Here is a 109904-nt window from a genome sequence, read left to right as displayed (position 1 = left end):
CCGGCGGGTCTCCCAGCTTGGCCCTCAGCTTGGCCATCACGACGCGGACGGCGCTGGTGAAGGGGTCGGCGTTCTCGTCCCACGCCCGTTCGAGCAGCTCCTCGGCGCTGACGACCCGTCCCTGAGCCGACATCAGCACCTCCAGGACGGCGAACTCCTTGGGGGACAGCGCCAGCGGGACCCCGTCACGGGAGGCCCGCAGCCGTGAGGTGTCCAGCGTGAGACCGCCGCACCGCAGCACCGGGGGCAGCGCCGTACCGGTCCGCCTGCCGAGCGCCGACACCCTGGCGAGCAGCTCGGAGTAGTCGAACGGCTTGGGCAGGTAGTCGTCGGCGCCCAGGCTGAGGCCCTGGAGCCGGTCGCGGACACCGCCCGCCGCGGTGAGCATCAGCACCCTGGTCCTGCTGCCCTCCCTGGTGAGCTCCTCGCACACCTGGTCACCGGAGACCCCCGGAAGGCCCCGGTCGAGGATCACCACGTCGTAGTCGGAGCGGGCGAGCCTTCTCAGCGCGTCGGTCCCGTCGTAGGCGACGTCGACCGTCATGTTCTCTCCGCGCAGCCCGTCGGCGACGTAGTCGGCCAGCACACGCTCGTCCTCGACCATCAGCACGCGCATGGCACGCCTCTCCTCAGGTGGGTGTGTCGCCACAGTAGGGCGACGTGGATAAAGCCGATGTTTCCGATGACGGAAACGTCAGCCGAACGCCCCCGTCTGTAGACCTGTGGAGCACGGCGCCGCCATTCACGGCCGCGCCGTACCACGGAAGACGGAAGGTCGAAAAGCCATGAGAACTCCCCGGCTCGGCGGAGCCGTGACGATCGCCGCCGCACTGGTCCTGACGGGCTGCGGCACCACAGACTCCGGCCGGAACGCGCAGACCGGTACGGGCACGCCGAACGCCCAGGACCAGGGGGTCGCCTACGCGCGGTGCATGCGGGAGAACGGGGTGAAGATGCCCGACCCCGACCGGCCCGGGGCCGTCACCATCCCCAAACCGGGGAACACCGCCGCCCTGCAGGCCGCGATGAAGGCGTGCCGGCAGTACCTGCCCGTCAAGGCACAGGAGAAGATGGGCGGTTCCGAGGACATGGACCGGATGGTCGCGATCGCCCGGTGCCTGCGGGGCAAGGGCGTCGACGCGCCGGATCCCCAGCCAGGTCAGGGGCTCACCATCCGCGACCGGCTCAACGACCCCGAGGTGCAGCAGGCGCTGCTGGCCTGCCGGAAGTCGTCCTCCGGCGGCGCGGGATGAGGGACCCCTCCTTCCGCGACTTCTCACGCACCGGTGAGGCCGGCACCGCGCCCGGACCCGCCGCGAAGCGGCACCCCCGGCGCCGTCGCCGCCTGCTGTGGGCCGCCGCCGGTCTCGCGGTCGCCGTGGCCGCGACCGTCGTGGTCGTGACGCGGCCGCCGTCCCCCACCCCGGCGCCACGGGAGGCGGCCGTGACCACCGCCCCGGTGGTCCGCACCGACCTCGCCGACCACGAGGAGATCGACGGGACGCTGGGCCACTCCGGCTCCTATCTCGTCTCCGCCGACGGAGGCACCCTCACCTGGCTGCCCCCCACCGGACGGACCGTACGCCGGGGGCAGCGGGTGTACGGCGTGAACGGGCACTCCGTACCGCTCTTCTACGGGGCGACACCGCTGTGGCGCCCGCTGCGGCAGGGGGTGCGCGACGGGCAGGACATCGCCGTCCTGGAGGGAAACCTGGTGGCGCTGGGCCACGGACAGGACGTCACGGTCGACAGGCACTTCGGCTACGCCACCTCGCGTGCCGTCCGGCGCTGGCAGCGTCACCTCGGCGTCGAACAGACCGGGGTGGTCAACCCCGGCGACGCCGTCGTCGCCCCGGAGGCCCTGCGGATCGCCGCCGTGCCCGGCGTCTCGGGCGGCACCGCCGGCGGGGTCGTCGTCAGGGCCACCGGAACCCGGCAGGTCGTCAACGTCGACCTTCCGGTGAACCGGCGGCAGCTGGCCGTCAGGAACGCCAAGGTGAGCGTCGACCTGCCGGACGGGCGGACCGTGCCGGGACGCGTCCGGCGGGTGAGCGCGGTGGCCACCGCCCCGTCGGGCTCCGCCCAGGACCGACAGCCCGGTCAGGCCACCGGCGAGGCGACCGTCCCCGTCGAGGTGGTCCTCACCGGGCGTAAGGCCACCGGCGGGCTGGACGGCGCCCCGGTGACCGTGAGCTTCACCAGCCGGGTGGACCGGAACGTGCTCGCCGTACCCGTGGCCGCGCTGCTCGCCCGGAGCAAGGACTCCTACGCGGTCCGCGTCGTCGACGTGTCCGGCGCCGGACACGACGTCCCGGTACGGCTCGGCTCCTTCGCCCTCGGGCTGGTCGAGGTCAGCGGCCCCGGGATCACCGAGGGCGCACGCGTCGAGGTGCCGTCGTCATGACCGCCGTGATCACCGCTGAGAAGGTGTCCAAGACCTATCCGGGCGGGGTGGCGGCGGTGCGCGAGGTGTCGCTGTCGGTGCGTCGCGGGGAGCTGCTGGCCGTCGTCGGCCCTTCGGGTTCCGGCAAGTCGAGCCTGCTGCACATCCTGGGGGCGCTCGAACTGCCCGACAGCGGAACCGTCCGGATGTTCGGGCACGACCTGGCGACCCTCCGCGACCGGCAGATCTCCGCGGTCAGGGCGAGCTGGATCGGCTTCGTCTTCCAGCGGTTCTTCCTCACACCGCACCTCAGCGCGGTCGACAACGTGGCCACCGGACTGCTCTACCAGGGCGTGTCCACCGGGACCCGCGCCCGGCGCGCCACCGCGGCCCTTGAGCGCGTCGGCCTGGGCCACCGGCTCAGTCACCGGCCGCACGAGCTCTCCGGCGGCGAACGGCAGCGGGTCGCGGTCGCCCGCGCCCTCGTCGCCGGTCCCGCGGTCGTCTTCGCCGACGAACCGACCGGCAACCTCGACTCCGCCTCGGGCGCCGGCGTGCTGAGCCTGCTCCGCGAACTGCACGCCGACGGCACCACGATCGTCATCGTCACCCACGACCAGGAGATCGCCCGCAGCCTGCCGCGCCGGGTGGAGATCCTCGACGGCCGGATCAACTACGACGGGAAGGGCTCATGAGCTCCGTACCGCTTCCTCCTTCGGCTCGGCTCTCAGCCGCCGTCGTCTTGCGGGTGTCGCTGGTGGGGTTGCGCGGACGGCCGTTGCGGGCGGCCCTCTCCGCGCTCGGCATCGCCATCGGCGTCGCCGCCATGGTCGCCGTGCTGGGCGTCGGCGCGGCCAGCAGACAGCAGTTGCTGGACCAGATCCGGACGCTGGGGACCGACATGCTCACCGTCCACCCCGGCCAGAGCCTGTTCGGGGAGAACGCCAGGCTGCCGGTGGAGTCGGTGGGCATGGTCGCCCGCGTCCCCTCGGTCCGGTCGGTCACCGCGGTCGGCGCCGTGGAGAACGGCACGGTGCGCCGTACCGACAAGATCCCGGAAGCGGACACCGGCGGGATCGCGGTGGCCGCGACCAGGCTCAACCTGCTCACCACGCTGGGGGGATCCGTACGCTCGGGAGTCTTCCTCAACTCCGCGACCGAGATGTATCCGGCCACGGTGCTGGGCTCGGTCGCCGCAGGCAGGCTCGGGGTAGGACAACCCGGCGCCCAGGTCTATCTCGCCGGGCACTGGTTCACCGTCATCGGCGTCCTGGACTCCCTGCCGCTCAACCCCGAGATCGACCGGTCGGCCCTGGTCGGCTGGCCGGTCGCCGAAGGACTCCTGGGGTTCGACGGCCACCCGACCACCCTGTACGAGCGCTCCGACGAGGAGGCCGTCACGGCGGTCAGGGAGGTGCTCGCCTCCGCGGTGAACCCGCGCGACCCCGAGGAGGTCCAGGTCAGCCGCCCCTCGGACGCCCTGACCGCCCAGCTCGCCGCCGCCTCGACCTTCAACTCGCTGTTTCTCGGCCTGGGCGCGGTCGCCCTGCTGGTCGGCGGCGTCGGGGTGGCCAACACCATGGTCATCTCCGTGCTCGAACGCCGCCAGGAGATCGGGCTCCGCCGCGCCCTCGGCGCCAACCGGGGTCAGATCCGGTTGCAGTTCCTGGCCGAGTCGGTCGTGCTGTCCCTCCTCGGCGGTCTGTCCGGCGTCCTGCTCGGCGTTCTCGTCACGCTGGGTTACGCGGCGTCCCGTGGCTGGCCGCTGGTCCTGCCCGTCCAGGCCCTGGCGGGCGGGGTCGTCGCCTCGACGCTGATCGGCGCGGTCGCGGGCCTCTATCCGGCGCGCGGGGCGGCCCGGCTCACGCCGACCCAGGCGCTCGCCACCGGATGACCCGGCTTGAGACCAGTGCCCGGGAAAGGGGCCCTCGGTCAGAACTCGTCGGCGCCGGTGACCTGGGCGACGACGAAGACGTGCCGGGAGGCGGCGCAGATCGTCTCCAGCACGTGGACCGGGGTGTCGTCGTCTCCGTAGCTCGCACGCAGCACCTGCACGATCCACTCGCCGGGGTCGAGTTCCAGGGTCACGGCCTCGAAGCCGCTCGGCGGGCGGGCCACCAGGTGCTCCTCGGCGTGGCCGAAGCGGTGGCCGAGGGCCTCGATGCCCGCCTGGAGCGTGGGCCGTACGAAGTCGGGGTCGCACAGCGGGGTGCCGCCGAACAGGTCGAGCCTGAAGTAGCTCGTGGCGATCCGCACCGGGACGTCACCGGCCAGCAGCAGCTTCCTGCGGGCCAGGACGTCGGTGCCCGGCTCGACGCGCAGCGCCGCCGCGACGTCACCGGAGGCCGGCTCCTCACCGACGCCCAGCATGCGGCGGCCCGGGGTGATCCCCTGCGCGGCGGCCTCGGTCATGAAGAGCGAGGCCGAGCCGCGTACGGCGGGCTGGGTCGGCAGCGAGCGCCGCACCACCACGCGGGGCGTCCTGTGGCCCGTGGCGCCGCTTTCCCGGCTCGGGTCCGCTGTCTCCTGAGATCCCACTGAAAGCTCCTCCACGGCGTTCCTGGCACCGGCTGAGGCCCAGCGGTCAGTAGGCGGGCAGCGTCCGCCGTCTGCGGCGCAGTGCCCAGGCCGCCAGGACGCCGCCGACCAGCCCGAACAGGTGCCCCTGCCAGGAGATGCCCGCCTCCCCCGGCAGCACGCCCCAGATGATCGAGTAGTACGCCACGGCGACGCCGACCGCGATGACGATGTCGAGGACGCTCCGGTCGAACAGGCCCCTGGCCACCACGAAGCCGAAGTAGCCGAAGACGAGCCCGCTCGCCCCGACCGTGACCACGTACGGCGAGCTGGTGAACCAGACCCCGAGGCCGCTGACCACGATGATGATCAGGCTGGCGAGCAGGAACCTGCCGATCCCGCGCAGCGCGGCGAGGAAGCCGAGGATCAGCAGGGGCAGCGAGTTGGCCATGAGGTGGCCGAAACCCGCGTGCAGGAACGGCGCCAGGAGGATGCCGCCCAGCCCCTCGACGTCCCACGACCTGATGCCGTAGGCGTCGAACTCCCCGGGCAGGACGTAGTCGGCGACCTCGATCGCCCACATGCCGCCGACCAGGAGGATGACGAGGATCGCGGCTCCGGCCGCGCCCGCCGCCAGCTCACCCGCCCCGCGTCTGAGCCGCTCACCGGCCGGGCGTTCCGCCGGGGGAAATCGGTCGTCCATGCACTCTCCTGGCCTTCGGGAGCGGTCGCCACGCCCTTCCACCGTACGCATTCCAGGCGGGAAGTGCGCCGGGCGCGACCCGTACGGCCGTGCCCGGCGCCTCGAACGGGACTACTCGCCCTTCCAGACCGGGGCGCGCTTCTCGGCGAAGGCCGCCGCGCCCTCCTGTGCGTCCTTCGACGCGAACACCGGGTCGATGATCTCCGCCTGCCTGGCGAACATCTCCCCCGCGCTCCAGTCGGCGGACTCGACGATCACCCGCTTGGTCGCGGCGAGCGACAGCGGGGCGTTGGCCGCGATCCGCCCGGCCAGCTCGACCGCCCTGGTCAGCGCCTCGCCCTCGGGCGTGACGTGGTTGACCAGGCCGACCTCGCTCAGCCGTGCGGCGGGGAAGTGGTCACCGGTCAGGGCGATCTCCATCGCGACGTGGTAGGGGATGCGCCGCGGCAGCCGCATCACGCCCCCGGCCGCCGCGACCAGGCCACGCTTGGGCTCGGGCAGGCCGAAGACGGCCTTCTCCGAGGCCACGATGATGTCGCAGGCCAGCGCGAGCTCGAAGCCTCCGGCCAGGGCGTAGCCCTCGACTGCGGCGACGATCGGCTTCCTCGGCGGCGCCTCGACGATGCCGCCGAAGCCCCTGCCCTCAAGGAAGGGCAGGTCTCCCTTGAGGAAGCCCTTCAGGTCCATGCCCGCGCAGAAGGTGCCGCCCGCCCCGGTCAGCACGTAGACCGAGACGTCCGCGCGTTCCTCGAACTCGTCGAGCACCGCGGCGATCCCCCTGGCGACCGCGCCGTTGATCGCGTTCCTGGCCTGGGGGCGGTTGATCGTGATGACCGCGACGCCGTCGCCGACCTCGGCGAGTACCTCATCAGACACCGGTTGACTCCTCTGGGCCGGGAACTACTTGGGCTGGAAACGGATGCCGCCGTCGAACCGGACGGTCTCGGCGTTCATGTAGTCGTTCTCGATCAGGGAGCGCACCAGGTGGGCGAACTCCTCCGGTCTGCCCATGCGCTTGGGGAAGACGACGGGGGCCACGAGCCTGGCCTTGAACTCCTCGGCGTTGTCGTTGAAGGCGTAGATCGGGGTGTCGATGATGCCGGGGCAGATCGTGTTGACGCGGATGCCGACGGGCGACAGGTCGCGCGCGGCGGGCAGGGTCATGCCGACGATGCCGCCCTTGGAGGCCGAGTAGGCCACCTGGCCCGTCTGGCCTTCGAGGGCCGCGACGGAGGCGGTGTTGACGATCACGCCGCGCTGGCCGTCCTCGTCGACCGGGTCGGTCTTGGCGATGGCGGCGGCGCCGATGCGCAGGAGGTTGAAGGTGCCGATCAGGTTGACCTCGATGACCTTGCGGTAGGAGGCCAGGTCGTGCGGTGAGCCGTCCCGGTTGACCGTACGGCCCGCCCAGCCGATGCCCGCGCTGTTGACCACGACGCGCAGCGGCCTGCCGGTCGCGACCGCCGCGTCGACCGCCGCCTGCACCTGCTGCTCGTCGGAGACGTCGGTCTTGACGAAGACTCCGCCGATCTCCTCGGCGACGAGCTTGCCGCGCTCCTCGTTGAGGTCGGCGACGACCACGGTGGCGCCGTGCGCGGCGAGATGACGGGCCGTGGCCTCACCGAGGCCGCTGGCACCGCCCGAGATGACTGCTGCTGCTCCGTTCAGGTCCATGAGCGGACTCTAACGCGGATACCGAATGAAGTTCTATCAGGGGTGCCCGTTGGATCTCAGCCCTCGCCGACCGCGGTGACCACGTCGGGATAGACCTTGATGCGGCGGTCGAGGCCGGTGGTGCGCAGAATCCTGGCCACCGGCGCCTGCGGGGCCGCGAGGCTGACGCCGCCCCCCTCGCCCGTGGCCAGTCGCCAGGCCTCGATGAGCACGGACAGGCCGCTTGAGTCCATGAACGACAGCGCGGTGAGGTCGAGGATCAGCCGGGACCCGTCGAGCTTGATCGCATCGCGAACCTCGTCTCGCAGAAAGGGGGCGGTGAACAGATCGAGTTCGCCCTCGACGGCCACCACCACGGCGTCACCGACGGCGCGGCGAGCCAGCCGTAGCTTCATCAGTCCTCCTCGCCCATGAGGCAGACCCACTTTACTTCGCCATCACCGTATGTGAGGTCCCGCGACTCTATGATCATTCGCACCGGGCGGAGGAAGAACCGCAAACGCCACACATCACCCTCACCCCGTTCCGCTTCCCCGTCAATGGAGCCACGGCCCAGCCACGGCGCCCCCGCCGATTTATACCGGAAAAATCACGAATAACGTGGGACAAAGATCATATAAACCGCTATCACAGCGAATCGATACACATGTCGACGATCATGGAGAATGCTCCGCTCGCGGGAGGGCGAAGCCGTACGGCAGTTCGAGACGGTGGGCGGCGAGCAGGTCGGAGTCGGCGAGGATCTTCGCGGTCGGCCCGTCGGCGGCGATCACGCCGCCGGACAGGACGAGCGCCCGTTCACACAGCTCCAGGGCGTACGGCAGGTCGTGGGTGACCATCAGCACGGTCACGTCCAGCCCCCTGAGGATCTCGGCCAGCTCGCGCCTTGAGGCCGGGTCCAGGTTCGACGACGGCTCGTCCAGCACCAGGATCTCCGGCTCCATCGCGAGCACGGTCGCCACCGCGACCCGGCGGCGCTGACCGAAGGACAGGTGGTGCGGCGGCCTGTCGATCGCCTCCAGCATGCCGACGCGGTCGAGGGCCTCCTCGACCCGGCGCCGTAGCTCCGGCCCCCTGAGGCCGAGGTTGGCCGGGCCGAAGGCGACGTCCTCCCGCACCGTCGGCATGAACAGCTGGTCGTCGGGGTCCTGGAAGACGAGCCCGACCCGCCTGCGGATCTCCTTGAGCGACTCCTTGCCGACCGGCAGCCCGGCGACCGTCACCGTGCCGTGCCCCGGGGTCAGGATGCCGTTGAGGTGCATCACCAGCGTGGTCTTGCCCGCGCCGTTCGGGCCGAGCAACGCGACCCGCTCCCCGCGCGCGATCTCGAAGTCGACGCCGAACAACGCCTGGGTGCCGTCCGGATAGGCGTACGCCAGGCGGCGCACCTCCAGCGAGGCGGTCATCACAGGCCTCCGTTCACGAGTGTCGTGCCGAGCAGCACCACGAGCGCCGCGCCCGGCAACATACCCGCCGTGAGCCACTGACGCGAGGAGGCGGACAGGTCCTGGATGACCGGCATCGAACCGGTGTAGCCCCGGCTGAGCATCGCCAGGTGCACCCGTTCCCCGCGCTCGTAGGAGCGGATGAACAGCGCCCCCGCCGATTTGGCGACCGCCGGGATGTGCCGGACGTCCCTGGCCGTGAAGCCCCGCGACTCCCTGGCCACCCGCATCCGGCGCATCTCGTCCACGATCACGTCCATGTAGCGGAGCATGAACATGGCGATCTGCACCAGCAGCGGCGGCAGCCGCAGCCGCTGGGCGCCGAGCAGCATCAGTCTCGGTTCGGTCGTCGCCGCCAGCAGCACGCTGGCGACCACCCCGAGCGTGGCCTTGGCCAGGATGTTCCAGGCCGCCCAGAGCCCCTCGACGCTGAGCGTGACCCCCAGGAACGGCACCCGTTCGCCGAACCCGATGAACGGCAGCGCCACCGCGAACACCACGAACGGCAGCTCGATCATCATCCGCCGCAGCACGAAGCCCGGCGGGACCCGGGCGGCGGACGCGACCACGCCGAGCAGGACCGCGTAGATCCCGAAGGCCCACAGCCACTCACGCGGGGTCGCCACGACCACCAGCGCGAAGGCCGCGACCGCCGCCAGCTTGCACTGGGGTGGCAGCCGGTGGACGAGGGTGTCCCCCGGCCGGTAGAGCTGGTGGCTGTGGCCCGCCCCCACTACGCGGTGACCTCGTCCTTCGCCGAGTCGTCACGGGGCTCGCCCTGGTTGCGGCGCCGTACCGCGAAGAACAGGCCGCCGCCGACGGCGAGGGTCACTCCGACGCCGACCAGGCCGGCGACGCCGACCGGGATGCCGCCGACCTCGCCGTAGTCGGCCAGCGGCTGGTCACCGAGGGCGTGGTCCCCGGCCTGGCCGCTGAAGCCCTTGTCCTCTGCGACCCGCTCAAGGCCGTCGGGCGAGGAGGAGGCGTAGAAGCTGACGATCCCCGCCAGCAGCGCCGCGACCAGGACGCCCGCGGGCAGGAACCAGCCGATGCGGCGCGGGGCCGCCGCCTTCGGGGCCGTGTCCACCGTGGTGGCCGCGCCGTCGGCGCCCCTGAGCACCAGGGGCGCGGCCAGCCCGCGCGCGCCGTAGACCAGGTCGGGCCTGACCGCGAGCACGGTGCTGACGGTGACCGCGGTGATCAGACCCTCGCCGATGCCGATGAGCACGTGCACGCCGCCCATGGCCATGGCGACCGTGCCGACCTCGATGGGCGCGGTGCCGCCGATCCAGAACAGCAGCGCGAAGGAGATCGCCGAGACCGGCACCGAGACCAGCGCCGCGACGAAGGCGCCCGCGACCACCGTGCCCCTCCCGCGCGCCCTGCTCGTGACCAGGCGGAAGACGGCCCAGCCCGCCAGGACGGCGACGATGCCCATGAGGGTGATGTTCACCCCGAGCGCGGTCAGGCCGCCGTCGGCGAAGAAGAAACCCTGTACCAGCAGGACGACGGCCACGCACAACACCGCCGTGTACGGCCCGACGAGTATCGCCGCGAGCGTGCCGCCGAGCAGGTGCCCGCTGGTGCCCGCCGCGACCGGGAAGTTGAGCATCTGGACGGCGAAGATGAAGGCGGCGACCAGACCCGCCATGGGCGCGGTCTTGTCGTCGAGCTCCTTACGAGCCCCCCGCAGACAGATCCCCACGCCGACGGCCGCGACGGCCCCGGCCGAAATCGACACGGCTGCGTTGAAGAAGCCATCGGGTACGTGCACGGCAAGCCTCCGGGGATGCGAAATCCTCCTTACTTTAAGCCATGGGCTTGCACTTGCAAGAGAGTGGCATTAGCGGAGGACGCGGCGGGCGAACGACCTCGGGGTGAACGTCCGCACGACCGCGCTCAGCCGCCCCTTGCCCGTGGTCGCGTAGGGCCTGACGCTGCGTCTGACCAGCCCGCGCCACCAGGTGCGCGGCGGCGCGACGATCTCGGCGGGCGCCTCGACCCTGAACCGCGCGGGCGGTCCGCCCAGGTCGAGTTCCAGGTAGGCGTCCCAGGTGCCGGGTCCCAGTCTGCCGAGTGCCTGCCGCATGGCGAACGTCCCCCCCTCCTCGACCTCGACCGGCTCGCGCCACTCCTTCCCCGACCACCGCTCCCGCCACACCAGGTGCCGTACGGCCCGCGTCCCCGGCGCCGCCGAGCCGACGCTGACCCGCCCGTCGAGCGCCAGCCGGTTCCCGGCCGTCCAACGGGTCCCGGTCAGCCGGACGCGGCCCGGCACCCGCACCACGTGTCCGCCGACGTCGAGGCTGAGGTTGCCGTGCGACCTGGTGAAGTACGGCAGGGCGACGACACCGCCGATCATCCGGGGGGCGGGCCGGGTGACCGGCTCGTCCCGGTCGGCGCCGAGCCGTACCAGACGGGTGACGCCCTCGCACTCGACGTTCAGATAGACGTCCCAGACCCCGGAGGACAGCGTGGTGACGTCCACGACGGCGCTGAAGCCCTCGTGGTCGCCGCCGACCGGGAACACCCGCTCGACCGGGCGCCCACGGTCGCCCTCCACCGCGCCGCCGCGCAGCCGCAGCACCAGGTCGAGGCCGCCCGCGACGAGGTCGGGGCCCCCGTCCCGTTCGAGGGCGTCCAGCGCGACCCGGCCCGTGACGACCAGCCCGTCCCGCGGGTCCCAGTCCAGGCCGGTCAGCCGCCTGCGAACCACGGCCGACTCGATGTGCGCGAGCCGTACCAGGCGGTCGACGTCCTGGAGGGCGGCGACGCGGCCCCGGTCGATGGGGTTGAGGCGTTCGCGGACGCCGTCGGTCAGCCACCGCTCGCACATGTCGGCGACCTCGGCGGCGATCTGCCTGCGCGTCTCCTCCCCGGCGTCGAGGAAGGGCCTGCCGAGGTTGCTCAGCGCATCCATCCTGAAGTGCCGCCCGAGCAGGTGGTCGCGCAGCGCCCCGGGACGCACGTGGCCGACCATCAACTCGACCGACTTCTTGATCATCCGAATCCAGGCGACCGGGTCGCGGCTGCCCGGCTGCTGCATGATGCTGCTGCCGTCCGGCCTGGCGACCAGGTGGTAGCAGTCGTAGTCGGCGACGACGGAGATCACCTCCGCGTGGCAGTAGGCGTGGGTGGTGAAGAACACGTCCTCCCCGACCAGCAGCGTCTCGTCGAAGCGGATGCCGTACCGCTCGATCATCTCCCTGCGGAAGAGCTTGAAGCAGCTCAGGCTGTTGTAGACGCGGCTCTCCTCCAGCGTGACCCGCTCGGCGTTCTCCCGGAACATCGAGACGGGGGCCCTGCGGTCGTGCCCGACGATCTTTCCGAGCACCATGTCCGAGCCGTTGCGCTCGGCCATCGCGAGCATCCGTTCGAGCGCCTCGGGGCCGAGGTAGTCGTCGGCGTCGCAGAAGAACACGTACTTGCCCCTGGCCAGGGCCAGGCCGACGTTGCGGGGACGGCCCGCGCCGCCGGAGCGCTCCACGCGGACGACCCGCACGACCCCCCGGTGGTGGGCGGCGTAGAGGTCGAGCAGTTCGGCGCCGCCGTCGGTCGAGCCGTCGTCGACGACGATGATCTCCCTGTTGACCCGCTGCACCAGCAGCGAGGTCAGGCACCTGTCGAGATAGGGGCGGCAGTTGTGGACCGGGACGATGACGCTGACGTCGATGTCGGGGTGCTGCGTCTCCTCCCGCGCGGCCCAGCGCCCGGGCCCCGCGGCCTCGTCTCCGGCCGCCCGCTCACCGCTTCCCGCACGGACCGCTCGAATGATCGTCCCCGTCACCGCTGTGCCCCCCGTCGGTTACTCAACGTCACGCAGCGTTCCAGTATGTGACGATGGGCCGCGCGTGTGGGGCGGATCCGGTTTCTTGGCCCTCTCCGCCTTCGCCCGGCCTCGCCGCGCCTGGTGAAAACCCCCTTTTTCTTACGGCTTCGCACGGCTTGGCGTTTCGCGCGTCTTGTCGCCTTGTCGCCCTTTGGTACCTCCGGCCCGTCACCCTGTGTCGTCGCGCCGGAGCCTCCCGAGTTCCTCGACCGCCGCCAGCGCCGTCCGCCACGGCTTGGAGCCGTTCCAGGCCTCGTTCGCCGGGTCGAGGAGCACGCGCACCCCCTCGGCGCGCAGCGTCTCGACACCGCGCAGGAACGGCAGGCGGGAGGCGAGGGCCGCGTTGACGAAGGGCACGACGACCACCGGGATGCCCAGGCCGGGGGCCTCGGCGAGCAGGCCGAGCGCGTAGGTGTCGGCGATCCCCTGGGCGAACTTGTTGACGGTGTTGTAGGTGGCCGGGGCCACGACGATCGCGTCGGCCCTGGGCGGCTTGGGCTCGTCCGGCCTGCGGTAGCGACTCTTGACGGGACGCCCGGTCAGCTCCTCGAAGGCGGCGACGTCGAAGAAGCCCAGCGCCGAGGGGGTGGCGACGACCTGGACCTCCCATCCCTCATCGAGGGCCGCCGCGACCAGGTCCTGTGCCGTGGGGGCCGCTCCGGCCGCGCAGACGATCACATAGAGGACGCCCTTGGGCGCCGGGGGACGGTTCATGGAACAAGTCTCGGACACCCGGAAACAGCCTTGGAGCCGGGACGGCTATCGACATCTCACCCAAAATCACGAAAAATCCGTATGTTTCCGTGTGACTTGCCCGGGAATTTCCATGCCGTTCCGTTATGAGAAGAAACCCGTGTGGCCCGTGGGACGTCTTTTCCAACAGGAGGGCACATGGCAACACTCGACGATCTTGTGGACGCGGACCTCCTTCTGGAGCTGCTCCTCGTCGAGGCGTTGCACGTCGAGGCCGAGCGCCTCGCGGCCGGCCGAAGGACCGGCCCCGACTCCGGCGAGGGGAGCCGGGGCCTCGGGTCCACGCCGCGCCGCCCGCGGGGTCAGTGAAGGTGGATCATCCCCCGGGCGGCCATCTCCTCGATGTACCTCGCCCAGTCACGTGTGATCTTGTTCTCGAAGTCGGCGTGCACCGCCTCACGCTCCCGCGCGGTCAGGTGCTCCCGCTCCCCTCCGGGGTAGGTCACCGTCGCCCCCTCCGGTGAGCCGTCCAGCAGGAACAGGTAGCCGCGCCTGCTGACCTCCAGGAACATGCCGAACGTCGGCAGCTCCTGGATCTCGCGCAGCGCCGCCTCCCAGTCCACCTCGACCCCCTGCCAGCTGTTGTCCCGTTCGGCCAGCCACCGGGTGAGGTCGCTGAACCAGACACCTCTGCGGCCGGGGTTCTCCTTGACGTGGAAGTGGGCCACCGCGAAGACCCCTTCCGCGTTCTCCGAGACCTGGCTCCTGGGGACGAGCGGCGGCGCGACGACGTAGGCGGCCTCCGCGGTCGCGGCGTCCTGCCGGGAGTCGGGCCAGGGCAACGCGAAGACGAGCCAGTACGCGGGTTCCTGGAGCTTTCTCAGTTCCTGCGAGGTTGGAGAGGTCATATGCGGTTTCTCCTTTGGGGGCTGAGATCACCGTACTGATCGAACCCCCAGTAACCCGGAGAACCACCAAAAAACCATCGTGTTAACGGGCGAGGGCCGCCAATTCCCTCAGAACAACCGGCCAAGCCTCACTTTCCGGGTCAATAACCACAAAATGCCCGGCGCCGGGAATCCGTACCAGCGAGGCCTCGGGGTGGGCGGCGACGTAGGACTCGGAGACCTCGACGGGCACGCGCTCGTCGTCGGTGCCGTGCACGAGCGTCACCCGCCCGGCGCCGGGGCGCAGCCGTACCGGATCGAGGTCGGGGCGCTCGTCCGGCGGACGGCCGAGGAAGTCGGCGACCGCGCCCTCGTCGAGGTCGAGCCGGTGCGCGAGCCGCAGGTCGGCCACCGGGGCCAGGGCGAGGACCGCGGCCTCCCCCGGGCTCGCGAGCAGGGCCAGGTGGCCGCCTGCCGAGTGACCGGCGACCACCATGGGACCGGACGCGGGACCGAGCGCGGCGAGCGCGGCACGGACGTCCTCGACCGCCGCGTCCGGACGGCCCGGCTCGCGGCGGTACTCGACCGCGGCGACGTTCCAGCCCGCCTCGCGCAGCGCGTTCGCCATCGGACGCAGGTGGACCCGGTCGTACTCGGGACGCCAGAACCCGCCGTGGACCAGCGCGACCGTCGGCCCCGGCCCGTGCCACAGGTCGCTCACCTGGTCGGGAGCCGGGCCGTACGCGACGGTCTCGTCAGGACCGGGCGCGTGCCTCCCGAGGACCGACCTGTCCTCGCTCACGACGACCTCACGACGACCTCACGACGGCCTCATGACGGCCTCACGACCTGCGCCTGAGCCCGGCCAGGCCCGCGACGACCGCCCCGGCCAGTACGGCCGCCGCCCCGGCGAGCAGCCGCTGCTGGGCGCGCACCCGGCGCCTGACCTGGGCGTAGGGCACCGTGGAGAAGGAGACCAGCTCGTACCGGGACACATAGCGGCCGGGCAGCGCCCGCTCCAGCCGGTGCTCGACCCCCTTGACCAGCCGGAACACCGGAGAGGCGACCTTGTCGCGCATCTCGATGAAGTTGTCCAGGGCCATCTCGGCGATCGCGTCGGCGTTCTCCTTTCGCCGCCGCTCGAACAGCGGCAGGGCGCTGGACCAGGAACCGCCGGTCTCGTCGAGACACTGGTCGAGCACGACCACGTCCTCGAAGCCGCAGTTGGCTCCCTGGCCGTAGAACGGCACGATCGCGTGCGCCGCGTCACCGATCAGGCCGACCCTGCCGTCCGACTGCCAGGGCGCGCAGCGGACCGTGCCGAGCAGGCCGACCGGGTTGTGCGTGTAGTCGTCGACCAGGGTCGGCGCCAGCGGCACCACGTCCGGGTAGTTGGCGCGGAAGTGGCGTTCGACGGCCGCCGGGCTGCTCAGCGAGGCGAAGCTCCCGGTGCCGCCGGTCGGCCAGAACATCGTGCAGGTGAAGGACCGGTCGGGGTTGGGCAGCGCGATCATCATGGACGTGCCGCGCGGCCAGATGTGCAGCGCGCCCGGGTCCAGCGCGAACTCCCCGTCGACCGCGGGGATCGTCAGCTCCTTGTAGCCGTAGTCGAGGAAGTCCAGGCTCTCCTCGATGTCCCGGTGCGCGAGCAGCTGCCCCCGTACGGCGGAGCCCGCCCCGTCCGCGCCGAGCACGACGTCGGCGACCGTCTCGACCGGCCCGTCGGCCGTCTCGAAGGTCATCGCCCCGGTCGCCGGGTCGAGCCCGGTCAGCCGGTGGCCGAAGAAGACCTTCACCCCGGGGGCGGCCTCCGCGGCGTCCAGCAGCGTGTTGTTGAGCGCTCCCCGGCTGATCGAGTTGATCGCCATCTCGCCGTCGTGGCTGTAGGGCTGGAAGTCGAGCGGGCCGCTCACCGGGTGGATCATCCGGCCGCGCATCGGCAGCGCGTCGGCCATGACCCGCTCCTCAAGGCCGATCCTGCGCAGGGCGTCCCGGCCGCGCTCGGAGATGGCCAGGTTGATCGACCGGCCGCGCTCCGGTTTACCGGTACGCGGGTCGGGGCGGCGCTCGTAGACGGTCACGTCGAGGCCGCGACGGGCCAGATAGCAGGCGAGCAGGCAGCCGGTGAGCCCGGCGCCGACGACGGCAACGGTCACGACTCCTCCTGGACACAGTCGGCCAGCGCGACGGCGGCGCGCCAGCAGTCGTGGTAGGTCGAGTAGAGCGGGGTCGGCGCCATCCGGACGATGTCCGGCTCACGGGCGTCGGTGACGACCCCGTGCTCCCGGCGCAGCCGCCAGGCCAGCTCCGCGGCGCTGCCGCTCCCGATCCGCAGGGAGAGCTGGCAGCCCCGGCGCCCCGGCTCCCGCGGGGTGACCACGCTGAGCGGCCGGGAGGGGACGACCACGTCGAGCAGGCTCTCCAGGTATCCGGTGAGCCGCACGCTCCGGGCCCGCAGCTCGGCCATCCCGACCTGGTCGAACAGTTCGAGCGAGGTGCGCACCGGGCCCATGGCGTAGATCGGCGGGTTGGAGATCTGCCAGGCGTCGGCGGTCGCGGGCGGCCGGGAGACCGGGGCCATCTGGAAGCGGGTCTCCTGCTCGGTGCTCCACCAGCCCTCGAAGCGCGGCAGCGTGGGGTCGCCCAGGTGCCGCTGGTGGACGAAGACGCCGCCGAGGGCGCCGGGCCCGGAGTTGAGGTACTTGTAGGAGCACCAGGCGGCGAAGTCCGGTCCCCACTCGTGCAGGCTCAGCGGAACGTTCCCGGCGGCGTGCGCCAGGTCCCAGCCCACGACCGCCCCGGCCGCATGCCCGGCCGCGGTGATCGCGGGGATGTCCATCAGCTCGCCGGTCAGGTAGTTCACCCCGCCGAGCATCACCAGCGCGACCGTCTCGCCCTCCCGGGCCAGGAAGTCGAGGACCTGCCGCCCGTCGCGGAGCCGTACCACCGTGGTCTCCGGGTCGAGGCCGTGGAAACGGGCCTGGCTGCGCACCGCGTAACTGTCCGAGGGGAAGGCCGTGTCCTCGATGACGATCTTGGTGCGCCGCCCCCCGGGCCGGTAGAACGACACCATCAGCAGGTGCAGGTTGACCGTCAGCGAGTTCATCACCACGGTCTCCTCGGGCAGCGCGCCGACCAGACGGGCGGCGGGCTCGGTGAGCAGCTCGTGGTAGGGCAGCCAGGGGCGCTCGGCCTCCATGTGACCCTCGACGCCGAGTCTCGCCCAGGCCTCCAGGTCGGCGAGCAGCTCCGTCCTGGTCGCCCTCGGCTGCAGGCCGAGCGAGTTGCCCGCCAGGTAGGCGCTCTCCGGGTAGTCCCCGCCCTCCGCCGGCGGGACGAGGAAGAGGTCCCGGTTGCCGGGATCCTCCGCGTCGCGCCGCAGCGCCTCCTCCTGCATCTCCTGGATCGACAGGCCGGTTCTCAACGAGTGGGTCATACGTCTCTCTCTTCACACGTGGGCTACGAACCGGCCGCGGCGAGGTGCGGGCCGCTGGTTCCCCCATGATGACGGCGTACAGCGGAGCAAAGGAATGCCATATCAACGGGTGTATCTGGATATAGGTGCTGATTGGTGCTTACATTGCGGCTTTCACCTTCCGAATGGAAGGGCACCGTACGAGATGGCATCCTGATGCGGTGATCCGCCCAAGGCCGTCCCTCCCTCCGCCCCCTCCCACGGCCTCCTCCGGGATCACCCCCGCGACCGTCTCCGGAACCGATCTCCCGACGGCCTCCGGGGTCGCGCCCGTGGCTCCCTCGCCCCTCACCGAGCTGTGCGACCCCCGCCTCGCCGGGGCCGGTGTACGGCTGCTCCTCAAACGTGATGATCTCATCCACCCCGATCTTCCGGGCAACAAGTGGCGCAAGCTCCGATACAACCTGACACGGGCCGCCGAACTGGGACACGACACGCTGCTGACCTTCGGGGGCGCCTACTCCAACCACCTGCGGGCCGTCGCCGCGGCCGGTGCCCGCTTCGGGTTCCGGACCGTCGGGGTCGTGCGCGGGGAGGAGCACCTGCCGCTCAACGAGGTCCTGGCCTTCGCCGTCGGGCGTGGGATGCGGCTGACCTACCTCGACCGCACCACCTACCGGGCCAAGCACACCGCCCCCGTGGTCGAGACGCTGCGGGAACGGTTCGGCCGGTTCTACCTGCTGCCCGAAGGCGGCAGCAACGCGCGGGCCGTACACGGCTGTGCCGAACTGCCCGGGGAGATCGCCGTGCCGTACGACGTCGTCTGCTGCCCGGTCGGCACCGGCGGCACGCTCGCGGGCATCGCCGCAGGCCTGGAGCCCGGACGGCGGGCGCTCGGCGTCTCGGTGCTGCGCGGCGGAGGGTTCCTCACCGAGGAGGTCACCCGCCTGCAGACCGAGGCGTACGGCCACGCCTCCGGCAACTGGTCGATCGCCCTCGACTTCCACTCGGGCGGCTACGCCAGGAGCGACGCCGCCCTCGACGCGTTCGTCACCGACTTCACCGCCCGGCACGGCCTGCGCCTGGACCGGATATACGTGGCCAAGATGATGCGGGCGATCTTCACGATGACCGGGGACGGCGCCTTCCCGCCCGGCACGGTGCTCGTCGCCGTCATCACCGGCCCCATGACCCCTCCCCCCGGCTGACCCGGCTCAGCTCCGGGCGGCGCGTTCGATCGCCACCCCCACCCCGTCGAGCAGGTGGTTCAGGCCGGCGCGGAAGTCGTCGTCCGGCCCGGCCCCCGGGTTGGGGGCGAACACCCCGGCCCGCACGGCGCCGGCCAGCGCGGGGAACCGGCCGGGGTCGACCAGCTCGGTGAGCAGGACGGCGTACGCCTCGTCGGCCCCCTCCCCCGGTTCTGCGGCCATGGACGTCAGGAGCTGGGCCGCGCCACGCACGTAGTGCGTCACCAGCATGACCACCGAGATCCGGGTCCGCAGGTCCAGCGGTGTGCCGCCGAGGGTGCGCAGTGCGGCCTCCAGCCAGGCGAGCTGGCCGGGATCGGCAGGCGGGGAGTTCACCAGCTGGACGATCCACGGATGCCGCGCGTAGACGCCGAACAGCTCGACGGCCCACCGGGTGAGTGAGCCGCGCCAGTCGGCCGGTGCCGTGTCGAACTCCGGCGGCGGCCCGGGGGCGGCGTCCAGCATGAACAGCTGCAGGTCGTCCTTGCCCGCCACATGCCGGTACAGCGACATGGGCGCGCAGCCGAGCCGTTCGGCGAGCCGGGCCATGGACAGCGCGGCCAGCCCCTCCTCGTCGGCGAGGGCGACGGCCGCCGCCACGATCCGCTCCAGGCTGAGCGCGGGCGCGCGTCCCCGCCCCTTCGGCTTGGCCCGCCCCCACAGCACGTTCAGCGCGTGCGGCAGCTCGTTTCCGGTGTCGTCCCGCATTCCAGGAGCCTATCAGTTTGCGTATCTCATACGCCTTGCGTAGGACATACGCATTGCGTATAGAGTACGCAATGAGCGTATGTCATACGCATCCCACTCAACCCCCTTGGAGTCGTCATGCACACGACGATCGACAGCCCCCAACCGGCACCGGCCCGCCGCCGTCCGTGGTGGAGACGCCCCTGGACGGCGCCCCTCGGCCTGGTCATGGCCGGGTTCCTCGCGTTCTCGCTGCCGCCGTACCTGACCGGTGACCCGTCGCAGTCCCGGGTGCCGCAGCCGGAGGGGTTCGGCCTGCACTACCCGCTGCTCGTGGCACACGTGCTGTTCGCCACGATCGCCATGGTCACCGCGTTCTTCCAGGTGTGGCCGTGGTTTCGCAGGCGGCACCCGGTGTGGCACCGGCGCGCCGGACGGGCCTACGTGTTCGCCGGAGTGTTACCGGCCGGGCTGACCGGCCTGGTCATCGGGGCGCGCTCCCCGTTCGGGCTGTTCCTCGCGGTCAGCGACGTGCTCCTCGCCCTGCTGTGGCTCACCTTCACCGTGGCGGGCTGGCGCGCCGCCCGCGCCCGCCGGTACGCCGGTCACCGGCGCTGGATGCTGCGCAGCACCGTGCTGACCTACTCCATCATCACCAACCGGGTGTGGACCGCGATTCTGATCATCGTCCTGCCCCCACTGCAGGACACCGTCTTCCACGGCGACCCCGACCTGATGGCGTGGACGATCTCCGGCCTGTCCGGCTGGCTCGGCTGGACGGTCCCGCTGCTGATCGTGGAGTGGTATCTGGAGCGCGAGGTGGCCCGCCGTGGCCGCCGCACCGCACTCGCGACCTGACCCCGAACCCCGGAACCACCGCAGCCGGTTCCGGGGCGTTCGCCTCACGACTACCCCGAACCCCAAAACCGCATATTTCCCGCTATTCGCGGGCATGCCATCCGGCGTCGAGTACGCCTCCATCCGACCACGACACGAGGACGACGGACATGCGGCTCACCCTCGCCACCGACCCCGCCTCCCCGGACCGCCCCAACGAGGACTTCGTCGGGGTCACCTCCGGCGCGGTGGTTCTCCTGGACGGGGCGGGCGTCCCGAGCGGCATGGAGTCCGGCTGCTCACACGGGGTCGCCTGGTACGCCCGCACGCTCGGCTCCACCCTGCTGGCCGAGGTGACCCAGAGCGCCGCTCCCCTGGCCGAACTGCTCACCAGGTCGATCAAGACCGTCGTCTCGCTGCACGACTTCACCTGCGACCTGTCCCACCCCGGCACCCCCTCGGCCACGGTCGCGATGCTGCGCCGTACGGACGACACCCTGGAATGGCTGGTGCTGGCCGACTCCGTGATCATCATCGACACCGGTACGGCGGAGCCGACCGTGCTCAGCGACGACCGGCTCGAACGGACCGGCGTGCTCCACCGGACCGAACTGGACGCCCTGACGAACGGAACCCCCGAACACTCCGAGGCGCTACGCCGCTACATCGAGATCATGCGCTGCCACCGCAACCGTGAGGGCGGCTTCTGGGTCGCCTCGGCCGACCCCCTCGCCGCCGCACGCTCCCTGACCGGATCCGTCCCCGCCGAACGGGTACGGTCCGCGGCCCTGCTCAGCGACGGCGCCTCCCGCCTGACCGACCTCTTCGGCCTGGCCACCTGGCGACAGCTCCTCGACCTCCTCACCCGCGACGGCCCGCAAGGACTGATCGCCCAGGTCCGCGCCGCCGAACACGACGACCCGTACGGCTCGAACCGGCCCCGCCACAAAACCCACGACGACGCCACCGCCGCCCTCTGGACGTTCCGGTGAGCCCTCCCCTTCGGCCGGATCGCGGCTCGATCGAGACGTCCCGGTGTCCTCGGCCCTTCGCCCACGACGGCCCGCGGCCAGGCCGTTCCGACACGGTGGCGGTGTCCCCATGTCCGTGCGAAGTGCCTGCCCGACCGGGGACACTGGAACGGTGTCTGAGACCTCCCGTCCCGCGCCGCCCGTGACCAACGTCTCGATCGTGGTCCTGACGTTGGCGCACCAGGTCGAGGCGGAGCTGAACAGGGCTCTGGCGCCGTTGGATCTGACGGTGAGCAGGCTGGGGCTGCTGGCGCACATCAAGGCCGTGCCCGGGGTGTCGTTCAGCGACCTGGCACGCATGTCGGGGATCACCGTGCAGAGCGTGCACACGGCGGTGAAGACGCTGGAACGAGCGGGACTGGTGCGCGACAGCAGTGCCCGCGCCGGCTCCGCGTCGGTCATCGAGGTGACAGCCGAGGGCGCGCGCCTGCTACGAGCGGCACAGGAAGCGGCAGACCAGGTGGACGAGCACCTGTTCGGCCCGGACTCCGATCCGACGCGCCGACGGGTGGGCGAGGCCATCCGGGCCGCCTTCCGTACCGCCGGCTGATCCCTCCTCGGCGGCCTGACCGCCGTACGTCTGCGAACCCCATCTTTCAGGCTGACTGAAGCATGGTCTAGGCTTCAGCCAACCTGAAGGTCGAAGGGAGACATCCGTGCTGGAAGACCTCCTGCTGGTGGTACATGTCCTGGCCGCCATCGTGTTCGTCGGCGGCTCCGCCGTCGCGACGAGCCTGTTCCCCCGCTACGCGCCTCTCGCCGCGGCCGTTCCCCCAGACGCCCCATCCGACCAGGGAGAACGCAGTCCCGCTGTCGCGACCGCGATGCACCGCATCACCCGGGGCTACGCCGTGGCCGCTCTCGCCGTTCCCGTGGCCGGTCTCGTCCTCGCGGCCGTGCAGGGCCGGACGGGAGAGATCTGGATCATCCTGTCGATGGTCCTCACCGCAGGAGCGGCGGGCCTGCTGGTCACCCAGATCGTCCCGCGCCAACGTGCGGCACTCGACACCCCCGGCCCGGCCGCACCACTGCGCAGGCTGTCCATGCTCGCCGGGCTGTACAACCTGATCTGGGCGGTCGTCGTGATCATGATGATCGTCCGCCCCGGATCCGAAGCATGAGCTGTGCGCCTCTCGGCATCCCGCGCCGGGCAGGAAGGAGCCATCCTGACGAGTCCCTCCCCAGGCCAGGCGTGACCGGAGCCTCCGCCCCCGAGCCCGCCCGATACGCCGAAGGCTCCGGAAGTGGAACCGGTGTGGTTCCCGCCGGCCGGGCCGCCCCGCACGCTGACCGAACGGCGGCTACGGCACGCGTCACCGACTCCCGGCTACTGGATGGAGACGCTGCCGATGAACTCCCACGTGTTGCGCTGCTCGGGCCCGAGAGCGCCGAGTATCCGGCTGTTGCACCTGTCTCCTCTGTAGAGGATGGCCGCCGTGTTGGTCCGGTTGGTCGCCGAGAGCCGCCCCATGACGGTGTAGCAGCCGCTGGGGTTGTGGTGGCGACGGCCGTTGATCCACAGCGTGCCCTTCGCCGCCCAGGCCGAGCCGGACGGAACCACGACCACGGCCGTGGCGGCGACGACGGTGGCCAGGGCGGTGGTGAACAGAGGGCGGGTCAGGCGCACGGGATGGTCCTTCCGTGAGGTGGATGACCTCACGGAACATAACCAGCCATGATCAAAAGTAGTCGATCGATCGCCCAGTGTTTCGGTAAGGGCGCCGCCACCTCCGCCCACACGACCCTTCAGGCCACCCCCGCCTCCTCCACTCGGCCCGGTCCACAACCGGTGTGGGCGGGTCCCTTCATCGGCGCGGACGAGTAACCCCGCGCCTCCCCATCACGGCGGTTTCGGGAAAAAGAAAGAGCCTCGGATACCTGGGGGCCTACAAGGGAACCGAACCCTGACTGAGGTTACAAAGTCTTGGTACGCGGCCTGCCGAGGTCACGTATGACCCCGGCTTGGGTAGCGTGATCATTACAAGGCAGGTTCTCTGTCGGAGACAGAAAAGGCTGAACATGCAGGGCGGGCAGGCACCCTTATGGCGGGTAGGCCTTCGTGGCCTCTTGCAAGGAGCCGTGGGAGGTTTCCTCGCAAGCCTCCTCGCTCTTTGGTTCCACAACCACGACCTTTGGCCCCTGGACACAGTCTTCAACTGGCAGAGCGTCATCGGCTACACGGTGTTGTTGGGTTGGATCAGCGGCTTCGGCGCGGTCCTCACCGAGCGCAGACGTCGAAAGGCCGTGGCCAAGGAGACAGGCGAAGCAGCAACTAAGTCAAACACGTGACACGGCGGTGAAGGACGAGCCGATCCACAGAATCCGTACCAGGTCAAAGGCGCCGGACACTCCGGAACGACAGGTGATCCCCTCGCCAAGACCGTCGGGATCCTGGACCATGTTCACGATCCTCCTGTATTGGACCGGTCGTCGCATGGGCGCTTCCCTCCGGCTTCGGAGCTCGCCGAGCCGTACGAGAACAGGTGAGACGGAAAACGAAGATCGAGAGCTAGGGGCACGTAGGTGACACACAGCCGAGGGAAGAACCAGAAATGACAAAGGCCCAGGTCAGGGGCATGCCCCTGACCTGGGCCTTTGCTTCACGAGCCGACGAGGGGAATCGAACCCCTGACCTACAGTTTACAAGACTGTTGCTCTGCCGATTGAGCTACGTCGGCATGGTCAACTGATGAGTGTAGTCGGCCCGCACCGTGGACGTCACCGACGGAGCCCCCGAAACGCCGATTTCCGTACAGCCGGGCCGCCGCGAGACTGCGACGGCCAAGAGACAGCCGGAGCGGTACAGGACGGGCGGACGCCACCCCGCCGGGAAAGGTCAGCGGCGGCGGTGGCGGGCCACCTCGTACAGGGCGATGCCCGCGGCGACACCCGCGTTGAGCGACTCGGCGGCGGCGTGCATGGGAATGCGCACCACCAGGTCGCAGGACTCGGCGACCAGGCGGGACAGGCCCTTGCCCTCCGAGCCGACCACGACGACCAGGGGACCGTCGAGGAGGTTGGCCTTCTCCAGGTCAACGCTGCCCTCGCCGTCGAGGCCGACGACGAACAGGCCCGCCTCGCGGTACTCCCGCAGAGCGGAGGTCAGGTTGGAGGCCCGGGCGACGGTCAGGGTGGCCAGCGTGCCCGCCGAGGTCTTCCAGGCCCCTCCGGTGACCCCGGCCGAGCGGCGGGAGGGAACCAGCAGGCCGTGGGCGCCGAAGGCGGTGGCCGAACGGGCGATGGCGCCGAGGTTACGCGGGTCGGTGACACCGTCGAGCGCGACGATCAGCGGAACCTCCCCGGCCTCCTGGGCGATGCGCACGAGGTCGTCGGGGTGGGCGTACTCGTACGGCGGGATCTGCAGGGCGACGCCCTGGTGGATGCCGCCTTCGGTGAGCCGGTCCAGCTTCTCCCTGCCGACCTCAAGCAGCGCGATGCCCCGCTCGGCGGCGAGCCGTACGGCCTCCTTGACGCGGTCGTCGTTGTCGATGCGCAGGGCGACATACATGGCGGAGGCGGGCACACCAGCGCGTAGCGCCTCCAGGACGGGGTTGCGCCCGCCGATGTACTCGGGAGCGTCCTCGCTGCGCCTGGCACGCGTCTGCGGGCGCTGGGAGGTGGTCCTGCCGGTGCGCTCCTCCCGCTCGACCCGCTCGGCCCTGGCCTTGTCCTTGTGCCAGTGCCTCATGTGCGCCGGCGGGGTCGCCCCCTTGCCCTCAAGGCTTCGGCGCTTGTTACCGCCCGTGCCCTTGGTCGGACTCTTCTTCTTCGCGGGTCGTCCGGACCCTCTACCGCCAGCAGCCATGGTGTCTAGGGTATGGCCTGCGCCTACCGGGAAAGTTCCCAGCGCGGTCCCTGGGGGGTGTCCTCGACGAGAATGCCCGCCTGGGCCAACTGGTCACGGATGCCGTCGGCCGCCACGAAGTCCTTACGGGCCCTGGCCGCCTGACGCTGCTCAAGGGCCACCCTGACCAGCGCGTCCACGGTCGTACGCAGGCCGGAGTCGTCGCCGGAGGAGCGCCACTGCTCGGAGCGCGGGTCGAGACCGAGCACGTCGAGCATGTTCTGCGTCTCGGCCAGGAGCCTGGCCACCTGCTCCTTGTTGCCCTGGGCCAGGGCGACGTTGCCCTCCTTGACCACCTCGTGCACGACCGCCAGCGCCTGCGGGGTGCCCAGGTCGTCGTCGAGCGCGTCGGCGAACGCCTGGGGCAGCGGCGCGTGGGCGTCCACGTCGTGGATCACCTCGGCCGCCCTGGTGACGAACCCCTCGATGCGCTGATAGGCGGCGGCGGCCTCGGCCAGCGCCTCCTCGGAGTATTCGATCGCGGAACGGTAGTGCGGGGCGGCCAGGTAGTAACGCAGCTCGACCGGGCGGACCTTCTTGGTCACCTCGGGGATCAGCAGGGAGTTGCCGAGCGACTTGCTCATCTTCTCCGCGCCGATCTTGAGCATCCCGTTGTGCATCCAGTAGCGGGCGAAGCCGTCCCCGGCCGCCTGCGACTGGGTCAGCTCGTTCTCGTGGTGCGGGAAGATCAGGTCGACGCCGCCGCCGTGGATGTCGAAGGTCGGGCCGAGATACTTGGTCGCCATGGCGGAGCACTCCAGGTGCCAGCCGGGACGGCCGCGCCCCCAGGGGGTCGGCCAGGTCGGCTCGCCGGGCTTCTCGCCCTTCCACAGCGCGAAGTCGCGCGGGTCGCGCTTGGCGGAGTCGGTGTCGGTGTCACCGGCCGCCCACATGTTCTCCAGGCGCTGGTTGGACAGCGAGCCGTACCGGTCGGCGTAGGAGACGACGTCGAAGTAGACGTCTCCGTTCGAGGCGTAGGCGTGACCGGCGGCGATGAGCCGCTCCATCAGCTCGATCATCTCCGGCACGTGGCCGGTCGCCCTGGGCTCGACGGTCGGCGGCAGGCAGCCCAGCACCTGGTAGGCCCAGGTGAAGGCGCGCTGGTTGCGCTCGGCGACGACGAACCACGGCACGCCCTCGGCCGCCGCGACCCTGATGATCTTGTCATCGATGTCGGTGACGTTGCGGCAGAACGTGACGTCGTACCCCGACCGGATCATCCACCGGCGCAGCACGTCGAAGTTGACGCCGGAGCGGATGTGCCCGATGTGCGGAGGAGCCTGCACGGTGGCACCACACAGGTAGATCGACGCCCGGCCGGATTCGACCGGAACGAACTCGCGGACCGTACGTGCGCTGGTGTCGTATAGGTGCAGGCTCACGGAGGAAAGGCTAACGCCTTACCTCACCTCACAAGCCGTGTTACGAGACGTTGGGGCTTGGCGACGGCACTTTTTATGGCAACGAGGGCGAATGTCGCCCCACGCATTCCCCGGTCACCCGTGCAGATGCACCTTTTCCGGGATCACTCGGACGATCAGCCGCTGCGTGTCAGGACGAGATTCCTCCCAGGCCTTGCCGGTGTATTTGTGCGCCAGCTCCTGGATGAGAGAGCCCGTCGGGTCCTCCGTCACCGTGACCCTCCCGCGCACCTCCGCGTAGCGGTAGGGGTTGGCGTGGTCGATCACCACGACGGCGGTCCTGGGGTCGCGGGCGAAGTTACGGTCCTTGCGCCGCCCCCTGACCGTGGAGAACACGATGTCGTCACCGTCGGTCTTCACCCAGATCACGCTGGCCTGCGGGCTGCCGTCCTCGTTCAGACTCGTCACGGTGGCGAAGTTCGCCGCGTCGAAGAGCGCCCGCACGCCATCGGATAGTTCGGACAACTTTCCTCCTTGTCGTGCTTCGATGCACAGATCATGCCAGGTGTCGATTCTGTAGGCTCGGAGCGCCATGGACGTGAAATCCCCCGCGGCGGCAGGCCCCGCCTCCCGCCCGTCCTCGATCCCGCCCGCCCAGCCGAGCAGGACCGCCGTCGCGCTGCGCCGTACCGGGATCGCCCTGGTCGGTGTCGGTGTCGCCGCGCTCGCCGCGGCGGCGTGTGTGCTCTCCTTCGAGGACCTGCGGGCCCTCGCGATCACCGGTGAGGCCCCCGCGGACCTCGCCTACCTCTATCCCGCCGCCTTCGACGCGCTGCTGGCCGTCGCGCTGATCGCCCTGCCCCTGCTGCGGGGCGCGCGCTGGCCGATCCGGCTGCAGGCGGGCGCGGTCCTGGTCCTGCTCTTCGCGGGCGCGGTCGCGGCCGAGACGGCCACCGCCGTACGGGCCACGGTCGACGTACGGCGTGCCGCGGTGGTCGTGGCCGTCTTCCCCTGGGTGGCGCTGTTGCTCGCCCTGTGGCTCTGGCTGCTGCTGATCAACCACGCGGCGGCCAGACGGGCGGCGGCGAACGCCGTGGACACGACGCCGGAGAGCGGTGCCGGCGACATCGTGCCCTTCCCCGACGGAGACCTGCCGACCGCCGAGTACCCCGTCCCACTCGCCCGGCCGGAGCATCGGGACCACCCGGGGTGGCACGAGGAGCCGGTGCACCACCGGCCTTCCGAGGTGGTGCTCGACCCGCAGGCCGCTCCCCCTCTTGATCCGGCGCCGCACCACACCCCGTCCGCCGCGCCTCCCGCCTCCGACCCGGTCGTCGGCCCGACGGCCGCCCCGGAGACTCCCGAGGTCCCCACCGCGCCGGAGACCCCCGATCCGGTTCCCGCCCCCCGCGCGGAGGCCGACCCGGACAGGCCGCTCCGCTGGGGCGATCTGGTACGGCCTCACCCCGGCGACCAGCTCGTCCACCCGCCGCGCTCCGCCGTACAGGAGGAGCCCGAGGGGCGGGTCAGCGAGCGGGTCGAGACCTGGGAGGCCGAGCACCCCGGCCAGGCCCCGGAGAAGGCTTCCGAGAAGGCTCCGGAGGAGACCACGGGGAAGGCCACAGGAAAGGCCACAGAGGAGGACGAGCGGCCCGGCGACGAGGATCCGGGCGAGGACACCCAGCCGATGGCCGCGGCGACCGACGAACCGGATGAGCCCGGCGGCGCCAGGAGGCGGCGTGCGACCGTCGTCGATGACGACGACCTGGACACCACGATGCCCGACCTGGAGGTCGTGCCCGGCGAGGAGAGCGCCGCGCCGCCCTCCGGGCGGATGCGCAGCACTCCCGTCCCCCCGCAGGAATAGCTTCGGGAACAGGCGAATCGGGCCGGCTCCGGGGCCTTGGAGGAGCCGGCCCGGTCTGGGGGCCGCGTTGACGCGGACGGTGTCGTCCCCGCGCGGGTCAGACCCTGGATCGCCTCATGCTCGCGACCAGGCCGACGCCTACGGCGGCGAGGACGACCTGCATGACGAGTTCGATCCAGTCGATCCCGTTCGTGGTCGCCACCCCGAGCACCTGGGCGATGGCTGTGCCGATCAGCGCGGCGACGATGCCGACCACGACGGTCAGGACCCATCCGATCGGCTGTCTACCGGGAAGCAGGAGACGACCCAGGGCGCCGACGACGGCGCCGATGACGATGGCCCCGAGAATGGATGCGATGGTCATATCGTGAACCTCCCAGTGAGGTGACCTTCACGCTCACGGGAGATCGGCTACCCCCTACGTCACGGATATTCCTGGGAACGGCAAAATTCCGGCTCAGTGCGTCTTCCTCGCCTGCATCTGAACCACCAGCAGCACTCCGATCACCGCGAGCGCGAGCTGGATGATGTGCTCCCACCAGTTGATGCCCCTGGTGTGGGTCAGTCCGAGCGCCGCCGCGATGGCGGTGCCGATGAGTGCCGCGACGATACCCACGATGAGCGTCAGACCTATCGACAGGTTCTGCCGCCCGGGAACTATCAGACGGGCGAGGGCACCGATGATGGCACCAATGACGATCGCGGCGATGATCGAGCCAATCATGTCCGGCTCCCCCCGATGACGAGACATGGTTAATAAGGGGTTACCCAGGACATTCGCCGATCATTCCGGAAAAGAAGGTGGCCCGTACCGCGCCAGTAAACGGGCCACCTCGAATGCGGCGACGGGTCTTCACGCGCCACCCGCCGGAACGCTTTCGCGCTCCGTATCAGGAGACGCCCGGCTCCGGAGAGTGGTTGACCACTATCGCGGTCGCGATGGCCGCGACGCCCTCGCCACGCCCCGTCAGCCCGAGACCGTCGGTGGTGGTGGCGCTGACGCTCACCGGTGCCCCCACGGCGGCGCTGAGCGCCCTCTCAGCCTCCGTACGGCGTGGCGCCAGCTTGGGACGGTTCCCCACGATCTGGACGGCCACGTTGCCGATCTCGAAGCCCGCCGCGCGCACCTGCCTCGCGGTCTCCTGAAGGAGGGCGACGCCGGAGGCGCCCGCCCAGCGAGGATCCGCGGTGCCGAAGAGACCGCCGATGTCGCCCAGGCCCGCGGCCGACAGCAACGCGTCGCAGGCGGCGTGAGCCGCGGCGTCGCCGTCCGAGTGCCCGGCCAGACCGGTTTCGCCCGGCCAGTGAAGTCCCGCGAGGTGCAACTCGCGGCCCGATGCGAACGGGTGGACGTCGACTCCGACGCCCACCCGTGGAAATGTTGTGTTCAGGAGTTGAGAACCTCGTCGAGCAGGGCCTCGGCCTTGTCTTCGTTGGTCTTCTCGGCGAGCGCGAGCTCGCTTACCAGGATCTGCCTCGCCTTGGCGAGCATACGCTTCTCTCCTGCGGAGAGCCCGCGCTCCTTGTCACGCCGCCACAGGTCGCGAACGACCTCGGCCACCTTGTTGACGTCACCGGACGCCAACTTCTCCAGGTTGGCCTTGTAGCGGCGGGACCAGTTGGTGGGCTCTTCGGTGTGAGGCATGCGAAGCACGTCGAAGACGCGCTCAAGGCCCTCCTGGCCGACGACATCGCGAACACCGACGAGTTCGGCGTTGTCAGCCGGCACCTGGACGGTAAGGTCGCCCTTGTCGACCTTGAGAACCAGGTAGGTCCTTTCCTCACCCTTGATGGTTCGGGTCGTGATGGCCTCGATCCGAGCAGCCCCGTGGTGGGGGTAGACGACAGTGTCGCCGACCTGGAAAGTCATGTGACAAGTACCCCTTCCGCTGTACTCAAGAGTACCACGTATCCACAGCCTCCCGGAACAGTGAAATCACCATAACTGCAGGTCAAAGCCGCATATTAAGGCTTGACAAGTGTTCGACTCTGTGAATCAGCGCTGTGAAAGGCCTCCACGACCTGCGGACCACACCTCCCCACGATGGGGCGGGTCGGCGGAAAACCTGGCGAAGTCCACGGATAGGGTTGGCTCTGCCATAGCCTCGTGTTTGACAAGGAGTACCCGCGCCGTGACCCGCAACAGCCGTCACTGGGCGATCGCCGCCGCCGCGTTCCTCGCAGCCGCCCCGGTCCTGGCCGGCTGCGGTGCCGGGTCGGACGCGATCACCAGCATGCCCTACACCCCGACCGAGGCCCTCAGCGTCCAGGTCAAGGGCATCGCCGTCTCCCAGGCGTTCTTCCTGGGCCCCGACTCCGGCTCGAAGCTGGCCGAGGGCGGCGCCACGCCGCTCTACCTGTCGCTGCTGAACACCACCAAGGAGGCCGACCAGCTCATGGGCCTCGGCGTCGACCCCGCCTTCGGCACCGCCAAGGTCGTCTCCCCGGTGAACCTGCCCGTCCAGCAGCGCGTCAACGTCGGCAAGCCGACCCCGACGATCATGATCGAGGGCCTCAAGAAGCCGCTCAGCGGCGGCGAGAGCATCCCGGTGCAGCTGCAGTTCGCCAGAGCGGGCGTCATCACCCTGACGGTTCCGGTCATCACCCGCAGCCGCGAGTTCGCCGACCTGCCGCAGGCGCCCGCCTCGACCGCCGGCGCGAGCCCCTCAGCCAGTGCGAGTCCCTCGCCGAGCACGAGTCCCTCGGCCGGCGCGACCGACGCCGCACCCGCGGACCCCAGCGATCCTGCCGAGCCCACGGCTCCGGCCACCAGCGCTCCCTGACTCTGTCTCTTTGCTCCGCCTACGGCGTCGCGGGCTTGGGCGCTTTCGAGTCGGCGCTTTCCCTCGTCACTCCGTCGCTGCGCTCCTGCGTTCCTCAGTCCAAGCACCGACGCGCCCAAGCCGGACACCCCTCACATTGAGGGCCGACGTGCCCAAGCCGGACGCTCCTCACGCTGAGGGCCGGTAAAGCACAAGAGCGAAACTCTTCTGTTTGGCGCCGGTAAAGCACGGGGTGGAAAACGCTCAGTGTTCGAGGCCTGGGAATATAACGATAAATCCGGAAAGGGGCGCAACCCAAACGGGTTGCGCCCCTTTCCGGATTTTTGGTTAATCCTCGGCGGGGTCGAACTTGTAGCCGAGGCCCCGTACGGTGAGGATGCAGCGGGGGTTGGAGGGGTCGGCCTCCACCTTGGCGCGCAGGCGCTTCACGTGTACGTCCAGGGTCTTGGTGTCACCGACGTAGTCGGCGCCCCAGACGCGGTCGATGAGCTGGCCTCTGGTGAGCACCCGGCCCGCGTTGCGCAGCAGGACCTCCAGCAGCTCGAACTCCTTCAGCGGGAGCTGCACCTGGTCGCCGCGGACGGCGACGATGTGGCGGTCCACGTCCATCCTGACGGGACCGGCCGACAGGACGGCCGATTCGAGCTCCTCGACGTCGCCCTGGCGGCGCAGTACCGCGCGGATGCGGGCGACCAGTTCCCTTGAGGAGAACGGCTTGGTCACGTAGTCGTCGGCGCCGAGTTCCAGCCCGACGACCTTGTCGATCTCACTGTCCTTGGCGGTGAGCATGATCACCGGGACGTTGGAACGCTGACGGAGGGAACGGCAGACCTCCGTGCCGGGCAGTCCCGGCAGCATCAGGTCGAGCAGCACCAGGTCCGCGCCGTTGCGGTCGAAGGTGTCCAGCGCCTCGGGGCCCGTGGCCGCGACCGCGACCTCGAAGCCCTCCTTGCGCAGCATGTACGACAGGGCGTCCGAGAAGGACTCCTCGTCCTCGACAACAAGCACGCGAGTCACTGCGCGGCCTCCAAGGGGATGGTGGTGTTACCGGGTACGGCAGCCGCCGCGCCGCCGAAGGCGGGCAGGCGAAGTGTGAAGGTGGAGCCCGACCCTTCCTTGCTCCACACCGTCACCGTGCCGTTGTGGGCGGCGGCGACGTGTTTGACGATGGCCAGGCCCAGGCCCGTGCCTCCGGTCGCGCGTGAACGGGCGGCGTCCACGCGGAAGAACCGCTCGAAGATCCGCTCCTGGGCGCTCTCCGGGATGCCGATGCCCTGGTCGCTGACGCTTATCTCGATCGAGTCGCTGTGCGGCCCGGCGGTCCGCGCGCTGACCACGACGCGGGTGTGCTCGGGACTGTAGGCGACGGCGTTGTCGATGAGGTTGCGCAGCGCGGTGACGAGGAGGTCGTCGTCGCCCCATATGCGCAGCCCCTCCGCGCCTCCCGCGACGAGGGTGATGTCCTTGGCCGCGGCCGTGGTGTTGCAGCGGTCGATGGCCTCGTGCACGACCTCGTCCACGGGGACGGGGCCCGGGGTGGGGATGGGTTCGGCCCCCTGGATGCGGGACAGGGTGATGAGGTCCTGGACGAGGTAGGTGAGCCGGGCGGCCTCGTGCTGCATGCGCCCGGCGAACCGGGTGACGGCCTCGGGGTCGTCCGCGGCGTCCTGGATGGTCTCCGCGAGCAGCGAGAGCGCGCCGACCGGCGTCTTGAGCTCGTGGCTGACGTTGGCGACGAAGTCACGCCGTACGGCCTCGACCCTGCGGTGCTCGGTCTGGTCCTCGGCCAGCACCAGCACCTGCCCGTGCGACCCGAGCGGGGCCACCCGTACGGCGAAGCTCGTCGAGTCCTGGCCGAACTTGTGGCCGGCGACCTCGATCTCGCTCTCGCGGATCTCGCCGTCCCTGCGCACCTGCCTGGCCAGCGCGAGCAGTTCGGCCGCCATCAGGTTCTCGCCCCTCACCAGGCCGAACGCCCGCGCGGCGGAACTGGCCCGCAGCACCCGGTCCTCCTTGTCGAGCACGACCGCCGACGACGGCAGGACAGCCAGCACCGAGGCGACGCCCTGCGGCAGCGTGGCGGGCTCGGGTGAGTCCGACGTCGTGGGAGCTCCCCGCCCCACGTTCTGACGGACGACCATCACGGCCAGCGCCCCCACGACGAACCCGGCCAGGGCGGCCAGACTCGCCATCAGTTCACTCACATGCTCCTCCTGTCCGCTTCAACGTCCTTGATGGTAGGCGGGGCTTTCCCCATTGGGGCAGCTCATGAGGGCATGACCAAGGCCTTTCCCGCAAAGTTCACTTTACGGTCGAGGTTCGTTCACTGTTACACACATACGGTGAGGGCCATGCGCGACGCCTACCATGATGAGCTCGACGCCCTCACGGGCCGGCTGGTGGAGATGACCCGACTCGTGAGGTCGGCGATCTCCCGGGCCACTACCGCACTCCTGGACTCCGATCTTCAACTCGCCGAGAGCGTGATCTCCCAAGACGAGGAGGTCGACCGGATCTTCTCCGAGATCGAGGCCTCGATCTTCGGCCTGATGGCCACCCAGCAACCGGTGGCCGTCGACCTGCGGGTGGTCATCGCGGCGCTGCGTATGGGTACCGACCTCGAACGGATGGGCGACCTGGCCGAGCACGTGGCCAAGGTGGCGCGGCTGCGGCACCCCGAGTCGGCGATCCCGGCGGAGGTTCGCGCCACGATCGTTGAGATGGGCCAGATCGCCGAGCGCCTGGTCACCAAGGCCGGCAGCTGCATCGCCTCCCGCGATGTGGACGCCGCCCTTGAGCTTGAGGACGACGACGACGCGATGGACAAACTGCACCGCAGGCTGTTCAAGGTCCTGATGGCCCCCGACTGGAAGCACGGCGTCGAGCCCGCCATCGACGTGACGTTGATCGGGCGTTACTACGAGCGTTACGCCGACCACGCGGTGCGCGTCGCCCGCGACGTGGTGTACCTGGTGACCGGCACCCGGTCGCCCGACGCCGCCGACCTCGCAGACCTCGCCTAGACCCCGTTCAGGCCCGTCCAAGGCCGCAGGCAACGCGAAAGGGGCCCGCCGACCGGCGGGCCCCTTCGACGTGTCCGAGGTTGTCCGGGGGTTACCTGCCCTGGTTGGCCACGGCCTCGATCGCCGCCTTCGCGGCATCGGGGTCGAGGTAGCGGCCTCCCCTGGTCACCGGGGTGAAGTTCTCGTCCAGGTCGTAGACGAGCGGGATGCCGGTGGGGATGTTGAGTCCCGCGATCTCGTCGTCGCCGATCTTGTCCAGGTGCTTGACCAGCGCCCTGAGCGAGTTGCCGTGCGCCACGACGAGGACGGTCCTTCCCGAGGCCAGGTCGGGCACGATCGCGTCGTACCAGTACGGCAGCATGCGCTCGACGACGTCCTTGAGGCACTCGGTCTTCGGCAGCAGTTCACCGGGAAGCAGCGCGTACCGCGCGTCACCCGCCTGGGAGAACTCGTCGTCGTCGGCGATCGGGGGCGGCGGGGTGTCGTAGGAGCGGCGCCAGAGCATGAACTGCTCGTCGCCGAACTCGGCGCGGGTCTGCGCCTTGTCCTTGCCCTGCAGCGCGCCGTAGTGACGCTCGTTGAGCCGCCAGGACCTGACGACCGGCAGCCACAGCAGGTCGGCGGCGCCGAGCGCGAAGTTGGCCGTCTGGATCGCGCGGGTCAGCACCGAGGTGTGGACCACGTCCGGCCGCACCCCCGCGTCGTTCAGCAGCCGCCCGCCGCGCCGTGCCTCCTCCTCGCCCTTGGCGGAGAGCCCGGCGTCCACCCATCCGGTGAACAGGCCCTTAGCGTTCCACTCACTCTCACCATGCCGAAGCAGCACCAATGTCGCCATGCGGCCAAGCTTAGTGGGGCCCCTCGGCGCCTCCCCGGGGACGCTCAACAGGCGAGACACCCGGCACGGCCCCGGTACGGCGGGTCAGCGGGCGGGGTCGGCGAACCTGGCGAAGGCCTGGAGGTTGGCGAGCGACTCGCCGCGTTTGGCCCGCCACTCCCACTCCCTGCGGATGGAGGAGGCGAAGCCGAGTTCGAGCGCCCGGTCGAAGCCCTCGTCGGCGTAGGTGAGCACGCAGCCGAGCACCCGGTCGATCTCCTCGTCGGAGACCGCGGCCAGCGGGACGCGGCCGACGAGGTAGACGTCGCCGACCGGGTCCAGGGCGAAGTGCACGCCGTACGTCGAGCCGTTCTTGGTCAGCAGCCAGCGGTAGAACTCGGCGTGGTTCTCGTCGGGCTGACGGCAGAAGAACGCCTCCACGTGCAGGACGTGGTCGCCGACGATGAGCCAGGTCATGGTCGCGAGTTTGTGCTGGCCGGGGAGCCGTACCAGGAAGGCGCCCGGCCTGGGCTCCTCGAAGGACGCCTCGGCGGCCCGCAGCGCCGCCTCGATCACCTCACGCATGCGCCCACCCTACGAGCCCGCCGCGACCGGCACCTCGCTCAGGTGCGTCATGGCCCGCGCGTAGACGTCGGCGAGCCTTGAGGCGGTCGCCGACCAGCCGAAGGAGGCCGCCTGGGTCACCGCCCCCGCGGCCAGGGCGTCGCGCCAGGCGGGCTGGTGCACGAACCGGCTGAGCACCCTGGCCCAGTCGTGCGGGTCGTGCCCCTCGACGAGCGCCCCGGAGACCCCGTCCCGTACGGCGGTGCGCAACCCGCCGACCGAGGCGGCGGCGACCGGTGTCCCGCACGCCTGGGACTCCAGGGCGACGAGCCCGAAGGACTCGCTGTGCGAGGGGACCACGGTCACGTCGGCGGCGCGGTACCAGTCGGCCAGTTCGTGCTGCGGAGCGGGCGGCACGATCCTGACCACGTCGGAGATGCCCAGCGAGGCGGCCACCTCGGTCAGGTAGGACGGCCGGGCGAGCCCGTTGCCGCTGGGGCCGCCGACGCAGGCGACGACCAGCCGCGACCTGAGGGCCGGGTCCTCGGCGAGCATCAGGGCGGCGGCGCGCAGCAGCACGTCGGGGGCCTTGAGCGGCTGCACCCTGCCGACGAAGAGCAGCACGTGCGCGTCGTCGGGCAGCCCGAGGCGGTGCCTGGCCGCGCTCTGGGAGGCGGGCTGGAAGACGGTGAGGTTCACCCCGGGGCTGACGACCTCGACGCGGCCGGGGGCGGCGCCGTACAGCTCGACCAGTTCCCTGGCCTCGGTGGGGGTGTTGGCGACCAGGCGGTCGGCGATGTCCACGACCTGCTGCTCACCGGCGACCCGGATCTGGGGTTCCGGGTTGTCGTCGTCGGCGAGCAGGAGGTTCTTCACCTTGGCCATGGTGTGCATGGTGTGCACCAGGGGGACGCCCCAGCGCTCCTTGGCCAGCCAGCCCACCTGCCCGGACAGCCAGTAGTGGGAGTGGATGACGTCGTAGCGGCCCGGCTCGTACATCGCCTCGGTGCGCAGCACGCCGGACAGGAAGCCGCAGAGCTGGCCGGGCAGGTCGCCCTTGTCCAGTTCCTCGTACGGCCCCGCCGTGATGTGACGGACCGATACCCCCGGGACGATCTCGGCGACCGGAGGCAGGTCACGCGCGGTCTGCCTGGTGAAGATCTCCACTTCGACGCCCAGTCCCGCCAGGCGTTTGGCCACTTCGACGACGTAGACGTTCATGCCGCCCGCGTCCCCGGTCCCCGGCTGGTCAAGCGGGGACGTGTGCATGCTGATCGTCGCGACCCGGCTGACCCGTCGTCTACCCCGCCGCATCACCGGCACCACCTCCGAGAGGGATATAACCACCCAATAGTTCGCGTCATTCCCGCCCCCCGGGGGCTTGGGAGGCGGTGCCGTCGTGGCCCGGTGTCCTGGCAGGATGGGGGGTCATGGACAGGACAGCAGTGGTTACGGGCGCCAGCAGCGGGATCGGCGAGGCGACCGCCCGCCGGCTGGCCACCGAGGGATTCGACGTGGTGGCCGCGGCGCGGCGCCGGGACCGGCTCGACAAACTGGCCGCCGAGGTGCCCGGCGTCCGCGCCGTGACCCTCGACGTCACCTCCCAGGAGTCGGTAGACGCCCTGGCGGCCTCGTTGGAGCGCTGTGACGTGCTGGTCAACAACGCGGGCGGGGCGATCGGCCTTGAGACCGTGGCGAACGGCGACGTGGCCGACTGGCAGCGGATGTACGACACGAACGTGCTCGGCTCGCTGCGGCTCACCAAGGCCCTGCTGCCCCGGCTGGTCGCCTCTGGCGACGGCGTGCTGGTCATGTTGACCTCGGTCGCCGGGCTGGTCTCCTACGAGGGCGGTGGCGGCTACAACGCGGCCAAGCACGCGCAGACCGCGATGACCGAGGTGCTCAGGCTCGAACTGTGCGGCGAACCGGTCAGGGTCGTCGAGGTCGCCCCCGGCATGGTGCACACCGAGGAGTTCTCCCTCAACCGCTTCCGCGGTGACTCCGCCGCGGCGGACCGCGTCTACCAGGGCGTTCCCGACCCGCTGACGGCCGACGACGTGGCCGACGCCATCGCCTGGTGCGTGACCAGGCCCGCGCACGTGAACGTGGACCGCCTGGTCATCCGTCCCCGCGCGCAGGCCGCCCAGCACAAGATCCACCGCGTCTGAGCCGTGCCGAAGCCGATCGGGGAGATCACCAGGGGCACGACGGGCCACAACCGGCTCAGACGGGCCGACCGCTGGGTGGTCGCCGTGCACGGCCGCCTGCTGCGCTCGGTGGAACGTCCCCTGGTGGTCGACCTGGGCTACGGCGCCTCGCACACCACGACCCTCGAACTGTTCTCGCGGCTGCGGAGGGTCTGTCCCTCGGTCGAGGTCGTCGGCGTCGAGATCGACCCGGCCAGGGTCGCGGCGGCCAGGCCGTACGGGCGGGAGGGGTTGTCCTTCGTGCTCGGCGGCTTCGAGCTGCCTGTGGGCAGGCCGCCGACCCTGGTCAGGGCCTTCAACGTGCTCAGACAGTACGGCGAGGCCGAGGCGTGGGAGTACTGGGCGATGCTCCGCCGGCGGATCGCCCCCGACGGGGTGATCGTCGAGGGCACCTGCTCGGAGGTCGGCCACCGGGCCGTGTGGGCCGGGCTCGACGCCACGGGCCCCAGGACGCTGACCTTCTCGGCCCGGTTCGGCGGGTTCGAACGCCCCTCCGACCTGGCCGAGCGGCTGCCCAAGACGCTGATCCACCGCAACGTCCCCGGCGAGCCGATCCACGCCTTCCTGCGTGATTTCGACCACGCCTGGGCGGTCAACGCCCCCCTGGGGGCCTACGGCTTCCGCCAGCGGTGGATCGCCACGGCACGGACGCTGGCGCGGACCTGGCCGGTCGCGACGCGCCCTCCGCTGGGCGGCCGGGCCCGCTGGCGGCTCGGCGAACTCACTCTCCCCTGGTCCGCCCTGGACCGCTGACCCCGCGCGCCCGGGGCCCCGAAGCGGCGGTTAGGGTCGTCGGCATGTCCCCTCGTTTCGTGACAGATCCCGAACTGACCGGGGAGCTCGTCGACGAACTGATCGAGTGCTGGACCGAGGTGAGCAACGCGGGCGGGGCGGTCGGCTTCGTGCCGCCGGTCACCGCCGCCGAGGTCCGCGAGCTGGCCCTGCCGACCTTCGCCCGCTGCGGCGCGGACGGCCCCGACCATCTTCTCGCCGGTTTCGACGAGGACGGGCGGTTGGCGTGCTGGCTGGTCCTGGCCGACGCCGGATCCCGGCTGCGCGCGCACTGGCGCTGGGTGCTGCGCGTGATGGTCCACCCCAAGCACCAGGGCCGCGGGTACGGCGCGCTGCTCATGCGCGCGGCCGAGGAGGCGGCCCGTGGTCTGGAGGCCGAGGCGCTGCACCTGACGGTGCGCGGCGGCACCGGGACCGAGTCCTTCTACGCGCGGTTCGGCTACACGGAGGTCGGCCGGGTCCCCGGCGCCATCCGGCTGTCCGACGGGGACGACCGCGACGAGATCTACATGGTTCTTCAGCTGTGACGGAAATCACTCGACAACCCGTAGTACTACCCCTCGTGGTGCGGGAGTTAGGCTTGGTTGTGTGAAGGGTCTGGGCGAGCTTGAACGCAGCATCATGGACATCATCTGGGCGCAGTCATCCCCCGTGACGGCGCGGGAGGTAGGGCGTCTGATCGCCGATCGCGACCTCGCGCCGACCACGGTGATGACCGTGCTCGACCGGCTGACCCGCAAAGGGTTCCTGCAGCGGACCCGGGACGGGCGGGCCTGGCGCTACGAACCGGCCGAGAGCCGTGACGCGTACGTCGCTGAGCTTATGCTTGAGGCGTTGGACCTGACCGGAGACCGGTCCGCCGCCCTCACCCGGTTCGCCCAGGCCGTCTCGGGCAGCGAGGCCGAGATCCTGCTCAAAGCGTTGACGGAGCTGGAGGACGAGTGATCACCGCGGCAGCCCTGGCGACCCTCGCCCTGGTCTGCGCGGTCGGAGCCTGGCGGTTCACGCGGGCACGGTGGACCTACCGCGCCCCGCACGTGGCCATCGTCCTGTGGCAGGCACTCGGGGTCACCTGGGGTCTGGCCGGGACGGGAGCGCTTCTCTCCTACGCCCTCGAACCCTACGGGCAGGGCGTGCTCCAGGGGCTGGGCGCCTTCGTCGTCTCGGCGACGAACGGGGGCTACGGCCCCGCCGAGTCCTTCACGCTGCCGAGAATCCTCGCCCTCATCGCCGGTCTGACCGCGCTGACCATCCTGGTCGTCGTGCTGCTCACCGCGGGCGCGCAGACGCTCCGCGCCCGGCGCAGGCACCGCACACTGCTGGCCCTGGTCGCCCGTGAGGACCCCGAGGTCCCCGGGGTCAGGGTCGTCGACCACCCGGGCCCGGCCGCCTACTGCGTCCCCGGCCTGCGCTCCGAGGTCGTGGTCAGCGAGGGGACACTCAGGCTGCTGTCCCCCGCCGAGCTGACCGCGGTGCTCGCCCACGAGGCCGCGCACGTCCGCGAGCGCCACGACCTGGTGCTGCTGCCGTTCGCCGCGCTGCACAGGGCGCTGCCCTGGTCACGGGTCGTCGGCAGGGTGCAGAGCGAGGTCGGCCTGCTGGTCGAGATGGCCGCCGACGACGTCGCCCGCCGCTACTGCTCGCCACGCCGCCTGGCCACCGCCCTGCTCCGTTTCGGTACGGCGGGCGCCGCCCCGACCCCGCAGGGCGCCCTCGGCGTCTCGGAGACGGCGGGATCCGCGGTGATGGCCCGGGTCGAACGCCTGGTCAGCCCCGGCCCCGATCTTCCCAGGCAGATCCGTTACGCCATCGTCGCCTTCTCCGTCACCCTGACGGCCTCGGCTCCGTTGCTCTGGCTGATCCCCCACTGACGCTTGCAACTGTTAGTCACCGCGTTTGCAACTGCAAGCATCGGGGGTAGACTGCCGGCATGGCACTACCGAAGGTCGGCTCGATCGGCGAGTACATCCGGGAGCAGCGCACCCACGCGAAGATCTCGCTGCGCCAGCTCGCGGCGGCGGCGGGGGTCTCCAACCCCTATCTCAGCCAGATCGAGCGAGGACTGCGCAAACCGAGTGCGGAGATCCTCAACCAGATCGCCAAGGGACTGCACATCTCCTCGCAAGCCCTGTACGTCCAGGCCGGTCTCATCGAGGAGCGCGAGCCGGACAGCGACGTGCTTGCCGCGATCAGGGCAGACCATCTCATCACCGAACGTCAGCGCCAGGTGCTGATCGACATCTACGAGTCGTTCCGCCGGGAGAACCGGGTCGGGGCCCCGGATGAGGAAGCGCAGACCTCCCAGAACGCGCCTTCCGCACCGGAGCCCCAAGGGGGCGACGCGCATCCGCTGCCCGAGGGGTATCTCGCCGCGTTGAAGCCCTACGCGGCCCCCGTGGACAGCCAGAACGTCACACCGGAATCCAAGGAAGGTTAACATCCATGACTCTTGCCACCGAAGTGAAGAAACTGGCCGAGACCAAGCCGTTCTACGCCGTCGCGGGCGCGGGCGACTACGCGGTCGAGAAGCTCCGCGAACTGCCCGAGCACCTGCAGCGCATCCAGGGCCGCCAGGAGGACATCCGCGAGGCCGCCAGGGAGGCCGCCAAGGACCTGCCGGAGAAGGCGAGGGAGCTGGCCGACAGGGCCGAGGTCTACGCCAGGGAGTTCCCCGGCCGGGCCCGCGGCTACGCCGACCAGGTCAGCGACAGGGCCGCCAGGCTGTACGAGGAGTTCGCCTCCCGGGGCCGCAAGGTCGTCTCCAAGGCGAGCGGCGAGGCCTCCCGCGAGCTTGAGCAGGTCTCCACGGCCGCCAAGCCCGCCAGGAGGAGCAGGAACGGCTCGTCGGCGAAGTCCTGACCTCGGGGTCTTCCCTGGAACCCCACGAGGGGCCGCCCCGGCGCACCGGGGCGGCCCCTCGGTTCCGGGTGCGGGGTCTCTCGGTACGGGCCTGCGGGTGCGGGGCCGTACGAAGACCCCGGGCCGTTTCCGGGTGCGGGGCCGTACGAGGTTTCCGGGTGTGCGGGGCCGTACGAAAAGGCCCCGGCCGGTTCGCCCGGAAGGAGGCCCGCCGCGGGAAGACTTCCGGCATTAGGGTGGTTGCTGTCAGCAGGGCGAGCACGGTGGAGTGACGACGATGATTTCCGTAGGGCTGGACCTCATCTTCTGGGTTCTCAGCATCATCGCCTTCGGCATGTCCGCCTGGGCGCTGTTCCACGCGACGCGCACCCCCGTCCGCGCGTTCGCCGTGACCGGCAAGCAGTCCAAGAGGTTCTGGCTGATCGTCCTGGGGCTGGCGGCGCTGTTCTCCTTCGCCTCCGCCGTCGGTTACTTCGGGATCGGCCTCGGGCAGCTCAACATCTTCGCCATCGCGTCGGTCGTCGCCTCCGGGATCTACCTGGCCGACGTGAAACCTGCGGTGAGCGAGATCGGCAAGGGCGGCAACCAGGGCCCCTACGGCCCCTGGTGAAACCTGTTGCCCCCGGTCGTACAGACCGGGTAGACAACCTCGGGTGACGTTGTTCGCGAGGAAACCCACCCTGTACGGCAGCCGCGTGACCCTCAGGCCGGTCGGCCCCGAGCACGCCGACGGCCTCTGGGGGCTGGTCAACGACCCGGAGACCACCCGCCTCACCGGTTCGCACGGCGTCATGGACCGCGCGGCGATCGACCTGTGGTGCCGCACGCGCGCAGACCAGGACGACCGTCTCGACCTGGCGATCTGCGCCGTGGACGACGACGCCTACGTGGGCGAGGTCGTGCTCAACGACCTGGACACGCACAACCTCTCGTGCAACCTGCGCATCGCCCTGTCCGGCCCCCGGGTGTACGGCAGGGGCTACGGCACCGAGGCGATCCGGCTGGTGCTCGACCACGCCTTCGCCACCACCGACCTGCACCGGATCGAGCTTGAGGTCTTCGCCTTCAACGATCGCGCCGCCCACGTCTACCGCAAGGTCGGCTTCGTCGAGGAGGGCGTGCGCCGTGACGCCCTCCTGTGGGACGGCCGGTGGCACGACGCCGTCGTGATGTCCGTCCTGGCCCCCGACCGGCCCGCCACCGGGATGTGACCCGGCCAGGCGGGTAGGGGGTGAGAGTGCCCGGTCTGATGCGGGGGGCATCGGCCGGGCACCCAGGAAGGTCACTTCCTCCAGACCCACACGGATCGGGTGAGAATCAGGGAGACGTCGTGGGCTGTTCTGGAGGTTTGGGTTGGGTGACATCGAGCGGCTTTCCAGCACCGTGGTGCACGAGACGCGTTACATGCGGTTGCGTCATGACGAGATCCGGCGTGCCGACGGGTCTCTGGGGGTGTACTCCTACGTCGACAAGCCGGACTTCGCGCTGGTCATCCCGATGGAGAACGACGGCTTCCACCTGGTGGAGCAGTACCGCTATCCGATCGGGCGGAGGTCGTGGGAGTTCCCGCAGGGCACGATGCCCGACCTGGCGACCGCCGACCCCGAGCACCTCGCCCGGGAGGAACTGCGCCAGGAGACGGGCCTGACGGCGGCCTCCATGCGCCACCTCGGGCATCTGCACTGCGCGCCCGGGATGACCGTCCAGGGCTACGACGTGTTCGTGGCGACCGGGTTGCGGCAGGGGCAGGCCGAGCGGGAGGTCGAGGAGCAGGACCTGCGGCAGCGGTGGTTCCCCCGGCGGGAGGTGGAGAGCATGATCCGTGAGGGAGTGATCGTGGAGAGTTGCAGCCTCGCCGCCTACAGCCTGCTGCTGCTCAACCAGGGCTGAGGGTCACGAACCAGGCGAGATTGGATCTCCCATCTTCCATCGGAGGGTGATGGATCCTATTCTGACCGTTATCGGGGTTCGTGAAGCCTTCTGTCGCCTCTCATGGCCCCTGGCGTGTTCCGTCCGCGCCCCGGCACCACCTCCGCAAGGCGACCCGGCCTTCCGGCGGCCCCGGGGCCGTCGGCGACTCCCCCATCGAGGTAGGTCATGAGAACACGACGCGCGAGGCTCGCCACGCTCCTGCCGGTCTTCCTGGTGCTGGTCACCCTTCCCGCGACGCCCGCGCGCGCCGCCGCCTCCACGGCCTCCCCGGCCTCCCCGGCTCCTGCGGCCGCCTCCGCCCTGCCGTACCGATGAGTCCGGGACCTTCGGCCCTGGCGGCAGGTGGTTAGCAGTTGCTAACTTCGTGGTGTGACAGGGGTCGAGGTGTTCCTGGTGGACGACCGGGATCCGCCGTCGAAGCGGCGGATGCTGGTCGAGGCGCTGCGGTTGTTCGTCGAGCGGGGCGTGGACGGCACGACCGTGCGCGACATCGCCGCGGCCAGCGGTTACAGCAATCCCGCGCTGTTCAAGTTCTTCGCCTCGAAGGAGGAACTCGCACTGCACCTGTTCGCCAGGTGCTACACCCGGCTCGGTGAGCGGGCCGCGCCGGCCACCGCGCCGGGGCGGCCGTTCGGTGAGCGGCTCGACGCGCTGATGCGGGCCTTCGGCGAACTCCTCGACGAGGAGCCCGAGGTCCTGCTCTTCACACAGGACAACCTCCGGCTCTACCTGCCCAGGCTCTCCGCCGAGGAACGCGGGCCGTCCCTGCTCGGTCTGCTGCGCGGGCTGATCGGCGACGGGGTCGCCTCGGGCGAGGTCACCGCGGAGATCCCGGTCGATCTGCTGGTGGCCGCGCTCTCCGGCACCGTGGCGCAGTACGCCAGGATGCGTCACTTCGACGAACTGCCCAGGGGGGCGGCGCTGGCCGCCCTGCGTCCCCTGGTCACCCGCATGCTCACCCCGTAGAACCCGGCCCCGGCTCCCGGGGCCTTTTTCACACCCATTGAGTTAGCAAATGCTAACCAGATCATCCCTGGAGGGATCATGAAACTGCTCGTTCTCGGCGCCGGAGGCTTCATCGGGCGCACCGCGGTCCGCGAGGCCGTCATCGCGGGCTGGGAGGTCGTCGGCCTGGTCAGGAACGACGAGGCCGCCCAGCGCGTACGGCGGGCGGGCGGCACACCCCGCCACTTCTCCGTCGGTGACCCCGCCACCTGGGCCGAGACCGCCAGGGGGGCGCACGCCGTCCTCGACCTCATCCAGCCGAGCCTGCCGGGGCGGCTGACGAGGCGGGCCATCGACCGGGTCGCCGCCGTCCGCAGGGAGACCACCGAGGGGGTGCTGCGGACGCTGCTCTCCCTGCCCGCCGGGGAACGGCCCCTGCTGGTCTCGGTCAGCGGGATGGACGACCTCGCCCCCGGGCCCGGCCGTACGGTCTCGCACCTGTCGCCTCCGCGCTCCGTCCCGGTGGGGTTCGCCCACGTGGGGCTGCCGGTGCGGCGGATGGTCGAGGCGTCGGGAACGCCCGCCGTACACGTCTGCCTGGGGAACATGGTGTACGGCCCCGGCAAGGGGTTCGGCGACATGATCGTGCCCGGCCTGGCCAGGGGCCGGATGCCGGTTCCCGGGACGGGGCGCAACCGGCTGCCGATCATCCACGTGGAGGACGCCGCCCGGGCGCTGGTGCACGTGGCGGGGCTGCCCGGCGTCGCGGGGCGGAGCTTCGTGGCGACCGACGGCACGGTCACGACGCTGGGCGAGCTGTTCGACGAGACGGCCGGGATGCTCGGCGCGGCCAGGCCCCGCAGGCTGCCCAGGTGGCTGACGGCGGCGTTCGCGGGCGGGGTCGCCGTGCGGACGCTCACGCTCGACGTCGTCGCCGACGTCTCGGCGCTGACGGAGACGGGCTTCGAGCCGCGTTACCCGTCCTACCGGGAGGGGGTGGCCGCGACGCTGGCCGAACTCAGCCGTCCGGCTCGGCGCCGTGCTCGTGCAGTGCCGTGACCAGCCAGTTCGCCAGCCTCCTGTGCCCCAGGAAGGTGGGGTGGACACCGTCGGGCAGGATCGCCCCCCGCCCCCAGGGGTGATCGAGCGGGTCGAGGAAGACGGCCGCCTCCTCGTCGGCGGCGACCGCGATCGCGTCCCTGACCGCGGGGACCCAGCGGGGCTCCCTGCCCATCCAGATGGGGCCGATCACCACGACCCTGGTCCGTGGCCAGCGGGTCCTGGCCGTCACGAGCAGGCGTCTGGCGGCGCCGTACACCCTGCCGGGGGTGGTGTGGTCGTTGTGCCCGCCGGAGAGGATCAGCAGGTCGGGGGCGGGACGCCAGGAGAGTTCCGCGTCGAAGGACTGCTGGAACGTCCTGCGCACCCGGCCGGGGTTGACGAAGCCCGTCCCCGCGGCGCCCGCCGTGACGAGCTGCCAGCCGAGCGTACGGGCGGCCCGCGCCGCGTAGCTCTCCCAGCGGGGGACCGGTCCCGACCCGGCGGTGAAGCTGTCGCCGAGCACCATGACCACCGGGGCCCTGACCAGGCTGTCCTTCTGCGGGTTCTCCTGCGCGGTGGGTGGGTTGAGGACCGGGATCGGCCCGGCCGCGTCCCCGCTGGCACATCCCGAAATAAGACAGAAAATCACCACAGAAGCTGCGAGCACGGATGCTCGGGAACGTCGGCGCACAGGCCCGCGCATGCCACTCCGGGGAGATTCGGACTGCCGATATGAGAGTCGATCCCCCAGACGAGCACGGCGAAATCACCGTCCGGGGAGATCGTCTTGAGCAGGTCGGCATTCTATCCGTGTGGGAAGGGACGACCCGGAGATCGTCCCAAGCCCCCGGCGTCGGCTCACGGTCGGCTCACGGTCAGCTCACGTAGGAGGCGGGCACGCTCCAGGTGTTGCAGTAGGCGAGCCTGGAGTACTTCCAGCCCTGGTTGAGCCAGCCCGCGTAGTGGTCGCCGTTGCCGTGGTCACGCTTGCCCAGGCCGTTCTGGTCGTCGCCCCGGCCGTAGTCCGTACGCAGCAGCGACTGCCAGCGGTCGGCGGTGACGGCCAGGGGAGTCCGGACGGCGCGGACGAAGATCCCGGACAGGCACTGGGCCTGGAGCTCCGCGCGGCGGGAGTGCGCGTCCTGGGCGCTCTTCGAGCGGTTGGCGACCTCCCACCACCAGGCTCCGCCGATGCCCGCCATGGACTGCACGTGATGACCGTATTCGTGGGCGAGAACGGCCAGGTAGGGGACGTGGTTCTCCGCCGGGTCGACGTCGCCGCTCTGCCTGATGACGTGGGTCAGGCCGATGTACATGCCGCGGTTGGACGGGCAGTAGTAGGCCGCGGCCCCGGACGACGGGTAGGTGCCGCACGGCCCCCGTCCCGGACGGTTCCAGTAGACCCGGCGCGGGGCCAGGAAGGTGGCCCGGGCCTGGGCGAACTTGCCCGCCCACGCCCGGTCCAGGCAGCCGGTGACGGCGTTGAGATAGCTGTACATGGCGGCGGGCTGGGTCGAGGGCCGCGGAGCGCGGCAGGCGACCGATCCCATGACGCCGGCACCGTACAGGGGGTTGCGCTTGAGCCTGGCGGTGGTGTCCGAACGCCGCATGTTACGCAGGTCGAAGCTCGTGCCCGACTGGGCGGAGGCCAGGGTGATCGCGGTGCCGCCCGCGCCGTTCTCGTCGCCGAGCTTGATCGGCGACGGAGGCTTCACCTCGGGCGGGGCCACCTCGGTACCGCCGGACGGCATGGACCTGCCGCCTCCGGTCGCCACGGGACCCGTCTCCGGCCCGGCCGGAACCCCTGTCTCGTTCCCCTTGACCAGACCGGCGATCACGACGACCACCGCGAAGGTCAGGGCGAGGACCCCGAAAACACCAAAGGCCAGAGGGCTTGACCTCCGCGGACGCATGCGACCACCTCTCCGAACTGCTGATCTCCGGGCGGCAATCTAGCGGATTTCGGCACATAAACGTGATTGTCCGAAAAACCTGAAAGGGTCGCTGCAGTCATGTGTGGGTGGTTATCGGTAGGCTCCCGGGCCATGTCGGCATCCCTATTGCACCGAACGGCCGCGAACGTGTGCCGGGCGGTCGGAAGCGTGGCCACGATCGCCACCTGTGCGTTGGCCCTCAGCGCCTCCCCCGCCCTCGCGGCCGGTACGGCGCACACGTCACCGGGTAAGGCCGCCACTTCGGCAGGCAAGATCAAGAGTGACGCGCTCGAAATCGAACTGCGGCAGGACGGTGTACTGCACGTCAAGGAGACGGTCACGTTCGACGGCACCGCGCCGACGAGGAAGCTGGTCGACCGGACGCGCTACGACGACGGCAACGACCGGCTCTACCAGGTCGTCAACCTCAAGGGCGACGCCACCCTGACCGGTTCCACGATCACGTTGAAGGGCTCGGGAACCGCCAAGTTCGAATACGACGTCAAGGGGACCATCACCCCGCTCGGCGACGTCCAGGAGCTGCGCTGGTACGCCGTGGGCGGCTGGTCGGCGCCCGTCGATCTGGCCAAGGCCAAGGTGACCGGCCCCGCGCAGCTGCAGAGCCTGTCCTGCTTCGCCGGGGCGCTGACCTCGGCGATCGGCTGCACCACCGCCTCACCGGACCACACCGGGGTCGAGGCCGAGTTCGAGCAGCAGGGCCTGGGGGTCGACGAGGTCCTCACGGTGGTCATCGGCTACCCGAGCGGCGTGACCAAGGGCGAGCCCATCCTGGAGCGCCGCTTCGAGCTGTCCAACGCCTTCACCCTGAACACGGTCACCGGCGGCGCCCTGGCCGGCCTGCTGGTCCTGCTGCTGGGCGGCGTCGGCCTGCTGTACTGGACCCGGGGTCGTGACGCCCGGGTGGTCGGCCACGAGTCGGGCGCGGTCAGCGGGGTCAGCAACGGCCACTTCTCCCCGCCCGACGGCGTACGGCCCGGCCAGATCGGCACGCTCATCGACGAACAGGCCGACGTGATCGACGTGACCGCCACGATCGTCGACCTCGCGGTGCGGGGCTACCTCAGGATCGACGAGCAGCCCAGGCAGACCTACGACACACCCGACTGGGTCCTGGTGCGGATGCCCAACGCCGACCTCAAGGCGCTGCAGTCCTACGAGCGCGCCCTCTACGACGCGATCTTCGACGGCCGCGACGCGATCCCGCTCTCGCACCTGAAGGGCTCCTTCGCCTCCAAGCTCAGCAAGGTCCGCGACGCCCTCTACCGGGACGTGGTCGCGCAGGGCTGGTTCGCCCGGCGCCCGGACACCGTGCGAACCCGCTGGACGACCCTCGGCGTGCTGCTCACCGTCGCCGGCGTCATCGGCACCGTCGCGCTGGCCTGGTTCACCACGTACGGCCTGCTCGGCCTGGCCGTGATCATCGCCGGGGCCGCGCTGGCCGTCGGCGGACAGTACATGCCCGCCAAGACCGCGAAGGGCGCCGCGGCCCTGGCCCACACGCTGGGCTTCCGTGAGTATCTGGCCTCCGGCGACGCCGGTGGCGACATCCCTCCCGCCCAGCGGGTCGAGCTGTTCTCCCGTTATCTGCCCTATGCCGTGATCTTCGACAGCGTGGACCGCTGGGCCCGTGTCGTCTCCTCGATCACCGGCAACGGCAGGCAGGCCGACCACCTGTACTGGTACCAGGGCCCCGCCGAGTGGGACCTGTCGAAGTTCGCCGACTCGATGCGGACCTTCACCATGACGACGTCGGGAGCCATCTCCTCGACCCGGCAGTTCCGCTCCCTGTAGACACCTCGCGCGCTTCCCGTCTCCCCTGCTCCGGGGAGGCGGGAAAACCGTTTGTGCCGCTCACCAGGGCTCTCCTAGGGTGAGCCGCATGTGTCGTATTCCTTCGTACTACATCCGTATGCGCCGCGGCCCGATCCAGGGCCGCTAGAGAATCTCACTTCTCCGCGCGTGCCCCGGATCTTCCGAGACCACTTCATCTCGGACCCGAAGGGGCAAGACTGTGGCGCGTTCTTTCGCACACGGAGATCATTCACACACCCAGAAGAAGGTCGCGAACAGGGGCGGCAGGACCGCCCGCGACCAGGCCAGGCGCACCCTCTCGCAGAACCTCATGGTGGACCGCCAGGCCGTACGGCTCGTCGCCGAGGCGGCGGGGGCGCACGGGCTGGTCGTCGAGCCGGGGGCGGGCGAGGGCGTCCTGACCCTGGCGCTGGCCGAGACCTGCGACCAGGTCGTCGCCTACGAGATCGACCCGCTGCTGGCGGGCAGGCTGACCGTCCGCACCCGCGACGACGCCCGCGTCCGGGTCGTCAGGGGGGACTTCCTGACCGCCCGCGCGCCGCGTGAGCCGTTCGCGGTCGTCGGGAACATCCCGTACTCGATCACCTCGAAGATCGTCGACTGGTGTCTGGGGGCACCCGGGCTGACCTCGGCGACGCTCGTCGCCCAGCTTGAGTACGTCCGCAAGCGCACCGGCGACTTCGGCCGCTGGAGCGCGCTGACCGTGCGGACCTGGCCGTGGTTCCGCTGGGAGATGCTCGGGCACATCGGCCGGGAGGCGTTCCGGCCGGTGCCCTCGGTCGACTCGGCGATCCTGCGGATCGAACGCCGGGCCGAGACGCCCGACCTGCCGGGTTACGAGGCCTTCGTCGACTACGGCTTCACCGGCCTGGGCGGTTCCCTGGACGCGACCATGCGGCTGCGTCACCCGGCCGCCCTGGTCGGGGCCGCCTTCGCCGCAGCGGGCGTCCCGGAGGGGACGGTCGTCGCGCACGTCCACCCCGACCGGTGGCGTGTCCTGTACGACCGTCTCGGTCGCCTCTGAGACACCGGTCCGGCCGGGATCCCCTGCGACGGGGTCCCGGCCGGAGAGGGACTACCGGCTGCACAGCACCCGGTCGACGACCTCGCCCGCGACCTTCTCCTGGCGCTCGGAACGCTCGTCGCCGAACTGCGTGGTCAGCGAGATCGTGACGCTGCGCCTGCCGTCCGCGCTGACGCCCGTCCTCGTCTTGTACCCGTAGTCGTCGCCGCCGTGATGCCAGTAGACCCCGCCGCAGGACAGCGGACGGGAGCTGAGGCCCAGGCCGTAGCGGGCCCCCGGCCAGGTCTGCTGCCACAGCGGGGCCACGACGGTCTTCCGCATCTGCGCGAGCTGCTCGGCGGGCAGCAGCCTGCCGCCGAGCAGCGCCATGAAGAAGCGGTTGACGTCCCTGGTCGTGGACAGCAGGCCACCGGCGGCGTCCCCGTCGAAGTGCCGGGTGGCGTCGACCGGCTTGCGGGGCGGCAGCACCAGGTAGCCCTTGGCGTGCGGGTTCGGCACGTCGAGGGAACGGCCCGACCACAGCGTACGGCTGAGCCCCAGCGGCCTGCTGATGCGCCGGTCGACCTCCTCGTGCCAGGGACGCCCGGTCACCTTCTCGATGATCATGCTGATCAGCACGTATCCGGTGTTGGAGTACATCCACTTCTTGCCCGGCTCGAAGTCCGGCGCGTGCTTGACGGCCTCTGCCACGATCTGCTCGCTGGTGAACGGCTCGTCGCGGTGCTTGAGGAACTCCTCGACGGAGGTGTGGGCCGGGTAGCCCTCGTGGATGCCGCTGGTGTGCTGCAGGAGCTGCCTGACCGTGATCTTGTTGCCGTCGTTGCCGTTGCCCTTGACCACGCCGGGCAGTCTGCTCTCCACGGTGTCGTCCAGGGAGAGCTTGCCCTCCGCGACGAGCTGGAGGGCCACCGTGGCCACGAACGACTTGGTGGTGCTGGCGATCCTGACGTAGCCGTTCGCCGGGACCGGGCGCCTGCTCCCGAGTGCGGCGACCCCGCTCGTCGCGACCAGCTGACGGCCGTCGGAGGTGGTCACGCGCGCCTGGACGCCGCTGGTGCCGATCGCGCGCAGGGCGTCCACGTCACGTTGCAGGTCGGCCTTGCCGTACGTCGAGGCCCGCGCCGGAGCGTCCGTGGGGCTCGCCGCGGCGGCAGGGGAGGCCAGGGAGGCCACAGTCGTGGTGGCCAGGGCCGCGACCACGGCCAGCAACGCCGCACGTCGTACAGGGGCACCGAAGGGACGCATAAATCCTCCTAAAAGGTGACAGACCGGGATGTTCCGGCGCACATTTCAACCCTAGAAATCGGAACCCGCCGGGACATCGGCCATTGGCCCGGCTCCGCGATGCCCCCTGGGGAGGAATCCGCCCCGGACGGCGCAACTTTGGTTGTCTCCGGCTCCGTGCAGGTCACGGCCGCGCCTACCCTTGGGCGGAGGAGACGGGGGCGGTGCGACGGTGCGGGATCACATCGACGGGATGAGACGGTGGCTCGCCGCCAGGCCCCGAATCGCCGACGTCCTGTTCGCCCTGGCGCTGACGGTCGCGGCGCTGATGCTCAGGCTGAGCGAGGGCGTTCCCGACGACCCGGCGACCGCCGTCCTGGTGACGGCCCTGCTGCTCACGCAGGCCGTACCGCTGGCCTGGCGCAGGACGCACCCGTGGCCGGTCATGGTGGCGGTGAGCGTCACCTACGTGGTCTACGAGCTGGTCGACCCCATGGTCGCACTCAGGGACGGCCTGTACGTCATGTTCGCCGCCTACGCCGTGGCCCGCTACGCCCGGCCACCGGCGAGCGTCGTGGCCGTCGTCGTGGCCGGGGTGACGGTGGTGGCCCCCAACCTGCTGCGTTCGCCACTCGGCCTGCCGTTCCCCGCCGAGTTCCGGCCCACCCTCTTCGAGATGATCATGATCGCCGGTCTGTCGCTGGCGCCGTGGCTGCTGGGCGTCTCCCAGCGGCACATCCACGCCGACGCCGCCCGGCTGCGTGACCTGACCGCCCGGCTGCGCGCCGAGCAGGAGGTCAGCGCCCGGCGGGCGGTCACGGCCGAGCGGGCCAGGATCGCCCGTGACCTGCACGACCTGGTCGCCCACCACGTCAGCGCGATCGCCATGCAGGCGCGGGCGACCGCGGAGGTGATGACGGAGGATCCCCATCTGGCCCGGCGGGGGGTGACCGGGATCGGCACGGCCGCCGACGCCGCCCTGGTCGAGATGCGCCGCCTGCTCGGGCTGCTCGCCGACGACGCCCCAGCCGGTCCCGGCGACCCGGAGCCGTCGCTGCGCCACCTCGACCGGCTCGCCACCACCGCCCGCGCCGCCGGGTGCCGGGTCGAGGTCAGCACGGGACCGGGCCCCGAGGTCCCGGCGGCGGTGCAGGTCTCCGCCTACCGGGTCGTCCAGGAGGCGCTCACCAACGTCCTGCGGCACGCGGGCGCGACCGACGTCAGGATCGCCGTACGGCGGGCCGCCGATCAGCTCGTCGTCACGGTGGAGAACGGCCCCGCCGCGCCGGGCCACCGGCCCCTCGTCGGTTCCGGGCTCGGGCTGGTCGGCATGCGTGAGCGGGCCGCGCTGTTCGGCGGCAGCCTGCGGGCCGGTCCCCGCGACCAGGACGGCGGCTGGCTGGTCGAGGCCGTCTTCCGCTACGGGGAGGCCGGGTGAACCCCGTCCGCGTGCTGATCGCCGACGACCAGGAGCTGGTGCGCGCCGCGCTGCGGATCATGCTCGACCGGCGCTCCGACCTGCTTGTCGTCGGGGAGGCCGCGGACGGCGATGAGGCCGTCGCCCTCGCCCTCGACCTGTGCCCGGACGTGGTGCTGATGGACGTGCGCATGCCCGGCATGACCGGCGTCGAGGCGACCCGGCACATCGTCGGGCGGTGGCCGCACGAACAGCCGCACCCCCGGGTGCTGGTGCTGACCACCTTCGACCTCGACGAGTACGTGCACGCCTGCCTGCGGGCCGGGGCCTCCGGGTTCATCCTGAAGAACGTCTCCCCCGACCAGCTCGCCGACGCCATCCGGGTGGTCTCCTCGGGAGAGGCCATGCTCGCACCGAGCGTGACCAGCCGTCTCATCGGCGCCTTCACCGCGCTGCCGCCCGCGCTGGTCGAACCGTCCCCCTCCCTCCGCGCCGGGGCGCTCGGTGAGCTGACCCGGCGTGAGCTCGAAGTGCTCGTGCTGGTCGCCAGGGGCCTGTCGAACGCCAGGATCGCCCGTGACCTCGGGCTCTCCGAGGCGGGGGTGAAGAGCCGCGTCAACCGCATCCTCACCCGGCTCGGCCTGGAGAACCGGGTACAGGCGGCGATCGCCGCCCGTGAGGCGGGCCTGCTCGGCGAGTGACCAGGCCTGGGACCTGGGAGGATGTGAGGTTGCAGTGCGGATGGAAAGCATGTCCCCTTTGATCATCCGTGCAGGAGTTCGGGGGACGGCAAGGAGGGGGCTGTCAGGAGCGTCGTGGTCCGCGGTGCAAAAAGGTCGTCGTGCGCGACCGCCGGTCGTTCGGCCGGGAGGTCCTGGGCCGGCAGGCCGTGGAGGTCACCGGCCCCGGACCTCCGGCCGGAAATCGTCACGCCTCGGTCAGCAGACGTAGCTCTTCACGGACGATCGCCCGGATGCCTCGCGGGGTGAAGTTGTGCGGGCAGGTCACCGTCTGCAACGTCAGACCATCCATGAACGTGTGAAGCCGCACGGCCTGCCGTTCCAGGACGGCGTCGGCGAGCTCCTGCCCGATATCGGGCAACGGTGTGTCGTGGCAGGAGGCGACCGCAAGACGGCAGATGTGACGTTCGCCCGCCCAGGCGGTGCCACGCGACTCCGCCAAAGACTCCTCGACGCGTGAGCGCACCAGGCACGCCAGCCACACGTCGGCTTCGACGCGGCGGTTGTCATCCAGCGGAAGAAGTTCTTCGAGCATGAGCTGAGCGCGCTCCAGCCCTGGCAGGTCCGCGTGCAGGTGTCCGGCGACACGTGCGGTGACGCTTCTGCCGATCGCGTACGCGGCGAAGACGAGCAGGCCACGCTGGTTGTCGAAATAGTGGCGCAGCCCGCCGACCGAGACGCCCGCCGCCTCGGCGACCTTGCGGACCGTGGCGCCCTCGATGCCTTCCCTGCTGATGACCTCCCATACGGCGCGGACGAGCTCGTCGCGCCGCTGCTCGTGGTCGACGATCTTCGGCATGTTCCCATAATCGCACGGTTGTACGGTTTACTATAAAGTACAAGTGTGCTGAATAAGGTGCCGCAGCGAATGCCGTACCACCGCACGCCGAGCCTGGGCGTGCTGATCGCCGGACTGGCCGTGATCTTCGGATCAGCGTTGTGGCTGGCGCTGAACACCGTCGGCGAGATCCGCTACACGGCCGACCACGCCGGCACCAGGCCCATGTGGCACGTATGGATCCCCGCCCTCGTCGGACTGGCACTCACCCGGCTGACGCCTTTGCCATCCCGGGCGGCCCCGGTGGACGGAGCACCGGCACCGCGAGAGCTTCACCGGCAGGCGGGCGCCCTCCTGGCGTTGGCCGTACTGTTCGCGGCGGCGCTGCGAATCGTGACGGACAACGGTTACGACGCCGAGCCGGCACACACCATCCTGAAGCTCGTTCTGCTGCTGGCCGTACCGGTGCTGGTATTCCGGTTAACACGCCACGGCGCCACCCGTCGAGAACCGGTGCGCGGGCGGATCGAGGCCTGGCGCCGCTACGGGCCGGTGGTGCCGGTGGCGGCCTGGCTCGTCCTCCACCACGCCGGACCGTTCGCCCGGCCGCCCGGCGACAACGCCTGGGCGGCGGACTCCGGCCCCGCCGCACTGTTGATCACCATGATCGTGGGCTTCGCCGTCAACGCCCTGCTCGAAGAGGTCTTCTACCGGCGTTGGCTCCAGACCCGATGGGAGCACGTCATCGGCCGCTGGCCCGCCATCGTGTTGACGAGTCTGTCCTTCGCTGCCTGGCACATCGGCATCCACGGTACCGGCCACCTTCTCACCGACCTCACCTCGGTCTTCGTTCACCAGGGGGTACTGGGCCTGTTCCTCGGCTACCTGTGGAGCCGGTACCGGCTGATGTGGCCCATCCTCACTGTTCACGGCGCGATCAACGCCGCCCCCGTCCTGCTGGACATGCTGTAGCGCCTGCCGCGTCCTGGCCCGAGACCGAACCCCAACCGCGGTTCGACGCCTCCGCCGAGCACGGGTACGGCCCGCTGTCCGAGGGGATCGGGTAGTGTTACCCGCCCCAGTGGTGAACGCGTCGAGGAGGTGAGTCCGATTCCCACACCAGGTCGGGCGCTCTCCCTCACGACCGCTCGGTCCATCTGACGCAGGTGGCCCAGGGAGCGCCCGTCGGCATCCCGAAAGGCTCCTAGTGTCTCCTGCTGCCTCCCTTTCCACCGTCGCCGCCACCCTGCGGGCGGCGGGCTGTGTCTTCGCCGAGGACGAGGCCGAACTCCTCGTCTCGGCCGCGCGCGCCCCTGAGGAACTGGCCCTCATGGTCGAACGACGCGCCCACGGGCTGCCTCTCGAACACGTCCTCGGCTGGGCCGAGTTCTGCGGCCTGCGGATAGACGTCGATCCCGGGGTCTTCGTCCCGCGGCGCCGTACCGAGTTCCTTGTCCGGCAGGCGATCGGCCTGGCCCGGGGCGGACCGGCCGTCGTGGTCGACCTGTGCTGCGGCTCGGGCGCGCTGGGCGCCGCACTGGCCACCGCGCTGGGCACTGCGCCGACCACTGTGTCGGGCACTGCGCCGGGTACGGCCCTCGGCGTGGCCGTGGAACTGCACGCGGTGGACATCGACCCCGCCGCGGTGCGGTGCGCCCGCCGCAACCTCGCCGCCGTCGGCGGGCGGGTCCACGAGGGCGACCTGTACGACCCGTTGCCGGCCGGACTCCGGGGCAGGGTCGGCCTGCTGGTGGCCAGCCCGCCGTACGTGCCGACCGAGGCGATCAGGCTGTTGCCCGCCGAGGCCCGTGTCCACGAGCCGATGGTGGCGCTCGACGGCGGCGTGGACGGCCTCGACGTGGTGCGGCGGGTGGCGCGGGCGGCGCCCCGGTGGCTGGCGCCCGGCGGCCACCTCCTGGTGGAGACGAGCCTGCGGCAGGCTCCCGGGACCGTCGAGACCATGGAACGGGCGGGATTGGCGGCGAGAGTGGCCGACTGCGAGGAACTGGGGGCGAACGTCGTCATCGGTACGATGCCCGGCGCACCGGTCGCGGGGCCTAAAGTCTGAGTCGGCACGGCGGAAGGGATGTTCGATCATGCTTGAGGGACTCTCCCAGCACTGCGCGCAGGCGCTCGCCACCCATGGCTGCGCCTCGGTCTCCGTCGCGGTCGCCCATCGCGACCGCGTGGTCTTCGCCGAGGCGTACGGCCTGGCGGATGTGGCGCGCGGGGTGGCGGCCACCCCGGAGACCGTCTACTCGATCGCCTCGGTGACCAAGCCGATCACGGCGACCGCGGTCTGCGTCGCCGCCGACCGGGGGCTGCTGAACCTCGACGACCCGGTCGAGAAGTACCTCTCCGGCTTCCGCCTGCCCAGATACCGCGACTACAGCGAGCCGACCCTGCGCCAGGTCCTCCAGCACCGGGCCGGGTTCGGCGGGCACTACGACTTCGCCTACGCCGGGCTGCCCGCGATCCGGCACGGCGTCGAGCACTACTCGACGCTGTACCGCGAGCCCGGGTCCCGGTTCGAGTACTCCAATCTCGGATACGGCGTCCTCGACGCGGTCCTGGAGAAGGCGACCGGCCGTAGCGCCGCCGACTTCACCGCCGAGCAGGTCTTCGCCCCGCTCGGACTGAACGCCTGCCAGATCGGCCTCTCCTACGAGGGTGAGCGGCCTCGGGCGCTGCGTTACTCGGCCGACGGCAGGCCGTACCCCGACTACGACACCACCCACCACGGCGCCTCCCTCGGCTGGGCGAGCGCCTCCGACCTGGCGATGTTCGGGCTGCTGCAGGCGGGCGGCCCCGGGGTGCTGAAGCCGGAGACGGCCGCGGCCACCCGCACCGCGCTGCCGATCACCGCGGAGCAGGGCTACGGCCTTGGCTGGTTCGTCTCACGCGGCGGGCCGCACCAGGTGGTCGCGCACAGCGGCGGCATGGGCGGTGTCTCGGCGATGCTCGCGGTCGTGCCCGAGCTCGAACTCTCGATCTGCGTACTCGCCAACCAGACCGGGGGCGAGGTCCGCACCTCGGTCGTCAACCGCGTCATGGCGGAGCTGGTGCCGGACCACCCGTCCGCGTCCCTGCCGCCGAGCTTCCTGCCCGAACGGGCGGTCGCGGTCCCGCAGGGACTCTGGGAGGGGCACGTGCGCACCGAGGAGGGGTCCGTGCCGCTGCTGCTGCGGGTGCTGCCCGACTCCGGCGCCGAGGTCGGGCTCGACGGCGGGCCGATGGTCCCGGCGGACGTGGTCGCGGCCTCCGACGACTGGGACCTGCGGGTCAGCGCGCCGCTGCAGCTGCCGACCGAGGACGCGCGGGTGAACAGCCCCCGGCTTGTCCTCGAACTCAACGCGCGCCACGGCCATCTCGTCGGCGCGGCGCGGGCGATGAAGAACGGCGAGGGCGACGGCTGGCTCGGCAACTGCCTCAGCCACTGGTGTGAGGCCACCGAGGCCTGAGCCCGGCCGGTTCCCGGACCTGGCCCCGGCCCGGGTCAAGGACCGTCAAGAAAGAACCACCTCCCGGGTGAAGCGGACAAACAACGGGAAGGAGCATGATTCCCGGACCATTCAACCCTTGTGAGCACTTATGAGGATCTTGGCTCGCCCGCACCAGCTCCCCGTACGGCTCGCCACCGGCGCCTACGTCCTGAACGCCGGGCTGTCCATGGCCGCCGGGGACGAGGGCAGCGCCGCCGCCGTCCACGGGATGGCCGCCAACGCCTACCCGTTCCTGAAGAAGATGAGCCCCAGGACGTTCGTCTGGCTGCTGTCGAAGACCGAGATCGCCGTGGGCGCTGCCCTGCTGGTCCCGGTGGTGCCCTCACTGGTCGCGGGCGCGGCGCTGACCGCCTTCGCCGGCGGGCTGGTCGGCCTCTACCTGCGCACCCCGAGCCTGCGCCAGGAGGGCAGCCTGCGCCCCTCCCAGGAGGGCATCGGCGTCGCCAAGGACGTCTGGCTGCTGGGCATCGGGACGAGCCTGGTCGCCGAGGAGCTCTGCCGTCCCTGACCGTACGGCTTCGCCGACCCTCAGCCGTGTCCTCCAGCTCCCGTCAGGCCCCGTCCCCCACTCCCGCGCGCCCCGCTCCACGTGCGCGGCCCTCGGTCCGCGCGGGTCTCAGCGGCGCAGCCGTACCTCGCCGACCGGGCGGCCACCGCCGAGCAGCACGCCGACGGCCAGTTCCTCAAGCACCTCGGCCTCGAAACCCAGCGCCCGAAGGGCCTCGACGGTGGCGGGCATCCTGGCCCGGTAGCCGCCGTCCTCGATCTTGACGGCCCCGGCCCTGCCGTCCGCGAAGGCGAAGGCGTCGAACGCCTCGGCGCCCGACTTGAGCATCAGCCCGGGAAGCGCCCGCATCAGCCGGGCCTCCGGCTTGGTCGTGCCCGAGGTCCACTCGGGGTGCGCGCGGAAGGCGTCGGCGATCCGGCGCTCGGGCGTGCCCTCCTGGGCCAGCACGAGGGAGCGGAAGGCCCTGGTCACACCGACCATCGACACGAAGAACAGCGGCGCGCCGCAGCCGTCGACCCCGGTGGCCGCGACCCGCTCCCCGGTGAGTTCCGCGACCGTGTCACGCAGCGCCTTCTGCAGCGGGTGCGCCGGGCTCAGGTAGGTCTCCAGCGGCCAGTCGTTGGCCGCGCAGGTGGCGAGCATCGCCGAGTGCTTGCCCGAGCAGTTCATGTAGAGCGGTGAGGGAGCGCCTCCTGAACGCAGCACCCGCTCGCGGGAGGCGGCGTCCTCCGGCAGGTCCGCCGGGCAGCGCAGCGCGCTCTCGTCGAGTCCCGCCCCGGCCAGGACGCGGCGGGCCCCCTCGACGTGGAAGGGCTCCCCCGTGTGGCTGGCGCACGCCAGGGCGAGCAGTTCGCCGTCGAGCCCGAGCCCGGCGCGCACCATGCCGAGCCCCTGCAGCGGCTTCAGCGAGGAACGCGGGGAAACCAGGACGTCGACGGCCCCGTGCACCCGCACCGGCGAACCGGCCGCGTCGACGGCCAGCATGCGGGCCCGGTGGGTGGACTCCACGAACCCGGAACGGACGACCTCCACGACCAGCGACTCAGCAGACACCTCAGCTCCCTTCGCGTGGATTCTACGGAGGGCGGAAACACCGGTTTCCGGCGCGGTCGCAACAACCGGGATGATGGACGCATGCGTGCGGTGGTGCAGCGGGTGAGTTCCGCGTCGGTGACGGTTGACGGCGAGACGGTCGGCGCGATCGACGAGCCCGGACTGCTGGTGCTGGTCGGGGTGACCCACGACGACACCCGGCGGCAGGCGGCCAAACTCGCCGCCAAGCTCTGGGGCCTGCGCGTCCTTTCGGGCGAGAAGTCCTGCTCCGACGTCGGCGCCCCGCTGCTGGTGATCAGCCAGTTCACCCTGTACGGCGACGCCCGCAAGGGCCGCCGTCCGACCTGGCACGCGGCGGCCCCGGGACCGGTGGCGGAACCCCTGGTCGAGGCCGTCTGCGCCGAGCTCCGCGCGCTGGGCGCGCACGTCGAGACGGGCGTCTTCGGCGCCGACATGAAGGTCTCCCTGACCAACGACGGCCCGATCACCCTGATCCTGGAGGTCTGATTCCCTGACCGATACCACGATCACCGACCGCGATGATCCGCTAGGGTAACCGCTTGTCCGCGATGAATCCGTTCATCCGTGATGAAACACCCGAAAAGTCGCACCCTTGGGGAGGGTCATGCGCATCTTCGCGTCCATCGCCGTCGCGTCCGTCGCCACCGCCGCCCTGGTCACCACCGCCGGATCGGCGGCCAACGCCCAGGTCAGCACCCAGACCGGCGCCCAGGCCGCGCCCGCGTTCAGCGCCTACCACGGCGTCACCGGCCAGCAGCAGACCGAACGCTTCAACACGCTGCGTGGCCAGGGCTACCGGCCGATCACCTTCACGGTCGACGACGCGTCCGCACCGCGTTACGGCGCCGTCTGGGTCAAGCGGTCCGGCCCGGCCTGGGCGATGATCCAGGGCATGTCGGCGAGCGGTTACCAGAAGAGGTTCGACAGCTACCTCTCCCAGGGGTACCGCCCGACCTCGGTGAGCGCCACCGGCTCGGGGAACGACGCCGTCTTCGCCGCGATCTTCGAGAAGGTCCCGGGCAAGTTCTTCGCCAAGCACAACCTCACCACCGGCCAGTTCACGGCCGCCAACGCCGACGCCGCCAAGCGGGGCTACGTGCTCACCGCGGCCAACGCCTACGGCACCGCCGACGACCCGCGCTACGCCGCCGTCTGGACGCAGGGCTCGCAGCCCTGGTCCGTCACCGTCGGCAAGTCCTTCGACGAGCACCACGCGGAGTTCCTCGCCAGGACCAAGAAGGGCGAACGGCCCTCGCTGGTCACCGTCGGCCCCGACGAGTCCTACACGAGCGTCTGGGTCAAGGACTCCGGCTCCGCCTGGTACGAGTACACGGGCATGACCCCCAGCGGTTACCAGAAGCGCTTCGACGAGCTGAAGGGCAAGGGCTTCCTGCCCACTCTGCTCGACACCGAGGGCGGCGCCTACACCGCCATCTGGACCAAGGGCTGATTCCCGCCGGGCCCGCGCGCCGTACCCCGTCGAGGGCACGGCGCGCGGATCCGCTCAGCGGATGCGGCGGCGCAGCGCCGGGTCGATCTGGACGTTGCGGCCCGCGTCTGGCGGCACGACGACCTCCTGGGAGGCCGCGACCCCGCCCGCCTCAAGGGGGACCTCGACCGGGACGGTCCGCTTGACCACGGCCAGCGCGATCGGGCCGAGCTCGTGGTGACGGGCCGAGCTGCCCACGAAGCCGACCTCCTCGCCCCCGTTGAGAACGGGGGTGCCGTGCCCGGGCAGGATGTCGGCGCTGCCGTCGAGGTGCAGGAAGACCAGACGGCGGGGCGGATGCCCGAGGTTGTGGACCCGGGCGACGGTCTCCTGACCCTTGTAGCAGCCCTTGCTCAGGTGCAGGGCCGTACCGATCCAGCCGACCTCGTGGGGGATGGTCTTGTGGTCGGTCTCGAAGCCGAGCCGGGGGCTGTGCTCCTCGATGCGCAGCGCCTCGTAGGCCCACAGCCCGGCCGGGCGCATGCCGCCGAGGCGCTCGGCCAGCAGGTCACGCGGCAGGAGCAGGTCGTCGCCGATGACGATCGTCCCCTCCGGCGGGGTGACGCGGCTGGCGTCGGCGACGGAGACCACGGCGTATTCGGCCGTGACGTCGGCCACCTCGACCCTGAGCATGAAGCGCATCTTGTCGAGGAAGGCGACGAGGTCGGCCCCGGTGCCCGGCTCGACGTGCCCCCACACGGCCTCGCCGTCGTCGACGAGCGTGAGGTGGTGCTCGACCCTGCCCTGGGCGTCCAGGAACAGCGTCTGGGTCGGTTGACCGGGTTTGAGGTCGTCGAGTTTCTGCGAGCTCAGGCTGTTGAGCCAGCTCAGCCTGTCGGGGCCGGAGATCCGGACGACCTCACGGTTGCTCCGGTCGACCATCGCCTCTCCGGCGAGGAGGGCGCGCTGCTCGGCGAACGGGTCGCCGTAGTGTCCGGCAACGCCGGCGTCGGGGGCCTCGGCCGCGACCGCGCCCGGGGTGTCCAGCAGAGGGCTTCGCATGGCTCCAAGCCTACGAGGCCTCAGCGACACTTCCTGCAGCGGCCGAAGACCGTGAGATGGTGCACGTTGACGGCGAAGCCGAACTCCTCGTCCAGCTTGGTCACGAAGTCGTCGACCAGCTCGGGGCGGATCTCGTTGAGCTCCCCGCAGTCGTGGCAGACCAGGTGGACGTGGTCGGCGTCCTCGGCCAGGTGGTAGGTCGGCGCGCCGTGCCCGAGATGGTTGTGGGTGACCATGCCGAGCTCTTCGAGGAGTTCGAGCGTGCGGTAGACGGTTGAGATGTTGACCCCGCGGGCGGTCTCCCGCACCTTGCCGCAGATCTCCTCCGGGGTGGCGTGCTCAAGGGCCTTGACCGCCTCAAGCACCAGCTGGCGCTGCGGGGTGATCCGGTAACCGTGCGCCCGCAGTTGCTCATGCCATGACGTCTCGGCCATGCACAGAGTCTACGAGCAGACCAGCCCTACTGGGGTCGCCACAAACACCAACAAATCGCCCACCACGCACGGTTTCCCGCAGGTTAGGCTGCCCCGGTCCCCTCCCCCGAGGACTTGGTCCCCGGCACCCGCTGGAGCACCCCGGCCCACTGGGCGCTGCTCGACTGCCCCGACACCGTACGGCTCGACCGTCCGACGGCCGGGAACCGGCCCCGGAACCGGATCGACGAGGCGACGGAGGACGCGGCCCAGGCCCGCGCGCTCGTCCCGACGGCCTTCGACGGCGGTGCGGATCCCTCAGCCCTGACGGAGCGCGTCCTCGGCTGGACGCGGAGGGACGGCCGTTGAGGAGCCCCTCACCAGGCGCCTGCCCAGCCGCTGCGCGGGCGCCTCGACGAAACGCCAGGTCAGCGCACTGATCCCGAGCAGCACCCCGACCAGGCCGACCAGCGCGACCAGCCGAGCCCCGAGCGGTACGGCCAGTGGCTCCGGCCAGGTCATCTGGACCACCTTCAACAGCAGCGGATGGAGCAGATAGACCGAGTAGCTGACCAGCCCGAGCCAGGGCAGCACCCGGGGCAGCTCACGGTCGCGCAGCGCCATCCCCACGGCGAAGGTCAGCCAGGCCGCGACCAGCGCCAGCCACAGGCCGGGCGTGTCCCTCGTCAGCCAGATCCCGGCCGCCGGAACCAGGAGCACCCAACCGGCCCGCGCCCAGGTGATCTCGCCCTGTTCCGCCCGATACAGCACGGTGCCGGAGAACATCGTGGCCAGGATCAGCAGCCCCTGCCAGGTGCCGGGATACTCCTGGTTGACCGCCAGCAGCACCAGCACGGTGCCCCCGGCCGCGACGGCGCCCGCCCGCCGCACCGCGAGGGGCCCCATGAGCGTCATGGCCGTTCCGACCACCACCAGCGCGACCACCGTCAGTGTGACCGTCAGCATCCGCGTCCCGTCGCCGTACGAGAGCAGCTTGGTCGGCAGCACGCCCGCCCCCAGCACGGCCGCCACGGCGAACCCGAGCGCGGCCGTACGGCTCGCCCGGTTCACCCCGAGGGTGAACATCGAGCTCAGCAGCAGGTAGAAGGCCATCTCGTAGGAGAGCGTCCACATCACGTTGACCGTGTTCGGCATGTACAGCAGGTCCTGCAGCATCGTCAGATGGCCCAGCGTCAGCGACAGGGGACGGCTCCCCCACCAGGGGTGCAGGCCGTCCCATCCCGCGGCGATCAGCAGCGCCACCCCCACCGCGCAGACGCCCAGCATCGGGTAGAGCCGGAAGACCCGGGAGATCCAGAAGGCCCGCAGGTCACCCCGCCGCTCCAGCGAAGCCGGCACGATGTAGCCGCTCACCAGGAAGAACACCATGACCCCGTACCACCCGGGCTCGAAGGTCTCCTTGAAAGGAAAGCGGATCTCGGGCAGCAGCGGCGACAGCACGTGTTCGAAGACCACCGCCAGCGCCGCGAACCCTCGTATGGCGTCAAGCCAGGCCAGCCGGCCCCGCCGTCCTGCTTGATCGGTAATCACCTGGTTCATGCTAACGACCGGCCGACGGACATCCGGTTGGACGGGCAACCGTCACCGCCCCGGAGGGGACCGGTCTCACGGCACGGGAGAGACCTGGCGGGACCCCGGCCCCCGGGTCCGGGCCCACGGGCTCCGAGGTCCCGCGAACACCAGGGGCCGCCGCCCCACGGACGGCGGCCCCTCGAACATGTCCGGTGGTGGTCGCCCCTACCGCCGGACGATCAGGAGGCCGAGGGAGACGAGCTCGGCGACGCGGCGGTCCTCGGGGTCCTTCCCGGCGCCCTGGTGACCTTGCAGTCGTAGGCGGCGATCGTGTAGCCGTCCAGCAGCGTGCAGGTCGTCCAGACGGGACCGACCTTGTAGGCGTAGACCTCGGGCAGGCCGCCGCCCTGACCGGCGGGGCCCTGCGGCCCGGCCGGACCCTCGGGGCCCTGAGGCCCGGTCGAGCCCTCGGGACCCTGGGGTCCGGTCTTGCCCGTCTCGCCTCGCGGCCCCTGCTGACCTGCGGCGCCCCGCTCGCCCTGGGGGCCCCGCTGACCGGTGGCGCCCCGCTCGCCCTGGGGACCCTGCGGGCCGGCGACTCCCCGCTCACCCTGGGGGCCCTGCGGGCCACGCGGGCCGGCCGGTCCCTGGGAGGCGATGCCCTGCTGGGCCTCCTGGAGGGTCAGCACCCGCTCGGTCTTCGGGTTGCACCTCGTGAGCGCGCGGACGACCTTCGTGGTCTTGTTGACACAGAAGGTCGTCGGAGCAGCGGCCGAGGTGGCCGCCGAGGCGGTGGTGACGCTCGACAGACCCACCAGAAGGACAACGGCGCCCAAGAGCGCGGCAGGCGTCTTCGATCGCATGAGTGGAGACTCCATAGAAAGAGGGGGATGGACACGAAGATCGTGAGGCGGCGCGACCAGAGTGCCAGGAAGGACCGTTCCAAGCGGGATAAATCAGGCCATGTGACGAAAAAGAGATCTATTTGCGGTCAGAGCGCGGGAGGGCGTGCCCGCCCGTGGGCCGCCCCCGGACACCGAAGCCCTCCCCGGCGCCTCCGTCCCACCGGACCCGCCCCACCCGGTACGGAGACCGTTCGCGGCACGCCGCCTTCGAGGCCCTTCCTCCGAGGTCAGGGCGTGTCCGAGGGGGCGGGGACAACCGGGCGAAAATAATCGTTTGCCCTGGCTGCGGAGATTTCATAACGTACAAGCACGCTGAAAGGAGGTGGTCCGAACGATGGTTGATCATAGGGCTAGCGAGGTGGCTGTCCGCTAGGACGCCCCAGCTTCCGGACTCCGTCCGGACGTCTGGTGACGTTCGGCGAATTCACGGCAATCACCGGAACCCCGGGTCCGCCAGGGTGGTGGGAGTGCTCTCCCGCCTTTGGTCCCCTTGGCCCTCCCACCCACGGGAGGAACAGACCCGGGGTTCTTCCCTTTTCCGGCCCGGTTCCTTCGGCCCCCGCTTCCGAAGCCCGGCGCCTCTCAATGTCCCCGAGCCTTTCCCGGTCTCCCCGCGTCTCCCAAGGAGCCCCCGGGACGCTCCCGAAGAGCGTCCCCGCGCTTCCCAGGGCCCCGTCCGAGGAGCGGCTCCGATTCCCCCCGCGTCTCAGTGCTCGCCGCGGGCCGGGACTCCGAGGGCGGCGCACGCCTCCCGGTACAGCCTGACGACCTCCGTGCGGACCTGGGCGCGCTCGGTCAGCGTCGTGCTCCACGGCACCCTGACCGTGACCTCCCGCCCCTCGACCGTCGCGAGGAACTCGATCGCCTCGGCGTCCACCCCCGACGTGACCGCGCTGGTCGCCTCGGGCCGGCCGCCCAGGGCCCGGCAGATCAGCAGCGAGTCGTCGGCGTGGTCGTCGTTCATGTGGCGCTTGATCGCCTCGACCACATCAGGGGTGAAAGGAGTGCTCATGCCCGTGATGGTATTCCCCCGCCCCTCCCGCAGGACCGCACCACAGCCCCAACTCGCCCCTCCCAGGACCGCACCACAGCACCCCAACTCGCCCTCCCGCAGGGCCGCGCCTCGGACTCCCGCCGCGTCGGCCGCCCTCGGCTCGCCCCACCCGGACGTCGGCACCGCTTCACTCCGGCCAGGGAAGCCGGGCCCCCAGACGCCAGCCTCCCGACGTCGTGGGACCGTACTCCAGGCGTCCCTCGACCAGCGCGACCCGCTCCGCCAGGCCGATCAGCCCCCGCCCCGGCCGGGCTCCAGAAAATCCGGCGGCCCCGGCCGGTCCGGCGTCGTTGACGATCTCGACGACCAGCTCCGCCCCCGGCGCCCCCGCGATCGACACCCGCACCGGCGCCCCCCGCGCGTGCCTGCGCACGTTGGTCAGCGCCTCCTGCACGATCCGATAGGTGGTACGGCCGAGCCGGTCGGGCACGGTCCCGGTGTGCTCCTCGACCATGGTCACCCGCATCCCGGCCCGGTCGGACTCGGCGACCAGCTGCCTGAGGTCGGCGTAGGTCGGCTGGGGCAGTTCCCCGACCGGAGCGCGCAGCACCCCGATGACCTCACGCAGGTCCTGCAACGCCTGGTGGGCGCTCTCCCTGATCACCCTGGCCGCGTGGGCGATCTCCTCGCTCGGGGCGTCGGGATGGTATTCGAGGGCCCCGGCGTGCACGCTCAGCAGTGAGAGACGGTGCCCGAGAACGTCGTGGATCTCCCTGGCGATCGCCGTACGGGCCTCCTGACCGGCTTGTTCCGCCCGCAGACGCGCCTCGGTCTCCATCCGGGCCGCCCGTTCCCGCATCGCGGCGGCGAGTTTGCGCCGGTGGTGGACGTACAGGCCCCAGCCGACCACGGCCCCCTGGATCGCGCCTCCCATGACCCACAGCGCCAGCCGGGGCATGTCCGGCTCGGGCCGCAGCAGCACGTAGACGACGCCCGCGACCAGGCCCGCCACGGAGACGATCATCGTGGTCCTCGGCGGGCGGTGCACCGCGACCGTGAACAGCGCGATCAGCACCGCCCCCGTGATCAGCTCGGAGAACGTCGAGAGCACGATCAGCACGACGGCCAGCTCCGTCGGCCGGCCACGGCGCAGCCACAGCGCGGCGCAGCCGACCACGGCGGTCACCTGGTCGAGGTCGAACAGCCACTTGGGCGGTCTCGGAAAGGTGTCGAGGCGCAGCCCCGCCAGGATCAGCCCGGAGAGCACCGCCACCAGGAACAGGCAGGCGTCGACCAGCCAGTCGTGCGGTCCACGCCTCGGCGCGGTCGTCGATTCGTCCATCCCCAACGAGCCTAGGGTCGCCCGTCTCCGCCCCGGCCCCCCTCGATACCAAAGTCGCCGGGACGAACACCTTCGTCGCGCGCCGGGCCCGGCCGGGGAGACGTCCGTCGGCGTGGAGCATCCCGACGACCGATCCGCGAGGTGGCCCGGGATTCCTAGCGTTCAGACATGCGCGAACTCACCAGAATCCTGGGGCTGTTCTTCCTCCTGGAAGGGGTCAGCGGGGCCATCGACCGGGTGGCCGTCCAGCCCTTCATGAACTTCTTCCTCAACTTCTTCGACCGGGTGATCGTCGGACGTCTGGACTTCCTGACCGGCTACGAACTGTTCGCGAACCTCGCCCTGGCCGCCCTGGGCGGCCTGATGCTCGCCGCCACGCGAAGCGGGGCCCAGACGTGACGCGGGATTCCCACGTGACTCGGCAGGGCGCGCCTCGGACACGAGAGGGCGTGACACGGCGGCTGGCACCCGCCGTCGGACTGTTCCTCCTGGCACCGCTGGTCGCCGAATACCTGCTCGGCAACGTCCCGGTGGCCGACATCGGCGGCCTGCTCGTGCTCGCCCCGATGTACGGCGGCGGCGCCCTCCTGATCAGGGAGGCCGCCCGCCGTACCGGACGTGGCTGGCCCACGATGATCCTCCTGGCGGCGGCGTACGGCGTGCTTGAGGCGTGCCTGATCGACCAGTCGCTGTTCAACCCGTCGTTCGAGGGACACGACTTCCAGAGCGTCACGCCGGTCCCGTGGCTGGGCGTCAGCGCCCACTACGCGCTGAGCTTCGTCGGCGGTCACGTGATATGGAGCATCGGTGTGCCGATCGCTCTCGCCGAGGCCCTGACACCCCGCCGGAGCACCGTCCCCTGGCTCGGCCTGCCCGGCCTGGCCGTCACCGGTGTCCTGTTCGTCCTCGGCTCGCTCGTCGTCTTCCAGAGCATGCTCGCCGAGGGCGGGTTCGTCGCCCCCGCCCCACGGCGGATCGGCGCCGCCGTCGTGGTCGTCCTCCTGGCCGGTACGGCCTTCGCCCTCGGCCGCCGTCCGCGTCCCCCGGTTCCCGGCGCCGCTCCCCGCCCGTGGCTGGTCGGTCTCGCGGCCTTCGCCGCCTCCGGCCTGTTCTTCGTCGGGACGGAGGACTGGCCGGGGGTCGCTCTGGCGTCCGGTCTGCCGGCCGTCTCCGCCGTCACGGTCTCCCGCTGGTCACGCCGTACGGGATGGGGCCCGGCACACCGGCTCCACCTGGCCGGTGGCGCGCTGCTGACCTACGTCTGGGGCGGCTTCGTCCTGCTGTCCCTGGAAGGCGACACGACCCCCCTGAACCTGACCGGCCAGTCCCTCCTGGCCCTAAGCGCCCTAGTCCTCCTCCTATTCACCGGAACCCGGCTTCAGGAGTGAGGAGTTTCGGCTTGGGCGCGTCGGTGCTTGGACTGAGGAACGCAGGAGCGCAGCGACGGAGTGACGAGGGAAAGCGCCGACTCAGAGGCGCCCAAGCCCGCGACGCCGAAGGCGGAGCAAAGAGGCACAGCTACACCTTCTTCAGCTCCGCCGACAGGTGGGACTGGAGGGGTTCGCCCATGGCGGCCATGTCGTAGGCCCACATCAGGTTGCCGTTGACCAGGCCGTAGAGGCGGTGGCCCGCGGTGTACTCCTTGGCGGTCGCGGTGCGGGCGACCACGTCGGTCTGCAACTCGATCTTGTGGAAGACGACCTCGCCGACGTAGATCTCCACGATGCCGGTCGGGTGCGACAGGCACACCTCAAGTCTGCGCTCGGGCAGGGCACGCCAGAAGCCGGTCTCCGTGCCCAGCGGCCGTACCTTGTTGCCTTCCTTGTCCAGCAGCCACGTCCGGCTCTCATAGGTCAGGAACGGCTTGCCGTTGTGACCGAAGACGATCTCCTGGCCGAAGTTGAAGCTCTCGATCGTCGGATATCCACCAACCCCGGCACCTTCCCACCGGCCCAGGAGAAAGGCGATCGGCTCAAGGGCGGAGTGCAGTTCGGGAACGTCCATGCATCCGAGCCTAGAGCCGCCCCGGTACGGCTCGCGCCCGCGACACCGGCCTCATAGGCTTCGGGGTATGGCACGATCACTGGTGATCAAGGTGACCGCCGGCGCGGACGCGCCCGAGCGATGCAACCAGGCGTTCACAGTCGCGGCGGCGGCACTGGCGAGCGGGGTCCCGGTCTCGCTCTGGCTGACGGGGGAGGCCTCGTGGTTCGCCCTCCCCGGACGCGCCAAGGAGTTCGCCCTTCCGCACGCCGCCCAGCTCGGCGACCTGGTCGACGTGGTCCTGGCGAGCGGCCGGATGACGCTGTGCACGCAGTGCGCGGCCAGGCGGAACATCACGGTCGACGACGTGATCGAGGGTGTGCGCATCGCGGGCGCCTCGACCTTCGTCGAGGAGGTGCTCGGCGAGGGGGTCCAGGCCCTCGTCTACTGACGGTCCTCACGCGTACGGCCCCGCCGCGAGGACGGGGCCGTACGTCACGTGCCGTTCAGCCGGGCAGTACGGCCGTCAGCCGCTCCCTGCGGAGCTGGTCGAACCAGGTGTCGTCGAGCGGCGGGAGCTGGAATCCGACGGCCCAGGTCAGCAGCAGGTCGGCCAGGCCGGGGTTGCGGGCCAGCGCGGGGCCGTGCAGGTAGGTTCCCACGACCTTGCCGACGTGGCAGCCCTCGGTTCCGTCGCCGTTTCCCGTGCCGACGGTCGTGCGGGCCAGTGGCCGTACGCCGGGGCCGAGGCGGGTGACACCCATGTGGTTCTCGAAGCCGGTCAGCGTCGGGATGCCGAGCACGGAGTCGGCCTCGCCCGCCAGTTCGCCGACGGCGCGGGCGGTGCCGCGTCCGCTGGAGATGTCGATCAGGCCGAGGCCGTCGACCGGCTGTCCCTCCTCGCCGCCGAACGTGGTGCCCATGATCTGGTAGCCGGCGCAGACGGCCAGCAGGCAGGCTCCGCGGGCGATGGCGCGGTGCAGCCCGCCGTCCCTGCGCAGCCGTTCGGCGGCCAGGATCTGCGGGCGGTCCTCGCCGCCGCCGATGAGGTAGATGTCGCCGCCCTCGGGCACCGGGTCGGCCGAGCGCACGTGGTAGGTCTCGACCGGGATGCCACGGCGCTGGGCGCGCTGTTCGAGGACCAGCACGTTGCCCTGGTCACCGTAGGTGCTCAGCAGGTCCGGGTAGATCCAGACGATTCGCAGGATGCTGTCAGACGGCACGACCGAACTCCGATCGGATCTGCTGGAAGGCGGTGTAGTTGGCGATCACGTCTACCTTGCCGGGCGGCTGGAGGGCCAGCGCCTCCTCGAAGGAGTTCGTCAGCTGGAACGGCACGCCCGCGATGTCCAGCCTGAGGGCCAGGTCGAGTCTGCGTTCCCCGGTGACGTAGACAGGGCCGCCGCGCAGCACGCGGTAGTCCACGTCCCACAGCCAGGAGGTGTCGCGGCCGTCGGGGCCCTGGGCGTTCACCGAGAGGATCACCGGCAGGGAGCGGTCCAGGACGTCGAACGCCTCAAGCCAGCCCGCCGGGTTCTTGGCCAGCAGCAGCCGGGCGTGCCTGCCGTCGCGCTGGACGACCGTGTAGCGGCCCGCGACGGAGGTGACCTCGCGCAGCCGGGGCAGCGCCCGCTGGATCGGAAGGCCGAAGGCCTCCGCGGTGGCCAGGGCGATCACGGCGTTGGCCCGGTTCGCCCGGCCGGGAAGCTGGATGTCCAGCACCCAGCGCTGCCCGCGCGGGTCGATCACCGCGTCGTCGTCGAGGAACCAGCTCGGCTGGGGGCGCCGGAAGGCGCACTCGCGGCAGGCCCAGTCGTTCTCGGCGGCGCGGGAGACGATCCCGCCGTGGGCGGCGGCCGGGACGGGGCCGGGGGCCGCGCTGCCCGGCGGGACGTAGTCCATGCCCTTGCGGTCGAGCGGGCCGCCGCACTCGGGGCAGCACCAGGAGTCTTCCTTCCACGGCTGCCCCGCGGAGACCCAGGTCACGCCGGGAACGGTCGAGGCGCCCCAGGTCACCAGGGGGTCGTCGGCGTTGGCGATCACGTGGACCGGCCTGTTCGCCAGCGCCCGCCGCCACTTCTGGGCGAGCAGCCAGATCTCACCCGCCCGGTCCATCTGGTCGCGGCTGAGGTTCATCAGGACGACCACCCCGGCACCGGTGGTGTCGATCACCTCGGGGAGGTACTTCTCGTCGACCTCCAGGACGCCGTAGGGGGCGTGCTTGGCCGAGGACAGCGCCGAGACGTGCCCGGCGGGCATGTTGGCGCCGAAGGCGTTGGTCGCGACCTCGCCGAGCTCCTGCAGCGCCGAGGTGATCAGCCGGGTGGTGGTCGTCTTGCCGTTGGTCGCGCTGACCAGCGCGAGCTTGCGGTCCTGCGCGAGCTTGCGCAGCAGGTCGGGTTCCAGCGCCAGGCCGATCCGTCCGCCGATCACTGATCCGTCGCCTCTGCCCGTCGCCCTGGACAGGGTCGCGGCCGTCCGGCCGAGAGCGCTCGCGAGCTGCGCCCGCAGCGGAAGCTGAGTCATGCCGTCTCCTCGCGTAGCGACCCGTCGCAGGACGATCCGGCAGCCGGAAAGCCCGGGATAGCCGAATCGTTCATGCCGCCGATCCTAGCCGTGGTTGGGTGGCGGCACCGTCGTATCCCTATTCGAAGCAGGTGGTCGCCACCTGTCCGATATTACGGATTGACCTGGGGAAACCACCCTGGAGGCACCCCTGGAAACCTCCTGGGGAACGCGTTCCCCGTCACGGGCCGCATCACTCGCTGAAGGCCAGTTCCGCGCTCTCCGCCGAGGCCGCGTCGAAGGGCAGCACGAAGCGCCGTGGCCACGACAGCACGCTCTCCAACCATCCCGCCCCCATGGTCTGCGCCACATGGCGTAGCCGTTCGGCGGGGTCGATACCGATCGTCACGGTGAGGATGTCCCGTTCGACCCCTTCGTGCTCGTCGTCGCCGAGGATGACCCGCCAGGCCAGTGCCCTGTTGCGTTCGACCTCCATGGACAGCGGGTGGTGGCGCAGTGCCTTGGCCCGGTGGCCGAGCAGTTCGGTGCCGTTGTGCTGGCGACTGAACAGGGCGTACTCCATGACCGGGGCGGCGCCGCGCGGGTTGGGGGCGGGCCGGCCGTACGGGAAGAGTTTGTCCACCTCGTGCAACCAGCGGACCTGCGGGATGACCCACGCGGGTCCGGGGCGTTCGCCGGGCTCCCTGTCGGGGCCGAGCAGCCGGGTGGCCGCCACCGCGACCTGTTCGGTCAGTTTCGCCGGGTCACCGATGGTCCGCAGCGACCAGGCCCTGCGCCCGACGCTGCGTTCGACGGCCGTGGCCAGCATGCACTCGCGTCTCCTGGGCGGTGGTTCGTCCCACATGTCGGCCAGGGCCCTGGGCACCCCGGGCGCGGGACGGTTGGCGCAGAAGGCCAGCACCAGCGTGTCGGTCCAGATCCGCAGCCAGGCCCATTCCGGGGCGTCGGCGAGCAGGTCGGCCTCGCGCAGTTCGACGAGGGTGCAGGCGCGTCCCGTCCTGCACTCCCTGCCGCAGGCGGCCGAGCGGCGCCCGCAGATCGGCGGCGTGACGTCGGGCAACTGCCGTTCGCGGTCCTCCCCCAGCGGCACCTGCACGCGCAACGGCCGGTCCATCCCGTCGGCGAAGATCGCGGCGACGCCCGGCTGGAGGGAGACGACCTGCCTGGACTGTTCCTCGCTGAGGTTCATCGCGGCCCCGACGAGCTGACGGTCGTCCTCGGCGGGCAGGCGGTGCACCACCTTCAGCGCGGTGTTCTTCACCACGTCGGAGACGAGTTTGGTGGGGATCTGCTCGGCGACCACGATGCCCTCGCCGTAGGCGCGGATCTCGGCGAGCATGCCCGCGAGCAGTTCGACGGCGTGGGTGCTGGCCCGTCCGGCGCCCCGGTCGCGCAGCAGCCGGTGCGCCTCCTCGATCACGATGACGTGCCGCAGACCGCCGCCGCGCTCCTTCCTGGCCCGCATCCGCAGGTGTTCGACGATCCGGATGATCAGCGTGCCCATCAGGAACGCCTTGTCCTCGTCGTTGGCCACGTCCTCGATGGCCAGCACCACGTTGCGCCGCAGCAGGTCGCCGATGTCGGCCGGATGACCGCCCTCGAAGAAGCGCCCTGCTGAGCCGACCCGCAACGACCGCAGCCGCAGGGAGATGAAGCCCTCGACGTCGGCCTGGACCTCCCTGCCGTAGCCGATCTCCTGGATCACGTCCATGGCGTGCTGCTGCAACTGCTCAAGGGTCGGTACGGCGGGCCGCACGGCCGCGCCGGGGGCCGCCCACCCGGTGACCACGTCCCAGCCGTTGGTCTCGTAGACCCGCTGCAGCGCCAGCGACATGATCTGCGGGAACGGCTCCTCGGCGTCGAAGGCGGCCATGAACAGCGCACGGACCATGTCGATGTGCGCCTGCACGGGGTAGCCGGGTTCGGGGGCGAGCGGGTTGACGCTGAAGGGCACGCTGTCGGGCGCCGAGGGGTTGATCACGGTGACCGGGGCGAGGTGTTCGACCCGGCCGCCCATCGCGGCGTACTCGGACTTGGCGGGTTCGATGGCCAGCCAGGGGATGCCCTCCCCGGTGAGCTGTTCGAGCAGGTGCCTGACGGTCTGCGACTTGCCGGAACCGGTGGCGCCGGTGACGAAGGCGTGCCGGTTCAGAGTGGTCAGCGGCACCCTGAACGAGCCGACCGCCCTGTCCTGGCCGTCCAGGATCGCCCCGAGGCCGACGGTCGGCGCGCCGGGGGAGATGTCCGCCTCGCTGGTCACGTCGAAGAAGCCCGCGTCGAGCACCCTGACCCCCGGCACCTCCCTGCGCGGCAGTCCCGCCAGGGCGGCCAGCGCTCCCGCGGTGGCCGCGAACGGCGCCGCGGTGCCGTCGGCCGGGTCCTGCAGGGTGACCGAGAGCGCCTCGGCGAAGCCGTGCACGGGGCCGTCCAGGGCGCTGCGCAGCCGGTAGGGGTGGTGGCTCATCTCGGCGGACCCGACCAGCACCGGGGCGATCTGGCGCAGTTCCTCGGGTCCGGAGGCCCCGGCGAGCACCCGCACGCTCCACAGCCCGGCCTCGCGGAAGGCGTCCAGCTCCTGCATGCGCCGTTCGGCGCGTTCGGCGTCGTAGCGGGAGCGTTCCGAGGCGTCGCCGTACTGCCTGAGCACGTTGAGCTGGGTGCGCAGGTGGGCCACCTCGGTGTCCAGCAGGTCGGTCCGCTCGGCGACGACCAGCCAGGCGAAGGGCCGGGACATGAGCGTGACCAGCGTCGACTCGAAGAGCGTGGGCCGTTTGACCTCGTCGGCGTCCGGTTCGCGGCGTCCGCCGAGCGGTGGGGCCTGGCGGCCGGGACAGACGGTCCAGGCCAGGTCCGACAGGTCGCTCAGCCACTCGTCGCCGATGCGCACTCCTCGCGCGCCGCTGGGGAACAGCAGCGGCTCCGGGCCCGCCGGGGCCTGGTCGGGCTCGGTGACGGCCCTGCGGGGCGATCTGGGCGGGTTGAGCGGCCCCGCGTTGGTGATGAGTTCGAGCGGGGCGCCCGCTCCCCGGGAGAGCCACCCGACCACGAAGGGCCGGTTGCGCTGCGCCGCCGACAGTACGGCGGGCAGCACGGTGACGAAGTCCCACTCCGCCGACGAACTACGGGAGGGGGCCGTGATGGCCTGGATCCGGTACCAGGGACCGGCCAGCTGGCTGGGGGGACGGGACACACTCGGTTGCATTTGTTCTCCACCCGGGGGACCCGGCCTCAGGCCGGAGGGGTCGGCGCTTCACGGATCGCTCCGCCGTACGGCACGGCGAACCCGGGGCCGGGGGCACCCCGGCAACCAAGGTCGGCCCTCCCCGGGTGATCACACCTCCGCATTGACCAGGTCGTTACCGCGAGGGGACGGTTCATTGCCGCCTACGCCAGTCGAGCCTCGCCGGAGGCGGCCCGAGGTTGGGTGGGGCGCTCTCGAAGGGGGTCGGCTCGTGGCGCCGTGTCTCCTCGGCGCGTTCCAGCACCGCCTCCTTGATCTCGTCGAACTCCCCGAGGGTGGTCTTGGGGAAGGTGAGGATGGCCGGGTTGGCGTCGGCGAGACGGACCCTGCGGCCATGGGCGGTGGCGTCGGTGACGATGACCGACGTGGTGGGAAGCTGCTGGAGCTGGTGGGGTTCGACGAGGAACTCCCGCGAGCGGTGCAGGACCCGTTCGGTCTCCCCCATGGCCTTGCTCGCCTGACGGCCCCACTCCGTCGAGGAGGTTATGTCCTCCTTGAGATCGGTGCCCCTGACGTCGCGGTCGTCCTCGCCCGCGTCGGGGTGGCCGACGGTCGAGACGTAACCGCCGTCGAGCCCGGCGCCCGCGGCGCTGATCGTCTCGGTGAGCTGGGCGATTTCGAGGCGGTGCTCGGTGCCGACGTGCTCGCTGGCGATCCTGGCGTCCTCGGCGTTGCCCAGGCGCATGAACGCCACCGCGGCGTGGCCCCGCCCGAGGCGCTCCCGCACGGTCGGGGTGAGCGCGCGGTAGGTGAGCACCAGGCCGGTCCGCGAGGTCTCACAGGCGTCCATCAGCCGGTCGAGCACGTCACCGCGGAGCTTGTCCGCCCCGGCGACGATGATCGTGTGGTACCACGGCCGTTCCGAGGCGGGTGACTGGCGCAGGATGTGGGTGAGCGCGGTGGCGACGTAGGTGCCCAGGACCCGGTTGCCGAGCACCCCGGCCTGCCGGTCCATGGAGACCACCCGCAACCGCGCGGGCGGCAGCCGTACGGCCTCCGAGCCGAGCGTCTCCAGCTTGCGCAGCTGTGATTCGAGGGCCCAGGCGCGCTCGATCACCACCCGGTCGCTGACGCCGCGGCCGAACAGCGTGCCGATGCGTTCGAGCTGGGTCGCGGTGATCAGGCCGGTCAGGAGGTCCTCACGCGGGTCGCCGACCTGGGCCAGGGCGCGCAGGGCCGCGGTGACCTGGTTGATCGTGGCGTTCTCGCCGAGGACCTCAAGGACGCGCTCCAGGATCGCGTTGTCGAACGACAGGTCCCTCGGGTGCTCCTCGCTGACGCTCACCACGTGGGCGAGCACGTCGGCGAAGGCCTCTGGCGGCAGCGTCGCACCCAGGTCGAGCCGGGGCAGGTCGCCGGGCAGCACCCACACCAGCGGATCGTCGCCGCCCCTGCGCGCCAGCTCTATCAGGTCCTTGGCGATCGCGCCCTCGGACAGGTCGAGCACGGTCAGGTGGCCGCCGCTGTACAGGCGGGTCGCCCCGAGCAGGGTGATCAACGCCGACCAGCCGGGCAGCGTGCCGCCCGCGACGTCGATGCGGTCGATCTCGTCGGGCACGGTCACGGCGTACCAGGTGAGCTGGCGATCGTGGAGTTCCTTGCGCTCGGCCCACTCCCGGTAGCGCACGGCGTGCTCCTCCTGGGCCTGGAACAGCTCCCTGTCACGTTCCTCGCGCTGCCGGTCGCCGACCGCCTGACGCTCGCGGATCCGGTGTTTGACCGCCCGGTTCCCCTGGCGGATCGCGTAGCTGCAGAAGACCGCGATCCCGCCGGAGGCCACCAGCCCGGCCGCCGCGAAGGACCAGCGCAGCAACTCGGTGACGCCCAGGACGAGGATCAGCACCGCGAGCGCGGTCATGAACACCCTGAAGACCTTCATCGGGCGGGTCATCAGGGCCTCGTTGAGGCGCTCCCTGCGCATCCACTCGGCGTCGGCCCTGTCGTTGGTCACGGGCCCGCCGTCCGCCGGGGAGGGCCGCCTGGGAGCCGGACCCGGATCAGGGTGCAGCAGGGCGTACTGCCAGCCCAGGTAGATCCGGTCCGCCTGGAGCTGCGCATGCTCGGGATGCACGTCCGCCACGGAACCTCCGCCATTGGGCTCTCGCCGCCTCGGAGACAGCGTAAGAGTTGGACCTCCGATTCGGGCAGCGTTCCCGTCAATCTGCTGCATTTTCCCCATGTTCATCGCCGCTTAAGGGATGAATGAGTCGGATGGGGTGAAGGTAAGCGATTACCATCCTTTGTCATGACGTCTCCCTCCGGTGGCGAAAGCACGCGACGGCGCCCGGTCGCGGTCCCGGTAGCCGCTCTGGTGGTGGCCACCGGTCTGGGAGTCACCGCGGCCTTCGGTGGACTCGCCGAGGCTCCCAAAGAGCCTCCCAAACAGCTCGGCCCCGGCGCGACCGTCGACCAGGGTGAGTTCACGACCACCTTCGTCGAATCGCGCACCGCCTTCCAACCTGACGAGTACGGCGGGGAGGGCAAGCGCTTCCTTGAGGTCGTGATGAAGGTCACCAACAAGGGCGAGAAGACCACCACGGTCGGCTCCCCCTGGTCCGGCACCCAGCGGGGCCTGCTGTTCGGCGCGGGCCTGCTCAAGGTGACCCCCGAGCTCAAGACCCCGTACGGCCCGCTGACCTCCGTCGCCGCCGAGGGCGTCCCGAGCCAGCAGCTCCACCCGGGCGTCCCCTCGACCGTGGTGATCAAGTACCAGCTGACCGACGGGCAGCGCGCCCCCCAGCAGGTGAAACTGGACGTGGGCACCTTCGAGTTCAACGAGGGCTTCAGCCACGAGCTCGGCTGGGTGCTCGTCAGCGAGGACCCCAAAGGACCGCCGACCGTCGCCGCGCAGGTCACCCTCCCGGTCCAGCGTAAGGAAGGCGTCTGATGGGAACCGTCGCCCCCGAACGCGCGGGCGCGCCCACCCGTGGACGCCGCCGTGCCCCCTCCCAGCCGAACAGGTGGCGCAGGCCGGTCGGGCTGCTCGTCGGGGTCGCCTTCGCCGCGGCGGCGGTGTGGGCGCAGACCTTCGCCTACACGCGCGACGACCGTGGCGGCCCGCTCACCTGGACCGGCGGCGTCGGTGACGAGGTACGGGCCTCACGTGTCTGGGTCCAGGCCAGGGCGGTGCACGCGGCCAAGACGATCGAGGCGCCGGGACTGGGCGGCAAGACGGCGATCGCGAAGACCACCGGGATCTTCCTCGTGGTCGACCTGGCGGCCCAGGCGACCAGGGAGCCTCAGAAGATCGTCTCGCTGGAGATCCTCACGGCGGACGGCAAGCGTTACACCTCGACCGACCGGGTGCCCGAGACCCAGACCATCAAGCAGTTCTTCGTCCAGCCCGGCTGGTGGGCCACCGGACCCGCCGTCTTCGAACTGCCCGTCTCCGAACTGGCCGGAGCCCGTATCGTGGTCAGCTCCGTGCGCGGGTTCATCGTCGAGCCGTCCCTGCCCGAGGTGGAGATCGACCTCGGCCTGGACGAGGCGGGCGCGGCCCGGCTGGTATCCGAAGCCAAGGACATCTACTCGTTGGGGAACAAGAAGTGACGGGCACGCCGCATCCCGGAGACGAAACCACGCCCGGTTGGTCCTCTCCGGTGGAGCCCGGCCGGCCCGCTCCGGAGGAGGAGCCCCACGCCCTCCCCCCGTACGGCCTGCCCACCCCGCCCCCGGCCTCCCCGCAGGACGCCCCCGGGCAGGACTTCTTCCGCCCCAGCACCCCCCACCAGAACCTCCCCAGGCCTGATGCCTCCCACCAGGGCTTCCCAGGACCGGACGCCTCCCGTCAGAATTTCCCCGGACCAGACGTCTCCGGGCAGGGCCTTCCCGGGCAGGAGGCCGTCCATCAGGGCTTCCCCTGGCCCGACTCCCCTCACTCGATCCCCCCAAAGCCGGATATATCCGGACGGCACTCCTTCTTCCAGGACGCCCCCCGCCAGGACGCCCCTTGGCCGGACTCTCCCCGCCAGGACGCCTCTCCGCAGGACGCCCCCCATCAGGGCTCTCCCTGGCAGGGCGTTTCCCCGCAGAACCCTCCGGCCCCCCCATCGGGCGCCCCGTGGCCTTCCCAGGGAGCCCAGGAAACCTGGCCCCAGCCACCCACCGCCCCCGGCGTACCCTCCCCGGCCATGCCCTCCACCCCGGCGCCCTCCCCCTCGGCTGTGCCCGCCCCTCCGCGGGCCCAGCCCACCCCGGCCCATCCAGGCACGCCTCGCCCAATCCCGCCCCAGGCCGGCCCGCCTCACCCCGGCCCGGCCCGGCCCATGTCGGCCCACTCCGGCCCTGGGCAGCCCGGCTCTGGGCAGCCCGGCCCGTCTCACTCCGATCCTCGGCCCGGCTCGCACCGCGGGCCCCAGCCCGAGTCACCCCAGCCCGGCCCACACCCCGGCCCCCAGCCCGGCCCGGCTCACCCCGGTCAGGCGCCGGCCGCCCCGGCGCAGCCCGTACGGGCTCCCCAGGCACAGCCCCCGGTGGGCCCCTCCTGGTTCGCCTCCGACCGTGGCACCTTCCCCGACCAGCAGGTCTGGCCCCCGACGGTCCGTGAGGAGCACGCCGGGATCTCGACGCAGCCCTTCCCCGCCGTCCCCGCCGCCCCGCTGCCGCCCAGGCAGCCCGTACCCGCCATGCAGCCCCTGGGGATGACCCAGGAGTCCCCTGCTCCCACTGCCGGTGTCCCCGCGGCCGCCCCGGCCGCCGACGACGCCGAGCCTGACGGGGCCGCCGGACCCGCCGACCCGGCACCGGCCAGGCCGGGCCGTACGGCGTTGCGGGCGGTCGGCGCGGTGCTGGCCCTGGCGGTCGCCATCGCCGTTCCCACCATGGACGGTTACACGACCTACCGTGAGGCACGTCCCCCGGACAAGATCCACACCTTCGCCGCCGGTCAGACCGCGTCGTTCAAGCATGTGTCCTGGCAGGTGAACGTGGAGGTCGTCGACAGCATCCCCAACACCCGCCCGACCCCGCCCGACCGTCAGTGGCTGAAGATCAGGATCACCCGGATCGCCCTGGACCAGGAGGGGATCATCCGCCGGGTTCCCCCCGAGGTCGAGGTACGGGCCGCCGACGGGCGTGTCTGGAAGGTGGAGCCCCTCGACGACGACCTGCCCCTGGATGCCAAGGACTACAGGGTCGGTGCGCCGTACCACTACAACATGGTCGGTGTGGTGCCCAGAGCTCTCTCCTCCCAGGTGGAGGTCTACCTGCGTCCCAGCCCGGCGCGGATCATCGAGAACGAGTCCGTGGAGGACATGTTCAAACGGTCCGCGAAGGAGGAGGAGCTGAAGGACGACGTGCTGCGCTTCAGGCGCTGATCACCTCTCCGGCCTCGCGGCTACGCGTGGCGGCGATGTCGAACGTGGCCGCCAGCAGGCAGATGGTCAGCACCTTGACGAGGAGTTCCCTGATCACCCCGGCGGGGTTGCCGAAGAGCACCCAGCTGAAGGGCTCCTCGTTGCCGATCAGCATCCGTATCCCCTGGTCGGCGTAGTCGGTGCCCACCCGGATCAGCACGTAGCACAGGCAGAACAGCCCGAACAGGGCCGCCCCTCCCCGTACGGCCAGCCGGAAGGCGTTGGCGGGTGGGACCCAGCGCTCCTGGAACCCGGTCGTGGCCCGGGTCATGGTCGAGCGGGTGAGCGTGTGGGTCTGCTCCATCCGGTCGGCCACGGTGTCCAGCCTGGTCCCCCGTACGACCGCGCGGGTGTCCTCGGCGAACGCGCCGTAGACGAGAGAGGCGACCGTCAGCCAGGTCAGGGGTTCGACCAGCGCGGAGACCACGTACGGCCAGGCCTCCCCGATGGCGCCGGTCACCTCCTTCCACCCGGGGATGTCGCTCCGGGCCTGCTCGGCCCAGCCGTTCAGGGTGGCCACCGCGACCCGGCCGGACAACCAGTCGGAACGCGCGGAGACGAGGGTGAACATCGCGTTGATGCTGTAGAAGGCGAAGGCCAGCTCGAAGAAGGCGGCCATGATGCCGCTGCCCCTGACCTTGTCGTTGGCGTGCCACCAGCCGAAGAGCGCCTTGAGCCCGTAGGCCACGACCGCGATGCCGAGCGAGATCCGGACGTCCAGGCCGACCAGGCCGGTGCCCGTGGTGATGGTCTCACCGGCGAAGCTCCGCGCCAGGTCCTCCCCGACGTTGTGGGTGATGTCGAGGGCGACGAAGTCCCTGGCGTCCTCGACGTGGAAGCTCCAGGCCATGTAGATGGTGGCGAAGACCAGCGTGGCCCGGTTGAGCGCGCCGAACAGGTTCTCCTCGGCCTCCTCCCCCGCCCGCCGTACCTGGATCTCCCTGAGCGCGCCACGCACGGAGTAGAGCATGCCGACGGTGATGACGAGCTCGTTCATCACGATCAACGTGAAGATCAGCATCGTGACGACGAGCCGGACCTGCCGGTAGTCGCCGTGCGACAACTCGGTGCCCGCCCACAGCAGGCCCGCGCGGATCGCCCGTCCTGCGGAGAACCAGAGCACCAGTGAGATCCCGCATGCGCCCAGGATTCTCAGGGTGTGCAGGGGCAGGGAGTACGCCGTGAGCGCGCTCGGCCCGCGGCCCGCGGCTCTCGATGGCGGTAGCGGCGGGGACATAGCAGGCGTTCCGGACACCCCAGGATCCTAGCGGCCCGCACGGACGGGAACGCGAGAACGCCCCTCCCCAGGGAAAGCCCTCCCGGGAATCACGGATCGGCGGCTCGAATTTCCCCTCGGACCCGACAGGCGCTCCGCAGGGCGGTCAATCCGTCGGCCGCCTCACCGCCGCCGACGAGCGGATCGGCGAACCCAGGACCGTCAGGACTTTCCTTTCCCGCATTCGGGGCTCATGCCTTGAGAACGGCCTCGGCGGAGATTCCCCCTGCCGGTGAGCCCAACGATCTGCCAGGCAGGACACCGTTCACCGGCGATCCGCGAGAACACGTCGCGCGAACCCTTGGTCCGTTCGACAGAACCCTTTCGAAACAATCATGGATTCCGGCGCCGTACAGGCCTTCCTGAGGCCGTTGAATAAACCGCGGGGCCCGTTTGTTTGAGCGGCTATGAAGCGCATCGACGTCTGGGCGGACATGGTCTGCACCTGGGCCCACGTCGGCAGGCAGCGCCTGGTGAGTGCGGGGTTCGGCGAGGACGTCGAGGTCGTCTGGCGTCCCTACCAGCTCGACCCGACGGCCCCGGGGCCCCAGGCCGAGGCTCCGCGCGATCCGGCCGTCCCCACGGGAGAAGCCCCGAAGGGCCCGATCTGGGGCGCCGTCCCGCAGCCCAACACCTTCGACGCCCACCGGGTGATCGCCGTCGCCTACGAGCGCGGCGGCTCCGCCCTGCAGGGCGCCGTCGTCGAGCGGATTCTGCGCGCCCACTTCACCGACGGTTCGGACATCGGCGACCGCGCCGTCCTGGCCGATCTGGCCGCCGAGGCGGGTCTGGACGGCGTGGCCGAGGCGCTCGCCGCCGGAGAGGGCACCGAGCAGGTCCGCTACCAGCTCCTGCGCGGCAAGGCCATCGGCATCGGCACCTCACCGACCTTCGTCGTCGGCGACCAGGCCGTCGCGGGCGCCCAGTCCCCGGAGGTCCTGCGCGACCTGGTACGGCACGCCGCCCCCGGCCGTGATCTCCCCGAGGAGGTCACGCGCCTGCGCCACGCGGAGTCCCTGCTCGACGCCCGTGACCCGCTCGGCGCGCTGGAGATGCTGCGTCCGCTGCTCGAAGACCACGGCGACGATCCGGCGGTCGGGCTGCTGGCCGCCCGCGCCTACTTCGGCTCGGCGCAACTCGGCCGGGCGCTGCGGACGCTTGAGCCGCTGGTCGAGCGCGCTCCCGGCGACCACTACGCTAGGTTCCTGCTCGGCCGGACCCTCGAACGGTCCAACCGCCCCGACGAGGCCCTGCCCCACCTGCGCCTGGCCGCGGCCATGTCCTCCGACCCCGCCTACGCCGACGCGGTCCGCAGGGTCGAACGACGCGGAGCCGCGTAGAACGCGAGAAGCCGGCGCCCCTGGTGGGGCACCGGCTTCTCGGTGATCAGGTCTGGTCAGACAGCCACGGCGAGCTGCGTGACCTCACCCAGGCGGGCCTGGGCGGGGATGTCCTTGGTGACGCCACCACCCGCGATGATGCGGACGGTCCACTCACCGGGGGCGGCGAAGAAGCGGAAGATGCCCTCTTCGGACACCACAACCTCACCGGTGAACTCGCCGGAGTGGTCGAGCAGGCGGGCGTAGGCCGTGCCCGTGCCCGAGACCACTCCCTGGATGACGGCCTGGGTCGAAAGGTCGATCCCGGCCGGAAGGGCGATCGTCTGTTCCGGAGCAGCGCATCCCTGAGTCATTATCGAGCCTCTCCCAGTTCGATCGGCACGCCCACGAGCGAGCCGTACTCTGTCCACGAACCGTCGTAGTTCTTGACGCTGGCCTGACCGAGCAGCTCGTGCAGGACGAACCAGGTGTGGGCCGAGCGCTCGCCGATACGGCAGTAGGCGATGGTGTCCTTGGCGAAGTCGACGCCCTCGGCCTCGTAGAGGGCCTTCAGCTCCTCGTCGGACTTGAAGGTGCCGTCGTCGTTGGCCGCCTTGGACCACGGGATGTTGCGGGCGGTCGGCACGTGGCCGGCGCGCTGGGCCTGCTCCTGCGGAAGGTGCGCGGGGGCGAGCAGCTTGCCGGTGAACTCGTCGGGCGAGCGCACGTCGACCAGGTTGAGCTTGCCGATCGCGGCGACGACGTCGTCACGGAAGGCGCGGATGGTCAGGTCCTGCTCCGTGGCCTGGTAGTTCGTGGCCGGACGGTTGGGGACGTCCTTGACCAGCTCGCGGGAGTCGAGCTCCCACTTCTTACGGCCGCCGTCGAGCAGCTTGACGTTCTCGTGGCCGTAGAGCTTGAAGTACCAGTAGGCGTAGGACGCGAACCAGTTGTTGTTGCCACCGTAGAGAACCACGGTGTCGTCGTTGGCGATGCCCCGGGAGGAGAGCAGCGCCTGGAAGCCCTCGCGGTCCACGAAGTCGCGACGGACGGGGTCCTGAAGGTCCTGCCTCCAGTCGACCTTCACGGCGCCACGGATGTGGCCCTTGTCATAGGCGCTGGCGTCTTCGTCGACCTCGACGAGGACGACGCCCTCGGTGTCGAGGTTGGCCTCGACCCAGTCAGCGTCCACCAGGACGGCGGAGCGGCTCATCGGAATCCTCCGGGATTAATTTGCGGCGGGAAATATACGGCGAATGATCAGGAACATCTCGCAGCCAAGGCAGAAACCGAAGGCGGCGTTGAGAAAGGCGGCGAAGAGAGCCGCGGCGGTGGCGCCGAGGGCCAGCGGCGTGATCTGCGTGACGTAGCCGACCAGACCCACCAGGGCGAAGACCAGACCCACTCCCTGCGCGAAGCGCGGGGGGGTCGCGTCCTCCAACTCCGGCGGAGGGCTTTTCACGATCCCTTTGAAAATCATCCCGTACGGCGAGGCACCGAGGAGGCCGAGCGCGAACACCACGGTCTGGGCTCCCAGCAACCAGACGCTGCCCGTCACGAGGACGAGAGCGAGGACGACGGTCGTCAGAGCCGCGGAGAAGCGAAGGGCACGGGGATCAACCTGCATCGCTCGATGCTCCTGAAGGGGTGTACAGATCGGTGCGGCATGGGACCGCTTGAGATCGCCCTTTAGGAAGCGCGACAGAGCGCGGTGGCGACGCGGCAGAAATCTACCGCGCGCCGCTTAGTCAGCAGCTCTGTCGAGGGGTTCATGCCGAAGACACTACCTCGACGCTCCATCGTCTGTCACATCCCTGCCCACAATGTGAGACAAATTTGCCCAATGAATGATATTTGCCTGTTCATTCGCCGACGGCGAGGCCGAGCGCCCCGATCACGTCGGCCTTACGTGGCTGCCCGGAGGCACGTTTCACAACACGTCCTGACGCGTCAAGGATCAGTACGGTCGGGGTTCGCAGGACGTTCAGCGAACGGACGAGATCGAGGCGGGACTCGGCGTCGATCTCCACGTGCGCCACCCCGGCCACCATCGCCGTCACCTCGGACAACACCCTGCGGGTCGCCCGGCAGGGCTGGCAGAAGGCGCTGGAGAACTGCACCAGCGTCGCCCGCTCTCCCAGGGGGACTCCGAGATCACCGGACGTCAGCCGCTCCACGTCGCCCCCAACCTCACGCGGCACGCCGTCGCGCCGCCGTACGATCACGCCGACCAGCGTGGCCAGAGCCAGCGTGACGAGAACCACTGCCAATCCGGTCACGGAGCACGACAACACGCGCCCGCGACCGGCCATTCCCCGCGGCCGGCCCGAACCCGGGCCGGAGCGGCGGAATCCGGTCAGGGAACGGCCACGCCGACCAGCACGCGGCCCTGCGCCGTGGTGACCTCGACCCTGGTGACGGTCCCGAACGGGATCGTGGTGCTTCCCTGGAAGGGGCCGGAGCGGTCGTAGGCGGCCTTGTTGACCACCCAGTTGGCCGCCGTCTGCCGCCGGCCGTCCGCACCGACCACGTCGAGTCTGCACGGGGTGCCCTTGGCGATCCCGGAGACGACGACCTTGACGGTCGTGGTGCCCTCCCCCTCGGCCATGCTCACCGTGACGTGGACGGGGCCGTTGTCCCCCTTGACCGTCCGGCGCCTCTCCGGGACGTCCGAGAAGATCCGGGCGTCCTGGGAGTTCTCGTTCGAGGGGGCCTCCGAGGGCACGGTGGCGTACCCCTGCCCCCTGTCGTCCTTCATCGCCTTGGACAGCTGCCCGCTCTCACCGCCCGCCGAGGCCGAGACCGCCGCGGGCAGCGCCTCCGAGGAGGCACCGTCCTGAGCCGGGCGCATGGCCGACCACATGGTCCCGCCCAGGCCGACGACCAGCACGGAGGCCGCCAGCGAAAGCAGCACCCTGCTCAGCCTGCGCCGTCTGACCCGCGCGCTCAGCAGCCGGTCGAGTACGGCGTGCGGCGGGCTGACCGCCTGCGCCGCGTCCTCCTGGGACACCTTCTCCAGGAAGGCCGCGACCCCCGTCAGCTCCTCGAACTCCGCGCGGCAGCCCTCACACTCGGCCAGGTGCGCCTCGACGAGCACGCACTCCTCCGGTTCGAGCGCCCCGAGCACGTACACCCCGAGCGACATCCGCACGTCGTCACAGGTCATCATCATGGCGCGAGCCCCCGCTCCTCCAGCGCCAGCTTGAGCGCCCGAAGCGCGTAATACGTGCGCGACTTCACCGTTCCGGCGGGGATACCGAGCGCCTCGGCGGCTTCCTTTACCGACTTCCCCTGGTAGTAGACCTCGGCGAGCACCTCGCGGTGCTCCGGCCTCAACGTGGCCAGCGCCTCGGCGACCGCCCACGACTCGACGGCCCGTTCGAGCTCGTCGTCGGCGGGCACGACGGCCAGCGCCTCGTCCCCCATCTCCGGCGGACGCGCCTTGCGCGCCCGGTGCTGGTCGACGACGAGGTTGCGGGCCACCGTGAACAGCCACGCGCGGATGGGCTTCCCGCTGAGCGCGTCAGGATGCCGCCACGCCCGCAGCAGCGTCTCCTGCACGACATCCTCCGCTCTCCCCGGGTCACCCGTCAGCCGCAGAACGTAACCGTAGAGTGGGCCGCCATGCTCGTCGAAGAGCGCTCTGACGAGCTGCTCGTCGGCGGTTCCGGCTTGGCTCACACCCTCACGACGTACGGCGCGGCGCTTCGGTTCAGTCATACGTCGCCCACCCGGGAGAGCGCGTCCTCAGCCGTGCAGGGGAACGTCGGTCGCCTCACCGGAGACCCGTATCCCCTGGGGCACGACGCGCACGCCAGTGATCTTCACGCCGAACGGCAGGTTCTTGACCGGGATGCGGTAGTCGATGAACCGCTCCGGGTTGGGCACCGGGATGCCGCCGCCGACCGTGACCTTCTCCGGGGTGAACCGGATCTCCCCTGCGGAGACGCCGATCTTCAGGTCGGCCTTGACCGGGACCTTCTGGCCGAGCACCGTGACCTCCCCGTTGACCGTCAGGGTGTCGCCGTCGACCGCGACCTTGATCCCGCGCGGCGCCCTCTGGTTCAGGACCTGCAGCGGGACCTCCACGGTCCCCTCGACCCGTCCGGCGCGGATGTCGGCCCGCTCCGAGTTGAACAGCAGGTCCGACAGCGGGGCGGTGACGTCGTGGAGGGTGAAGTCGACACTGGACAGGCGCAGCCCGTTCAGGACCATCGGGCCCGCCGCGACCTCGACCTCGTCGTAGCGCCCGGCGACCGCCTGCGTGAGGAACGGGATGCCGAGGATGCTCACCTCCGGCGATCTGTCCAGGTCGTATCTCGCGGTCGCCTGCCGGGCGATCTCCCGCTGCGCCCCGGCCACGGCCACCCGGTCCAGGATCGCGAACAGAACGAGCAGCAAAACCAGGAAAGCGACCAGCCTGCGCATCTGACTCCCCGTTCGGTGCCTCGACCCGGTGTCTCGACTCGGGGCCTCTCAGTGCCTCGGTTCAGTGCCCCGGTCCGGCCAGAGTGCCATCGCAGCACATCCCCCGGCAATTCTTCGCAAAACACCTCACCAACCGCCGGATCCGATCACCCACCGGCGAACGGCGGCAGCACCTCGACCGTCACACCGTCGGCGAGGACGACCGTCTCGTGCGCCCGCCTGCCGACCGGATGGCCGTCGACCAGGAAGGACGAACGCCCGACCACCCTGGCCAGCTCCGCGCGTCCCCGGGTGACCTCCGCGAGCAGTTCGGCCAGCGTCCCCGCCTCGAAGGCCTCCTCCGCGACCCCCGAGGCCTCCTTCGCCGCCGCCCAGTAGCGAATCGTTCCTCTCGCCATGGTCCGACCAACCCCTCCCATACACACTGGGTCATCATCCTGTTACCGTGAATCCACGAGGTGAACCGTGTTCATCAGCTGGACACTCCATGGACGCCTCAGCCACGTCGGCTATCCTCACCTACACGGGACCTGGGCGACGTAGCCCCCGGGTCCTTACGTGTTTGTACGGCCAGCAGCCGGCACGACGCGGGAAGGAGGCACCGTGAGCAATCTCCTGCTGCTCACCAACGCCCTTGAGCCCTCCTCAGAGGTGCTCCCGGCGCTGGGACTGCTCCTGCACTCGGTGCGGGTCGCCCCCGCGGAGGCCTCGGCGCTGATCGACATCCCGCCCGCCGACGCCGTACTCGTCGACGCGCGCCGTGAGCTGGCCCACGCCAAGGGACTGTGCAGGCTGCTGCGGACCACGGGCATCACCTGCCCGTTGCTCGTCATCGTCACCGAGGGCGGCCTGGCCGCCATGACCGCCGAGTGGGGCGTCGACGACGTCCTGCTGGACGGCGCGGGCCCCGCCGAGGTCGAGGCCCGGCTGCGGATGGCCGTCGGCAGGCTCGACCTGTCCGCCGCCGAGGAGGTCCCCGACGAGATCCGCAGCGGTGACCTGGCGATCGACGAGGCCACCTACACCGCGCGGCTGCGCGGCCGGGCGCTGGACCTGACGTTCAAGGAGTTCGAGCTGCTGAAGTACCTCGCGCAGCACCCCGGCCGGGTCTTCACCCGCGCCCAGCTGCTGCAGGAGGTCTGGGGCTACGACTACTTCGGCGGCACCAGGACCGTCGACGTGCACGTCAGGAGGCTGCGCGCCAAGCTCGGCGCCGAGTACGAGTCGCTGATCGGCACCGTGCGCAACGTCGGCTACCGTTTCGTCCCCGAGCGCGGCGGCGAGTCCGCCGACGAGCGCGAGCCCGCCCACCACTGACGGACGCCACGCGGGACCACGACGGATCCCGCGCGACGCCCCGGGCCGTCAGGGAACGACGGTGATGTGGGTGGGAGCCGGGGGTGTGATCGTCGGGTTCGCCGCGAAGTAGGCGGCGAAGGAGTCGATGTCGAGCGGTCCGCTCCACACGTCCGTGCCCTTGGTGAACTCCGCGAAGGCGTCACCGCCGCCGACGAGGAAGTTGTTGACGGCGACCCGGATGCTCTGGGTGTCCGTCACGGCCACGCCGTCGATCTTGAGGTCGGAGACCTTCGAGCCCCACGCGGCACCCGTGCTGTAGGTGTAGGTGAGGTTCGAGGACGGCTGCAGGATCTTGGTGAACGGCTGCGCGTTGGGGCCGCCGGGGAACTGCTGCTCCAGGACGGTCTTCAGCTGGGCACCGGTGAGGGTGATCACCTGCACGAGGTTGTTGAACGGCTGCACCGTGAACGCCTCGCCGTAGGTCACCACGCCGTCGCCCTCCCCCGCCGGGGAACCCGTGTAGGTGAGGCTCGCCCGTACTCCGCCCGGGTTCATCAGGGCGATCCGTGCGTCGCCCCCGCTCCTGGACGCGGCGAGCTGGCCGTCGGCGATGAGGTTGCCCAGGGACGACTCTCCCGAGGGGGCCGCGGCGTTGGTGACGTCGGCGGTGATCCTGCCGATCGGCTTGTTGGCCACCGGCGCGACACGCTCCTTCCAGGTCTGCACGAACGCGGCGATCTCCGGGTCCGGGGCGACCGTACGGGTCACCACCTGGTTGTCGGCCACGACCGAGGAGCGCACCACGTCACGGGTACGGACGTCCACCCGGAAGTCGACCTTGGTGATCACCCGGCCGAAGGAGCCGCCCTGGCTGAACAGGCGGGTGCCGCCCGCCGGGTCGGTCACCTGGCACAGGTAGGCCTGGTGGGAGTGGCCGCTGAGGATCATGTCGATCTCGGGGTCGACCTGGGTGGCGATCCTGGTGCCCGCGCCCGGCTGCGCGCTGCAGGCGTCCGGGGACCTGCCGGGGGTGACCTGGTCTCCCTCGTGCACCAGCACGACCTGGGCCCTGACGCCGACCAGCTTCAGCAGCTTCGAGGCGACGTTGGCGGCCTTGACCTCGTCGACGAACCGCAGGTCCTTGATGCCCTCGGAGGTGACGATGCCCGGGGTGGACTGGGTCACCAGGCCGATGAAGCCGACCGGCACGCCGTTGACCCAGCGGACGGCCACCGGCGGCAGGGCCGGGATGCCGTACCCCTCCAGCAGGTCGCGCAGGGACCCGCTGTCCTTCCCGCCGAGCGCGGCCAGCGCCTCCCGTTCCGCTCCGCCGCCCGGGTTCTTGAGGAGCACGTTGGCGCCCAGGTAGCTGTAGCGCGCGCCCTTCCAGGGTCCGGCGGGCGAGCAGCCGTCCGTCGGGTGGCAGCCGCCGTACATGACGCGCCGCAGTTCGGAGTAGCCCTCGTCGAACTCGTGGTTGCCCACGGCGGAGGCGGTGACGCCGATCTTGCCGAGGAACTCGACGGACGGCTCGTCGTGGTAGGCGGCCGACAGCAGCGGGCTGGCCCCGATCAGGTCTCCCTGGGCGACCTTCAGGGTGTTCCCGTCGGTCAGCTGCTTGAGGTGGGTGGCCACGTAGGCGGCGCCGCCGGCCTCGACGGTCGCTCCGGTCTCGTCGACCATGCGGCCCGAGGAGCCGGTCGGCGGTTCGAGGTTGCCGTGGAAGTCGTTGAGGGAGAGCAGGCGGACGGGGACGGTCGTGGAAGCCTTGTGCGCGTTGTATGCGCTTCCCTGGGTCGCCGCGGTCGCCGGGCCCATCGCGAGCATGAGGCCCGCTCCGGCGAGAGCCCCGGCCATGGCCAGGCGCTGGAAGGTACGAGACGTCATGAACCACGACATTAAAGTGGCGATCTATGCAAGGAATGTCCTAGAGGTAACGATTAACCGCCCCTAATGGTGGCGGCTTTTGCCACTCCCCGACCACCGGTTGAAATGCCACTGCGCATAAAGTCCAGAACATGAACGTGCGCGTGGAACACAGGGAACGACTCGCCGATTCTCAGGTGGCCGCCGTCCTGGCGATGGCCGAGGCCGCGACGGAGGCGGACGGCGTGGGACCGCTCAACGAACAGGCGCTGCTGCAGCTGCGCCACGGCGGTGAGAGGACGCGTTCCGTGCTGCTGTACGCCGGGGACGACCTGGCCGGTTACGCGCACGTGGACCTGACCGACTCGACCGCCCCGGGTGGGGAGCTCGTCGTCCACCCCGCCTTCCGGCGACGAGGTCACGGGCGTCGCCTGCTGCTGGCCGTACTGGAGGAGACGGGAGGGCGCCTGCGCGTGTGGGCGCACGGGGGGCATCCCGGGGCCGAGGCGCTGGCCGCCGTCGCGGGCTTCACCAGGGTCAGGTCGCTGTGGCGGATGCGCCGCCCGCTGACCGTCGAACTCCCCGCCTTCGAACTCCCCGAAGGCGTACGGCTGCGCGCCTTCGAACCCGGCTCCACCGATGAGGAGGCCTGGGTCGCGCTCAACGCCAGGGCCTTCGCCGACCACCCCGAACAGGGCGCCTGGACCCTGGAGGACCTCAGGCTGCGCGAGCGGGAGCCGTGGTTCGACCCGGCGGGCTTCTTCCTCGCCGAACGGCGCGACCCCGCGGAGGGTACGGCACGCCTGGCGGGGTTCCACTGGACCAAGGTGCACGACGGCCCCGAGCCGATCGGCGAGGTCTACGTGGTGGGCGTCGACCCCGCCGAACAGGGCGGCGGCCTGGGCAGGGCGCTCACCCTGGCGGGCCTGGCGCACCTGCGCTCCCTGGGGCTGGCCCAGGTGATGCTGTACGTCGACGAGAGCAACACCGCGGCGGTCCGCCTCTACGAGAGGCTGGGCTTCACCCGCTGGGATGTGGACGTCATGTACCAGCGTCTCTGACGGGGTCGCGGGGCGCCGAAGGGCGCCCCGCGCCTACTCCACCATCCAGTGCAGCGCGTAGTAGGACAGCGCCGCGACCAGTGCCGCCGCCGGGATCGTGAGAACCCAGGCGGTCACGATGTTGCCCGCCACCCCCCAGCGCACGGCCGACAGGCGCTTGGTCGCGCCCACGCCCATGATCGCGCTGGTGATCGTGTGGGTGGTCGAGACGGGAGCACCGAAGCCCAGAGCCGCGACGTAGAGCACCGCGGCCGCCGCCGACTCGGCGGCGAACCCCTGCGGCGGGGTGAGGGCGATGATCCGGCGGCCGAGCGTCCGCATGATCCGCCAGCCACCGGCGTAGGTGCCCAGCGAGATGGCCGTCGCGGCCGAGAGGATGACCCACTGCGGGATCGGGTCCCCGTCGTGCTGGAACCCGCCGACCACCAGGGCCAGGAAGATCACACCCATGGTCTTCTGCGCGTCCTGCAGGCCGTGGCCGAGGGCCATGGCCGCGGCAGAGAGCGTCTGGGCGTGCCGGAAGCCCCGGTTCGTCTTGGCGGGCTGGGAGCGCCGGAAACCCCATAGGATGGCGATCATGATGATCGCCGCGAGGAAGAACCCGAGCACCGGCGACAGGATCATCGGAATGACGACCTTGTCCACGACGCCGTCCCAGTGGACGACACTCGACGAGGCGATCGCCGAGCCGACCAGGCCCCCGATGAGGGCGTGGCTGCTCGACGAGGGAAGACCGAAGTACCACGTGATGAGGTTCCAGGCGATCGCGCCGATCAGACCGGAACCCACGATCACCAGACCGTGGGTGCCCTTCGGGGCGTCGATGATGCCCTTGCCGACGGTCGCCGCCACCTGTGTGCCGAGATGGGCGCCCAGGAAGTTCATCGCGGCGGCCATGAAGAGGGCCGCCCTCGGCGTCAGCGCACGCGTCGAGACCGAGGTCGCGATCGCGTTCGCCGCGTCGTGGAAACCGTTGGTGTAGTCGAACGCCAACGCCACGACCACCACGCCGATGACGAGTGCGAGCGTGAGGTCCACTTAGCTTTCCTTGACCGCGATCGACTCGATCGTGTTGGCCACGTGCTCGAAGGCGTCGGCGGCCATCTCAAGCTGATCGATGACCTCCTTCATCTTCAGGACGGTCAACGCGTCGTACTCGCCGCCGAAGAGTTTGGCGAGCAGGCGGCGGTAGACCTGGTCTCCCTGGTTCTCCAGCCGGTTGATCTCGATCCAGTACTCGTTCAGGTTTCGCATCGAACGCAACCGGGGCATGGCTTCCGCCGTGAGCTCCGCGGCACGTTCCAGGACCTCGACCTGACGGACGACCTCCTTGGGGAGGTGGTCGATCTGGTAGAGGACGATGAGATCGGCCGCGGCCTCCATGTAGTCCATCACGTCGTCGAGGTTCGAGGCGAGGCGGTAGATGTCCTCACGGTCGAAGGGAGTGATGAAGCTCTCGTTGAGCCGGTTCATGATCGCGTGAGTACGCTCGTCACCGGCGTGCTCACAAGCGCGCATTTTCTCGGCCAGGGCTTCCCTGTCCGACCCGTCGCTGATGATCTCTACCAGCAGTCGGGACGCTGTGACGAGGTTGTTCGCCGAGTCGGCGAACAAGTCGTAGTAGCTGTCCTCACTAGGCGTGAGACGCAGGCGCACGTCGTTCTCCAGATGTGCGGGGATGGTCCGCAGAGAAGGGTACGGGTTACCAGCGGAAATGCGAACTTCACCCGCTAGACGCCTACTCTTCCAGCTGTCGCTACCCGGCGTATACCTGGCAACACGCGGGTTGAGTGAGCCTTGGGTGCATCTTTCCGATGACCGTTATGCTGGTTTTGACCCATATTACGTGGAAACTGGTCATCTATGGAGCCGCCCGGGGAGACGGTGATCGGTGCGTTACCGCCCCGACGCCCCAGGTGTCGGCCTTGTAGCCGTCAGGTGATTTCCATCACCCCTGAGATGGGGCCGTCCTCGGACGACGGTTCGCCCTTGAACGGGGGGCTCACCTTCGGACGCCTTCGGGCTGCGGGCCGTCTTCGGACGTCTTCAGGCGGGTCCGTCTTCAGACAGGAGCTCGCCTTCGGGCGGGAAGTCGCCTTCAGACGGGGCTCCGTCTTCAGGCAGGAGATTCACCTTCGGGCGGAGGTTCGCCTTCAGACGGGCGTTCGGTGGAAGTTCAAATACGAACGGCTTGGCGTCGGCCCCCGCTGTCCCTGGTAGCGCGAGCCGTACTTCTCCGAGCCGTAGGGGTGCTCGGCCGGCGAGCTGAGCCGGAACATGCACAGCTGGCCGATCTTCATGCCGGGCCAGAGCTTGATCGGCAACGTGGCGACGTTGGAGAGCTCAAGCGTGACATGCCCGCTGAACCCAGGGTCGATGAACCCTGCGGTCGAGTGGGTGAGCAGCCCCAGCCTGCCCAGCGAGCTCTTGCCCTCAAGGCGGGAGGCGATGTCGTCCGGCAGCGTGACGACCTCGTAGGTGCTCGCCAGCACGAACTCCCCCGGATGGAGGATGAAGGGCTCGTCCCCTTCGGGCTCGACCATCCGCGTCAGGTCGGGCTGCTCGACCGCCGGGTCGATGTGCGGATACTTGTGGTTCTCGAAGACCCTGAAGTAACGGTCCAGCCGTACGTCGATGCTCGACGGCTGGACCATCTCCGGCTGGAAGGGGTCAAGCCTGACCCTGCCGGAGTCGATCTCGGTGAGGATGTCACGATCGGAAAGCAGCACGTGAGGCAACCTACCAACCACATGCCCACCGAAAGCAGGCCCACAGGTGAGCGGACACCCTGAAGTTTCCGCTACAGTAGGGGACGCGGTTCGCCGCTTGCGGGTGTAGTTCAATGGCAGAACATCAGCTTCCCAAGCTGACAGCGCGGGTTCGATTCCCGTCACCCGCTCCACTTACAAAGGCCCAGGTCACGGATACTCTCCGGACCCGGGCCTTGTTTGTTTCCTGAGACGTTTCTCACTCGCGTGCCAGATCCGTGCCAGATCAGTTGATCTTGGCATGGAGGGCCGCCGATCATCACGTCCACCGCTCACGGCGGCCCTCCGCTTCGCGACCTCAGTCCATGATCTGGTGCAGCAAGCCGATCGCCGCGAGCCAGACGGGCACTCCGACCATGGGGTTGGTCAGGAACCCCGCAACGACGGCGATCGCAGACGAGACAGCCAGGATGGTCACCCACCTCTGAGGCAGACGCCCATCCCCGCCGTCCGCCGCCGCTTTGTCTGGCGGAGGCCCCTTCCGTACGCTCATCAACGACGTCCTCTCCTATTACGACTACCGAGGGACGTAAGAGCGGCTCTCTGCGCCAACAGAGAGCCGTTCGCTATTTGGCGACCGACGCGCCGCTCTCACGCAAGGAGCAGTAAAGCAGGGGGACGCTCCCCTACCCCGCTTGCGGAACGCAGGCGAATGTAGGCTTTATACCCTTAAGCTCCACATGACCGATTAGCCCACGGTTGGCTGATCGGCCAGCGGATCACCGCCTCGATCACCCTTGCTCTCGTTCTTGAGTTCCGCCTTAACGATCTCTCCGAGAGCATCGGCGATCACGCGGTCTCTGTCTTTGGACGTGTGGAGATAGATCATCGCGGCCTTGGTGCTGGAGTGGCCCATCCGCGCCATCAGTTCCTTGAGCGAGGCTCCGGTCATCGCCGCCAGCGTGTTGCCTGTGTGCCGCAGGTCGTGAATGTGGATCTTCGGAATCCCTGCTTCCGTGACGGCCTTGGCCCAGACCCTCGTGAAGTTGCTCCGCCGGAGCTGGGCACCCTTCTCCCCGACGAAGACCAGGCCGTCAGGTGCCGGCTCGCTGAACCGCTGGAGGTGCCAGGTCAGGTCACCGATGATGATCTCCGGCAGAGTGATCACCCGAGCGCCCGCATCCGACTTCGGACGACCGGTGATCAGCTCCCCCGTCTTCATCTCTGCCACCGACGCCTCGATCCTGACCGTCCGCGCGCCGAGGTCGAGGTGACACCGTCGTAGGGCCGCCAGCTCGCCCCACCTCAGACTGCCGAACGTCGCCAGGAGCACCAGGGCGCGGAAGCGAGGAGGTACGGCAGCCGCCAGCCTGAAGACCTCCGCCACCGTCAGCACGGGCCGCTCTTCCGGACGCTCCACCCCGGCGTTCTTGATCCGGCACGGATTCTTCTTGATCAGCTCGTCTTCCACGGCGGTGTTCAGGATGCCCCGCAGCAGCCGGTACGCCTTGGCCACCGTGGACGCGCCCGGACCGCCTTCGCCGAGGAGCCTGGTGTGCCACTGCCGAACGTGCCGGGCGGTGATCTCCGACAGGAACCGGTCCCCGAGCACCGGATCGATGTGCAGCCGCAGCAGCCCCTCGTACAGCTGCGCCGTCTTGGGACGAAGCGTCCTCTCCGTCATCCAGGACGCCGCGTAGTCCCGGAAGGGCACCTTCCCGGCATCCGGATCGGTCCATTCCTGGGAACGGATCTCCACCTCCTTGCGGCTCAGCCAGATCTCCGCGTCGGTCTTGGTCGGGAAGGTCTCCGGGGCCGTGCGCTCCACGTTGTCCGGCCCGACGTAGCGCGCCTGGTACCGCCCGGACGGCAGCTTGCGGACGGCCCCGAACCGGCGACGACTTCCCTTACTGTTGCCGCCCATCAGGCAGCCCTCCTCTTGGACGGGGCGACCGGCGCGACGAGCCCGGCCGCGATGAACGCCTCCAGCGCGCTCTCCGGGATCCGGACGTTCCGGCCGACGTGAACGAAGAAGATCCGCCGCTCCTCGATCAGGCGGCGCGGGAAGCGAACCGAGGTGTTCAGCCGCTCGGCCACCTCCTGCACGGTCAGCAGCCGTCCCCGCGCCAGTTCGGGGAGTGACGACACGGCGGGTTCCCGCTTCCTGGTCATGCCGCCACCCCCAGCGTTGAAGTTGCCGAAAGATCTGGAAGGGGTCTGCCGTCCGCTCTGGCCCGGAGTTCGTCCAGTCGAGCGCGGGTTCGTTGCCGGTTGGCCACTCCGCGCAGCAGTCGCACCGGCAGCGGGGTTCGGGTCGGGTCTTTGGCTGTGACTGGCCGCCAGATGTAGCGGTGCGGGTCGGTGGTGGTGTCGTTGTCGGGCAGGCCGAGCATGTCGAGGACCCAGGCGCGGCGGTCGGCCTTGTGGTCACGCAGGGTCTTGTTCGACCACTTGCGCGAGACCAGGACTCGACGTCCGGCGTAGCCGAGGTGCTCGGGCTTGTGCGCCTTGCCCCGGCAGCGGCCCGGGACCATGCCCGCCTTGGCTCCCTTGGGCTGGATGCCGTACCGCAGCCAGTTCACGCAGGTCGGGGAGCAGGGTTCGTAGCGTAGGGCTTCGACCAGGCGGGCGGCGTGGTCCCGGCGGGCCTGGTTGATCGCCGCACGGGTCGGAGCGGCCTCCTCGTCGGCGTCCTGGTCGAGGTCGAGGGTGTCGCCGAGGCTCTTGGTGAGGTACTTGGTCAGGTAGCCGATCCGTTTGTGGGCGTCCGGTGATCCGGCCAGGAGGCCCTGAACGTCTACCTGGGCGCCGAAGCGGATCACGTGTAGCGGTTCGGCCTGGTCGTCGGCGTCGAGATGGTCGAGGGCCTGGTCCCAGGTGGGCAGGAGTTCGCCGGTGGCGGGGTCGAGGTAGTCGCCGGCCTGTCCGTCCGGGTACGGCTCAGCCGACTCGGCGCGTTCGGTCCAGACGGGCAGGTGCTCACCCTCGAACTTCACTTCGTCGACGGGAGGCCACCACACCTGGTGGTAGGTCGCGGCGGCGATCTGCTTGATTTCCGCGCGGGGCAGGGTCCCGCGGATCGCCATGTGCAGGTGAGGCGCGAACCTCTTCTGAGGTTCGACGGTGGCGAAGTACTGCACGTCATACCCGGCGACGCGGCGAAGGTTCTGCACGAACCGGTCCACCAGCTTGGAGAAGTGCAGGGCGTCCCGGGCCGCGCGGGCGTAGTCGTAGGCGGCCGGATCGACGGGCACTCCCTGGCCGGGTCGGATCTTGCCGTAGGAGGGCAGGGTGAGGGTGACGAACAGCGAGGGCCGAAACACCGTGCCGTCCGGGCCGGTGAACGTCCGCCCCAAGGTGGTGTTGCATCGGGCACGTCGAGGCAGGTCTGGGGTGTCCTGGCGGCGCCGGGTGGAGCGCGACCGGCGGGCGGTGGTCCGGGCGGTGAGGTTGCCCCGCATTCCGGCGGCGTTGATCTCGGCGTCGATGCCCGTGATGGCCTGGTCCCAGTCGGTGGTGTCCTGGCCGTCGCGCTCGGCCGCATCGCGTCGGGCCTGTACGTCGGCGCGGAACTCGATCAGCCATTTCTGGTCGTCGGTGGCGAGGTGGGGTTCGGTGACGGGTTCGGCCTCCAGGTGCCAGCCTTCCCGGCACTGGGCCTTGCGCAGTTGCTTGTTGCGCTGGGCGCAGGGTGGGCACTTGGCCTCGTTGGTGGTGCCGCAGGGCAGGTCGAACGGTTCGGTGCGGCCGGTGTGGGTGTCGAAGCGGCGTACTTCGATGGGGCGGATGCAGACCCCGTTGAGTGCGGCGACCTGTACGGCCACGTCGAGGGCCAGCGGCAGCGTGTCACGCACAACGCGAGAGAGGCCGTGATCGGCGCCGTTGGGGGGAGGTGTCATGGGGCTTCCTCCCGGTCGGGGTCGAGCACGTCGGCGCACAGGCGGTGGATGCCGTTGTAGGGGTCGCTGTGCAGGCGCAGATTGATCAGCACCAGGCGCGGTGGGACCGGGGCGCTTTCGAGGTCGAGCAGCCCGTAGGCGGCCAGTTCGGCCAGGGTCCCTTCGAAGATCACTCGCATGGGTCCACCTCCTGACCGCCGAGTGCTTCCAGGGCGCGGCCGGTGGAGCCGTAGACGGTCACCATCCTCTGGATGTCGGTGTCGGAGACGTAGGTGGCGCGAACCCGCACCGGGTCCGGGGAGGTCTCCAGCCGCACATAGGCCACCCCCGCCCCTCGGTCCGGTGCTGAGGAGATGTGGTCGGCCAGGGCTCCCCGATCACGGGCGCCGTCGCCGAGGACCATGTCCACCTGCTCGGACTCGTCCAGCCGGAGGGCGATCTTGTCGGGGAACAGGTTGCGGATGGTCAGTACGTCCTTGCGCGGGTCCTGCAGGGCGGCCATGACGCCGATCTCGACGGCGCGGCCCTGGGTGGTGAGGGTGGCCAGCGCCGCGATCGTCCGCAGTCGCAGGCCCTTGTCCGGCTGGTAGGCGGTCAGGAACGCGATCTCGTCCACCACGATGAGGATGAACGGGTCTTGCGTGGTCGGGATGTGCGCGCGTCGTACTCCGGCGAAGCGGGCGGCGCGTTCCTGCATGATCTTCACCGCCGCTTCCAGCAGTTCCACGCAATGTTCCGGGTAGGCGGCGTAGCGGTCGCCGAACAGGTCCCGGCCGTAGGACAGTTCCATGAGTTTGGGGTCCAGCGCCCAGATCTCGACCTGGCCCGCTCGGACGGCGGGCAGCAGCCCCCGAATGGTGGACCAGATGATGGAGCCCTTGCCCGAACCGGTGGCCCCGGCGACCAGGACATGGGTGCCGCGCACCTTGAGGTGCCACGGCGTACCGTCCTCGCACAGGCCGATCCTCACGGGCCCCACCGACGCCTTTCGAGGAATGGGCAGCGCCCGTAGTGGTGCGGCGAGGGGATCGCGGCGCGGGAAGGTCAGCACGAGCCGCCCCGGCTGGGCGATGCTCACCCGGCAGGAGACGGCGCCGAAGCCGTGGGCGAGGTGTTCGGTGCGGTCGGTCCAGTCGGTGACGGCCTGGCCGGTGAGGATCTTGACGCTGACCTGGTCGGCCCACGAGGTGCAGGTCACGCCGAGAAGGCGGGGAAGGTAGGTGCGTCCGCTGATGTGGCGGGCCAGGCCGGAGATGGTCATCACCGGCTGCCAGTGCCGTTGGTAGACCCAGACCAGCCGCCAGAAGGCCAGCAACCGCCAGCCGACCAGCCGCAGGAACGACTCACGCCCGGCCACCCCCCATCCGGCCAGGACGCCGGTCAGCAGGACGACGACGCCCAGGCCGTACGGCCAGCCGTACAGGGTCCAGATCACGCCGGGCAGCGCGACGGCGGCCGAGGCGATCGGGTGGTGCCACAGCAGCCGCACCAGGGTGGCGACCGTACGCCAGAGGAGGACGACCACGGTCACGATGGCGGGGGTGCGGACGACGGTCGGGCGGAACACCACGGCGGTGTCAGGGGTCGTGGTGACGAGGCTCTGGGCCTCATCGCCAGGCAGCTTTTTGAACATTAGACTGACCTCTCTTCCTTGATCGCGTGTCGGGGGAGAAATCAGGGGCCGCCGCAAGTTGCACCTTCCGGCGGCCCCGCCTTATGCGCTCAGGGCTGGTTGTCCTGGGCGGGTCCGGGTGCCGGGACGATGTCCCGGGCCGTGTTCTGGGCCGCGTGCAGCCGCTCGCACTCGTCGCGGTAGCGGATCGCGGCGTCGGCGATCTCTCGGGCCAGGAACAGGTCAGCCGAGGTGACCGGGCCGCTGCCTGTGGTGGAGACCGACACCTGACCCTCGGCGCCGCTCAGGCACAGGTACGGGCGGACGCCTTCGACGGTCAGCGCCATGACCGACAGCTCGGAGGTGTGGAAGGCCATCTCCAACCGGGCGACGCCCTCGTGCACGGAGGCGGTGAGGTAGGCGTACGGCTGGTGGTTGTCGCGGGCGTTCATGCTGCGACCTCTCTTTCCTTGCCGGTGCTGACGGTGGGGTTGGTGTGCTTGGCGGGGGCGGCCACGGTCGCCGAGACGGGGGCGCGCATCGCCCGCGCCCGGAAGGAGTAGGCCAGTCGCCCGCTGTCCTGGCCGACGTAGGGGGTGACGGTCATGCCGTCGAACTCGACCGGAGTGAACGGCAGGCCCGGTAGCGGGGGCGGGGGCACCGGCTGGGCCTCGGTGAGGATCTTGACGGTGACCGACTTCTGGGAGGCCTTGGCGTCGGGGTCGGCGTCGATCACTGAGACCTGCCATACCGGCAGGCCGGTGGTCTTGTCCTTGGCGTAGACCGTGCGGCCGTTGCTGGACGCGTCGAAGTCCTTGACCTGCTGCACTTCCCCGACCAGGTAGCAGCCGTGCGGGAAGACCTGCTCGAACCCGATCGCGATGGGTCCCTGGATGGCCATAGGGCAACACCTCCTCATCTTGAACGGTCAGCCATCTTGACTGACCAAGTGATGCCATCATTAAGCACGAAGCCCGCTTGGTCAGTCAAGTGAACCAAGCGGGCTTCGGAAGAAAAGTTGGAGCTACCGGATCGGATAGGCGTCCTCCAGCTCGTGCCGGTCACCAGGAAGAACCGTCTCCACCACGACCCACGGCTTGCCCGTGGCGTCGCAGGCGACCGCGTGCACGCTCAGCAGCGCGGCCGAACTCTCCACGTTCAGCAACTCGCGTTCCTCTGGGGCGGGGTTGCGGGCGGTGACGTGCTCGATGATGTGATCAAGGGATACGTCGGCGGCGCTTTCCACGTACCGCCGCACCCCCTGACGCAGATCCGCGTCCTCGGCCAGGGCGGTGCCTTCGCCGACGTCGGCCGTCACCCAGGTCGAGGAGATCTCGCTGGGCTCACCGTCACGTTCGATGAGGATCTTGCGGCAGACGACCGGCGTCGCGGGCTCCACACCGAGGTAGGTGGCGACGCGGTTGGGGGCCTCGACGGAGCCGGCGACCAGCACCTTGCTTGCGACCTGGGTTTCCGCCCGATCGAGAAGCCCGCGGCCGGTACGGGGTTGTCGGCTCGTGGGGATGGCCGGACGGCCCCGGACGAAACGGCCCTTGCCCTGGTGGGTGACGATCCAGCCTTGGTCACGCAGTACACCGAGGGCTTTGACCACCGTGGGGCGGGCCATGCCGAACTCGGCCATGAGGGTGTGTTCGCTGGGCAGCAGGGAGCCCGCCGGGTACTCGCCCGAGTCGATGCGCCGTTCCAGTTCGGCGATCAACTGGGCGTACTTGGGAGGCGTGTACTCAAACGACATTAAAGCCTCGCATTCAACATGCCTGTCTAGCCAAGCAGGCTATCAGCGCAGGTTAAAGATGCGAAGCCCTTCACCGGCAGAAACCCCTCACCTGCAGGCGGCGCAACGTAAAGAGCGCGGCGGGACAGGGGTAACGCTCCCCGGACCCCTCCAAGACCAGGGGACCCCGTCCCGCCGCGCCGTTCTACCGGGCCTGACCGCAGAGCAACGCCTTCCACACATCGTCACCCTTGCGGATCGGCCACCGGTAGGTCTCATGCACCATCCGGGCACCGTTGAAATGGTGCGTACGGCGAACGAACGCCTGCCCACCGGCATGGCACAGCTCATACACCACCGCGCCGCAGTCGCAGCTCCACGCGATCACCCGCAGCCGCTCGGCCTGGCACGGCTTGCGCCACACCAGCCTCATGTGGTCCGGAAGCGGCCGGGCCGGGTGCGGGCTCAGGCACCCGCCCTTCACCGTCACAGCGGAACCCCGCTATTCGGCGCGACTTCGGCGGACGCGGTCAGGCGGCGAAGCTCGGCATACCGGGCCGCCACCCGCTGCGCCGTACCCGCCAGGTCCTCAACCCGCCCGTAGGCGTCCCAGCCCGGCCCCTTCCGCACCACCCGGCCGATGACATCGCGACCGGAACGCCACCGGAAGGTCCGGCCGTCGGTCCACACCACCAGCCCCGACCAGACCGACACCAGGGCCAGGCAGTGCCCGGCGTGCACATCACAGGCGATCCCCAGCCCGGCCAGCTCCCGCCGCAGCCCCTGAGCCGCCTCCATCGCACCGACCACCGGCCCCGGCCCGGCGACAGGGCGGTCATGGCGGCCCATCACGCCGCCTCACTCGCCGACAGGCAGTCCGGGCACGCGACCCGGACCAGCGTCACGGCCTGCCCGTCCAACAGCAGCGCCATCTCAGCACGGGTACGGCGAACCCACCGCCAGCCCCGCCCACGACAGCCCGGGCACCTCTCCTCCGCCGCCCTCGTCGGCGCATCCTCGCCAGTCATAGGTCAAGGGTCTTCACCTGCACCGATGTCTCCCATCCCGGCGCAGAATCCTTCAGGCGGATGGCCTGTATCCCTTGACGGGATAACCACTCGGCGGCAACCGTTGAATACCCGAAAGTCGAGCTTTCAAGGAGATATTCCATATGCCCGCAGATGCGACTGAACCAGTCGTTATCCTGCCGGAAGTATGGCAACGTCCCGAAATCCTGGAAAGTCTCCGAAGTCGGAACATCGGGCAGTTTTTCCGGCTCATCCGCCAGCACACCGGAGCCAGCCAGACCCGCATCGGCATCGCGGTCAACCTCAGCCAGGGCAAGATCAGCGAGATCATGAAAGGGACCGTGCAGGTCACCTCGTTCGAGGTCATCGAACGCATCGCTGACGGCCTGAACATGCCTGACCCCGCCCGCATGGCCCTCGGCCTGGCCCCCAAAAGCCCGCTCCCGACGCCAGACGCCGCACCATCCGGCCAGGTCCCGCTGCCAGAACCAGACGTGCCAACGAAGTACCTCACCACCTTGACCGGCACCTCTAGCCGCCCCGTCATCTCCGGCCTGCGGCACGTTCTCACCGGCCATATCCAGGCCGAGGCCATCATGGGGCCGCCCCTGCTCGTCAACGCGGTCACCAGCCAGATCCCCTTGATCGGACACGTCTGCCGGGTGACACGAGGCGCCGACCGCGCCGAAGCTCTCAATTTCGCCAGCGAACTGCTGGAATTCTGCGGCTGGCTCCACCAGGACCTTGGCGATTTCTCTCAGGCCACGATGTGGACCAACAAAGCCCTGGACTACGCGATGGAGCTGGGCGACCAGCGCGTCATCTCCTACGTCCTCATGCGCAAAAGCGCCATCGCCATCGAATCCGGCGACCACGGCCACGGCCTCGGCCTGGCCAACGCCGCCCTGACCACCCCCGAAGCCCTCACCTCTCGTCTGCGGGCCGTCATCCTGCGCACCCGGGCCATCGCCAACGCCCACCTGGGCGAAGCCACAGACTCCGCCCGCGACTCGGAGACCGCCCTCATCGAAGCCACCGCAGGACTGAGCCAGACTGAGTCCGACCGCGCGCCATATTGCACGCCCGCCTACATCGCCATGGAGACCGGAGCCACCCGTCTCCTGCTCGGCCAGGCCACCACCGCGATCCCGATCTTTGAGGCCAGCCGCTCCCAGTGGACACCCGCCAGCCAGGCCCGCGACCACGCCCTGTTCCTGACCCGCATGGCCACCGCCTACGCCATGGCAGGCGACCGCGACCAAGCCCGCGCCGTAACCGAGGAGGCCATCCCTCAGATCCAGGCGTTGCGCTCCAGCCGAGTAGCCGGCCAGCTCGCCACCCTCCGGATTCAGTTGTCCCGGTGGTCGACGGATCGGGCCGTGGCAGACTTGCTCACCAGACTCGACCTCCTCGCCGAGTCCTTCTTCCTGCCCGCGCCCCGGCTACCAGAAGGAGAACGGTGATCCACGCGCTGCCCACCGCGACCACCACCGAGGAACGCCACCGCAACGCCCCCATCGCCGTCCTGCCCGTCGGCAGCTTCGAACAGCACGGCGACCACCTGCCTTTGAGTACCGACACGATCATCGCCACCCTCATCTGCCGAAAGATCGCCGACACCTACCCCGTCCTGCTGCTGCCCCCGATCACGATCTCCTGCTCTCATGAGCACAGCGCCTGGCCCGGCACCGTCAGCATCTCCGCCCGTACTTTGCACGCCGTCATTACCGACGTATATGACTCGGTTACCCGCACCGGTCCGCGGGCTCTGGTGGTGGTCAACGCCCATGGCGGCAACTACGTGCTGAGCAACGTCGTCCAGGAGGCCAGCGCCGAAGGTCGTGCGATGGCGCTGTTCCCCACTCGGGAGGACTGGCAGGAGGCGAGGGCAGCTGCTGAGCTGGTCAGTTCCATGCACGAGGACATGCACGCCGGAGAGATCGAGACCTCGATCCTGCTGCACGCCTGTCCTGGAGTGATCCGCCCTGGCTACGAGGACGCTGACCACATCGCCGACGACCGCCGCCATCTGCTGACCGAGGGCATGCGGGCTTACACCGAAACCGGGGTCATCGGGCGCCCGTCCCTGGGCACTGCCGAAAAAGGCAAGATCGTCCTCGACTCCCTGACCAGTAGCTTCGCCGACGTGGTAGCCCTGCTGGCCAAGCTCTGAGCATCGGGCGCGGAGCTATCGCGATCACGTAGCGCGGGCACTGCCGAATTGTTCTTATGGGTATCAAGCGCGGCGGCGCGGCGCGCCGCCGCACGGCCCGCCGCCCGAACGCCGCCCGAGCGTGCGGCGTGGGCGCCGGTCTCGGCCGGCGGCGGGACCGCGAGCCGCCCACCGCACCGCTTCCGCGCCGTACTCGACCATCGGCCGCCGCACCGGGGCCGCACCGCCGCCTACTCACTGTCCCCAAGATCACCCAATACCGAGCAATGTTCCCGATAACGCACCCAAACTTCACTGATATGCTGCATTCTATTCTAATGCCGCCCGAATGAGATCTTTCAATTTGTTGAGATCTCCATTATTGGCGGCATCGATCGCCGCGAAATACAAGCGATGGTCTTGAGTAAGTCCACCTCCAATGCCGCGATTTATTAGCTCTCTAGCTGCTTGATCAATCACAAGTCTGGCGAGACGTCCATTTGCGTCAAGAAATGGATGAATTTTCGCAAACTCGTGATGGAATTTTGCCAGAAGTTCAATCACTTTGCTGGCATCTGCGCTTTTTGCTGTAAAAAAGTAAGCGCGTCGCCACCACTGAAGCAATTTAATTATTCGTTCAGGTATTTCCTCAGGTGGCGGTGGGATGAAGATTGGGTTTTCGCTGTCTCCGATCCATACGCGTACTCCACGAATTTGTCCACGAACAGCCCTCGGGAGAGGTGAATCCTCAGTTATGGCACGATGAAGAAGTTGGAGTGTTGCGATATCTAGAGAGGCCATAGGCGCGCTCACTTCACCTACTACATCTTCATTGATTGATGAAGGCCCAGGGTCGTAACCCATGATATTGAGTAGCGACATCGTGCGCGCATAAATAGCATCGATCTTACTTTCAATACGACGCTCATTGGCCGTAAATCTATTGGCCATATCTTGCTGTAACGTACTGAAAAATGCCATCTGTTCTTCGATCGCCATCGGCTGCCGCAAATATTCGAGCCGAAGCCCGTAGCCCTTAGGAGAGTCAAGGCTAGCCCGTAACCGCTCCAGATGATAAAGCTCGTCTAGCGGGCTCCCGAGTTGCAATAACTCGCTTCTCTCGCTGAGCAGCAGCGGCTGGTTCACCATGAATATAAAGGCATCTGCTTTATTGCGAGCAACGCCTAAACGATCATTAATAAACTTTCGCCGTATCTCACTGAAGGAAGGGTGAGTGGGGGGAAAGTACACTGCGGCCACATAAGTATGCCCTAAGCGCTTCGCGAGAATGTCTTTCTTACCATCCGGTCCACCAAGTGGAGCTTGAGGGTCAATGTCGATGTAATCGTTGATGGCAAGAATGCTTGCGCACATTCGTTCGGCATTGATCTGTCCTCCGCGCCAATCGCGCAGATCGGATTCTGTTGACACGATGTATATCTTACCGAAGGTACCCATGGCAGCACAGTGCAAAACGAGATGGCTAGCTGATTGCTTCAGCAAGCATAGAGAAAGAAGGTCTTATCCTGTGAGAGGAGCTAAGCTTGATCACTTACTATCAATTAGGTCAATGAGGTAGTGCGCTCTCACGATCGCCTGATTCCAGCTAATCTCTGCCGTGGTTGGGGGCGATCGACGGTCTGGGGCCTCGTTCCTCAGCCCCAGCCCACCGAGCAGCTGGGTACGGCATGCAGCAATTATGAGGTCAAGGCCTTCACTAAGTGCCGGATTTATGTCAGAAATAGACAGAGGCACTAACTCCGTGAGGAATCACGTTTTGCCCTGTCTGCGGCCCTTTTTCCCAGCTCAACCTGCCGAAATTAGTGGCCGCTTTCCAAGCTGACGATCTTCTCTATCACATCGATTGTTGAGTGATCAATAAGTGATAAGAGCACGTATGATCAGCTTCCGCTGGCCAGATTTTAAACGTATCGTCTTGCTTAACTGGGGGGATCGTTAAGTGAAATTTTTGCCCTCGACTTGACCCAGTAACCAAACAAGTGGTGCTCGTAAAACTTATGTAGCGCATATTTCTTAGAAAGAGAGGAAATAGGATATTCTAGCCCTCAAACTCAAGGTTGGCCTGTAGTGGCAAGTAGTCATCTGTCCGGAAGAAGTCGACGCGGCTCATATAAAGACTTCCATTTCCCGCCTTATCAAGAGTCCCGGCTACGACTACACGCTGCTTTAAATCATGAGATTCGACGGCGTTATGATAATCTGATCCTCTTAAAACCATTTTTACGGGGCGCATTCGACCGCCGATCAATGCCTTGACCTTGACTGTTCCTTCGTCGTCATCCAGGTCCCGTTCGAGGGAACTAACGAATCCATATATCACTTGCTCTTCTATGTGAATATTCTCTTTTAACAAATGCCCCATTTCAGTGATTGCTGTCGCGGATTCGGCAGGAAACTCTAACTGATCGCGTCCTACTCTAGGGGGGGACGCCGTAACCGCCCATCGAAAAGATATATCTAGTTCGCCGGAAGCTGGATTACTTATTAGATCCGCTAACGCGACACAGGTATCAGAGGAAACACCTTGAAGGACTGCTGCGTTGAGTTCCTTCTTAGAAGGCATGTAAGAACGCTCGACGATAAGTTTGTGAATCGTTTCCAGGGAGTCGGCGAGCATGCCGAAAACTCTCCGAGGAAAGGCAGATTTTTCAGTCTCGACACTGATGTATGGATCTTGAGTTCCTGGTAGCAGTACTGGCTGTAAACTGCTAACTGGGCTGATAATTGGGATAATGAAACTCCCTCTTGCTGTGTGGCCCATCCCTACAGAGCGAGCAAAATTGATTGCTCTTTTAGGTCGAGATTTTCCGTGGTGAGATCGTCGAAACAGTGTTGAGCATGCGCCAGCTACGGCAAGGCTTTGAGCACTTTTAATAACCCGCGAAGCTTCCGTTAGAGGGATATAATCCCAATAATTATGAAGCCGTAGCTGGATTACATCATCTTCCGCGTAGGCTAGATCGACGATCAGCTTTTCCGTCGTGGCATGCAGATATTGCGATAGGTCACTTATTAAGTCTTGGAGCCTCTTCTGATAATCGGGCGCTTCAGATTTAAGTGGAATGAGAACTTCGGAATCGCCTTTTTCCCACAGCTCAAAGGTAGGGCGAGGGCGACTTTCGAAAGTAAATCCTTGGGCTTGCAGGTAAGCTCGAAGTCCTTCTGGTGTGACTTGCGGAAGGCTTGCTGTTATTTCCGCCATCTGCCACCTCGTGCTTCTAGCATTATTTGCTCAACACTCTCGACAGTTAGACGATTTTCCTTAGGAAAATGAACCGCCTTCGACGCTTTATTTTTCGTCGGTGCCAAAAGTGTCATATCGGCGTAGTACCCAAACTTTCGAAGAAGAATTCCCTCTGAGGTAGGGGTTATCCATCTACTTATATCTTTAGGAACTTCGACAACAAATAAGTATCCAGGAAGTATTCTATCTGGACCGCAAAGCAAGTTGTATGTGCGCACATCAAGATCAAAAGTAAAATTATCGTCGTCTAATGACTTTAATTTCTCTGTGCATTTCATTTGAACGTCTATGCGCATGGCACGGTCCCGAATTTCGAGATCTACCCCGAACTGGTCGACTCGACTTACCTCGACGGCATAGCCGGCGGCTGATGCAAGCGCCTGGACGTAGGCGATACTGAACCACTCTTTGCGCGCCGACCGGTCCAGAGATCCCACCGGGGCAAGATAATGGATCTTCCGGGTCGATGTGTCCGGTTTCTTATCTTTAAAGGATAACACTACTGTACGTGTCGGTAGCAGCGCTACCATCTTCCGGTCCATCACACGCAGTAGCTAAAGCGAACTCAACTTCTCGTGGAGGCCATGCGTTTTGTGAGGTTACGTTATATTTCAATAGTTTTGCGGTGATTTGGTCACTGTGTGATGCAAGTCATCTATATACCCTAGATGTCTTATTATGCCCGGACTTCCTGCTGTCGACTTCTGAGTTGTTTCCGAGGTGCGACCCCCCAGTGGGCTGTGAAAGATCCGGTATGAGCAGGACGTTCCTCTGTGGACCCACTGGTCCTGGGCTCAAACGTAACAAGTTCTGTCTCGCGGGATATGTGCGGGATGATCTTCTATGCTCTAGGTCCTAGAAGATGCTCCCACCCTGGTCAGAAGACCTGTCGTTACCCGGAACGCAGTGCTCTTGAAAACCGCTACTGGAGCGGCACCACCCTTACGATCGCCTTGCGGTGGTTGATCACCGTGCAGGGTTGGGGGCGATCGACGGTCCGGGACTTCGTTCCTCAGCCCCGGCCCACTGAGCAGCCGGGTACAGCACCGCAGCAAGGAATGCGGTCAGCATCATGATCACGTGCCAGTTCCGTGCCAGAACAGGCGGGGAGCCCCGGTCGCTCACGGGGACTCAGGGGCAGCAACGCCCCATCTACCTGCACCCCCATTCTCCCAGCTCAGTCCACCAACGCCAGCAGCCGATTCCCAAGCTGACAGCGCGGGTTCGATTCCCGTCACCCGCTCCACTCCTAAAGGCCCGGGTCAGGGATGGATTTCCGATCTGGGCCTTCGTTGTTTCCTGAGACGTTGGTTGCGTCCGGCGGCGCCCCGGGCCGTAACCGCACCGCGCACTCGCCGTACCCAACGCACTCTCCGACTCCAGCGGCACGCCGCCGCCCGCACCTCAAGCCCAGGCAAGCCACCTCAGCGGCAGACCAGCGTTATCGACCCCGCGCCCGTTGTACCGCAGGCCCGAGGCCCATCCGAGCAGGAACTCCGTCATGCTCTCGTAGACCGGCCCCAGCTCCAGATCAAGGCGGTAGAGCACGAGTACCGGCCATTCCTCCGGCTCGCCCACGGTCAGCCACCCGAACGTCTCACCGTCGATCGTGCTGCCCCAGGCGACGAAGCCACCGGGCTCCGGCCACATCGCCAGCGGGTAATCCTCGGGCGAGTCATCACGCAAGTCACGGTACTCCTCCCCCCACAAGGCCAGATCCCACTCGCCTTCCTTGGGCGGTTCTCTGGGGTCGTAGATCGCCATCCACCGGGCGAACTCGCAACGGCCGTAGCGTTCGATGAAGGCCATGTAGTCGGCGGGAAACCTGACCCCCGTGTCAGCGGTCAGCTCTTCCCAGCTTCCGGTGCCGAAGACCGGCTCAGCGGGCGGGGGAACCAGAGCGATAAGACGGTCAAGCGCACTCTGATCGTCACTCATGATCCGACTGTCTCCGGCGGGGCACTTGTCAACGACGGCTGAATCTTGACCCTCTGACGTCGCCTGAATTCTGACCCCCTGATGTGCTTGATCGTTACTGATCGCTGCTGTGACCCGCCGC

122 protein-coding genes and 2 tRNA genes (1 of these 124 running past the window's edge) are annotated in these 109904 nt (G+C 69.5%); 49 read left to right on the top strand and 75 right to left on the bottom strand.

The annotated features are described in order from the left end of the window. On the bottom strand, window positions 1–616 hold the 5' portion of the coding sequence (locus ABZ463_RS30250; RefSeq protein WP_362781254.1) for a response regulator transcription factor. It extends 38 nt beyond the left edge of the window; only the first 616 of its 654 coding nucleotides appear in the window; the start codon lies at window positions 614–616; its stop codon lies beyond the left edge, outside the window. A 169-nt stretch (window positions 617–785) separates the two neighbouring features. Here ABZ463_RS30250 and ABZ463_RS30245 point away from each other — a divergent pair, with 169 nt between their 5' ends. From ABZ463_RS30245 to ABZ463_RS30230, 4 genes are read left to right on the top strand one after another with little or no spacing between them, the layout of a single operon-like run. After that, window positions 786–1253 carry a hypothetical protein gene (locus ABZ463_RS30245; RefSeq protein WP_362781251.1) on the top strand — a complete coding sequence of 156 codons (468 nt, stop codon included), beginning with the start codon at window positions 786–788 and terminating at the stop codon, window positions 1251–1253. Next, window positions 1250–2404 carry a peptidoglycan-binding protein gene (locus tag ABZ463_RS30240; protein ID WP_362781249.1) on the top strand — a complete coding sequence of 385 codons (1155 nt, stop codon included), beginning with the start codon at window positions 1250–1252 and terminating at the stop codon, window positions 2402–2404. The genes ABZ463_RS30245 and ABZ463_RS30240 overlap by 4 nt, the downstream gene beginning before the upstream one ends. Beyond that, window positions 2401–3078 carry an ABC transporter ATP-binding protein gene (locus ABZ463_RS30235; RefSeq protein ID WP_362781247.1) on the top strand — a complete coding sequence of 226 codons (678 nt, stop codon included), beginning with the start codon at window positions 2401–2403 and terminating at the stop codon, window positions 3076–3078. Before ABZ463_RS30240 ends, ABZ463_RS30235 begins: the two co-directional genes overlap by 4 nt. After that, window positions 3075–4277: an ABC transporter permease gene (locus tag ABZ463_RS30230; RefSeq protein ID WP_352014702.1), complete on the top strand. Its 1203-nt coding sequence runs from the start codon at window positions 3075–3077 to the stop codon at window positions 4275–4277. Before ABZ463_RS30235 ends, ABZ463_RS30230 begins: the two co-directional genes overlap by 4 nt. Before the next feature lie 38 nt (window positions 4278–4315). On the opposite strand, the gene ABZ463_RS30225 is transcribed toward ABZ463_RS30230, so the two are convergent. From ABZ463_RS30225 to ABZ463_RS30180, 10 genes are all read right to left on the bottom strand, one after another. Beyond that, window positions 4316–4855: a UTRA domain-containing protein gene (locus ABZ463_RS30225; protein ID WP_352014701.1), complete on the bottom strand. Its 540-nt coding sequence runs from the start codon at window positions 4853–4855 to the stop codon at window positions 4316–4318. Window positions 4856–4967: 112 nt separating this feature from the next. Continuing rightward, a complete protein-coding gene (locus ABZ463_RS30220; protein ID WP_352014700.1) occupies window positions 4968–5603 on the bottom strand; it encodes a rhomboid family intramembrane serine protease in 636 nt (211 codons plus the stop codon). Window positions 5604–5714: 111 nt separating this feature from the next. Further along, window positions 5715–6479, bottom strand: a complete 765-nt coding sequence (locus ABZ463_RS30215; protein ID WP_352014699.1) for a crotonase/enoyl-CoA hydratase family protein — start codon at window positions 6477–6479, stop codon at window positions 5715–5717. A gap of 24 nt (window positions 6480–6503) precedes the next feature. Continuing rightward, entirely contained in the window at window positions 6504–7277 is a 774-nt protein-coding gene (locus tag ABZ463_RS30210) for an SDR family NAD(P)-dependent oxidoreductase (protein ID WP_352014698.1), read from the bottom strand. Between the two features lie 56 nt (window positions 7278–7333). Then, complete coding sequence (locus ABZ463_RS30205; protein WP_352014697.1) at window positions 7334–7672, bottom strand: STAS domain-containing protein; 339 nt, start codon at window positions 7670–7672, stop codon at window positions 7334–7336. 261 nt (window positions 7673–7933) lie between these two features. Beyond that, window positions 7934–8683, bottom strand: a complete 750-nt coding sequence (locus ABZ463_RS30200) for an ABC transporter ATP-binding protein (RefSeq protein WP_352014696.1) — start codon at window positions 8681–8683, stop codon at window positions 7934–7936. Beyond that, on the bottom strand, window positions 8683–9456 hold the full coding sequence (cbiQ, locus tag ABZ463_RS30195) for a cobalt ECF transporter T component CbiQ (protein WP_362781242.1): 774 nt from the start codon (window positions 9454–9456) through the stop codon (window positions 8683–8685). Before cbiQ ends, ABZ463_RS30200 begins: the two co-directional genes overlap by 1 nt. After that, entirely contained in the window at window positions 9456–10496 is a 1041-nt protein-coding gene (locus ABZ463_RS30190; RefSeq protein ID WP_362781240.1) for an energy-coupling factor ABC transporter permease, read from the bottom strand. The genes cbiQ and ABZ463_RS30190 overlap by 1 nt, the downstream gene beginning before the upstream one ends. 69 nt (window positions 10497–10565) lie before the next feature. After that, window positions 10566–12509, bottom strand: a complete 1944-nt coding sequence (locus ABZ463_RS30185) for a glycosyltransferase family A protein (RefSeq protein WP_352014693.1) — start codon at window positions 12507–12509, stop codon at window positions 10566–10568. A gap of 210 nt (window positions 12510–12719) precedes the next feature. Further along, window positions 12720–13265 (bottom strand): flavoprotein, encoded by a 546-nt coding sequence (locus tag ABZ463_RS30180; RefSeq protein WP_362781238.1) that lies wholly within the window; start codon window positions 13263–13265, stop codon window positions 12720–12722. A 177-nt stretch (window positions 13266–13442) separates the two neighbouring features. On the opposite strand from ABZ463_RS30180, the gene ABZ463_RS30175 reads away from it, so the two are divergent. After that, window positions 13443–13613 carry a hypothetical protein gene (locus ABZ463_RS30175; RefSeq protein ID WP_352014691.1) on the top strand — a complete coding sequence of 57 codons (171 nt, stop codon included), beginning with the start codon at window positions 13443–13445 and terminating at the stop codon, window positions 13611–13613. Here the strand turns inward: ABZ463_RS30175 and ABZ463_RS30170 are convergent. The 4 genes from ABZ463_RS30170 to kynU form a co-directional block, all read right to left on the bottom strand. Next, a complete protein-coding gene (locus tag ABZ463_RS30170; protein WP_352014690.1) occupies window positions 13607–14152 on the bottom strand; it encodes a hypothetical protein in 546 nt (181 codons plus the stop codon). The two genes, ABZ463_RS30175 and ABZ463_RS30170, sit on opposite strands and share 7 nt — an antisense overlap. 82 nt (window positions 14153–14234) lie before the next feature. Further along, window positions 14235–14933: an alpha/beta hydrolase gene (locus ABZ463_RS30165; RefSeq protein ID WP_352014689.1), complete on the bottom strand. Its 699-nt coding sequence runs from the start codon at window positions 14931–14933 to the stop codon at window positions 14235–14237. Window positions 14934–14973: 40 nt separating this feature from the next. Further along, on the bottom strand, window positions 14974–16287 hold the full coding sequence (locus ABZ463_RS30160) for an NAD(P)/FAD-dependent oxidoreductase (protein WP_352014688.1): 1314 nt from the start codon (window positions 16285–16287) through the stop codon (window positions 14974–14976). After that, window positions 16284–17567, bottom strand: a complete 1284-nt coding sequence (kynU, locus tag ABZ463_RS30155) for a kynureninase (protein WP_352014687.1) — start codon at window positions 17565–17567, stop codon at window positions 16284–16286. The genes ABZ463_RS30160 and kynU overlap by 4 nt, the downstream gene beginning before the upstream one ends. Before the next feature lie 311 nt (window positions 17568–17878). Between kynU and ABZ463_RS30150 the strand changes: the two genes are divergently transcribed. Further along, window positions 17879–18754 carry a pyridoxal-phosphate dependent enzyme gene (locus tag ABZ463_RS30150; protein ID WP_362781234.1) on the top strand — a complete coding sequence of 292 codons (876 nt, stop codon included), beginning with the start codon at window positions 17879–17881 and terminating at the stop codon, window positions 18752–18754. A gap of 6 nt (window positions 18755–18760) precedes the next feature. Here the strand turns inward: ABZ463_RS30150 and ABZ463_RS30145 are convergent, their stop codons facing one another. Beyond that, window positions 18761–19501 (bottom strand): TetR/AcrR family transcriptional regulator, encoded by a 741-nt coding sequence (locus ABZ463_RS30145; protein ID WP_362781232.1) that lies wholly within the window; start codon window positions 19499–19501, stop codon window positions 18761–18763. A gap of 117 nt (window positions 19502–19618) precedes the next feature. Here ABZ463_RS30145 and ABZ463_RS30140 point away from each other — a divergent pair, with 117 nt between their 5' ends. The 4 genes from ABZ463_RS30140 to ABZ463_RS30125 all read left to right on the top strand — a co-directional run bounded on the left by ABZ463_RS30140 (window position 19619) and on the right by ABZ463_RS30125 (window position 22469). Continuing rightward, window positions 19619–20338 (top strand): DUF2306 domain-containing protein, encoded by a 720-nt coding sequence (locus ABZ463_RS30140; RefSeq protein ID WP_352014684.1) that lies wholly within the window; start codon window positions 19619–19621, stop codon window positions 20336–20338. Window positions 20339–20487: 149 nt separating this feature from the next. After that, a complete protein-coding gene (locus tag ABZ463_RS30135; RefSeq protein WP_362781230.1) occupies window positions 20488–21309 on the top strand; it encodes a protein phosphatase 2C domain-containing protein in 822 nt (273 codons plus the stop codon). 151 nt (window positions 21310–21460) lie between these two features. Beyond that, window positions 21461–21898 (top strand): MarR family winged helix-turn-helix transcriptional regulator, encoded by a 438-nt coding sequence (locus tag ABZ463_RS30130; protein ID WP_352014682.1) that lies wholly within the window; start codon window positions 21461–21463, stop codon window positions 21896–21898. Window positions 21899–22004: 106 nt separating this feature from the next. Next, on the top strand, window positions 22005–22469 hold the full coding sequence (locus ABZ463_RS30125) for a hypothetical protein (protein WP_362781228.1): 465 nt from the start codon (window positions 22005–22007) through the stop codon (window positions 22467–22469). Between the two features lie 206 nt (window positions 22470–22675). Here the strand turns inward: ABZ463_RS30125 and ABZ463_RS30120 are convergent, their stop codons facing one another. The 5 genes from ABZ463_RS30120 to ABZ463_RS30100 all read right to left on the bottom strand — a co-directional run bounded on the left by ABZ463_RS30120 (window position 22676) and on the right by ABZ463_RS30100 (window position 27078). Next, window positions 22676–22975 carry a hypothetical protein gene (locus ABZ463_RS30120; protein WP_362781226.1) on the bottom strand — a complete coding sequence of 100 codons (300 nt, stop codon included), beginning with the start codon at window positions 22973–22975 and terminating at the stop codon, window positions 22676–22678. A 978-nt stretch (window positions 22976–23953) separates the two neighbouring features. Then, window positions 23954–24026, bottom strand: a tRNA-Thr gene (locus ABZ463_RS30115). 158 nt (window positions 24027–24184) lie between these two features. Continuing rightward, entirely contained in the window at window positions 24185–25153 is a 969-nt protein-coding gene (gene rlmB / locus ABZ463_RS30110; RefSeq protein ID WP_352014679.1) for a 23S rRNA (guanosine(2251)-2'-O)-methyltransferase RlmB, read from the bottom strand. 23 nt (window positions 25154–25176) lie between these two features. Continuing rightward, window positions 25177–26574, bottom strand: a complete 1398-nt coding sequence (gene cysS / locus ABZ463_RS30105; protein ID WP_362781224.1) for a cysteine--tRNA ligase — start codon at window positions 26572–26574, stop codon at window positions 25177–25179. A gap of 114 nt (window positions 26575–26688) precedes the next feature. Next, window positions 26689–27078 (bottom strand): PPOX class F420-dependent oxidoreductase, encoded by a 390-nt coding sequence (locus ABZ463_RS30100; protein WP_352014677.1) that lies wholly within the window; start codon window positions 27076–27078, stop codon window positions 26689–26691. A gap of 67 nt (window positions 27079–27145) precedes the next feature. Between ABZ463_RS30100 and ABZ463_RS30095 the strand changes: the two genes are divergently transcribed. After that, entirely contained in the window at window positions 27146–28420 is a 1275-nt protein-coding gene (locus ABZ463_RS30095) for a DUF2637 domain-containing protein (RefSeq protein WP_362781221.1), read from the top strand. Window positions 28421–28517: 97 nt separating this feature from the next. On the opposite strand, the gene ABZ463_RS30090 is transcribed toward ABZ463_RS30095, so the two are convergent. The 4 genes from ABZ463_RS30090 to ABZ463_RS30075 all read right to left on the bottom strand — a co-directional run bounded on the left by ABZ463_RS30090 (window position 28518) and on the right by ABZ463_RS30075 (window position 30290). Next, window positions 28518–28784 (bottom strand): GlsB/YeaQ/YmgE family stress response membrane protein, encoded by a 267-nt coding sequence (locus ABZ463_RS30090; protein WP_352014675.1) that lies wholly within the window; start codon window positions 28782–28784, stop codon window positions 28518–28520. A gap of 93 nt (window positions 28785–28877) precedes the next feature. Next, the gene (locus tag ABZ463_RS30085) at window positions 28878–29144 is read right to left on the bottom strand and encodes a GlsB/YeaQ/YmgE family stress response membrane protein (RefSeq protein WP_352014674.1); all 267 of its coding nucleotides are present in this window, start codon (window positions 29142–29144) and stop codon (window positions 28878–28880) included. A 166-nt stretch (window positions 29145–29310) separates the two neighbouring features. Further along, window positions 29311–29790: a 2-C-methyl-D-erythritol 2,4-cyclodiphosphate synthase gene (gene ispF / locus ABZ463_RS30080; protein WP_362781219.1), complete on the bottom strand. Its 480-nt coding sequence runs from the start codon at window positions 29788–29790 to the stop codon at window positions 29311–29313. A gap of 17 nt (window positions 29791–29807) precedes the next feature. After that, entirely contained in the window at window positions 29808–30290 is a 483-nt protein-coding gene (locus ABZ463_RS30075) for a CarD family transcriptional regulator (RefSeq protein ID WP_012887713.1), read from the bottom strand. A 262-nt stretch (window positions 30291–30552) separates the two neighbouring features. On the opposite strand from ABZ463_RS30075, the gene ABZ463_RS30070 reads away from it, so the two are divergent. Continuing rightward, window positions 30553–31203 (top strand): copper chaperone PCu(A)C, encoded by a 651-nt coding sequence (locus tag ABZ463_RS30070; protein ID WP_352014672.1) that lies wholly within the window; start codon window positions 30553–30555, stop codon window positions 31201–31203. Between the two features lie 327 nt (window positions 31204–31530). On the opposite strand, the gene ABZ463_RS30065 is transcribed toward ABZ463_RS30070, so the two are convergent. Continuing rightward, on the bottom strand, window positions 31531–32220 hold the full coding sequence (locus ABZ463_RS30065; protein WP_352014671.1) for a response regulator transcription factor: 690 nt from the start codon (window positions 32218–32220) through the stop codon (window positions 31531–31533). Further along, window positions 32217–33395, bottom strand: a complete 1179-nt coding sequence (locus ABZ463_RS30060; protein WP_352014752.1) for an ATP-binding protein — start codon at window positions 33393–33395, stop codon at window positions 32217–32219. The genes ABZ463_RS30065 and ABZ463_RS30060 overlap by 4 nt, the downstream gene beginning before the upstream one ends. A 159-nt stretch (window positions 33396–33554) precedes the next feature. Here ABZ463_RS30060 and phoU point away from each other — a divergent pair, with 159 nt between their 5' ends. After that, window positions 33555–34226 (top strand): phosphate signaling complex protein PhoU, encoded by a 672-nt coding sequence (gene phoU, locus ABZ463_RS30055; protein ID WP_352014670.1) that lies wholly within the window; start codon window positions 33555–33557, stop codon window positions 34224–34226. 91 nt (window positions 34227–34317) lie between these two features. Here the strand turns inward: phoU and ABZ463_RS30050 are convergent, their stop codons facing one another. The 3 genes from ABZ463_RS30050 to mshA form a co-directional block, all read right to left on the bottom strand. Next, window positions 34318–35061, bottom strand: a complete 744-nt coding sequence (locus tag ABZ463_RS30050) for a phosphoglyceromutase (RefSeq protein ID WP_352014669.1) — start codon at window positions 35059–35061, stop codon at window positions 34318–34320. Between the two features lie 84 nt (window positions 35062–35145). Beyond that, window positions 35146–35625, bottom strand: coding sequence for a YbjN domain-containing protein (locus ABZ463_RS30045; RefSeq protein WP_352014668.1), 480 nt, complete (start codon window positions 35623–35625; stop codon window positions 35146–35148). Between the two features lie 9 nt (window positions 35626–35634). Then, window positions 35635–36918, bottom strand: coding sequence for a D-inositol-3-phosphate glycosyltransferase (gene mshA / locus ABZ463_RS30040; RefSeq protein WP_362781294.1), 1284 nt, complete (start codon window positions 36916–36918; stop codon window positions 35635–35637). Window positions 36919–37034: 116 nt separating this feature from the next. Between mshA and ABZ463_RS30035 the strand changes: the two genes are divergently transcribed. The 13 genes from ABZ463_RS30035 to ABZ463_RS29975 all read left to right on the top strand — a co-directional run bounded on the left by ABZ463_RS30035 (window position 37035) and on the right by ABZ463_RS29975 (window position 45398). After that, a complete protein-coding gene (locus tag ABZ463_RS30035) occupies window positions 37035–37772 on the top strand; it encodes an SDR family NAD(P)-dependent oxidoreductase (protein WP_362781215.1) in 738 nt (245 codons plus the stop codon). A gap of 3 nt (window positions 37773–37775) precedes the next feature. After that, window positions 37776–38564, top strand: a complete 789-nt coding sequence (locus tag ABZ463_RS30030; protein ID WP_362781213.1) for a class I SAM-dependent methyltransferase — start codon at window positions 37776–37778, stop codon at window positions 38562–38564. 44 nt (window positions 38565–38608) lie between these two features. Continuing rightward, window positions 38609–39130 (top strand): GNAT family N-acetyltransferase, encoded by a 522-nt coding sequence (locus ABZ463_RS30025; RefSeq protein WP_362781211.1) that lies wholly within the window; start codon window positions 38609–38611, stop codon window positions 39128–39130. Between the two features lie 61 nt (window positions 39131–39191). Next, a complete protein-coding gene (locus tag ABZ463_RS30020; protein WP_184712514.1) occupies window positions 39192–39548 on the top strand; it encodes a BlaI/MecI/CopY family transcriptional regulator in 357 nt (118 codons plus the stop codon). Continuing rightward, window positions 39545–40474 carry a M56 family metallopeptidase gene (locus tag ABZ463_RS30015; RefSeq protein ID WP_352014664.1) on the top strand — a complete coding sequence of 310 codons (930 nt, stop codon included), beginning with the start codon at window positions 39545–39547 and terminating at the stop codon, window positions 40472–40474. Before ABZ463_RS30020 ends, ABZ463_RS30015 begins: the two co-directional genes overlap by 4 nt. Before the next feature lie 59 nt (window positions 40475–40533). After that, a complete protein-coding gene (locus ABZ463_RS30010) occupies window positions 40534–41040 on the top strand; it encodes a helix-turn-helix transcriptional regulator (protein WP_352014663.1) in 507 nt (168 codons plus the stop codon). 5 nt (window positions 41041–41045) lie between these two features. Further along, the gene (locus ABZ463_RS30005; protein WP_362781208.1) at window positions 41046–41462 is read left to right on the top strand and encodes a hypothetical protein; all 417 of its coding nucleotides are present in this window, start codon (window positions 41046–41048) and stop codon (window positions 41460–41462) included. Between the two features lie 277 nt (window positions 41463–41739). Then, window positions 41740–42072, top strand: a complete 333-nt coding sequence (locus ABZ463_RS30000; RefSeq protein WP_352014661.1) for a DUF2516 family protein — start codon at window positions 41740–41742, stop codon at window positions 42070–42072. A 43-nt stretch (window positions 42073–42115) separates the two neighbouring features. After that, window positions 42116–42673 (top strand): GNAT family protein, encoded by a 558-nt coding sequence (locus tag ABZ463_RS29995; protein ID WP_362781205.1) that lies wholly within the window; start codon window positions 42116–42118, stop codon window positions 42671–42673. A 142-nt stretch (window positions 42674–42815) separates the two neighbouring features. Continuing rightward, window positions 42816–43352, top strand: a complete 537-nt coding sequence (locus ABZ463_RS29990; protein ID WP_352014659.1) for an NUDIX hydrolase — start codon at window positions 42816–42818, stop codon at window positions 43350–43352. Between the two features lie 207 nt (window positions 43353–43559). Continuing rightward, window positions 43560–43709, top strand: coding sequence for a hypothetical protein (locus ABZ463_RS29985; RefSeq protein ID WP_352014658.1), 150 nt, complete (start codon window positions 43560–43562; stop codon window positions 43707–43709). Window positions 43710–43763: 54 nt separating this feature from the next. After that, window positions 43764–44360: a helix-turn-helix domain-containing protein gene (locus tag ABZ463_RS29980; protein WP_352014657.1), complete on the top strand. Its 597-nt coding sequence runs from the start codon at window positions 43764–43766 to the stop codon at window positions 44358–44360. A 78-nt stretch (window positions 44361–44438) separates the two neighbouring features. Then, the gene (locus ABZ463_RS29975) at window positions 44439–45398 is read left to right on the top strand and encodes an NAD(P)H-binding protein (protein WP_362781202.1); all 960 of its coding nucleotides are present in this window, start codon (window positions 44439–44441) and stop codon (window positions 45396–45398) included. On the opposite strand, the gene ABZ463_RS29970 is transcribed toward ABZ463_RS29975, so the two are convergent. Both ABZ463_RS29970 and ABZ463_RS29965 read right to left on the bottom strand, forming a co-directional pair. Continuing rightward, window positions 45358–46047 carry an SGNH/GDSL hydrolase family protein gene (locus ABZ463_RS29970; protein ID WP_362781200.1) on the bottom strand — a complete coding sequence of 230 codons (690 nt, stop codon included), beginning with the start codon at window positions 46045–46047 and terminating at the stop codon, window positions 45358–45360. The genes ABZ463_RS29975 and ABZ463_RS29970 overlap by 41 nt on opposite strands. A gap of 208 nt (window positions 46048–46255) precedes the next feature. Beyond that, window positions 46256–47293: a neutral zinc metallopeptidase gene (locus tag ABZ463_RS29965; protein ID WP_352014654.1), complete on the bottom strand. Its 1038-nt coding sequence runs from the start codon at window positions 47291–47293 to the stop codon at window positions 46256–46258. A gap of 189 nt (window positions 47294–47482) precedes the next feature. Here ABZ463_RS29965 and ABZ463_RS29960 point away from each other — a divergent pair, with 189 nt between their 5' ends. After that, window positions 47483–49126, top strand: a complete 1644-nt coding sequence (locus tag ABZ463_RS29960; RefSeq protein WP_362781197.1) for a DUF2207 domain-containing protein — start codon at window positions 47483–47485, stop codon at window positions 49124–49126. Window positions 49127–49346: 220 nt separating this feature from the next. After that, window positions 49347–50171: a 23S ribosomal RNA methyltransferase Erm gene (gene erm, locus ABZ463_RS29955; RefSeq protein ID WP_352014652.1), complete on the top strand. Its 825-nt coding sequence runs from the start codon at window positions 49347–49349 to the stop codon at window positions 50169–50171. A gap of 51 nt (window positions 50172–50222) precedes the next feature. On the opposite strand, the gene ABZ463_RS29950 is transcribed toward erm, so the two are convergent. Then, the gene (locus ABZ463_RS29950) at window positions 50223–51416 is read right to left on the bottom strand and encodes a serine hydrolase domain-containing protein (RefSeq protein ID WP_352014651.1); all 1194 of its coding nucleotides are present in this window, start codon (window positions 51414–51416) and stop codon (window positions 50223–50225) included. Between the two features lie 232 nt (window positions 51417–51648). Between ABZ463_RS29950 and ABZ463_RS29945 the strand changes: the two genes are divergently transcribed. Further along, window positions 51649–52833 (top strand): histidine kinase, encoded by a 1185-nt coding sequence (locus ABZ463_RS29945; RefSeq protein WP_362781194.1) that lies wholly within the window; start codon window positions 51649–51651, stop codon window positions 52831–52833. Next, window positions 52830–53513, top strand: coding sequence for a response regulator transcription factor (locus tag ABZ463_RS29940; RefSeq protein WP_362781192.1), 684 nt, complete (start codon window positions 52830–52832; stop codon window positions 53511–53513). The genes ABZ463_RS29945 and ABZ463_RS29940 overlap by 4 nt, the downstream gene beginning before the upstream one ends. A gap of 226 nt (window positions 53514–53739) precedes the next feature. Here the strand turns inward: ABZ463_RS29940 and ABZ463_RS29935 are convergent, their stop codons facing one another. Further along, window positions 53740–54351, bottom strand: a complete 612-nt coding sequence (locus ABZ463_RS29935; protein ID WP_352014648.1) for a TetR/AcrR family transcriptional regulator — start codon at window positions 54349–54351, stop codon at window positions 53740–53742. A gap of 45 nt (window positions 54352–54396) precedes the next feature. Between ABZ463_RS29935 and ABZ463_RS29930 the strand changes: the two genes are divergently transcribed. The 4 genes from ABZ463_RS29930 (at window position 54397) to ABZ463_RS29915 (ending at window position 58341) form a co-directional block, all read left to right on the top strand. Next, on the top strand, window positions 54397–55302 hold the full coding sequence (locus ABZ463_RS29930) for a CPBP family intramembrane glutamic endopeptidase (RefSeq protein WP_362781189.1): 906 nt from the start codon (window positions 54397–54399) through the stop codon (window positions 55300–55302). 235 nt (window positions 55303–55537) lie between these two features. Beyond that, window positions 55538–56398, top strand: coding sequence for a putative protein N(5)-glutamine methyltransferase (locus ABZ463_RS29925; RefSeq protein ID WP_362781187.1), 861 nt, complete (start codon window positions 55538–55540; stop codon window positions 56396–56398). Window positions 56399–56426: 28 nt separating this feature from the next. After that, window positions 56427–57791 (top strand): serine hydrolase domain-containing protein, encoded by a 1365-nt coding sequence (locus ABZ463_RS29920; protein ID WP_362781185.1) that lies wholly within the window; start codon window positions 56427–56429, stop codon window positions 57789–57791. A 130-nt stretch (window positions 57792–57921) separates the two neighbouring features. Further along, window positions 57922–58341: a hypothetical protein gene (locus ABZ463_RS29915; protein WP_352014644.1), complete on the top strand. Its 420-nt coding sequence runs from the start codon at window positions 57922–57924 to the stop codon at window positions 58339–58341. Between the two features lie 108 nt (window positions 58342–58449). Here the strand turns inward: ABZ463_RS29915 and ABZ463_RS29910 are convergent, their stop codons facing one another. Next, window positions 58450–59394 carry an asparaginase gene (locus tag ABZ463_RS29910; protein WP_362781182.1) on the bottom strand — a complete coding sequence of 315 codons (945 nt, stop codon included), beginning with the start codon at window positions 59392–59394 and terminating at the stop codon, window positions 58450–58452. 81 nt (window positions 59395–59475) lie between these two features. Between ABZ463_RS29910 and dtd the strand changes: the two genes are divergently transcribed. Continuing rightward, window positions 59476–59901, top strand: a complete 426-nt coding sequence (gene dtd, locus ABZ463_RS29905; protein ID WP_362781180.1) for a D-aminoacyl-tRNA deacylase — start codon at window positions 59476–59478, stop codon at window positions 59899–59901. A gap of 118 nt (window positions 59902–60019) precedes the next feature. After that, window positions 60020–60865: a hypothetical protein gene (locus ABZ463_RS29900; protein ID WP_362781178.1), complete on the top strand. Its 846-nt coding sequence runs from the start codon at window positions 60020–60022 to the stop codon at window positions 60863–60865. Between the two features lie 54 nt (window positions 60866–60919). Here ABZ463_RS29900 and ABZ463_RS29895 read toward each other — a convergent pair whose 3' ends face one another. Continuing rightward, complete coding sequence (locus tag ABZ463_RS29895) at window positions 60920–61906, bottom strand: glycine cleavage T C-terminal barrel domain-containing protein (protein ID WP_352014640.1); 987 nt, start codon at window positions 61904–61906, stop codon at window positions 60920–60922. A 20-nt stretch (window positions 61907–61926) separates the two neighbouring features. Then, window positions 61927–62340 carry a Fur family transcriptional regulator gene (locus tag ABZ463_RS29890; RefSeq protein ID WP_352014639.1) on the bottom strand — a complete coding sequence of 138 codons (414 nt, stop codon included), beginning with the start codon at window positions 62338–62340 and terminating at the stop codon, window positions 61927–61929. Window positions 62341–62454: 114 nt separating this feature from the next. Between ABZ463_RS29890 and ABZ463_RS29885 the strand changes: the two genes are divergently transcribed. Next, a complete protein-coding gene (locus ABZ463_RS29885; RefSeq protein WP_362781173.1) occupies window positions 62455–62688 on the top strand; it encodes a hypothetical protein in 234 nt (77 codons plus the stop codon). Here the strand turns inward: ABZ463_RS29885 and ABZ463_RS29880 are convergent. The 4 genes from ABZ463_RS29880 to ABZ463_RS29865 form a co-directional block, all read right to left on the bottom strand. Continuing rightward, complete coding sequence (locus ABZ463_RS29880) at window positions 62638–63870, bottom strand: acyltransferase (RefSeq protein WP_362781171.1); 1233 nt, start codon at window positions 63868–63870, stop codon at window positions 62638–62640. The genes ABZ463_RS29885 and ABZ463_RS29880 overlap by 51 nt on opposite strands. A 221-nt stretch (window positions 63871–64091) precedes the next feature. Continuing rightward, complete coding sequence (locus ABZ463_RS29875) at window positions 64092–64715, bottom strand: hypothetical protein (protein ID WP_352014636.1); 624 nt, start codon at window positions 64713–64715, stop codon at window positions 64092–64094. 748 nt (window positions 64716–65463) lie between these two features. Then, window positions 65464–65769, bottom strand: coding sequence for a DUF2470 domain-containing protein (locus tag ABZ463_RS29870; protein ID WP_352014635.1), 306 nt, complete (start codon window positions 65767–65769; stop codon window positions 65464–65466). A gap of 169 nt (window positions 65770–65938) precedes the next feature. After that, window positions 65939–67093, bottom strand: coding sequence for a histidine kinase (locus tag ABZ463_RS29865; protein WP_362781168.1), 1155 nt, complete (start codon window positions 67091–67093; stop codon window positions 65939–65941). A 168-nt stretch (window positions 67094–67261) separates the two neighbouring features. On the opposite strand from ABZ463_RS29865, the gene ABZ463_RS29860 reads away from it, so the two are divergent. Both ABZ463_RS29860 and ABZ463_RS29855 read left to right on the top strand, forming a co-directional pair. Then, on the top strand, window positions 67262–67492 hold the full coding sequence (locus tag ABZ463_RS29860) for a hypothetical protein (RefSeq protein WP_352014633.1): 231 nt from the start codon (window positions 67262–67264) through the stop codon (window positions 67490–67492). A 50-nt stretch (window positions 67493–67542) separates the two neighbouring features. After that, window positions 67543–68481, top strand: a complete 939-nt coding sequence (locus ABZ463_RS29855; protein WP_362781165.1) for a hypothetical protein — start codon at window positions 67543–67545, stop codon at window positions 68479–68481. A gap of 130 nt (window positions 68482–68611) precedes the next feature. Here the strand turns inward: ABZ463_RS29855 and ABZ463_RS29850 are convergent, their stop codons facing one another. Beyond that, entirely contained in the window at window positions 68612–69097 is a 486-nt protein-coding gene (locus ABZ463_RS29850; RefSeq protein WP_352014631.1) for an FABP family protein, read from the bottom strand. Window positions 69098–69164: 67 nt separating this feature from the next. Here ABZ463_RS29850 and ABZ463_RS29845 point away from each other — a divergent pair, with 67 nt between their 5' ends. Continuing rightward, window positions 69165–69527, top strand: coding sequence for a DsrE family protein (locus ABZ463_RS29845; RefSeq protein WP_352014630.1), 363 nt, complete (start codon window positions 69165–69167; stop codon window positions 69525–69527). Between the two features lie 55 nt (window positions 69528–69582). On the opposite strand, the gene ABZ463_RS29840 is transcribed toward ABZ463_RS29845, so the two are convergent. The 4 genes from ABZ463_RS29840 to ABZ463_RS29825 form a co-directional block, all read right to left on the bottom strand. Then, window positions 69583–70299: a glutamine amidotransferase gene (locus ABZ463_RS29840; protein ID WP_352014629.1), complete on the bottom strand. Its 717-nt coding sequence runs from the start codon at window positions 70297–70299 to the stop codon at window positions 69583–69585. After that, a complete protein-coding gene (locus tag ABZ463_RS29835; RefSeq protein WP_362781162.1) occupies window positions 70289–71602 on the bottom strand; it encodes a MurT ligase domain-containing protein in 1314 nt (437 codons plus the stop codon). Before ABZ463_RS29835 ends, ABZ463_RS29840 begins: the two co-directional genes overlap by 11 nt. A 232-nt stretch (window positions 71603–71834) precedes the next feature. Next, the gene (locus tag ABZ463_RS29830) at window positions 71835–74804 is read right to left on the bottom strand and encodes an ATP-binding protein (protein ID WP_352014627.1); all 2970 of its coding nucleotides are present in this window, start codon (window positions 74802–74804) and stop codon (window positions 71835–71837) included. Window positions 74805–74976: 172 nt separating this feature from the next. Further along, complete coding sequence (locus ABZ463_RS29825; RefSeq protein ID WP_362781160.1) at window positions 74977–76914, bottom strand: hypothetical protein; 1938 nt, start codon at window positions 76912–76914, stop codon at window positions 74977–74979. Between the two features lie 174 nt (window positions 76915–77088). On the opposite strand from ABZ463_RS29825, the gene ABZ463_RS29820 reads away from it, so the two are divergent. The 3 genes from ABZ463_RS29820 (at window position 77089) to ABZ463_RS29810 (ending at window position 80158) form a co-directional block, all read left to right on the top strand. Next, a complete protein-coding gene (locus ABZ463_RS29820; protein WP_352014625.1) occupies window positions 77089–77730 on the top strand; it encodes a hypothetical protein in 642 nt (213 codons plus the stop codon). Next, window positions 77730–78392 carry a hypothetical protein gene (locus tag ABZ463_RS29815; RefSeq protein ID WP_362781157.1) on the top strand — a complete coding sequence of 221 codons (663 nt, stop codon included), beginning with the start codon at window positions 77730–77732 and terminating at the stop codon, window positions 78390–78392. The genes ABZ463_RS29820 and ABZ463_RS29815 overlap by 1 nt, the downstream gene beginning before the upstream one ends. A gap of 923 nt (window positions 78393–79315) precedes the next feature. Continuing rightward, the gene (locus tag ABZ463_RS29810) at window positions 79316–80158 is read left to right on the top strand and encodes a hypothetical protein (RefSeq protein ID WP_362781155.1); all 843 of its coding nucleotides are present in this window, start codon (window positions 79316–79318) and stop codon (window positions 80156–80158) included. Here the strand turns inward: ABZ463_RS29810 and ABZ463_RS29805 are convergent. Further along, a complete protein-coding gene (locus ABZ463_RS29805; RefSeq protein ID WP_352014622.1) occupies window positions 80148–81320 on the bottom strand; it encodes a hypothetical protein in 1173 nt (390 codons plus the stop codon). The genes ABZ463_RS29810 and ABZ463_RS29805 overlap by 11 nt on opposite strands. Before the next feature lie 560 nt (window positions 81321–81880). On the opposite strand from ABZ463_RS29805, the gene ABZ463_RS29800 reads away from it, so the two are divergent. After that, window positions 81881–82813, top strand: coding sequence for a DsbA family protein (locus ABZ463_RS29800; RefSeq protein ID WP_362781153.1), 933 nt, complete (start codon window positions 81881–81883; stop codon window positions 82811–82813). A 56-nt stretch (window positions 82814–82869) separates the two neighbouring features. Here ABZ463_RS29800 and ABZ463_RS29795 read toward each other — a convergent pair whose 3' ends face one another. From ABZ463_RS29795 to ABZ463_RS29755, 9 genes are all read right to left on the bottom strand, one after another. Continuing rightward, window positions 82870–83166, bottom strand: coding sequence for a DUF1416 domain-containing protein (locus ABZ463_RS29795; protein WP_352014620.1), 297 nt, complete (start codon window positions 83164–83166; stop codon window positions 82870–82872). Beyond that, a complete protein-coding gene (locus ABZ463_RS29790) occupies window positions 83166–84005 on the bottom strand; it encodes a sulfurtransferase (RefSeq protein ID WP_352014619.1) in 840 nt (279 codons plus the stop codon). The genes ABZ463_RS29795 and ABZ463_RS29790 overlap by 1 nt, the downstream gene beginning before the upstream one ends. Before the next feature lie 15 nt (window positions 84006–84020). After that, on the bottom strand, window positions 84021–84419 hold the full coding sequence (locus ABZ463_RS29785; protein WP_352014618.1) for a DUF4395 domain-containing protein: 399 nt from the start codon (window positions 84417–84419) through the stop codon (window positions 84021–84023). A 62-nt stretch (window positions 84420–84481) separates the two neighbouring features. Next, window positions 84482–84565: a putative leader peptide gene (locus ABZ463_RS29780; RefSeq protein ID WP_352014750.1), complete on the bottom strand. Its 84-nt coding sequence runs from the start codon at window positions 84563–84565 to the stop codon at window positions 84482–84484. Between the two features lie 89 nt (window positions 84566–84654). Next, window positions 84655–84993, bottom strand: a complete 339-nt coding sequence (locus tag ABZ463_RS29775; RefSeq protein WP_352014749.1) for a thioredoxin family protein — start codon at window positions 84991–84993, stop codon at window positions 84655–84657. A 155-nt stretch (window positions 84994–85148) separates the two neighbouring features. Next, window positions 85149–85964, bottom strand: a complete 816-nt coding sequence (locus tag ABZ463_RS29770) for a zf-HC2 domain-containing protein (RefSeq protein ID WP_362781151.1) — start codon at window positions 85962–85964, stop codon at window positions 85149–85151. Then, entirely contained in the window at window positions 85961–86512 is a 552-nt protein-coding gene (locus ABZ463_RS29765) for a sigma-70 family RNA polymerase sigma factor (protein ID WP_184712468.1), read from the bottom strand. The genes ABZ463_RS29770 and ABZ463_RS29765 overlap by 4 nt, the downstream gene beginning before the upstream one ends. A gap of 27 nt (window positions 86513–86539) precedes the next feature. Then, window positions 86540–87220 (bottom strand): DUF2993 domain-containing protein, encoded by a 681-nt coding sequence (locus tag ABZ463_RS29760; protein WP_352014616.1) that lies wholly within the window; start codon window positions 87218–87220, stop codon window positions 86540–86542. A gap of 146 nt (window positions 87221–87366) precedes the next feature. After that, window positions 87367–87618, bottom strand: coding sequence for a MoaD/ThiS family protein (locus ABZ463_RS29755; protein ID WP_362781148.1), 252 nt, complete (start codon window positions 87616–87618; stop codon window positions 87367–87369). A 205-nt stretch (window positions 87619–87823) separates the two neighbouring features. Between ABZ463_RS29755 and ABZ463_RS29750 the strand changes: the two genes are divergently transcribed. Next, window positions 87824–88537 carry a response regulator transcription factor gene (locus tag ABZ463_RS29750; protein WP_352014614.1) on the top strand — a complete coding sequence of 238 codons (714 nt, stop codon included), beginning with the start codon at window positions 87824–87826 and terminating at the stop codon, window positions 88535–88537. A 48-nt stretch (window positions 88538–88585) separates the two neighbouring features. Here the strand turns inward: ABZ463_RS29750 and ABZ463_RS29745 are convergent, their stop codons facing one another. Next, window positions 88586–90406: a bifunctional metallophosphatase/5'-nucleotidase gene (locus ABZ463_RS29745; RefSeq protein ID WP_362781145.1), complete on the bottom strand. Its 1821-nt coding sequence runs from the start codon at window positions 90404–90406 to the stop codon at window positions 88586–88588. 131 nt (window positions 90407–90537) lie between these two features. On the opposite strand from ABZ463_RS29745, the gene mshD reads away from it, so the two are divergent. Next, the gene (gene mshD, locus ABZ463_RS29740; protein WP_352014612.1) at window positions 90538–91446 is read left to right on the top strand and encodes a mycothiol synthase; all 909 of its coding nucleotides are present in this window, start codon (window positions 90538–90540) and stop codon (window positions 91444–91446) included. Between the two features lie 33 nt (window positions 91447–91479). On the opposite strand, the gene ABZ463_RS29735 is transcribed toward mshD, so the two are convergent. The 3 genes from ABZ463_RS29735 to dcd all read right to left on the bottom strand — a co-directional run bounded on the left by ABZ463_RS29735 (window position 91480) and on the right by dcd (window position 94175). Continuing rightward, window positions 91480–92484: an inorganic phosphate transporter gene (locus tag ABZ463_RS29735; RefSeq protein WP_352014611.1), complete on the bottom strand. Its 1005-nt coding sequence runs from the start codon at window positions 92482–92484 to the stop codon at window positions 91480–91482. Continuing rightward, window positions 92485–93102 (bottom strand): DUF47 family protein, encoded by a 618-nt coding sequence (locus tag ABZ463_RS29730; RefSeq protein WP_352014610.1) that lies wholly within the window; start codon window positions 93100–93102, stop codon window positions 92485–92487. A gap of 497 nt (window positions 93103–93599) precedes the next feature. Then, window positions 93600–94175, bottom strand: a complete 576-nt coding sequence (dcd, locus tag ABZ463_RS29725; protein ID WP_352014609.1) for a dCTP deaminase — start codon at window positions 94173–94175, stop codon at window positions 93600–93602. Window positions 94176–94274: 99 nt separating this feature from the next. Between dcd and ABZ463_RS29720 the strand changes: the two genes are divergently transcribed. Further along, window positions 94275–94348 (top strand) — tRNA-Gly (locus tag ABZ463_RS29720). A gap of 554 nt (window positions 94349–94902) precedes the next feature. Here the strand turns inward: ABZ463_RS29720 and ABZ463_RS29715 are convergent. From ABZ463_RS29715 to ABZ463_RS29665, 11 genes are all read right to left on the bottom strand, one after another. Then, window positions 94903–96078 carry a site-specific integrase gene (locus ABZ463_RS29715; RefSeq protein WP_362781142.1) on the bottom strand — a complete coding sequence of 392 codons (1176 nt, stop codon included), beginning with the start codon at window positions 96076–96078 and terminating at the stop codon, window positions 94903–94905. Beyond that, window positions 96078–96326: an excisionase family DNA-binding protein gene (locus ABZ463_RS29710; protein ID WP_362781140.1), complete on the bottom strand. Its 249-nt coding sequence runs from the start codon at window positions 96324–96326 to the stop codon at window positions 96078–96080. Before ABZ463_RS29710 ends, ABZ463_RS29715 begins: the two co-directional genes overlap by 1 nt. Continuing rightward, entirely contained in the window at window positions 96323–98053 is a 1731-nt protein-coding gene (locus ABZ463_RS29705) for a replication initiator (protein WP_362781138.1), read from the bottom strand. The genes ABZ463_RS29710 and ABZ463_RS29705 overlap by 4 nt, the downstream gene beginning before the upstream one ends. Then, entirely contained in the window at window positions 98050–98232 is a 183-nt protein-coding gene (locus tag ABZ463_RS29700; protein ID WP_362781136.1) for a hypothetical protein, read from the bottom strand. Before ABZ463_RS29700 ends, ABZ463_RS29705 begins: the two co-directional genes overlap by 4 nt. Next, on the bottom strand, window positions 98223–99686 hold the full coding sequence (locus tag ABZ463_RS29695; protein ID WP_362781134.1) for an FtsK/SpoIIIE domain-containing protein: 1464 nt from the start codon (window positions 99684–99686) through the stop codon (window positions 98223–98225). Before ABZ463_RS29695 ends, ABZ463_RS29700 begins: the two co-directional genes overlap by 10 nt. Before the next feature lie 89 nt (window positions 99687–99775). Further along, window positions 99776–100117: a hypothetical protein gene (locus ABZ463_RS29690; RefSeq protein WP_362781132.1), complete on the bottom strand. Its 342-nt coding sequence runs from the start codon at window positions 100115–100117 to the stop codon at window positions 99776–99778. Continuing rightward, window positions 100114–100566 carry a plasmid replication, integration and excision activator gene (locus tag ABZ463_RS29685; RefSeq protein WP_362781130.1) on the bottom strand — a complete coding sequence of 151 codons (453 nt, stop codon included), beginning with the start codon at window positions 100564–100566 and terminating at the stop codon, window positions 100114–100116. Before ABZ463_RS29685 ends, ABZ463_RS29690 begins: the two co-directional genes overlap by 4 nt. A 123-nt stretch (window positions 100567–100689) precedes the next feature. Further along, window positions 100690–101421: a GntR family transcriptional regulator gene (locus ABZ463_RS29680; protein ID WP_362781128.1), complete on the bottom strand. Its 732-nt coding sequence runs from the start codon at window positions 101419–101421 to the stop codon at window positions 100690–100692. 184 nt (window positions 101422–101605) lie between these two features. Continuing rightward, window positions 101606–101890: a hypothetical protein gene (locus ABZ463_RS29675; protein WP_362781126.1), complete on the bottom strand. Its 285-nt coding sequence runs from the start codon at window positions 101888–101890 to the stop codon at window positions 101606–101608. After that, window positions 101887–102249, bottom strand: a complete 363-nt coding sequence (locus ABZ463_RS29670; protein ID WP_362781124.1) for a hypothetical protein — start codon at window positions 102247–102249, stop codon at window positions 101887–101889. Before ABZ463_RS29670 ends, ABZ463_RS29675 begins: the two co-directional genes overlap by 4 nt. Beyond that, window positions 102249–102428 carry a hypothetical protein gene (locus ABZ463_RS29665; protein ID WP_362781121.1) on the bottom strand — a complete coding sequence of 60 codons (180 nt, stop codon included), beginning with the start codon at window positions 102426–102428 and terminating at the stop codon, window positions 102249–102251. Before ABZ463_RS29665 ends, ABZ463_RS29670 begins: the two co-directional genes overlap by 1 nt. A 143-nt stretch (window positions 102429–102571) precedes the next feature. Here ABZ463_RS29665 and ABZ463_RS29660 point away from each other — a divergent pair, with 143 nt between their 5' ends. Beyond that, entirely contained in the window at window positions 102572–103891 is a 1320-nt protein-coding gene (locus ABZ463_RS29660) for a helix-turn-helix domain-containing protein (RefSeq protein ID WP_362781118.1), read from the top strand. Then, the gene (locus ABZ463_RS29655) at window positions 103888–104601 is read left to right on the top strand and encodes a creatininase family protein (RefSeq protein WP_362781115.1); all 714 of its coding nucleotides are present in this window, start codon (window positions 103888–103890) and stop codon (window positions 104599–104601) included. The genes ABZ463_RS29660 and ABZ463_RS29655 overlap by 4 nt, the downstream gene beginning before the upstream one ends. Window positions 104602–104910: 309 nt before the next feature. Here the strand turns inward: ABZ463_RS29655 and ABZ463_RS29650 are convergent, their stop codons facing one another. The 4 genes from ABZ463_RS29650 to ABZ463_RS29635 all read right to left on the bottom strand — a co-directional run bounded on the left by ABZ463_RS29650 (window position 104911) and on the right by ABZ463_RS29635 (window position 109783). Continuing rightward, window positions 104911–106011 (bottom strand): Fic family protein, encoded by a 1101-nt coding sequence (locus ABZ463_RS29650; RefSeq protein ID WP_362781112.1) that lies wholly within the window; start codon window positions 106009–106011, stop codon window positions 104911–104913. Between the two features lie 628 nt (window positions 106012–106639). Then, entirely contained in the window at window positions 106640–107803 is a 1164-nt protein-coding gene (locus ABZ463_RS29645) for a hypothetical protein (protein WP_362781110.1), read from the bottom strand. Then, window positions 107791–108282 (bottom strand): DUF4365 domain-containing protein, encoded by a 492-nt coding sequence (locus tag ABZ463_RS29640; protein ID WP_362781107.1) that lies wholly within the window; start codon window positions 108280–108282, stop codon window positions 107791–107793. Before ABZ463_RS29640 ends, ABZ463_RS29645 begins: the two co-directional genes overlap by 13 nt. Before the next feature lie 967 nt (window positions 108283–109249). Next, window positions 109250–109783, bottom strand: coding sequence for an SMI1/KNR4 family protein (locus ABZ463_RS29635; RefSeq protein WP_362781105.1), 534 nt, complete (start codon window positions 109781–109783; stop codon window positions 109250–109252). Window positions 109784–109904 lie beyond the last annotated feature (121 nt).

This window comes from Streptosporangium sp. NPDC020145 (genome assembly GCF_040631275.1).
Lineage (GTDB): Bacteria > Actinomycetota > Actinomycetes > Streptosporangiales > Streptosporangiaceae > Streptosporangium.
The sequence above is the reverse complement of the archived record's forward strand: the minus strand, read 5'-3'. Positions and strand labels throughout refer to the sequence as shown.

Coding starts and splice junctions, on each gene's coding strand:
- ABZ463_RS30245 (WP_362781251.1), top strand. CDS start 786: ATGAGAACTCCCCGGCTCGGCGGAGCCGTGACGATCGCCGCCGCACTG.
- ABZ463_RS30240 (WP_362781249.1), top strand. CDS start 1,250: ATGAGGGACCCCTCCTTCCGCGACTTCTCACGCACCGGTGAGGCCGGC.
- ABZ463_RS30235 (WP_362781247.1), top strand. CDS start 2,401: ATGACCGCCGTGATCACCGCTGAGAAGGTGTCCAAGACCTATCCGGGC.
- ABZ463_RS30230 (WP_352014702.1), top strand. CDS start 3,075: ATGAGCTCCGTACCGCTTCCTCCTTCGGCTCGGCTCTCAGCCGCCGTC.
- ABZ463_RS30220 (WP_352014700.1), bottom strand. CDS start 5,603: ATGGACGACCGATTTCCCCCGGCGGAACGCCCGGCCGGTGAGCGGCTC.
- ABZ463_RS30210 (WP_352014698.1), bottom strand. CDS start 7,277: ATGGACCTGAACGGAGCAGCAGCAGTCATCTCGGGCGGTGCCAGCGGC.
- ABZ463_RS30205 (WP_352014697.1), bottom strand. CDS start 7,672: ATGAAGCTACGGCTGGCTCGCCGCGCCGTCGGTGACGCCGTGGTGGTG.
- ABZ463_RS30200 (WP_352014696.1), bottom strand. CDS start 8,683: ATGACCGCCTCGCTGGAGGTGCGCCGCCTGGCGTACGCCTATCCGGAC.
- ABZ463_RS30180 (WP_362781238.1), bottom strand. CDS start 13,265: ATGAACCGTCCCCCGGCGCCCAAGGGCGTCCTCTATGTGATCGTCTGC.
- ABZ463_RS30175 (WP_352014691.1), top strand. CDS start 13,443: ATGGCAACACTCGACGATCTTGTGGACGCGGACCTCCTTCTGGAGCTG.
- ABZ463_RS30170 (WP_352014690.1), bottom strand. CDS start 14,152: ATGACCTCTCCAACCTCGCAGGAACTGAGAAAGCTCCAGGAACCCGCG.
- kynU (WP_352014687.1), bottom strand. CDS start 17,567: ATGACCCACTCGTTGAGAACCGGCCTGTCGATCCAGGAGATGCAGGAG.
- ABZ463_RS30145 (WP_362781232.1), bottom strand. CDS start 19,501: ATGCGGGACGACACCGGAAACGAGCTGCCGCACGCGCTGAACGTGCTG.
- ABZ463_RS30140 (WP_352014684.1), top strand. CDS start 19,619: ATGCACACGACGATCGACAGCCCCCAACCGGCACCGGCCCGCCGCCGT.
- ABZ463_RS30135 (WP_362781230.1), top strand. CDS start 20,488: ATGCGGCTCACCCTCGCCACCGACCCCGCCTCCCCGGACCGCCCCAAC.
- rlmB (WP_352014679.1), bottom strand. CDS start 25,153: ATGGCTGCTGGCGGTAGAGGGTCCGGACGACCCGCGAAGAAGAAGAGT.
- ABZ463_RS30095 (WP_362781221.1), top strand. CDS start 27,146: ATGGACGTGAAATCCCCCGCGGCGGCAGGCCCCGCCTCCCGCCCGTCC.
- ABZ463_RS30090 (WP_352014675.1), bottom strand. CDS start 28,784: ATGACCATCGCATCCATTCTCGGGGCCATCGTCATCGGCGCCGTCGTC.
- ABZ463_RS30085 (WP_352014674.1), bottom strand. CDS start 29,144: ATGATTGGCTCGATCATCGCCGCGATCGTCATTGGTGCCATCATCGGT.
- ABZ463_RS30075 (WP_012887713.1), bottom strand. CDS start 30,290: ATGACTTTCCAGGTCGGCGACACTGTCGTCTACCCCCACCACGGGGCT.
- ABZ463_RS30060 (WP_352014752.1), bottom strand. CDS start 33,395: ATGGCGAGTCTGGCCGCCCTGGCCGGGTTCGTCGTGGGGGCGCTGGCC.
- phoU (WP_352014670.1), top strand. CDS start 33,555: ATGCGCGACGCCTACCATGATGAGCTCGACGCCCTCACGGGCCGGCTG.
- ABZ463_RS30050 (WP_352014669.1), bottom strand. CDS start 35,061: ATGGCGACATTGGTGCTGCTTCGGCATGGTGAGAGTGAGTGGAACGCT.
- ABZ463_RS30045 (WP_352014668.1), bottom strand. CDS start 35,625: ATGCGTGAGGTGATCGAGGCGGCGCTGCGGGCCGCCGAGGCGTCCTTC.
- mshA (WP_362781294.1), bottom strand. CDS start 36,918: ATGCGGCGGGGTAGACGACGGGTCAGCCGGGTCGCGACGATCAGCATG.
- ABZ463_RS30035 (WP_362781215.1), top strand. CDS start 37,035: ATGGACAGGACAGCAGTGGTTACGGGCGCCAGCAGCGGGATCGGCGAG.
- ABZ463_RS30025 (WP_362781211.1), top strand. CDS start 38,609: ATGTCCCCTCGTTTCGTGACAGATCCCGAACTGACCGGGGAGCTCGTC.
- ABZ463_RS30010 (WP_352014663.1), top strand. CDS start 40,534: ATGGCACTACCGAAGGTCGGCTCGATCGGCGAGTACATCCGGGAGCAG.
- ABZ463_RS30005 (WP_362781208.1), top strand. CDS start 41,046: ATGACTCTTGCCACCGAAGTGAAGAAACTGGCCGAGACCAAGCCGTTC.
- ABZ463_RS30000 (WP_352014661.1), top strand. CDS start 41,740: ATGATTTCCGTAGGGCTGGACCTCATCTTCTGGGTTCTCAGCATCATC.
- ABZ463_RS29985 (WP_352014658.1), top strand. CDS start 43,560: ATGAGAACACGACGCGCGAGGCTCGCCACGCTCCTGCCGGTCTTCCTG.
- ABZ463_RS29975 (WP_362781202.1), top strand. CDS start 44,439: ATGAAACTGCTCGTTCTCGGCGCCGGAGGCTTCATCGGGCGCACCGCG.
- ABZ463_RS29965 (WP_352014654.1), bottom strand. CDS start 47,293: ATGCGTCCGCGGAGGTCAAGCCCTCTGGCCTTTGGTGTTTTCGGGGTC.
- ABZ463_RS29950 (WP_352014651.1), bottom strand. CDS start 51,416: ATGCGTCCCTTCGGTGCCCCTGTACGACGTGCGGCGTTGCTGGCCGTG.
- ABZ463_RS29945 (WP_362781194.1), top strand. CDS start 51,649: ATGAGACGGTGGCTCGCCGCCAGGCCCCGAATCGCCGACGTCCTGTTC.
- ABZ463_RS29935 (WP_352014648.1), bottom strand. CDS start 54,351: ATGCCGAAGATCGTCGACCACGAGCAGCGGCGCGACGAGCTCGTCCGC.
- ABZ463_RS29920 (WP_362781185.1), top strand. CDS start 56,427: ATGCTTGAGGGACTCTCCCAGCACTGCGCGCAGGCGCTCGCCACCCAT.
- ABZ463_RS29915 (WP_352014644.1), top strand. CDS start 57,922: ATGAGGATCTTGGCTCGCCCGCACCAGCTCCCCGTACGGCTCGCCACC.
- dtd (WP_362781180.1), top strand. CDS start 59,476: ATGCGTGCGGTGGTGCAGCGGGTGAGTTCCGCGTCGGTGACGGTTGAC.
- ABZ463_RS29900 (WP_362781178.1), top strand. CDS start 60,020: ATGCGCATCTTCGCGTCCATCGCCGTCGCGTCCGTCGCCACCGCCGCC.
- ABZ463_RS29895 (WP_352014640.1), bottom strand. CDS start 61,906: ATGCGAAGCCCTCTGCTGGACACCCCGGGCGCGGTCGCGGCCGAGGCC.
- ABZ463_RS29890 (WP_352014639.1), bottom strand. CDS start 62,340: ATGGCCGAGACGTCATGGCATGAGCAACTGCGGGCGCACGGTTACCGG.
- ABZ463_RS29875 (WP_352014636.1), bottom strand. CDS start 64,715: ATGCGATCGAAGACGCCTGCCGCGCTCTTGGGCGCCGTTGTCCTTCTG.
- ABZ463_RS29870 (WP_352014635.1), bottom strand. CDS start 65,769: ATGAGCACTCCTTTCACCCCTGATGTGGTCGAGGCGATCAAGCGCCAC.
- ABZ463_RS29865 (WP_362781168.1), bottom strand. CDS start 67,093: ATGGACGAATCGACGACCGCGCCGAGGCGTGGACCGCACGACTGGCTG.
- ABZ463_RS29860 (WP_352014633.1), top strand. CDS start 67,262: ATGCGCGAACTCACCAGAATCCTGGGGCTGTTCTTCCTCCTGGAAGGG.
- ABZ463_RS29850 (WP_352014631.1), bottom strand. CDS start 69,097: ATGGACGTTCCCGAACTGCACTCCGCCCTTGAGCCGATCGCCTTTCTC.
- ABZ463_RS29845 (WP_352014630.1), top strand. CDS start 69,165: ATGGCACGATCACTGGTGATCAAGGTGACCGCCGGCGCGGACGCGCCC.
- ABZ463_RS29835 (WP_362781162.1), bottom strand. CDS start 71,602: ATGACTCAGCTTCCGCTGCGGGCGCAGCTCGCGAGCGCTCTCGGCCGG.
- ABZ463_RS29830 (WP_352014627.1), bottom strand. CDS start 74,804: ATGCAACCGAGTGTGTCCCGTCCCCCCAGCCAGCTGGCCGGTCCCTGG.
- ABZ463_RS29820 (WP_352014625.1), top strand. CDS start 77,089: ATGACGTCTCCCTCCGGTGGCGAAAGCACGCGACGGCGCCCGGTCGCG.
- ABZ463_RS29815 (WP_362781157.1), top strand. CDS start 77,730: ATGGGAACCGTCGCCCCCGAACGCGCGGGCGCGCCCACCCGTGGACGC.
- ABZ463_RS29800 (WP_362781153.1), top strand. CDS start 81,881: ATGAAGCGCATCGACGTCTGGGCGGACATGGTCTGCACCTGGGCCCAC.
- ABZ463_RS29795 (WP_352014620.1), bottom strand. CDS start 83,166: ATGACTCAGGGATGCGCTGCTCCGGAACAGACGATCGCCCTTCCGGCC.
- ABZ463_RS29790 (WP_352014619.1), bottom strand. CDS start 84,005: ATGAGCCGCTCCGCCGTCCTGGTGGACGCTGACTGGGTCGAGGCCAAC.
- ABZ463_RS29785 (WP_352014618.1), bottom strand. CDS start 84,419: ATGCAGGTTGATCCCCGTGCCCTTCGCTTCTCCGCGGCTCTGACGACC.
- ABZ463_RS29780 (WP_352014750.1), bottom strand. CDS start 84,565: ATGAACCCCTCGACAGAGCTGCTGACTAAGCGGCGCGCGGTAGATTTC.
- ABZ463_RS29770 (WP_362781151.1), bottom strand. CDS start 85,964: ATGATGATGACCTGTGACGACGTGCGGATGTCGCTCGGGGTGTACGTG.
- ABZ463_RS29765 (WP_184712468.1), bottom strand. CDS start 86,512: ATGACTGAACCGAAGCGCCGCGCCGTACGTCGTGAGGGTGTGAGCCAA.
- ABZ463_RS29760 (WP_352014616.1), bottom strand. CDS start 87,220: ATGCGCAGGCTGGTCGCTTTCCTGGTTTTGCTGCTCGTTCTGTTCGCG.
- ABZ463_RS29755 (WP_362781148.1), bottom strand. CDS start 87,618: ATGGCGAGAGGAACGATTCGCTACTGGGCGGCGGCGAAGGAGGCCTCG.
- ABZ463_RS29745 (WP_362781145.1), bottom strand. CDS start 90,406: ATGACGTCTCGTACCTTCCAGCGCCTGGCCATGGCCGGGGCTCTCGCC.
- mshD (WP_352014612.1), top strand. CDS start 90,538: ATGAACGTGCGCGTGGAACACAGGGAACGACTCGCCGATTCTCAGGTG.
- ABZ463_RS29715 (WP_362781142.1), bottom strand. CDS start 96,078: ATGGGCGGCAACAGTAAGGGAAGTCGTCGCCGGTTCGGGGCCGTCCGC.
- ABZ463_RS29710 (WP_362781140.1), bottom strand. CDS start 96,326: ATGACCAGGAAGCGGGAACCCGCCGTGTCGTCACTCCCCGAACTGGCG.
- ABZ463_RS29705 (WP_362781138.1), bottom strand. CDS start 98,053: ATGACACCTCCCCCCAACGGCGCCGATCACGGCCTCTCTCGCGTTGTG.
- ABZ463_RS29700 (WP_362781136.1), bottom strand. CDS start 98,232: ATGCGAGTGATCTTCGAAGGGACCCTGGCCGAACTGGCCGCCTACGGG.
- ABZ463_RS29695 (WP_362781134.1), bottom strand. CDS start 99,686: ATGTTCAAAAAGCTGCCTGGCGATGAGGCCCAGAGCCTCGTCACCACG.
- ABZ463_RS29690 (WP_362781132.1), bottom strand. CDS start 100,117: ATGAACGCCCGCGACAACCACCAGCCGTACGCCTACCTCACCGCCTCC.
- ABZ463_RS29685 (WP_362781130.1), bottom strand. CDS start 100,566: ATGGCCATCCAGGGACCCATCGCGATCGGGTTCGAGCAGGTCTTCCCG.
- ABZ463_RS29680 (WP_362781128.1), bottom strand. CDS start 101,421: ATGTCGTTTGAGTACACGCCTCCCAAGTACGCCCAGTTGATCGCCGAA.
- ABZ463_RS29670 (WP_362781124.1), bottom strand. CDS start 102,249: ATGGGCCGCCATGACCGCCCTGTCGCCGGGCCGGGGCCGGTGGTCGGT.
- ABZ463_RS29665 (WP_362781121.1), bottom strand. CDS start 102,428: ATGACTGGCGAGGATGCGCCGACGAGGGCGGCGGAGGAGAGGTGCCCG.
- ABZ463_RS29660 (WP_362781118.1), top strand. CDS start 102,572: ATGCCCGCAGATGCGACTGAACCAGTCGTTATCCTGCCGGAAGTATGG.
- ABZ463_RS29645 (WP_362781110.1), bottom strand. CDS start 107,803: ATGGCGGAAATAACAGCAAGCCTTCCGCAAGTCACACCAGAAGGACTT.
- ABZ463_RS29635 (WP_362781105.1), bottom strand. CDS start 109,783: ATGAGTGACGATCAGAGTGCGCTTGACCGTCTTATCGCTCTGGTTCCC.